Genomic DNA, 86,033 nt, shown 5'->3' on the forward strand with positions numbered 1-86,033 from the left:
CGCGAAGATGGAGCACCTGGGTGTCAGCAAGCCGGTCGTCGGTATCACCGTTCCGACCGGCTACTCGTTCAACCTCGACGGCACCATGATCTACATGACCATGGCGTCCCTGTTCATCGCCGACGCCATGGGTACGCCGATGGCGGTCAGCGAGCAGATTCCGCTGCTGCTCTTCCTGCTCGTCGCCTCGAAGGGCGCGGCGGGTGTCACCGGCGCCGGTCTCGCGACCCTGGCCGGCGGCCTCCAGTCGCACAAGCCCGCCCTGGTGGACGGCCTCGGCCTGATCGTCGGCATCGACCGCTTCATGAGCGAGGCCCGCGCCCTCACGAACTTCGCCGGCAACGCGGTCGCCACGGTCCTGATCGGCACCTGGACCAACGAGATCGACAAGGAGCGCGTCGCGGAGGTCCTCGCCGGGCAGCACCCGTTCGACGAGAAGACGCTCATCGACGAGAACGACGGCTTCCACCCGGACACCGACCGCACCGCGGACGTCCCCGAGCAGGGCGGCGAGAAGGAACTCGCCAAGGCCTGACCCCGGTCAGCGCCCGGAAGGCTCCGGGTGGCTGGACACTCCCCCGTAGTCCAGCCACCCGGCCTGGGGTTCCGGCAGGTCCGCCGGAACCCCGGACCCCGAGAAACGCCGAGCGGCCAGGCTCTCCCCCGTAGCCTGGCCGCTCGGCCGTTTTCGCGTTCTCGCACCTTCCGCGGGGGGCGTCGGAGGACACGGTCTCTCTTGGCGGGCCCGCCGCCTACCAGTTGTCCGCGTCCCTGGTCAGCTCGGCCACCAGTTCAGTGGCCCGGGGGCCGGGGACGCCCGCCGTGGTCAGCAGGGTGACCGCGGCCGAGGGGCCCGCCTCCCGCGCTGCCAGGACGCCGTCGTTCACCGCCTCCATCAGCGCGAACAGCATCTGCTCGTGCACGTACGCCAGTGCGGGCGCCGGCAGCGGCGAGCTGAACACGCCCTCCTCCAGGCCCTGCCGGAGCACCTCGACGCAGGCCTCGCGGACCGGGGTGAACCGGTCGCGGATGCCCTGCACGGTGACGCTGCGCTGGGCGAGGCCGACGAGTATCCGGTAGCGGTCCGCGACCCGCCAGACCGAGAGCGTCGTACGGGCGACGGTCTCCGCGGGCCCCTTGGCGCCCTCGAGCCCCTCGGCGTACGCGGCGGCGACCGCCTCCACGGCGCCGTCGAGCAGCGTGCTGATCAGCGCCTCCCGGCTGGGGAAATGCCCGTACACGGTCCGTCGTACGACACCTGCGGCGCGCGCGATCTGATCCATCGAGGCGTCGGGGTCGCGCAGCAGTTCGGCGAGGGCGATGTCGAGGATGCGGCGTCGGTTCGCGTCGGCGCGGCTGGTGGTGCCCGTGGTCATGGCTGCCATTGTGCCTTCCCTTCCTTCTATTTGCACAGTGCTGTGCATCCGGCTAGATTGCACATTGTTGTGCAACTGCACGCCGTTGTGCAAAAGGATCACTGTAAGCACCAAGCACCAAGCACCAAGCACCAAGTACCAAGCACCTCAAGGAAGGCGAAGGCCCATGGCCATGCGATTCGTCAGGACAGAACCCGTCGAGACGATGGGCCGCCCCTACGCGCACCGCTGGTGGGCCCTTCTCGTGCTCTGTCTGAGCCTGCTGATCATCGTGATGGCGAACACCGCCCTCACCGTCGCCGCCCCCGACATGACCCAGGACCTGGGCCTGTCCAGCGCCGACCTCCAGTGGGTCATAGACGGCTACACCGTCCCGTACGCGGCGCTGATGCTGCTGCTCGGCGCGATCGGCGACAAGTACAGCCGGCGCGGGGCGCTCGTGCTCGGCCTGGTCGTCTTCGGCGGCGGGGCGGTCGCCGGATCACTGGTCGGCTCGGCCACCGGGGTCATCGCGGCGCGGGCCGTCATGGGTGTGGGCGCCGCGCTGATCATGCCGGCGACGCTCTCTCTCCTCGCCGCGACCTTCCCCCGCGCCGAACGCGCCAAGGCGATCACCCTGTGGACCGCCACCGCCGGACTCGCCATCGCGGCGGGCCCGCTGGTCGCGGGGGCGCTGCTGGAGAAGCACGGCTGGGCCTGGACGTTCCTGATCAACGTGCCGATCGCCGCGCTCGCGATCGTCGGCGCGCTCGTCCTCGTACCGCCCTCCAAGGCCGGCCACCAGGACCGGATCGACTACGTCGGGGGACTGCTGTCCGTGGTGTGGATCGCCGCGCTGGTCTACATGATCATCGAGGGGCCGCACTTCGGCTGGGATGTCAAGGCGGTCACGGCTGCGGTCGCCGCGGGGCTCGGCCTCGTCCTCTTCGTGGTGTGGGAGCTGCGCCACCCGCGTCCCGTCCTGGACGTACGCCGCTTCACGCAGCGCCGGTTCGCGGGCTCCAACCTCGCGGTCGCCCTGTTCTTCCTGGCGGTCTTCGGCGCCTTCTACTACCTCACCCAGCACCTCCAGTTCGTCCTCGGCTACGACGCCCTCGACACCGGCCTGCGCATGCTGCCGCTCGCCGGCGCCGTCTTCGTCGGCTCGGCCCTCACCGGGTATCTCACCCCGCGCATCGGTATGCGGATCACGGTCACGGCGGGCATGGTCGGCGGTACGGCGGCCCTGGTGCTGCTCTCGCAGGTGAACTCCCAGTCCTCGTACGGGGATTTCGTCGCCCCTCTCGTCATCCTCGGCCTCGCGATCGGCCTCGCGCTCTCCCCGTGCACGGACGCGATCATGGGAGCGTTTCCCGAGGCCCAACTGGGCGTCGGCGGCGCGGTGAACGACACCTCGCTGGAGCTGGGCGGCTCGCTCGGCATCGCGATCCTCGGCTCACTGCTGTCGACGTCGTACGCCGCTCACCTCACCGACGCGACGAGGGGCAGCAAGCTGCCGGGAGACGCCCTGAGCCAGGCGCAGGACTCGGTGGGCGCGGGTTATCAGGTGGCCCAGGGGATCGGCGCGCAGGCGCGGCAGCTCGCGGCGCAGGCATCGGGGGCGACGAAGCCGGAACAGGCGGCCGAGCTGAAGACGCAGGCGACTCAACTCGCCCAGGGGGCACGCCAGATGGCGGACGCGGTCGGATCGTCCTTCTCGGACGCGGTGGCCCACACGAGCCTGATCGGGGCGATGATTCTGGGGGTTGGGACAGTGCTGGTCGCTGCGCTGCTGCCGGGGAAGGAGAGTGCGGCCCCGGCGGAGCCGGCAGAGTTGGCGGAGCTCACAAGCGCGGGTCGATAAAGCCGAGGCCGTGTTTCCCACCCGCCCACCCGTTTACCGCATGTGACCAGCGAGGCCGAGGCATTTTCAGCCCGTCCGGCGTTTGCGGACGAGGCCCGTTCAGGGCCGAAAGCGGGGGTCTGGGGGCGCAGCCCTCAGGGATGGGAACGGGTAGGGGCGGCGGGGGCGAGAACCCTCAGTCGCGGAGATCCGCCACAACCCGGAACCGTTCCAGTACCGCCAACGTCGAGTCGTCCACCGTGAACCCGGGATCACCCAGCACCTCCCGCATCCCCGCACTGTGCCAGAACCGCTCATGCCCGGCCCGCCACGCGGCCACATCGGCATAGCCCTCCCCCTCGTCGAGCGCGTGAGCGAGATCCACCTCGCTCAGCGCGACGACCCGTACGCCGGTGACCTCGATGATCCCGACCGGCCGATCGTCGGAGTCGACCACCACCGAACGGCTCCCCACCTCCGGCAAAGGCTCACCCTCACGCTCGTACTCGATGACGAGCCCGGTCGTGGACGTCTTGGAACCGTCGAGAATCGCGGCGACGAGCCGGTCGCGCAGCGGACCGGGAAAGGCGAACTCCGCCTTCGGAAGGTCATCGTGATTCCGCTCGGGGGTCGTCATGGAGTCACCGTAGGCGCAGGCCTCACCTCACTCACACTCAATTACCCCCGCCTACCCCACCCGCCCCCAACGTCTCCCCCACCGCTCGCGGCAACCACTCCCGCACATGGCCGAAGGTGAAGCCGAGCTCCGTGGCCCTCGAGTTGTCCATGCCGTACGAGCGGGCGAAGGAGAAAGGGGAGACCTGGCCGACCTCGACGCTCTGGAAAAGGGTCCTGCCGTCCGGGATGTGCCGGGCCACCGCCGCGCACAACTCCTCCGTGGTCAGCAGGCCGTGGGACGCGGCGTTGACCGGCCCGGTGAAGTTCTGGCCCACCGTCCAGAAGAGGAAGTCGGCGATCTCCTCGACGTGGATGTAGGTCGCCGGCCGGTTCTCGGCCGGTACGGCAATCGGGGTGCCGGTACGGATGCGCCGGGCATAGTGGTCGAGTCGGCCGGTGAAGTCGTCTGCGCCGCCCAGGACATGGGCCACGCGTACGGAGGTGTACGCGAACTCCGGACCGCCGGCCGCGAAGACCGCCTCGGCCTGGCGCTTGCCCTCGCCGTAGTGGGTGTCGAGGAACTCCGGCTTGTGCCAGGGGAGTTGAAGATCGACGGGGACGGTAAGCGGATCGACGGCGTCCTCACGCACCGGGACGACGGTGTCCTCGTAGACGAGGGAGTCCTCGTACTCGTACACCTCGATCGTGGACGTCATCACATAGCGGCGGGTACGGCCGCCCGCGAAGACGCGCCGGGCGATGTCCGCCTGGCGAGGCGTGTAGCAGACCTGGTCGACGACGACGTCGAAGGTGCGGTCGCCGAGAGCGGAATTCAGGGCGGCCTCGTCATCGCGGTCGGCGACAAGGTGAATTGCCCCGGCGGGCGGAGAAGCGGAGCCCCGGTTGAGAACGGTCACCCGGTCTCCGGCGGCGATCAGGCGGTCGATGAGCCGCTTTCCGAAATACCGATTGCCGCCTATGACCAATACGTCGCGCATGATGTTCCTCCCCGTAGCGGACCTTGTGATCATAATTCTCCTGGTGGACGAACGAGTTCTGAAGGGGAAGTCATGGGACATCCGGCCGAGGCGCCGAAAGAATCACGGCGGCTGCGAGCCGCGGCCAACGAAACGTCGGTGGCCTTCGACGCGTTGGACCGGCAGATCCTGGAGCTCCTCCAGAGCGACGGCCGGATCAAGCTCAGCGAGCTGGGCAGAAGGGTGCGGCTGAGCCCGGCGGCGGTCACGGAGCGGGTGCGCCGGCTGGAGTCGGCGGGCGCGATCACCGGATACGGCGCCCGGGTCGCCCCCGCACGCCTCGGCTACGGCATCCAGGCGTTCATCCGGGTCAACCCGCACGGCGGATACACCCTCAAGCACCCGAGGACGCTGGAACTGCTCGCCCGCCCCGAGGTCACCGAGGTGCATCACGTGGTCGGCGAGGACTGCTGGATCCTCAAGGTGGCCGTCGAGGACACGATCCATCTGGAGGAGGTCCTGGAGCGGACCTCGGCGCTGGGGCGGACGACGACATCGATCGTCCTGTCGTCCCCGGTGGTGGGGAAACCGCTGCTGCCCCCGGGGTGAGTGAGCCCGCCTGCCTTGCCGGCTTGCCTTGACGTCGGCGTCAAGGACTACGTTCGTACGTATGCGAATCGGCATGCGAATCGGCGAGCTGGCGGCGCGGGCCGGGACCACGACACGGACCCTGCGGTACTACGAGTCGCGTGGGCTGCTGCCCGCGCGGCGCGCGGACAACGGCTACCGCGCCTACGACGAGGTCGACCTGAAGCTGCTGCGGCAGATCCGGACGCTCCAGGACTTCGGGTTCGACCTGGAGGAGACCCGGCCCTTCGTGGACTGTCTGCGGGCGGGCCACCCGGAGGGGGACTCCTGTCCCGCGTCACTGGCCGTCTACCGCCGCAAGCTCGACGAACTCGACGCGCTCATCGGTGAGTTGCAGTCGGTACGGGCGAAGGTCGGTGAACAGCTGACGCGCGCCGAGCGGGCGCGCGACGAGCTGGCGGCCGAGGCGGCGGTTCCGGGCGGTCCGGAACCGGCATGCGAGTGGGGAGGACGGACGCGATGATCAGGGCAGCGGGCGTGGCCGAGGTGACGGACGCGGACTTCGACTCGGAGGTGATCGGGGCGGGGTTGCCGGTCCTGGTGGAGTTCACGGCCGACTGGTGCCCACCGTGCCGCCAGATGGCCCCGGTGCTGACCGCCCTCGCGGCGGAGGAGTCCGACCGGCTGAAGGTGGTCCAGCTGAACGTCGACATGAACCCCCTGACGACCAACGCGTACCGGGTCCTGTCCATGCCGACGTTCATGGTCTTCCGGGACGGGGAGCCGGTGCGGTCGATGGTGGGGGCCCGGCCGAAAAGGAGGTTGCTGGAGGAGCTGGCCGACGTACTCTGACGCCCTCGCCACCGGTATACGCAGAGAAATCCCCCGAGCGATTGCGCTCGGGGGATTTCTCTGCGTATATTCAATGGTTCGCGACTTTGGCGGGATCGGATTGATCGAGTCGCGGAAAAGTTCAATGAGCAGAGTATATCCGAGCGGGAGCGGAATTGTCAAACAAGGGCGCAAACACGGAATCAACTCACGATGAATTGCTCGGCGAACAGGAATTCGTCGACGGGCTCTACGCCCGTGTCGACGTCCTGCGCGGCGACACCGAGCACTCCGTCACGGACGCGCTCGCGCAGGGCAGTACGCCGATGCAGGCCCGGCTCGAGCGGGACGTACTCGTCGCCGAGCGGTCGGGGCTGCTCGCCGCGCTGAACGCCGTCGACGGATCGCTCTGCTTCGGGCGGATCGATCTCACCTCCGGCGTCACCCACCACATCGGCCGTATCGGACTGCGCGCCGACGACGCCGAGCGCACCCCGATGCTCATCGACTGGCGGGCCGAGGTCGCCCGGCCCTTCTATCTCGCCACCGGGCACACCACGATGGGCCTGCGCCGGCGCCGCCACATCAGCACCGACGGGCGGCGCGTCACGGGCTTGCACGACGAGATCCTCGACCTCGGCGACGAGACCCGCACCGGCTACGAGGACCCCTCCGGTGACGCCGTACTGCTCGCCGCGCTCGACTCCGCCCGCACCGGCCGGATGAACGACATCGTGCAGACCATCCAGGCGGAGCAGGACGAGATCATCCGCGCCCCGCACCGAGGTGTGCTGGTCGTGGAGGGCGGGCCCGGCACCGGCAAGACCGCCGTCGCGCTCCACCGGGCCGCCTACCTGCTCTACGAGCACCGCGAACTCCTCGCCAAACGGGCCGTGTTGATCGTCGGACCCAACCCCGCCTTCCTCGGCTACATCGGCGAGGTGCTGCCCTCGCTCGGTGAGACCGGGGTACTCCTCGCGACCGTCGGCGAGCTGTTCCCGGGCGTCAAGGCAACCCTCACGGACACGGCCCGCGCCGCCACCGTCAAGGGGCGCGCCGACATGGCCGACGTGCTGGCGGCCGTCGTACGCGACCGGCAGGGACTGCCCGACCCGGTCATCGCCATCGAGCACGACCGGGACATCCTCATGCTCGACGCCGGACTGGTGAACATGGCCCGGGAGCGGACCCGCGAGGCGAAGCTGCCGCACAACGTCGCGCGCGAGCACTTCGAGGGGCACATCCTCAACACGCTGACCGAGATGGTCGCGGAACGCATCGGCACCGACCCGTACGACGGCAGCAATCTTCTCGACTCCAGCGACATCACGCAGATCCGCGACGACCTGGCCGAGAACCACGAGGTCTGGGCGGCCATCGACCAGTTGTGGCCACGCATCGGCCCGCGCCGACTGGTCGCGGACTTCCTCGCCGCACCGGACGGATACGTGTCGGAGGCCGACGCGGACGCGATCCGGCGGCCCGTCACCCGGGCCTGGACGACGGCCGACGTACCGCTGCTCGACGAGGCGGCGGAGCTGCTCGGCGAGGACGACCGGGTCGCCAGGGCCCGGGCGGAACGCGAGCGCAGCAGCCAGGTCGCCTACGCGCAGGGGGTGCTGGACGTTTCCTATGCCTCCCGTACGTACGAGTTCGAGGACCTGGACGCCGAGGACTCCGAGGTACTGTCCGCGCACGACATCATCGACGCGGAACGCTTCGCCGAACGGCACGAGGAGGACGATCTGCGCAGCGCCGCCGAACGGGCGGCGGCCGACCGGACCTGGGCGTTCGGGCACATCATCGTCGACGAGGCACAGGAGTTGTCGCCGATGGCGTGGCGGCTCCTCATGCGGCGCAGCCCCACCCGGTCGATGACACTCGTAGGCGATCCGGCGCAGACCGCCGAGCCCGGCGGCGTCGGCGCCTGGTCGGACATCCTCGCGCCCTACGTCCAGGACCGCTGGGAGCACGCCCGGCTGGGCGTCAACTACCGGACACCGGCCGAGATCATGGACCTCGCGGCGGCCGTGGTGCGGGCGGAACGGTCGGACTTCGAACCGCCGACGTCCGTACGGTCGACCGGGGTACGGCCGTGGGTACGGGCCGTCGGCGGCGGTGAGTGTCCGGCAGCTCCGAGCGCTCTCGAGGAGCTCGCCGGGGCCGTGGAGAAGGCCGTCGGGGAGTTGACGCCCGTCGAGGGGCGGCTCGCCGTGATCGCGCCGCGCGAGCTGCACGCGGACCTGGCCGCGCGGCTGGACGGGGTGGAGGCGGGCGCGGAGCCCGATCTGACGCGGAGTGTCGTGCTGCTCGATCCCCGGCAGGCCAAGGGGCTGGAATTCGACTCCGTGCTGGTGGTGGAGCCGGGAGCCTTCGGCACCAGCGACCTGTACGTGGCGCTCACCCGGGCGACTCAGCGTGTGGGCGTGCTGTACCGGGGGGACCCACCGGTGGCGCTGGCCGCCGCTGATGTCGCTGCCGCTGTTGCTGTCGAGGGGTGAGGCGCGTGTGACCTGAGGGGCGAGCGTGCACCAAGGGTCACCAAGACGTAACAGTTCGCGCCATGGTCACTGCACGTGCACGGCTGGTGCGGTATGCGTGTCGGTATGGAAGCCCATCCGTTCGCCACCGCGCCCGCCGACAGTCCCACGCTCGAGTCGATGCCCGTGGAACCGCTGTTGACGTCGGAGTTCGACGCCGACCCGGGCGGGGTGTACGCGCGACTGCGGCGCACGTACGGACCGGTGGCGCCCGTGGGACTGATGGGCGTACCGGTATGGCTGGTTCTCGACTACCGCGAGGTACTGGAGGTACTGCGGAACGAGACCGTGTGGCGGCGTGACGTCAGGTACTGGCGGGCCCGGGCGCAGGGCCGGCTGCCGCCGGCCTGGCCACTGCTCGCGGGGTACGAGGTGCGGCAGACCATGTTCATGGACGACGAGGAACACCTCGCCGCCCGCCACACCCATCACACGGCGCTGCGCCCGTTCCAGGACGGGCACACCCCGCAGGGCTGGGAGCTGCGGGCGACGGTCACGCGGTACGCCGACGAGCTGATCGCGATGCTGGCGGCCGAGTCGGGCACGGTGGGGTTCGCCGATCTGGGCGCGCAGTACACGCGGCCGCTGCTGCTGATGGTCACCACGAAGCTGTTCGGGTGCCCTGTCGAACTCGGCGACGAACTGGTCATGGAGATGTGGCGGATGCTGGACGGCGGGCCGGACTCGGGTCCGGCGACGGGTCGTGCGCTGGCCGCGATGACCCGGCTGGCCGCGCACCGGCGGGCGCGACCCGGGGACGACCTCACGTCGTACATGCTGCTGGCCGATCCGGAGCTGTCGGACGAGCAGTTGGGGCGCGAGCTGTTCATGAACGCGGTGTACCTGAACGACATCACCGGCAACATGGTGCTGAACACACTCCTCGAGGTGTTGCGCGGGAACGCGAACGTGCGGCGCAGTCTGTCGGCCGGGCAGCTCGGCGAGACCGTGAACCGGGCGGCACTCTCGAATCCGCCGGTCGCCAACATGTGCTTCCGGTTCGCGGCCCGGGATGTGGAGTTGGGGAACTTCTGGATCCGCGGCGGGGACATCGTCTCGCCGTCGGCCGCGGCGGCGCACGGGGATCTGATGGCGATCGGGTCGTCCCACATGGTCGGTTCGGCCGTGAGTACGCGCGCGCATCTGGGGTGGGGTGCCGGGGTGCACCAATGCCCCAGTGCGGCACGGGAGTTGGGCGGGATGATCGTGAGTACGGCGGTGGGACGGATCTTCGACCACCTGGAGAAGGCCGAACTGACGTTGCCGGCCGACCAGTTGCCGTGGCGGACGGGACCGGTGGTACGGGGGCTGCGGTTGCTGCCGGTGAGATACGAGCTGAGTGGCGGGGTGGGGCGGGGAGTCGCCGGTGCCGGTGCCGGCGTCGGCGTCGGTGGAGGGCTACGGGGGGAGATGGACGCGGTGGGGGAGCCTGTGACGTCCGGCGGGGACCGGCAGCAGGTGAAGGGGCTGCTGGGGGCGTTGCGGAGGTTGATGTTCGGGGGACGATGAGGAACGGCTTGGCGGCGGAGGCCTTCCTTCGCCCCCGCCGCCCTTACCGCCCGACGCTACGGGGGATCCCGCCATTGCCCGGCGTACGTCAAGCCGGGCGTAGCCACACCGTCGCCAGCGGTGGCAGCGTCGCGCGGATGCTCGCCGGGCGGCCGTGCCAGGGCTGGGGGTCCGGTTTCAGGGGGGCCGCGTTGTGGATGTCGGTGCCGCCGTAGCGCAGGGCGTCCGTGTTGAGGGCTTCCTGCCAGGCCGGGACCGACTCCGGGACGCCGATGCGGTAGTCATGGCGGACGACCGGCGAGAAGTTGCTGATCGACAGGAGAGGGACGCCCTCCGCGTCGTAGCGGACGAAGGCGAAGACGTTGTCCTCCGCCGCGTCCCCGACCAGCCATTCGAAGCCCGCCGGGACGGTGTCCTGCTGCCAGAGGGCCGGGGTGTCGAGGTACACCGTGTTCAGGTCGCGCACCAGGTCCCGTACGCCCCGATGGTCCGCCTCCGCGCCGTACGCGGGATCCAGCAGCCACCAGTCCGGGCCGTGGGCCTCCGACCACTCCGCTCCCTGGGCGAACTCCTGGCCCATGAAGAGGAGTTGCTTGCCGGGGTGTGACCACATGAAGGCGAGGTACGCCCGCTCGGTCGCCCGCTGCTGCCACCAGTCGCCCGGCATCTTCGACACCAACGACCGCTTGCCGTGGACGACTTCGTCGTGGGAGATCGGCAGGACGTAGTTCTCGCTGTACGCGTACACCATGGAGAACGTCATCTCATGGTGGTGGTGCTTGCGGTGGACGGGGTCGTGCTGCACATAGCCGAGCGAGTCGTGCATCCAGCCCATGTTCCACTTCAGACCGAAGCCGAGGCCGCCGAAGCCGCCCGGGCCGGTGTGGTGCGTGGCCCGGGTGACGCCGTCCCACGCCGTCGACTCCTCGGCGATCGTCACGACCCCCGGGACCCGCCGGTACATGGTCGCGTTCATCTCCTGGAGGAAGGCGACCGCGTCCAGGTTCTCCCGGCCGCCGTGCTCGTTGGACGTCCACTGGCCCGGCTCGCGCGAGTAGTCGAGGTACAGCATCGAGGCGACCGCGTCGACCCGCAGGCCGTCTATGTGGAACTCCTCGCACCAGTAGACGGCGTTCGCCACAAGGAAGTTGCGGACCTCGCGGCGGCCGAAGTCGAACTCGAGGGTGCCCCAGTCGGGGTGGGCGGCGCGCAGCGGGTCCTCGTGTTCGTACAGCGGGCGTCCGTCGAACTCGGCCAACGCCCACTCGTCGCGCGGGAAGTGTGCCGGAACCCAGTCCATCAGGACGCCGATTCCGGCGCGGTGAAGGGCGTCCACCAGGTACTTGAAGTCGTCCGGGGTGCCCAGCCGGGCCGTGGGCGCGTAGAAGCCGGTGACCTGGTAGCCCCACGAACCACCGAAGGGATGCTCCGCCACCGGCATCAGTTCCACATGCGTGAAGCCCAGATCCCTTACGTATGCGGGGAGTTGCTCAGCAAGCTGGCGGTACGTCAGGCCCGGTCGCCAGGAAGCCAGATGGAGCTCGTAGATCGACATCGGGCCCTCGTGCGCCGGGACCTCGGCCCGCCGCGCCAGCCACTCGGCGTCCTCCCACTCGTGGTGCGAACTGGTCACGATCGACGACGTGTTGGGCGGAACCTCGGTCCGCCGGGCCATCGGGTCCGCGCGCTGCGTCTTCGAGCCGTCCGGGCGGGTGATCTCGAACTTGTACAGCTCGCCCTCGCCCACCCCCGGCACGAACAGCTCCCACACCCCGGTGGAGCCCAGCGACCGCATCGGATACGCCGTACCGTCCCAGAAGTTGAAGCCCCCGATCACCCGGACCCCGCGCGCGTTCGGCGCCCAGACCGCGAAGCGCGTGCCGGTGACACCCTGGTGGGTCATCGGCTCGGAGCCCAGCGCCCGCCACAGCTCCTCGTGCCGGCCCTCGCCGATGAGATGCAGGTCCAGATCACCCAGCGCGGGCAGCAGCCGGTACGCGTCCTCGATCTCCTGCACCTGCTCCTCGTACGCGATGACCAGCCGGTATTCCGGTACGCCCCGCAGCGGCAGCGCACCGGAGAAGAAACCGTCGCCGTCGTCGTGCAGCTCGGCACGCAGTTCCCCGGAGACGATGGTCACCGATCGGGCGAACGGCCGCAGCACCCGGAAAGCGACCCCGCCCGGGAGCGGATGCGCGCCCAGCACGGAGTGCGGGTCGTGATGCGTACCGGCCAGCAGCCGTTCGCGGTCGACGGCGTCCAACGCGGGGGAGGAGAGGAGCACGGCTCTCTCCGGAGTGATCTCCGCCGGGGGCGCCGCCTCGACCGGCGGCGCGGTGGGCGTCTCCGCCGCCGGTGCGACCGGTGGGACCGGTACGACCGGTGACTCCAGTGGGTCCGGCGTCTCCGAGCTCTCCGGCGTGTCCAGCGTCTCCGGGGATTCCGCCTTCTCCGGGGTCCTCGCCACCTTCTCCGTCACCTTCTCCGCCTTCCCCACCTTCTCCGGCTTCTCCGTCACCTTCTTGCCCGCCTTGTTCTTCGTCTTCTTGTCTTTCGTCTTCTTCGTCTTCTTCGAGCCGTCGGACGGGGGGCGCGGGGTCACAGGCGGGGGCCTTTCGGAGGTGAGGCGGAGGGGGTGGCGGGGTGACGCGGAGTCTCAGTCGGGTGCGGACAGCCGGTGTATCGCCGACATCGGCACCGGAAGCCAGTCCGGTCGGTGCCGTGCCTCGTACACCACCTCGTAGACCGCCTTGTCCGTCTCGTACGCCCGCAGCAGTACGGGATCGGTACGCGGGTCCCGGCCGCAGATCTCCGCGTACCCGGCGCAGTACGCGGCCCGGCACGCCGCCGCCCAGTCGGGCGATCGGGGGTGGAGCGAGTGGGCCGCGTAGTCGAAGGAGCGGAGCATGCCCGCGATGTCCCGTACCGGCGGTTGCGGCAGCCGTCGTTCCGCGAGCGGCTTCGACGGCTCGCCCTCGAAGTCGATCAGCGACCACTCCCCGGTCGGCGAACGCAGACACTGCCCGAGATGCAGATCGCCGTGTATGCGCTGGGCCGTCCAGGTCTGGCCCTCGGAGGCGAGGTCGGCCAGCGCCTCGTAGGCCGAGCGCAGTCCGGGCCCGTAGGGGTGGAGGGCCGGTACCGCCTGGATCGCCGCGTCCAGGCGTTCGATCATGCCGTCCACCAGCGGGCGCAGCTGCGCGTGGCCGAGTGTCGTGGTGGGCAGGGCGCGGGCGAGCGCCAGGTGCACCTCGGCGGTGGCCCGTCCGAGCGCGCGTGCCTCCGCGCTGAAGTCCTCCCCCTTGGCCAGCTCGCGCAGCGCCAGCTCCCAGCCGTCGGCCGCACCCCGCACAAAGGGTTGGAGGACGCCGAGTACGTAACTGTCCTCGGCGTCGGGTTCCGCGTCCGGGGCGGTCGTCCCGGTGGCGTCGGCGCGTATCCATGCCACCGGGGCCGGCACCCGGGGGCAGCCCTCGCGGGCCAGGGCCAGCGGCAGTTCCAGGTCGGGGTTGACGCCCGGTACGACCCGGCGGAGCAGCTTCAGGATGAATGTGTCGCCGTAGACGATCGACGAGTTGGACTGCTCCGAGGTCACCATCCGGGCCACCAGCCCCGCCGGTATCTCGCCCTCGCCCCCACTGCCGTCCCCGGCCCTGCTCTCGCCCCCGGCAGTGCCTTCGCCCCCGGCAGTGCCTACGCCTCCGGCAGTGCCTTCGCCTCCGTCGCGGTCGAAGCGCAGTGAGCCGATCCGTGCCCGGGTCCGCATCGCCTCCAGGAGCACCTCGGCAGGCCGGGCGTCGTACAGGGCGTCGTACACCGTCCGGCCGTTCAGCGGGCCGCGGTCCACATGTCCGATCAGCGCGGGCGCCAGCCGCGGTGGCAGCGCCTCGCGCACGCCTATGAGCAGCTGGTAGCAGTCACCGGGTCCGTGCAGCGCGGGCTGATGGGCGCGTACGAGGAGGTGGTACAGGCCCAGTTGTCCGGTGATCGGCAGTAGTTCGGTGGCCGCCACCAGGGAGAAGTCCGTGACCGGGCGTCCCTTGCCGGCGAACCAGCGCTGTCTGGGCAGCCATTCGCGCAACAGTGGATCAAGGGACGTGAGGAGGTCGGGACTTGTCGTGGCGGAGCGGGTGATGGCTTCCGACATGGCGTCGCGTCCTTTGCCCGGGGCGGGGTGTGACTGATGCGTGCCCCCGGCGGGACGGGAGAAACCGGCCCGCCGGGGTTCGGCACTTACGACCACATACGACCACGTACGACCGTGTATGCCAAGCACGACTACGCAGGACGACCACGCGGCACGACTGCGTGCACGCAGCGCGACCGGGTGCTGCCCGGCGGGGTCCTACCCGGCGGGGTCCGTCGCGTCCTTCCGCAGCCGGAACCAGTAGAAGCCGTGGCCGGCGAGGGTGAGGAGGTAGGGGAGTTCGCCGATGGCGGGGAAGCGGACTCCGCCGATGAGTTCGACGGGGTGTGCGCCGTTGAACGCCTGCAGGTCCAGTTCGGTGGGCTGGGCGAAGCGGGAGAAGTTGTGGACGCACAGGACGAGGTCGTCCTTGTACTCGCGCAGGAAGGCGATGACGGCGGGGTTGGTGGAGGGGAGTTCGGTGTAGGAGCCGAGGCCGAAGGCGGGGTTCTGTTTCCGGATCTCGATCATGCGCCGGGTCCAGTGCAGGAGCGAGGACGGGGACGACATGGAGGCTTCGACGTTGGTGACCTGGTAGCCGTAGACGGGGTCCATGATCGTGGGCAGGAAGAGGCGGCCGGGGTCGCTGGAGGAGAAGCCGGCGTTGCGGTCGGGGGTCCACTGCATGGGGGTGCGGACGGCGTCGCGGTCGCCGAGCCAGATGTTGTCGCCCATGCCGATCTCGTCGCCGTAGTAGAGGATCGGGCTGCCGGGGAGGGACAGGAGCAGGGCGGTGAACAGTTCGATCTGGTTGCGGTCGTTGTCGAGGAGGGGGGCGAGGCGGCGGCGGATGCCGATGTTGGCGCGCATGCGGGGGTCTTTGGCGTATTCGGCCCACATGTAGTCGCGTTCCTCGTCGGTGACCATTTCCAGGGTCAGCTCGTCGTGGTTGCGCAGGAAGATGCCCCACTGGCAGTTGTTGGGGATGGCGGGGGTCTTCGCGAGGATTTCCGAGACCGGGTAGCGCGATTCACGGCGGACGGCCATGAAGATGCGGGGCATGACGGGGAAGTGGAACGCCATGTGGCATTCGTCGCCGCCGCTTTGGAAGTCGCCGAAGTAGTCGACGACGTCCTCGGGCCACTGGTTCGCCTCCGCCAGCAACACCGTGTCCGGGTAGTGGGCGTCGATCTCCTTGCGCACGTGCTTGAGGAATTCATGCGTGCGCGGCAGGTTCTCGCAGTTGGTTCCTTCCTCCTGGTAGAGGTAGGGGACCGCGTCGAGCCGGAAGCCGTCGATGCCCAGGTCCAGCCAGAACCGCAGCGCGGAGATGATCTCCTCCTGGACCGCCGGGTTCTCGTAGTTGAGGTCCGGCTGGTGGGAGAAGAAGCGGTGCCAGTAGTACTCCTTGCGCACCGGATCGAAGGTCCAGTTGGAGGCCTCGGTGTCGACGAAGATGATCCGGGCGTCCTGGTACTGGTCGTCCTTCTTGGCCCAGACGTAGTAGTCGCCGTAGGGGCCTTCGGGGTCGTTTCTGGACTCCTGGAACCACGGGTGCTGGTCGCTGGTGTGGTTCATGACGAAGTCGATGATGACGCGCATACCGCGTTGGTGGGCGGCGTCGACGAATTCGACGAAGTCGGCGAGGTCGCCGAACTCGGGGAGGACGGCGGTGTAGTCGGAGACGTCGTAACCGCCGTCGCGCAACGGTGACTTGAAGAAGGGGGGCAGCCAGAGGCAGTCGACGCCGAGCCACTGGAGGTAGTCGAGTTTGGCGGTGAGGCCTTTGAGGTCGCCGACTCCGTCACCGTTGCTGTCCTGGAAGGAGCGGACGAGGACCTCGTAGAAGACGGCGCGTTTGAACCATTCGGGGTCCCGGTCCTTGGCGGGAGTGTCCTCGAAGGTGTCCGGCACAGGCTCATTGACGATCATGTTGTGGGTGACCCTCCGATCTGCGGGGTGGACGGTCGCAGGACGGTCAGGATGTGCGCGGGTCGAGTACCCGGTTCCAGGCGCACGTAGTTCGTCCTGCCCCATTGGTAGGTTTCGCCGGTGAGCTCGTCGCGTACCGGCACCGACTCGTGCCAGTCCAGGCCGAGTTGCGGCATGTCCAACGAGACCGTCGCCTCCTGGGTGTGGTGAGGGTCGAGGTTCACGACCACCAGAACCGTGTTCGATCCCCGCCGTTTCGAGTAGACGATCACCGCGTCCTGATCCGCGTGGTGGAAGTGGAGGTCGCGCAGCTGCCCCAGGGCCGGGCTGCGCCGTCGGATCGCGTTGAGCGTGGCAATCAATGGCGCGATGCTACGTCCGTCACGCTCCGCCGACTCCCAATCACGGATACGTAGTTGGTACTTCTCGGAGTCCAGGTATTCTTCGCTGCCCTCGCGCAGCGGGGTGTTCTCGCACAGTTCGTAGCCGCTGTAGATCCCCCAGGTCGGGGAGAGCGTCGCGGCCAGCACGGCACGCGCCTCGAACGCCGGACGGCCGCCGTGCTGAAGGTACTCGTGCAGGATGTCCGGGGTGTTGACGAAGAAATTCGGCCGCATGTACGCGGCTGCCTCACCCGACAGTTCGGTGAGGTACTCGGTGAGTTCGGCTTTGGTGGTGCGCCAGGTGAAATAGGTGTACGACTGCTGGAACCCGGCCTGCGCCAGCGCGTGCATCATCGCCGGGCGGGTGAAGGCCTCCGCGAGGAAGATGACGTCCGGGTCGGTGCGGTTGATGTCCGCGATCACCTGCTCCCAGAACACGACCGGCTTGGTGTGCGGGTTGTCGACCCGGAAGATCCGCACACCATGGGACATCCAGTGCCGCAGCACCCGCGTCGTCTCCGCGACAAGACCGGGCAGGTCCGCGTCGAAGGCGATGGGATAGATGTCCTGGTACTTCTTCGGCGGGTTCTCCGCGTACGCGATCGTCCCGTCGGGGCGGTGATGGAACCACTGCGGGTACTTCTGCACCCAGGGATGATCCGGCGAACACTGCAACGCGAAGTCCAGGGCCACTTCCAGCCCGTGCCGGCCCGCCTCCGCGACGAAGAACCGGAAGTCCTCCAGCGTGCCGAGATCCGGGTGGACCGCGTCATGGCCGCCGGCCTCCGAACCGATCGCCCACGGCACCCCCACATCCTCCGCCGACGCGGACAGCGTGTTGTTGGGGCCCTTGCGGAAGGTGTGCCCGATCGGATGGATCGGCGGCAGATACAGCACGTCGAAACCCATCGCCGCGATCGCCGGCAACCGCCGCACCGCTGTCCGGAACGTCCCGTGCGGCTGCTCCGGCGTGCCCTCCGAACGCGGGAAGAACTCGTACCACGCCCCGTACAGCGCCCGCTCCCGCTCCACCACCAGCGCCAACGCCTCACTCGACGTCACCAGCTCACGCAGCGGATACCGGCGCAGCACCTTGTCCACGGCCGGCGTCAGGGCGGCCGACAGCCGGGCGTGCGCCGGGCGTTCGACGTCCCTGAGGGCTTCGGCGGCGGCCAGGATCGCGTCCCGTTTGCCCTTGTTCTTCGGTACGCCGGCGGCGGCACGCTCGTAGAGCAGAGCGCCCTCCTCCAGCACCAGTTCCGTGTCGATCCCGGCCGGGATCTTGATGCCGGCGTGGTGCCGCCAGGTGCTGATCGGGTCGCCCCACGCCTCCACGGTGTACGTCCACTCACCGGGCGCGTCGGCCTCGACGGTGGCGCCCCAACGGTCGGTGCCCGGGGCGAGTTCGCGCATCGGCGTCCAGCGTCCGGGGCGGCCCTTCGGGTCGCGGAGTACGACGTTGGCGGCGACCGCGTCGTGGCCCTCGCGGAAGACGGTGGCCGAAACCTCGAAGGCCTCGCCGACCACCGCCTTCGCCGGACGGCGCCCGCCCATCACCAGCGGACGGACGTCCAGGACGGGGATACGGCCGACGGCGGTGGCCGGAGCGGCGGGAGCGTCCTGGGGGGACGGGGTGGGGGCCGGGGGCGTGCCGGTCTCCGTCGCGACGGCTTCCGGTGGGGTGTCCGGGGCGGTGGCGGTGACCGGAGACGGTGTCTTCGGGACCGTGGCGGGGGCCGGAGACGGCGACTTCCGGGCGCTCTGCGGGACGGCGGTGTCCGGCGGGCGTATCGGTGGTGTTCCGGTGGTGGGAGTCGTGGGTGGTGACGAGTGGTGCGTGGCGGGCATGACCGCTCCTGTCCGCGTCAACGTGGGTGGGCGGATGGATGTGGGGAGGGTGTCAGGCGTGGTGTACCCCCAGTCGTGTACCGGAGGAGCCTTCCCACCCTATTCGGGTAGGCAATCCGGCACTTTGCTAACTACTCGCGCGTATGTCTGCACCCAGGATCAGCCAGGTCGGCGAACGACATCGGCCCCGTCCGGCGGACGGGGCCGACAACGGCACAGTGCCCCTAAGGGAGCGGTGTACGCAGGAGTTTGTTCGGTGAACCGGTCCCCTTGTCGGAGACTTTTCCGTTCGTCGCCGCGGCCGTCAGCGCCTTGGCGACTTGCGCCGGACTGGATTTCGGTCGATCCGCCAAGTAGAGGGCGGCGGCCCCGGCCGCGTGCGGCGCCGCCATCGACGTACCGGAGTAGGCCACCCGGCCGGTGTCGCTCGCATATGACGCGGAGGTGATCGAGACGCCCGGGGCGAACAGGTCAAGACTCGATCCCCAGTTCGAGAAACTTGCTCTGTCGTCCTTCGGCCCGGTCGCGCCGACCGTGATCGCCTCCTTGACGGCGGCCGGGGAGTGATACCCCGCCGGCTCCCCGTCGTTGCCGGCCGCGACCGTGTACGTCACCCCGGACGCGATCGAGTACCGTACGGCCGCGTCGAGTTGGGCGTTGCGGTAGCCACCGAGGCTCACATTGGCGACGGCGGGCTTCCTGGCGTTCCGAGTGACCCAGTCGATACCCGCGATGACCTGCGCGGTCGTCCCGCCGCCCGCGTTGTCGAGGACGCGTACGGAGACGACCCTGGACTTCTTCGCGACGCCGAGGGCCGTGCCCGCGATCGTCGCAGCGACATGCGTGCCGTGGCCGTTTCCGTCGCCGGCCCACCTGTCGCCGCCGACGAAGTCCCAGCCGTAACTCGCGCGTCCACCGAAGTCCTTGTGCGAGATGCGGATGCCGGTGTCGATCACGTACACGGTGACGCCCCGGCCCGCAGACGCCGGCCAGGTGTAGCCGTCGTCGAGCGGGAGACCGGCCTGGTCGATCCGGTCCAGGCCCCAGGACGGCGGGTCCTGCCGGCCGCGTCCGCCGGCTTCGCCCACGCGGTCGTACGTGATCCGGGTGTCCTGGGCGACCGAGGCCACCCGGGAGTCCGCAGCAAGCCGTCTGGCCTGTTTCTCGTCGGCAGTTACGGCGTAGCCGTTCAGGACGGTGCTGTAGATGTGGCTTATTCTCGCCCCGTACGTCGCGGCCAGTCTCCTGCCGTCCGCCGACGAGGCCGCCGTACCCCCCTTGAGTGTCACCAGGTAACTGCCGCCTACGGAGCCGGGTTCACCGGCTCCGGATATGCGGCCCTCCGGGGCCGCCTGCGCGGGTGCGGTGACCGAAAGCAGCGCGGCGGTGGCCGCCGCGGTCAGGGCCGACGCCCAGCGCGGACGTCTGGTGCGCGTCCGTTCCATGGTTGGAGTTCCCCCTCCTCGGCCGCCGACACCGGGCGGCCTTCTGGGCAGCCTCTCGTGCGGGGAGAAGTGTCACAAGGTGGCCTACGGGGGTGGAATCGGCCATATCGACGGTCGGTCCGCGAGGGGGGCGCGCAATACGCGCCATGGTTCCCACGCTTCCGTCCCGATACCGTCAAGGGGTTGATAACGGGACGCACAAGGCCGTGTGTCCTTGTATGTGCAGGTTTGAATACGCACGACCACCGAGGTGGCATGTGAAGGCGATCCGTCGGTTCACCGTCCGTCCCGTTCTCCCCGAGCCCCTCCGGCCGCTCAGTGATCTGGCCCGCAATCTGCGCTGGTCCTGGCATGCGGAGACCCGCGAACTCTTCCAGTCCGTCGACCCCGAACGCTGGGCCGCGTCGGACTGCGACCCCGTACGGCTTCTCGGCAGCCTTTCGCCCGAGCGGCTCACCGAACTGACCGAGGACAGCCGCTTCCTGCGTCGCCTCAACACGGTCGCCGACGACCTGAACGAGTACGTCACCGGCGCCCGCTGGTACCAGACGCAGACCCAGACGCAGGCCCAGGGGCAGACCGAAGGGCAGGCCCAGGGGCAGGGTCAAGCGGCCGAACTCCCGGCCGCCATCGCCTACTTCTCCCCCGAGTACGGCATCACGGCCGCCCTGCCGCAGTACTCCGGCGGCCTCGGCATCCTCGCCGGGGACCATCTCAAGTCGGCCAGCGACCTCGGCGTACCGCTGATCGGCGTCGGACTCATGTACCGGCACGGCTACTTCCGCCAGTCGCTCTCGCGGGACGGGTGGCAGCAGGAGCACTATCCGGTCCTCGACCCCAACGAACTCCCCGTCGCCCTCCTCAAGGAGCCCGACGGCACACCGGCCCAGGTCTCCCTGGCCCTGCCCGGCGGCCGGTCGCTGCGGGCCCGCGTCTGGCTGGCCCAGGTGGGACGCGTACCGCTGCTGCTCCTCGACTCGGACGTGGAGGAGAACGACCTCGGTGAACGAGGCGTCACCGACCGGCTGTACGGCGGCGGCAGCGAACACCGCCTGCTCCAGGAGATGCTGCTCGGCATAGGAGGAGTGCGCGCGGTCCGCACGTACTGCCGCCTCACCGGACACCCCGCCCCCGAGGTGTTCCACACCAACGAGGGCCACGCCGGCTTCCTCGGCCTGGAACGGATCGCCGAACTCTGCGACGAGGGGCTGGACTTCGACGCGGGCCTGGAAGCGGTACGCGCGGGCACGGTCTTCACCACTCACACCCCCGTCCCGGCCGGCATCGACCGCTTCGACCGTGAGCTGGTCGCCCGCCACTTCGGCCCCGACGCCGAACTCCCGCGCATCGACGTGGAACGCGTGCTGAACCTGGGCATGGAGACCTACCCCGGCGGCGAGCCGAACCTCTTCAACATGGCTGTGATGGGGCTGCGGTTGGGCCGTCAGGCCAATGGCGTGTCCCTTCTCCACGGCCAGGTGAGCAGGGAGATGTTCGCCGGACTGTGGCCGGGTTTCGACCCGGCGGAGGTTCCGATCACCTCGGTCACCAACGGTGTGCACGCGCCCACGTGGGTCGCGCCGGAGGTGTTCAGGCTCGGCGCGCGGCAGATCGGCGCGGAGCGCACCGAGGACGCGCTGACGGTCGGCGGCTCGGAGCGGTGGGACTCGGTCGCGGACATCCCCGACCAGGACATCTGGGAGCTACGGCGTTCCCTGCGCGAGCAGTTGGTGGTCGAGGTACGGGAACGGCTGCGCGCGTCCTGGCGGCAACGCGGCGCGGGTACGGCCGAGTTGGGCTGGATCGACGGGGTGCTCGACCCGGACGTCCTCACGATCGGCTTCGCGCGCCGTGTCCCCTCGTACAAGCGGCTGACCCTGATGCTGCGCGACCGCGACCGTCTCCTCGACCTGCTTCTCCACCCCGAGCGTCCCCTCCAGATCGTGATCGCGGGCAAGGCGCACCCGGCGGACGACGGCGGCAAGCGTCTGATCCAGGAGCTGGTGCGCTTCGCGGACGACCCGCGTGTCCGCCACCGCATCGTGTTCCTCCCCGACTACGGCATGGCGATGGCGCAGAAGCTCTACCCGGGCTGCGACATCTGGCTCAACAATCCCCTGCGCCCGCTGGAGGCCTGTGGCACCAGCGGAATGAAGGCGGCCCTGAACGGCTGCCTCAACCTCTCGGTCCTGGACGGCTGGTGGGACGAGTGGTTCCGGCCCGACTTCGGCTGGGCGATCCCCACGGCGGACGGCGTCGCGGGCACAGACCCCGACCACCGCGACGACGTGGAGGCGGCGGCCCTGTACGACCTCCTCGAACAACGGGTCACCCCGCGTTTCTACGAGCGCGGTGAGACGGGCCTGCCCGACCGCTGGATCGAGATGGTCCGCGAGACCCTCACCCACCTCGGCCCGAAGGTCCTGGCCGGCCGGATGGTCCGCGAGTACGTGGAACGGCTCTACGCTCCCGCGGCCCGCGCCCACCGCACCATGACCCCGGACACGGCACAGGAGTTGGCGACCTGGAAGTCCCGGGTCCGCGCCGCCTGGCACACGGTGACGGTCGACCACGTGGAGACCTCGGCGGCGACCGCCCCCGCCCTGACGGCGGAACTGGGCAGCACGCTCGCGCTCCGCGTGCGGGTGGGGCTCGGCGAACTGTCCCCGGACGACGTCGAGGTCCAGGCGGTATCGGGGCGGGTCGACTCGCAGGACAGCATCACCGACGCGTCGACGGTCCCCCTCAAGGCAGTGGGCGGCCCGGACGGGGAAGGCCGCTGGCAGTACGAGGGCCCACTGTCCCTGCACCGGACGGGACCCTACGGCTACACGGTACGGATCCTGCCGGCACACCGACTGCTGGCGTCGAACGCGGAGATGGGGCTGGTGGCGGTGCCCTCGGAGGAACTGGGGGAGGGGGCGGGGGTGTTGATGCGGTGAGTGTCGCCGACTGGCCCTCGGGGATACCCGCCGGATGAGGTTCATTCAGAAGCCTCAGTTGTGACGGGAATCACGCATGACCGTTTGAGGCTTTATGTGATCGAGGGCGACTGTTTATTCAGCTTTTAACCGCTAGGTGTCTGTACAGCCTCCTCGTAGGTTTCGTGTGCTGACCGTGATGTCTGGGTCACACGGGGGTACGGGGAGGGGAACGTCATGGGTAGACGTCTGTGCGGACGTCTGGCGGTACGGGGCTTTGGGGGAGCGCTCAGCGCTGTGCTCGTCGCCGGACTGTTGGCGACGCTGCCTGTGGCATCTGCCACGGATGCGTCGGCGGCACCTCGGTCCGAATCCGCCGACGCATCCGCCGAAACCGAAGCTGAAATCGGGGCCGAGGACGCGGCGCTGGCCGAGGCCAAGCGCACTGGCAAGGATGTTGAGGTCGCCGCGCTGCGCAGCGAGACCCGCGAGGTGTATGCGAAGCCCAGTGGTGTGCTGGAGGCGGCGGAGCATCTGCGCCCCGTACGCACACGTGTCGACGGAGCGTGGAAGAAGATCGACACTTCTCTGCGTGAACGGGCAGACGGAACTCTTGCCCCCGTCGCGGCTGCAGTGGGTATCGCTTTCTCCGGCGGAGGGGGGCAGCAGCCGCTGATCACTCTGGAGAAGGCAGGACGCGAGTTGTCGCTGTCCTGGCCAACGGCGCTGCCGGAACCGGTCGTTGTGGGTGCTACGGCCACCTACCCTGCCGTTCTCCCGGGTGTGGACCTCCAGGTGCGTGCCGACATTGACGGCATTTCGCAGCTACTGATCGTCAAGTCCGCTGAGGCGGCGGCGAATCCGCAACTGGACGAACTGCGGCTGGCGATGGACGCCGACGGGATGACGGTGAGTGAGACGGCGAATGGCGGTCTGGCCGCGACCGACTCTGGTGCCGGCGGCGAGGTGTTCGAGGCGCCGCAGCCGCTGATGTGGGATTCGAGTGCAAGCGGTAAGGCGGCGGCTACCACCGCTCGGACGGCCGCCCTGCGCGATGCTGCAGCTGGCGCGGAGGTTACGCCGGGTCCGGGGGAGTCGGCGCAGGTGGCTCCGATTGATGTCGAAATTGCCGCGGGTGGGACCGAGTTGGTGCTTACTCCGGACCAGGAACTGCTCGAGGATGCGGTCTATCCGGTCTACATAGATCCCCTTACGTACACACCGAAGGCTGGCAACTGGACGATGGTGTCCCGTTACTGGGCTTCGTCGCCGCAGTGGCGTTTCAACGGTGATTCCGATGCGGGTATGGGCTATTGCGCCGGCGATGCTCGATGCGCTCCCGAGGACGTGAAGCGGCTGTTCTATGCCATTCCCACGTCAGGGTTCGCGGGCAAGGAGATCGTGTCGGCCGAGTTCATCGTGAAGGAAACCCATTCCTACAGCTGTGACAAGACCGACGTGCAGTTGTACCGTACCAAGGGCATTTCGCAGTCGACGACGTGGAACTCGCAGGCGGCGGAGGGTTTTTGGACCGACTTGTTGCAGACGCGCAGTGAGGCGAAGGGCTGGAGCGGTGACTGCCCCGGCGGCAATCTGGAGTTCTGGGCGCTGCGGGCGGTGCAGCAGGCGGCGGCGAACGGCTGGGCGACAACGACGTTCGGTCTGAGGGCCAAGAGCGAGACCGATCGCCTCGCGTGGAAGCGATTCGGCGATGACGCGTGGCTGCGGGTTCAGTACAACCGGCCGCCCGGGCAGATCAGGACGTCGCAGCTGACACAGAAGCCCGGCGGGGTGTGCTCCTCGACGCCGCAGTACGTGCGGATCCGCCCGGAGGTGCGCGCCAACAACGTGACGGACCCTGATCGCGACAGCGTCGCGGTGAGATTCCAGGCGTGGTGGGATCCTGAAGGCCCTGCCACTGTTTCCTATTGGACGTCATCTCTCTCGACGTACAAGTCATCCGGATCCGATTTCTCGATCACTCTGCCCTCGTCGATTCCCAGCAACAGGAGAATCGGCTGGCACGCGCAGGCGTTCGACGGTAATGCTTGGTCACCTTGGTCGTCTGCGGGTTCCGCGACGAGTTGTGCCTTTGTTTATGACACCAGTGCTCCGGCCGAACCATCCATCACTTCGACTCAGTATCCGGAGTCGAACCTGAAGAATCCGAACGAGCCGTGGGTGGACGGGGTGGGTCGTTACGGCACTTTCACGATCGACTCGACCGCGACAGACGTGACGAAGTACTGGTTCGGGATCAATACCAACCCGACGAGCGCGCATACGCTGACCACGTCTGGTGGCGGCGCGAAGACGATGAAGTTCATGCCGACGAAGTCCGGCGTCAACTTCATCACAGCTCAGGCCTTCGATTCGGCAGGCAACAACAGTTCCCCAGCCATCTACCACTTCCGGGTGAGGTCTGGGCAGCCTGACCGGGCAAAGTGGGACTTGGACGAGGGTGCCGGAGCAAGTGCGGTGAGCGGGCAGGGCAGTGAATGGCCTGCTGTGCTCTCCGCCACCGGAGCCGTCGTCGGTGGTGAAGGCGTTTCCGGCACCGGACTGCACTTGGACGGAGCCTCGGGTGAGGCGTCAACAACGTCGCCGGTGGTCAACACGGCGAAGAGTTTCTCGGTGTCGTTGTGGGCCAAACTTCCAGGGGCCAACCCGGGCGGGGCGCCGGTGGCGATTGCCCAGGCAGGCCACCAGACCAGCGGTTTCGAGATCTACTACTCCTCGACACTTGGCGGGTGGGTGTTTCTGCGGCACTCCGCAGACGCGTCAAGCGGCGTCACGGCGGTGCGTGCTACTCAGCCGGCCTGTGGGACAGGGGACTCCGCCTGTACGGCGGCTCGTCTTGGGCAGTGGACGCATCTGGTCGGGGTCTTCGATAACACCGCAGGTCAGTTGCGTCTGTACGTCAACGGGAAGCTTGTCGCCACAACGGCGTTCACCGGAGCCTGGGACTCACGCGCTGGGCTGCACTTGGGAGCCAACGCCATCAGCGGAGTCTCAGGGAATTTTTTCGCTGGTGACTTGGACGAGGCCCAGCTGTTCGACTACCAACTCACAGATGCGCAGGTGACTACGCTGCACAACAAGAACCCCGTTGCGAGCGGGGGGCGTCCGGCCAAGGCGGTCTGGCCGTTGGACGAGGCAGCCCCCACGAACACGGTCACCGGGCGGGCACAGAAGATCAGCGCTTCGCTCCACGGGGGCACAGTACTGGGCAGGGCGGGCGTTGACGGCGGCGCTCTGAACCTCAACGGCACAGACGGGTACGCGGTGACCGGGCAGCCGCTGCTGGACACATACCAGAGTTTCGCCGTGTCGTTGTGGGCGCGGCTACCCAAGGACAAGGACGCTCGGCCGATGGTCGCGGCCTCTCAGGGAAGCGACAACCAGAGGGGCTTCGAGCTCTATCACTCCTCGGCGTTGGGAGGTTGGGTATTCCAGCGGGCGACCGCCGACATCACGGAAGCCTCGGTGGAGCGAGCCACCTACGCCGCCTGCCCGGCCAACACCAACTGCGCGGCAGGGCAGCTGGGGGAATGGGCGCATGTCGTTGGCGTCTATGACATCGACGCCGCGCAGATGCGCCTGTACGTCAATGGAGTTCTGCGCGCCTCGCAACCATTCACCACCACGTGGATGGCACGCGGCCCGGTCTCTCTGGGGGCCGCCGCGTATCCCAACGGTATGGGTGGGTTCCTCAAGGGGGACCTGGACGACGTGCGGATGTATGACCGGGTGATCTCCGACGACGAAGTCAGGGCGCTCTTCAAGCAACACCCGGTGGTGAAGGGTCGCTGGAAACTGGAGTCGGCTTCCGGTAATCCGGTTGTCTCACCCGACTCCTCGGCTCAGAACCGGCCGGCGACCCTCCACAACGGGGCGAAGATTGGCGCGGCCTGGGTGGACTCAGGTGCACTCGTCCTCGACGGAGACACCGAATACGCCGCCACGGGTTCCGTTCCGATCGACACGAGCCAGAGCTTTACGGTGACGGCTTGGGCGCTGGCCCCCTCCGGTCGGCCGCAGGAGACCGGCGTGGTGCTCAGCCAGGCAGGGGCAGTCAACAGTGCCTTCACTGTCGGATATGAACCTGGTCCGGACGACGGCGACCCATCGACACCGATCGCTACTGGACGGTGGCGGATCAGGATGCCAGATGCCGATTCGACCGACGCCGGCGAGGCCACTGCGAGCAGCAGGCTCTTCGACGAGTACAGCGCGAACGGTTGGAACCATCTGGCCCTGGTCTACGACGCGTTCGCCGACCAGATGAAGCTCTACGTCAACGGCCAGCTGCAGCAGTTCGTCTGTGCCGACGACAACGCGGACGGTACTCAGGACGATCCGGCGTGCACGGACAACGTCTCCTGGGCGGACAACACGGTTGGTTTCAACGCGACCAAGACGTTGGAGTTTGGCCGGGCGAAGACAGCGGGTGTTTGGGGCGACAACTGGTCCGGCGCCATCGACGACGTGTGGGCGTTCCAGGGCGCGCTCGACCAAGGACAGATCCAGCAGCTGGCCCTTGGAACAGCGGACTTCCCGACGACGGTTCCAGGTAGTGGGTGACCTTCGGTGAGTGATGGAGCACAGGGCGTAAGAAACGCGGCGAGTCCGGCAGACCGAAGGACCAAGGGGTGTGGGCAGTGAAGAGGCAGCAGTGGCAGCGTGCTCGCAGACGGACGGCGCTCGCGTTGTCCGCCGTACTGGTGGGCACTCTCGTCCAGGCGGTGACGTCGGAACCCGCCGTCGCGGCAGACCCGAGCAAGGAGCGCCCCGCCATCACCGAGGCGGACAAGCCCCTCGCAGGACACGACCGCAAAGCGTCGCCGCGCCGCGTCACCACAGCGACCAGGACACCGAAGGGCGATCCCGCCGCGGCATGGCCCGCGTCCGGTGAGGCGACTGCGGCAGTGCCGGCGATGCGTACAACGGCCCGGGGAACCGCAATACGAGAGCGGGTTGCCAAACTGCCTGTCGCTCTGCGTGCGCCCAAACTGCCGAAGTCGGCGAAGCCAACGACCGACCGGGTGACACAGGCACGGGTCCGGATTCTGGGTCGGGCGACAGCGCGGCACGTTGGCGTGGACGACGGGATGCTTGTCGCCGTTGACCGGGCCGATCAGTCGACTCGGGCGGGCAAGGTGGGCCTTGAGATCGACTACGCGCGCTTCACTGAGGCGTACGGCGGTGGCTATGGCTCTCGTCTGGGCCTGGTTCAACTCCCGCCCTGCGCACTGACCACCCCCGACCGGCAGTCCTGCCGTACCGGTGCACCGGTCAAGTCTGTCAACGACACCGAGCACCACACTCTGACGGCCGACGCGATAAGCGTCCCCGGACGGTCGAGCGTGGCGTCGGCCTCCGCCAGGTCCACTGTCCTCGCGGTTACCGCGGAAGCCTCAGGCAGCACCGGAGACTACAAAGCCACCAGTCTCTCGCCATCGGCGACCTGGCGGACCGGGCTCAACACCGGTGACTTCTCGTGGTCGTACGGCATGAATGTGCCGGACGTGCCCGGCAGTCTCGTGCCCGGCGTCGGCCTGTCCTACTCGTCCGGTTCGATCGACGGCCGTACGACGACGTCTAACAATCAGTCGTCGTGGGTCGGTGACGGATTCGATATGTGGCCGGGTTACATCGAGCGTTCGTACAAGTCGTGCGACGACGACGGCATCACCATCGACGGCAACAAGTCGGGCGATCTGTGCTGGGGCTACGACAACGCCACGCTGAGCTTCAATGGCCGTGGTGGTGAGCTGATCCAGGCCACAGGTAACAAGTGGCGTCTGAAGAACGACGACGGAACCCGGGTCGAAAAGCTGACGGGCACGACGGCTGACCCCCGGAACAACGGCGACGACAACCAGGAGTTCTGGAAGGTCACGACGACCGACGGCACGCAGTACTTCTTCGGCTACCACCAGCTGCCCGGCTGGTCGTCGGGCAAGGAGACGACGGACTCCACCTGGACGGTGCCGGTGTACGGCGATGACACCGACGAGCCATGCCATGCCAGCACCTTCGCAGGTTCCTGGTGCCAGCAGGCCTGGCGGTGGAACCTTGACTACGTCGTCGACGTGCATGGCAACGCCATCACGTACTACTACGACAAGGAGACCAACAACTACGGCCGCGCGCTGAAGGCCGCCGACGACACTCCGTATGTCCGCGGTGGCACGCTGGACCGCATCGAGTACGGCCTGCGCAAGGATGCTGTCTACTCTGCAAAGGCCCTCGCCAAGGTCGACTTCACCTCGACCGAGCGGTGTCTGCCGGTGACAGGAGTGACCTGCCTGGCCAACACGATCGACGACAAGTCCTTCTACTGGTACGACACGCCATGGGACCTGAACTGTAAAGCGGCAACGGACTGCACCGGCCATTACTCCCCGACCTTCTGGACTCGCCAACGGCTGTCCCAGGTCCTGACCCAGACGTTGAACTCGTCAGGCACGTATACGAATGTCGACTCGTGGGACCTGACCCAGCGATGGGGCATGGCCGACATCGACTACTCGCTGTTGCTCGACTCCATTCAGCACACCGGCCGGTCGGCCACCCCGGTTATCAGTCTGCCGAAGGTGACCTTCGACTATCACCAGGATGCCAACCGTCTGGACAAACAGGGCGACGGTACCGCGCCGTTCATCAAGCACCGCCTGTCCACTGTGATCGACGAGTCCGGCGGACAGATCGACATCAACTACACGGCGGCGCCCTGCTCCTGGGACAACGAGCCCACTATGGAGAGCAACACCACTCGTTGTTATCCGCTGTACTACACGGCGTCAGGGGACGCAGAGCCCTCCCTGCAGTGGTTCAACAAGTACGTGGTGGACTCCGTGACCCAGACGGATCGCACCAAGCAATCCCCGGACATGATCACCCGTTATTCGTATCTGGACGGGGCGGCCTGGCACTACGACGACGATGACGGTCTGACCAAGGAGAAGTACAAGACCTGGTCCCAGTGGCGTGGGTATCGGCACGTGCGCGTGCAGACCGGTGGCACCTCCGGCATGAAGACGCAGGCGGATCACTACTTCGTGCGCGGTATGCAAGGCGATCGGTCGAGCAAGGCCGGTGGTGTCAAGACCGTCACACTGGACGACGGCGAGGGCGGCACCCTCACCGATGCGGAAGCACTGCTCGGCTTCGAGTACCGGACCGAGAACTTCTCGGGTCCCGGTGGCAAGATCCTCAGCAAGACGGTCAACCACGGTTGGTTCCGTGTCACCGCCACGCGTATTCGCCTGTGGGGCAGCACAAGCGCCAACTTCAGCGGCGGGGACTCCTCCCGTACCTTCACGTCGCTCGACAACGGCGAAGGGAGCAAGTGGCGTGAGACCAGGACCGATACGACGTACGACAACGCGACTGGTCGCCCCCTACAGGTCGAGGACCTCGGCCAGACCGGTGTCGCCACGGACAACCGTTGCACTCGGACGACATATGCGGACAACGACTCCGCGAACCTGTACTCATTGGTCTCTCGCGTGGAGACGGTCTCAGTGGACTGTGGCACGAACCCGGAGCGGGCGACACAGGTCATCTCCGACGTGCGTACGGCCTATGACGGCAGTGACTACGCTGCAATGCCTTCCATGGGGGAGCCGCGCTTCATCGCCACTCTGAAGTCCCATGACGGGACGTCGGCGAAGTACCTGGAATCGGGCTCCACTTACGACACATATGGCCGCGCGGTCACCTCCACCGACCTCACTGCCGACATCACGGTGAGTGGTTCAGGAACCCTGGCCCGCACTCCACGGGCCGGCGGCCGCACCACGACAACGGCGTACACGCCGACCACCGGTATCCCGACCGGTTCCAAGGTCACCAGCCCTCCGGCCAAGTCCAGTGACAGCACCACGGCCCAGACCGTCACCACCACGCTCGACCCCGTCCGCGGCGCCCCCACCGCCGTGTTGGACACCAACAACAAGCGCACCAACCTCACCTACGACGCCCTGGGCCGCTCCCTGAAAGTCTGGCTGCCCAACCGCTCCAAGGACAACAGTGAGACACCGAACTACGAATTCACGTACAACATCACCGACAACGCGGTGGTCGTAGGCACGAAAACGCTCAACAACAACGGCAGTCAGCAGATCTCGTACGCTCTGTACGACGGTTTCCTGCGCCCAACCCAGACACAGGCGCCCGGACCGGACGGGGGCCGTCTGATCGCAGACACCTTCTACGACGAACGCGGCCTGACGGCGAAGAGTTTCGCCACGTATTACGCCACCGGAGCGCCTGTCGCGGCTCCGTTCCAACTGGACGATGCGCTCAGCGTGGAGACACAGACCTGGTTCTCGTACGACGGTCTTGGCCGTGAGATCCAGCGTAAGAGTGTGGCGGGCAACGGAGACGGTGGCTCGGTCCTGTCGACGACGACCACCGCTTACGGCGGTGACCGGGTCACCGTGACACCACCCAACGGCGCACCGGCCACAACGACGGTCAGTGATGCTCAGGGACAGACTCGCGAACTGTGGCAGTACCGCGGCAACACGCCTGAGGGCGCGCACGACGTGACGGCGTACGAATACACGCCCGCAGGGCAGTTGGCCAAGGCCACCGACCCTGTAGGTAACAAGTGGACGTACAAGTACGACCAGCTCGGCCGAACGATTCTGACCACGGACCCCGACAAGGGAACGGTGGACTCCGCGTACGACGATCGCGGACAGCTGGTCTCTGTCCTGGACGACAACGAGACCAAACTCGTCTACGCCTACGACGACATCGGTCGAAAGACCGAGCTGCGCAACGGCAGTGCCACGGGCCCCCTGCTCGCCAAGTGGACGTACGACACCCTTGCCGGGGCCGAGGGACAGTTGGTCTCCACGACGCGCTACGACGGAGCCAACGAGTACACGTCAACGGTCAACTCATACGACGGTCTGTACCGGCCGACCCGCATCACGACCACCATCCCCGCCGTTGAGAAGGAACTGCAGGGCTCCTACCAGCAGAACTTCACCTACAACCTCGACGGCACGCCAGCCGGTGTGTCCTACGCGGCAGCCGGATCGCTGCCTGGTGAATCGTTCACATACACCTACGACGCGAACCACCGGCCGATCAAGGCAACCGGCACAAGCACGTACCTGACTGACGTCAAGTACAGCTTCACGGGTAAGCCGCAGCAGATCGAACTCGCCGCCACCGGCGGCAAGCACACCTGGCTCTCCAACACGTACGAGTGGGGCACGCAACGGCTGGCGACCTCTCGGGTGGACCGCGAGGAAGTGGCCGGCGTCGACCGCTCCACCACCTATGGGTACGACGAGATCGGAAACGTTCTCGCCATCTCGGACACCTCGCGGGACGGAACAGACAACCAGTGCTTCAGCTATGACTATCTGCGACGTCTGACGGAAGCGTGGGCGCAGGGCAGCACGGGCTGTGCGACCAGCCCCTCGGCCTCCATACTGGGTGGTCCTGCTCCGTACTGGCACTCGTACACCTACGACAAGGAGGCCAACGGCGCCTCCATCGGTAACCGGGCCACGGAGACGCAGCACGCCCCGAACGGCGACACCGCCAAGGACGTCAAGCGCATCTACACCTACCCGTCCGCAGGCGCCGTGCGACCGCACACCCTGGGACAGATCGACACCACTGGACCGAACGGCAGCACTGCTAGAGACACCTACACCTACGACAACACCGGCAACACCGTGACTCGTGCCGTCGGCGGAACCACCCAGCAACTGAGCTGGGACGCCGAGGACCATCTGGCCAAGGTCACGGAGCCGGACGGCAGTGGCGGCAAGAAGACCACCTCGTATCTGTACGACCCGAATGGCAATCGGCTGATCCAGCGCACCGACGCCGAGACCACGTTGTACCTCGGCAACAGCGAACTGGTCCTTCCCAAGGGTGCCACCAAGGCCAAAGCCACGCGCTACTACGACCTTGGCAACGGCGTGCAGGCGATACGCACCGACGACAACAAGGTGTCGTTCGTCATTCCGGATCACCAGGGAACGGGCCAACTCGCGGTGGATGCCTCGACGTTGGCTCTCCTGCAGCGTCGTACTACTCCGTTCGGCGGTCAGCGAGGCCTGGCCGGGTCGCCAGGCAGCTGGCCAGGCTCGAAGGGATTCGTCGGCGGGACGGTGGACAAGACGACGGGGCTCACCCACCTCAGCGCACGCGAGTACGACCCGAGCACCGGGCGGTTCTTGTCAGTCGACCCGATCATGGATTTGACCGACCCGCAGCAGATCAACGGCTACAGCTACAGCAGCAACAGTCCTGTCACCTTCGCCGATCCGAGTGGGCTGCGCGCGGCCGAGTGTGATGGAGGGTGGAAGAAGTGCGGGGCTGGCGGTGCTATCAACAATCCTGGTTCGAAGAAGGCGCCGCAGGTCGTCGCCAGCGGCTCGGGTAATGGTGGCTCGGGCAGCGGCAGGGTGGGGACCGCGAAGGATGGACAACCGGTAATCGATGGGATCAGAATTCCGACGAGGAAGGAAAACGTCGCCAGATTTGCTCTTATGGACCCTCGTCACACCACCGATGACGAATATCTCGCAGCTTTTGCCCAAGACACGTGCATGCGAGACGAATACGCTAAATCGTTCTGCGCCTCAGCACGGCAGGCTGGACTGCTCCCAGCCAGCGGAAACGACCCGTGGGGCGTCATGGCGACTATCCATTGCATCACGGGACACGGTGACTGCAAAGAGGCAATTGTCGCAGGCGTAACCACCCTCCTCACCGTGGGCTGGGGTTCGGTGGGCAAGGGGTTGCTGGCACGAGGCGCAACGAGAACGGTTGCAAAAGAGGCTGAAGAGAGCGCTCTTCAGGTGATGCTCAAGGGCGCCTGCAGTTTCTCTCCGTCGACACCAGTTCTGCTGGCTGACGGGAAGACCAAGCCCATCGGCAAGGTGAAGCCAGGGGACAAGGTCGCCGCGGCAGATCCCCAGACGGGCAAGTATGAGGGGAAACGGGCGGTCACCGCCCAACTCATTCACCGTGATGACGATCTCGTTGATGTTGCGATCCGCAGCGCAGACGGCCGGATCTCCACACTTCGGACCACGGCGGATCACCCCTTCTGGGATGACACAGAGGGCGCCTGGGTGCCGGCCGCTAGCCTTGAGGTCGGTCACACACTCAACACCGACACCAATGCGCATGCCCCTGTCGTCGACGTTAAGGCCCGTATCGGTGCTGCCGATATGTACAACCTAACGGTCGAGGAGTTGCACACGTACTATGTGCTCGCAGGCGATACGCCAATTCTGGTTCACAATAGCGGCGGGCTGGGCCCGGGGCAGATACACCTCTGGCGCGGCGTTACTGCTAATGAACTCGCGGATATATCGGCAAATCGGACTTGGAATAGCCCGCAAGGCGTCAAGTATTTCTCCTTTACGGAAAAGGGTGCTGCCGAGTATTCCCGCAGGGCCTACGCTGCCTATCCAAAAGAAGGTCCGTATACCATGATTCGCACCACGGTTAACGTTGCGGATCTACCTGAGGGGGCCCGCATGGCGTACACTGCCGATGTGATTGATGGCGGAGTTGCTCTCAATAATAGCGAATTGAAGATCCTTGGAAGGCCTTCAATCATGACCGGTATGAGCTGCTGATGAGATACGTAGTCGCGGCATCTACCGAGCGAATCATGGAGGCATGCCGGGAAGCCTTGTGCGGGCTGCCGGGAGTTGAGTTCCGGGTTGGATCAGTACCTGAAACCGGAGCAGACTGTGACGCTGCGATTTTGAGCTTTCCGCTTGCTCATGAACGCTATGGCGGAATCCCGCAAATTGGGGTAGCACAGGCCCTGGTGAACACGCGAGGGGATGGCGCGCCAAGTATAATCATGGCAACCCCTCCCGCTCCTCCGCAAACTTCGGCGACTAGTGGTAGAGATTCAGAGATCGAATGGTACGTATTCCATGTCCTGAACTCGTGCGTGGCTGAGTTTTTGAATACTTTTCCCGAGCACGGGGAAAGCTCGAAAATTCTCGTCCACCTGGAGGCGGCTGGAATTGATCGCAAGGACCTCACTGCACCTCTCAAGGGGGTTCTGAAATTCCTGTCGCAGGTGCGCCCGCTATAGGCGAATAGGGCGCCAGAGGCCCCATCGGAACCTTTCCGGTGGGGCCTCTGGAGTGTCTTGACGGCAACGGTTGACGGCAACGTCAGCGGACGATTGCTGCGCGAGGCGGCGGATCGTCGCCGTCGTCGGGCTGACTTGCCGTCTCGGTGAGAGTGCGGAGAGCGTTGCTGAGGAGGTCGATGGCGTCGCGTTGGAGGCGGAGCCGGACGTGGGCGTAGACGGTGGCGGTGACGCCGATGTGGGCGTGCCCCAACAGCTCCTTGATCACGACGAGTTCGACGCCCTGTTCCAGGAGGAGGGTGGCCGCCGAGTGGCGGAGGTCGTGGAACCGGATGCGGCGGAGCTTTGCCTGGCGGAGCAGGGTGTTGAAGTGGCGGGTGAGGGTGGACCCTTCGACCGGTGCGCCGTCGGGGCGGGTGAAGACGTAGCCACTGTTCTGCCAGCCTTCCCCTGCCGCTTCGTGTTCCTCGCGCTGGCGGTCGCGGTGCTGTTCGAGGGAACGCAGGCACGTGGTCGGCACGGCGATGCGCCGTTCGGAGCTCTGGGTCTTGGTGGGGAGGGCGGTCAGGCCGCTGGAGTTGGTGCGTTGGAGGGTGCGGCGGATGCTGGCGGTTCCGCCGGCCAGGTCGAGGTCTTCCCATCGCATGCCGAGGAGTTCGCCCTTGCGGAGCCCGGTGTGCAGGGCGAGTTCGAACAGCGGCTGCAACCGGTGACCGCTGGCGGCGGCCAGGAACTCGCGGGCTTCTTCGGTGGTGAGGGGTTCGAAGCGGCGGGGCCGGGGTGTGCCGGTGCGGACGTTGCGGGCGACGTTGCGCGGGATCTCTTCCTCGCGTACCGCGTGCTCCAGGGCGGACTTGAGCACCGAGTGGACGTAGGCCAGGGTCAGCGGCGAGAGCCGCTTGGAGCAGCACTTGCCGGCGGCGCAGCAGCGGGGCTGGTCGCGGGCGGTGTCGAGGGCGCGGGTGCAGCATTGGCAGGTGGTGCGGAGCTGGTTGAGCCAGGTGCGGACGTCCTTGGCGGTGAGCTTGGTGAGCTTCTTCTTGCCGAGGCCGGGGGTGAGGTAGAGCCGGGTGACGGCGGTGTAGCGGGTGTGGGTGTTCTCGCGGAGGTGGTGGATGGCGACGTTCTCCAACCAGTACGTGAGGTACGCGGCCAGGCTGCCCTGCGCGGAGGGGGCGGGGAGGCCGCGGTTGCTGGCGGCGATTTTCTCGGTGAGCTTGGCCAGGGCTTCCTTGCGGGTGGTGCCGTAGACGCGGACGCGGCGACGGGTGTTGCCGGGGGCGAGGACGTATCCGGCGGCTTCCCAGCGGCTGTCTTTGCGCTGGTAGACGGTCCCGTCGCCGTTCGCACGGGTACGGGAGCGGCGGGACGAAGCGGGGAGGGGCGTGGTCATCAGGCGGCGTCCTGTTCCAGGCGGGTGCGGATGAAGTCAGTGAGGGCGTGAGTGGGGATGCGGCGAGCGCGGCCGAGGGTGATCGAGGCGAGTTGGCCGGTGCGGAGCAGGTCGTAGACGGCGGAGCGGCCGAGCTGGAGGCGGGCCATGACCTGAGGCACTGTGAGCAGATCCAGCGCCGATGCCGTCTCCGCGTGGAGGTCGGCGAGCGGGGGCGAGGTCATCAGCAGCCCCCTTCGGCCGTGAACTGCCGTTCCAGTTGTCTGCGGTGCCAGACGTCTGCCGCGAGGAGGGCCGCGCCGGGGCTGTAGCCCGAGCCGAGGTAGTCCCAGTGGCTGATGACGAGCGTGGTCGTCGGGTCGGGTTCGGGCAGGTCGGCGTGGGCGCGGGCCTGTTCGGTGCGCCAGGCGCGGCGGGCGTCGCGCAGCGCGCCGAGAGTGACGGAGTAGGAGCGGGACTTGGTAGAGAAGTGACCCCGGAAGCCGAGCATGTGCGCCCACTTCCAGAGCTTGAGTTCGGCGAACTCGGGCAGCCTGCCGAGCTCCCAGCAGGTGCGGATCATCTGCCGGACGTGGCGGGCGACGGCGAGGCGGGGCAGTGTGCGGGCCTGTCCGGTGCCGTCGCAGGCGGTGCACGGGAGCGGGGTCCCGTGGGGCAGGAGGGTGGCGCCGCGTCCCTGGCAGGGGCGGCAGAACAGGGCGCGGTCGAGGGTGCCTGAGGCGTCGGCGGATTTGGTGGCGTACTTCGCCACGTAGGCGGCCACGGCCTGGTCGGTCAGTTCGGCGTCGGTGCCGAAGGCGGCGATCTCGCGTACGTCGAGTTGTTCGCCCCAGGCGAGTTCGCGTTCCCCGATCGCGTCCGACTCAACCGTCACGCGGACCCGTGAGGCGGCGGCGCGTACGGCGTCGGCGAGCACGGCGACGGTGGCGTACGGGGGTGGGGGCTGGTGGGTGCCGTCGGGGCCGTCGAGTCGGATGACGGCGTGGAAGTGGACTAGGCCGCGCTGCTGGTACTCGGCGACCTTGGCGAAGGAGATCCGCAGGACAGCGTGGGCGACCTTCTGGGTCATGCCGAGCCCGGCGGCGAGTTCGCGGCGCAGGTAGGTGGTGAAGCGGGCCCAGAGCGCGGAGGCATGAGCGTTGAATAGGACCGCGCCCGTGTAGTCGTACGCCTTCGGGTTCAGTGGCGTCCCGATCAGGGCGTCGTTGCGTTCGTGGAGTTTGCGGCAGCGGCAGGGACGGATGTCGCCGCCGGGAGTGGTGAGGCGGTTGTGGACGGGGCCGAAGGACGGCGGGGTGAGAGTGGCGAAGACGCGGGGGTGGGTGCGGACGGTGTCCGGGACGGTCTTGCCGCCGGACAGGCCGGCGCGTATGAGGTGGTAGGTGTCGGCGGCGTAGAGGCGGGAGCAGGCCGGGCAGCGCGATGCGCGGCGGTTGCCGCACGCGGTGAGCAGGCTGCCCGTGGGTTCCTCGGATGTGGCGTAGGAACGCAGCACCTCCCCGGTCGTGGTGTCGACAGTGGCGCTCTGGCCGGTCAGGCGGACGGGTTCGGTGCAGCCGCCGAGGCGTTCGATCTGCTGCTGCGCGCGGTCGAAGTCGGGGTGGTTGACGAGGTGGAGCAGGTCCCGCACGGCGGGGCTTGCCACGTGGCGCAGGTCCAGGGTGACCATTCGGGGCGTGTCCCTTCTGTTCGGGTGGGCGGCCCCGAGCAGCAACCAGCCAGGAGAGGCGGCGTGTTGGTGCTGCTCGGGGCATGACGAACCAGGCCCATGGGCGGGCGTGGAGTTGAGCGAGGGGGATGCGGCCGGTGAGGGCCTGGGCTCAGAGCTGAGCGAGAGCGGCGGTGGCCACCGGCAGGGCGACGCCCATGCGAGTCCCCAACTGGGCTGCTGTGATCGGCGCTTCGTGCTCGGCGCGGTGGGTGTCCGCGACGCGCCGAGCCGCGTCCAGCAGAGCGGACGGCAGCGCCGGGCCGGAGGCGGAGCGGGCCGTCTTGGCGACGGTGGTTGGAGTCGGGGTGGGCTGCGGTTCTTCGGCCGGCGAGGCGGCGATGACCGGAACGGACGTCTGGGGTGTCCATTCGGGTGTGGGTGCTTCGTCGGGCACCGGCTCGGCGGCAAGGGTGGCAGCGGCCTCCAGGTGTGGCGTGGGGCGGGTGAGGGTGTGGAACTGGGCGAGGAAGGCGGGGCCGACGTGGCCCCAGCCGAGGAGCAGGAGCGGGGCGACGGTGTCCAGGCAGGCGCGTCCGTAGCGTCCGGCCAGTAGTGGTTCGGCGGTGTTCAGAGCGAGGGTGAGCAGGCCGCACAGGTGCAGCAGCCGGGTACCGGCCCGCAATTCCGCCTTGGGCACGCCGCGCAGGGCCAGGAACCGCAGTGCGACCAGGAGCCCGACGACCGACAGGTCCACCATGGGCGCGATCAGCGGGGCGATCGGGCGGGGGACACCGAGACGCAGGGCGAGTGCCCAGACGTTGCCAAAGGAGAAGACGAAGGCCAGGGCCGCGATGACCGCCATGACCACGGTCACGGTGCGCCGGGTGAACCGTTCCTCCGCCATGATCTCAACCTCCTTTCTGGCGTGGGCTGTTCGGGATCATTTGGTGAGCGAGGGCGAGGGCAGGAGTGTTGCCGTCCGGCCTGTCGTACGGAGGAGGGCGTCCAGGCACAGATCCGGATCGGCGGTCAGATGCGAGGTGGCCTCGGCGACGCGGGCGGCGTCGGAGTCGGAGACGTAGGGGGTGCGGATGCGGGTGTAGCCGGGGCGGCCCTGCATCGCCATGACCGCGACGCCGACGTAGGCGGGGTCCTGCAAGGTGACCGGACTGGCGTCGGGCCAGTTGCGGATGTCCTCACCCAGCGCGGCCACCGCGGCCTCCACCGTCTTCTGCGCGAACGACAGCCCGATGGGGCACACGTCGCGGATGAAGGTCGGGATGGCATCGCCGGTGGTCTTCTGGCTGATCAGGATCACCAGGATGCCGACGCTGCGGCCCTTCTTGACCAGGTCCTCCACCAGCCGGGCATTCTCCGCTGTCAACGCGGCCAGACGCTTGGTGGTGGCGTCGCTGCCCTTGTACTCGCGGAAGAACGTGTGCGCTTCATCGATGATCAGGACCGTGAGCGGCCACTCCGGCGAGGGGCCGATGTGCCACATGTTCTTCACGCCCAGCACGTCCCGGATGGTCGCCGAGCGCCGCTTGCGCAGCTCCACCAAGCGCTTGAAGAGCGCGTTCGCTTCGTCGAGGTCGTCGCCGCAGAACGCGAACATTCGCTTGACCAGGTCGGCGTAGTCGCCCTCCGAGGCCCGCGACACCTTCCCGTCCGCAGTCGCGATCTGCACGGACGGAGACGGCGCGAAGTCGCAGACGAACTTGTTGACTCCCGAGGTCTTGCCCGCACCCGGGACGCCGGCCACCGTCACCCCGGGCACGTTCGCCAGGGACACGCATACTCGGGCGGCGTACTCGTCCACGCCCAGCTCCCAGCGCGTCAGATTCTCGGGCGGGCGGCCGGTGGGCCGGTGTTCGGTGGGCGTGGTCAGTGGGTCGGAGCGGACACCCCGGATCACCACCCTGCCGGGGCCGTCCGGCAGCACGGACACCCGCGTGCACCGCCACGCGTCCGCTAGGAACCGCGCCGCCTTCTGGTACTCCTCCAAACCGACCTGCGGCAGCGTCCGCGCCCGGACGATCACCCCGTACTGGTCGGGCTTGACCTTGATCTTCGGAGTCAGCACCCGGGGCGCGGGGGCGGCACCGTCCTTCTGCGCGGTGATCTGCGCCAGCAGGGTAGGGGTCTTGTCGGTGACGGTCAGCCCCGCCATCCGCGCGAGGCGTACCCAGCCCCAGCGCACCCGTACGGCCTGCCGCATGCTGACCCGCGTGCCCTTGTCCGCGCGGACGTAGCGCACCACCGTCACCAGCAGCCACGCACCGACCAGCGCCGTAGCGATCGGCAGCGCGTACGACGCATTTCCCGTCACGGCTTCCATGTCAGGCCCCTCCTTCGCGTATCAGGCGGGCCACGTCGCGCAGGTCCGGGCGGGCCGCCTGCGCCGGGCTCAGGGTGAGCAGATCGAGCACGGCGGCCGAGACGGCGAACGTGGCCTTGCCCTCGGTCCCCGGCAGGGGCCGGAGCGGGTGCAACTCCCGCTTCAGCGCGCGGTGTTCGAAGCGGGTCACTGGGCCGCCTCCACCGTCACCAGCTCCAGGCGGGCGGCCCGGTAGGCGACGCCGTCGGAGAGCTGCCCGTTGAAGATCCGCGCCCACGGGGTCGCGAACAACTCCACCGGCCGCACCATCGCCCCCGGCTTCAGCCCGGCGGCAAGGCCCGTCTCCGGGACTGTGATCTTCAGGACCTCGGCGCGGCCGTCCTCCATGAGCATCACGGTCACCGTGTACAGCGACGCACCGGTCTCCCGGTCGGTGGCGACCTCCCCGGTCTGCTGGTCCTTGATCTTCAGCACCGGTTCGGTGCCCGCGATACACACCGCCGACGGCAGCAGGGCAACACGAATACGGGTCATGGCCATGCCATCACATCCTCGTTTTCGATGGAGCCGCTTGATCGACTCGCCATCAGCATAAGGAGATGATCGCATAACTTGCAACCCCACTTAAGTTGTGACAACGGTGAGGTGGATGGGCGGTCAGGCGGGAAGCACAGGAATCTGCCCGTAGCGGCTCACCGGGCAGGCGATACGGTGAGGGCATGACCCTGCCCTTGGACGAGGACTCCCGACCGCCGTATCTCCAGGCAGCCGGCGCCCTGCGGGACGCGATCCTGACTGGCGAGTTCACATCGGGCGAGCGCCTGCCCTCGGCGAACGTGCTCGGCGAGCGGTTCGGCGTCTCCAGCTCCACCGTCCAGAACGCCCTGCGGGTCCTCAAGCAGGAAGGGCTGGTCTACTCCCAACTCGGCCGGGGCAGCTTCGTGAGCTCGACGATCAGCGGGAGCGATGCCCCGGACCCCCCAGAAGCGTTCGCAGACGGAGAGGAGCCGGGCCCTGACTGGCCGACCGATCTCATCCACAACGACGACAGCCGCCCGCCCTACGTCCAAGTGGCCGACTTCCTCCGCCGCGACATCGCAGAAGGCACCTACCCTCCGGGCTCCCAGCTCCCGCCCGCCCGTGAGATCCAAGAGCGCTTCCAAGTAGCCAACTCCACCGCGCAGAACGCCTACCGAAGCCTCAAGCAGGAAGGACTCGTGTACTCGGTCAAGGGCCGCGGTGTCTTCGTGCGCCAGGCCCCGGAGCCGGGCAAGCACCACGGGCCGATCACGAACTACCTGCTACGGGAGGAGATCGCCCGCGAGGCCCGCGCCGCCGCCGCCGACTTCGCCGACCTCACCGATGACGAGCTACTGGCACGGGAAGCAGAACTCGACCAGCTATGGGTCACGATCCGTGAGGAACACCAACGGATCTTCAACGAGCGCCGGAAGATCAAACGCGAGACGAGCCGACGCGGCTTGTTCCTGCCACCGCTCCATGACGACGACGCCGACTCGGACGCGTCGCCGCGCGAGAAGCTCGAAACAGCACTGGCCGAATCGAAGAAGCGCCGACAGCAGCGCCCCTGACGGTCAGCCTGGCACCTCGGCCAGAAGCGGCGACAGGGAGAGCTGTTCAGAGTTTCTTTACTTGATCAAGGCGGCCCGCTGGCGCGGCCCGCGCGCGCCCGGCCCCACGGGGCCGCCGCCCGCTCCTGTCTCCGCCCCGCTCGCCGACGACCCCGCCGGGCCGGGCGCGCAACAGCCAGCACAACGAACCTTTCCAGGGGCTCCGCCCCAGACCCCGGCCCTCCCTCCGAGGGGGTGGGCCGTGTGCGTTGGGTGCGGCTTCGTCGTGGTGTGGGGTCGTGGGTCGCGAGGGGGTCCCTCGCCGCCCGGTCACCGGAGGCGTACCAGGAACCCCCGGGGGCCGCCAAGGCCGAGCGCACGCGTCACGAAGTGAGCCTTGGCGGCCCCCGGGGAACCCTGGCACGGCGAAGCTGCCCGACCGACGAGGGACCCCCTCCCACTCAGGCCGCGATCTTGCCGGAGTGCCGGACCGCCGCATTGTCAACTGCCGCCCGTGGGTGGACGTCTGCAGGATCGCCCCCGGCTGAGGTGCCGGCCGGGCGTACCGTGGAGTGGGAGGTGGTGAGTTGATGATGACCGAGCTGGCCGACAACGTCCGCAAGTACCGGCGTCGCGCGGGGATGAGCCAGGAGGAACTGGCCCACGCCGCAGGCGTATCGCCGGGCACGGTACGCAAGGCCGAGCAGGGCGGCACCCTGCGCATGGAAACTCTGCACGCCCTCGCCCGCGCGCTGAGGGTGACGACCGCCGCACTGATGGCATCCGATGCCCCGGAGCCCGTCGGGCGGAGCGAGGAGCCGAACCGCGTCAACCTGATTCAGCTCCGCGCCGCCCTCACCCCAGCCGTCGGGCTCGTAGACCAGGACGCCGAAGCCGTGGGCGAGGAACCGAACCTGCGTACCTTCCGGCGGACGTTGCAAGATGCCCGGGTGCTGTACTTCTCCGACAGCTACGCCAGCGTTGCGGCTCAACTGCCGGGCCTGCTGCGTGATGCCACGAGGGCCGTCGCCTACTACGACAGCGGGGACGAGCACCGGCAGGCCCTGCTGGCCCGCGCCGAGGCGCTGCGTCTGGCCGGCACCTACCTCACCCAGGTACGGCAGTACGACATCGCGTACGCCGCTGTGCGCGGCGCCATCATGGACGCCCGTCAGGCCGGAGACCTGCTCGCGGCGGGCTCCGGTGTCGGCTGCATGTGCTGGCTGCTGGTGCGCCAGGGCCGCTTGGACGAGGCGGAACAGGTCGCCGCCCGGAGCATGGACGCGGTGGAGCCGAAGATCACCGGGGCCGAGCCGGACCACTACGCGGTGTGGGGCGGCCTGGCGATGGAGGCCGCCGCCGCAGCCGCGAGGAACAACCGTCCCGACGAAGCGAAGGAGTACCGTCAAGCCGCCCGGGTCGCGGCAACCGCTGTCGGGACAGCGCATCGCAACGTCTCCCGTCACTGGTCCGTCTTCGGGCCGGTCACCGTCGCCGTCAAGGCACTCGAAGACTCCCTGGTCATCGGCGACGCCCGCGCGGTGGTGCGCAAGGCGGGCGAGCAGGAGGAGTTGTCGCCCAAGGCGTGGAAGCGCCTGGGCAGGCCCAGCACCAACGACGGGAACCGCTTCACCCTCGACGTGGCGCGCGCCCACACCCGGACCGGCGACCTGTCCGCCGCCATGGACGAGTTGACCCGCGCCAGGGAAGCCGCCCCACAGTGGCTGCGGCACCAGAACGGGGCCGCCGAGACCATGCAGGAGATCCTCGGCAAGCGCAAGCGCACCCTCACGACGGAGATGCGCGAAATGGCCGACTACCTGGGCGTCGTCGGGTAGCTGCCACGCAACGTGGCAGTTCGTGAACCAAGAGTCGCGAACTGCCATGCCTCCCACCTGGGGTGACGATCAGTCAGTACCTACGGTCAGTGTGTCCACGATCAGTGACCCAGGCCGGGGGTACCCAGTGAGCCAGCCCAGAAGCGATGCCGACCGCATGCGCCGCAGAGAGCTGTACGACGCCGCGTCGGGTGGAGGAGGGCCCCGCTTACTGCCGTGGACCAGCCCGGAGGGGAAACCCTGCTACCTGAGCACCGACGGCCAGGGCTACCTCTCCACCCTCGCCGACAGCATCGAGACGGCACAGCTCAGCATGGGCGAGGAACTGTTGGAGTACGCCCGCGACGCCACGGCGCCCGGCGCGAAAGCCCTGTCGGCGACCGAATACCGCTGGCTGGCCCGCCGGTTGACAGAAGCCCTGGCGGACGCGCTCAGGGTCGCGGACTCACGCGGACAGCGCATCCCGGATCACGAAGAGGCGACCGAAGATGCCTGACTCCCCGAACACCGGCGCACCAGTACGCAATGCCTCTCGGGGGCGCTACCGCTTCCGCGAGTACCACGTGACCACCGTCCCCGACCCCCTGGCGCTGCCGAGCATCGAGGCGGTCTGCGTCACTGGCGAAGAGCGCAACTGCGGTGCCACGTCAGGCACGCTGCACACCCCGGACGAGCTGACCCGCTGGATCGCCGAACACTGCGCCCAGAGCGGCCACGACCTGTACGAACAGACTGTCCGCGCCCTCGTTCGCGCCGAGCCCGGCGCGTGGCAGTAAAAGTCCCCCCGCGCAGACAGCGCGCCAGCGGCAACGCGACCCGTGCGGCCCGAGCCGCTGACGGCAGTAGCGACGGCAACACCCACGGATTCCCCCGCACAACCACGGACACCAGCGGAACCCGAAACAGCCGCTGATCTGCGAATACGCAGATGGGGAGGGGTCGTGTAGCACACGTACTATGTGCTGGCGGGCAATACTTCCATCCTTGTCCACAACGACAGTTGCACTGCCCTCCCTTCTGGCTCGACCTCGGACGATATTGCTGTGATCGGAAGCAGGGAGGATACTCTGGCAGCAGCTGACTGGCCGGGGCACGAGGTATTGAACATGCCCCGCGGAGCGTGGACTTCTGCTCAGAATGACAAGTGGGTTGAAGGCATAATTGGTAAACAGCAGAGGGTTTACGTTGCAACGCCGGAAGGTGGGGGTGGTCCATATTTTGCACGAGAGTTGGAGCAGCTGCAGGCTGCAGGGTACCGACGAGTCGGGGACTATCTGATTCCGCCGCAATGACCAGTCTGTCTGCATGGGGAAAGATGTAATGACGCTTACTGAACGCCTGATCTCAAAAATACAGCAAGACTTTAAGGGAGAGGCGGATACCGTTCGCTCTCTCCTTGAAAGTGAGGAACTGAGGGTTTTCGGTCAAGAAGATGCGACGGAACGGGTGCTGACAGCCGTGATCATTGTTGCATCCGGAAATGTCGATCGTTTCTTGTATGCTTTGCGGGTCATGGAGCAGGACTGGCGTGACTTGCTTCTCTATGCCGGCTTGGAGAACGCTGACTGGCCGGAGCGTCTCGATGCGTACTATGGCGATAAGTAACATCGTCTTGTTCCAGGTGGTATGCCCAGGCCGAACAGGGCGGCATTCAACAAAAGGGATAGTTGGCTCGCCGTCCAGTTCTGGAGAGGATCCACTGTGATCACAAGTCGCATTGCCGCTAGACTCGAATGGCAGTACGGGGCCGAAGTGAGTTCGGTTTCCTCTCTGCTGGAAGAAGCTGAGGTCAGGGTGTTTCATGAAGCTGCCGAGGAGAAAATAGCGGCTGCAGTTGTTATCCTGGCGGACGGGAGCGTGGACGAACTTCTCGGCGCGATAGAGTTGATGGAGACTGATTGGCGTGACCTACTTATCGCGGCGGATCTTGCACACGCTGATTGGTCGTCAAGGATGGACGATATTTTCGGCGCGAATTAGCCTCGATCTATCGTGACGGCCCGCCGACGACCAACATCAACGACATCGCCCGCGACCTCATCATCTGGTTGGCCGCCCGCCACTTCCCCGGACGGCCAACCAAGCAGGTCGCCGACTTCTAAAACACGACTTAGTCGCGATGCTCTCGAAATTGGCCAAAGGCTTCGCCGGAGGGCCGAGGGTGATCATTCTGAACTGTCGGAGGTTGCGCCATTTGAGCGTGTTCCTGGAACAGGCCGCTTGGTCTACCGGAGATTTCCGTTGCGGTTTGATCCGGCCGGGCGTGAGGGACGCCGACCGGAACGGGAGATTGCAACGGGGCTGTCAGCCGAGCGGAACGCGGGCAGGGCTGTCCCGATCCTCGTCCCCGTTCTCCAGGTCGTCCAGAGTGTCGAGGTCGTCGTAGGCGGGTGCGGGCAGGCGGGCTCCCCGGCTGACCGCGATCCGGTGGACGTTCGTCAAGGCTTCGGTCAACTGGACTGCCAGCAGGTGCAGTTCGCCAGGCGTCCACTGGCGGCCGTCCAGAGTGTGCTGTGCCTCCTGAACGAGTTCACCGGCCAGGCCGAGTTGTGTTGACTCCATGTTGTCCGCGAGGCGTGACAGGTATCCGGTCCCGTCGCCTGCGAGGTAACAGGGTTTTCCTTCCGGCCCGGCCCAGGGGAGCAGGCGGATCTCATTCCTGAGGGTCATCAGGCTCGGACCTCCAGGCTGCGGGGCAGCAGAGGGCCAGTGTCGACTCCGTGTACGGTCGGCCGCAGCGCGCGCCGTGGGGCCCGCCGACGGCACTGTTCCCGCTGGTCGTGTGCGGGCAGGTACGAGCAGTCCTGTCCGGTGTCCTCACGATGTGGCACCGGGGCAGCAGCGACTACGTCTGGCAGACGTTCAGTAGATGCCTCCACAGCAGGGAGAGCAGAACGGGGATCCGGTGTGCGGTGGCGACCCGGTGGGGGCCATAGCAGCCGTAGCAGTGGTTCGAAGATGTGGGTGATGCAGTGCAGCACTTCGGAGCTCCCTACCGGCGTTGGCCACGCTCCGGGACGGTTCGCCCGGATAACGCGTGTCCTGACTGAGCGTCAGCCTGCCGACCGGCGATGCCCAGCAGTTGCACCGAGAGGTGCAATTCCTGGCGCCGAAAGCTGCTATATGCCGACCCACTCCGCGTACTGCGCCAGCGAGCTGTTGCGCGTCCGTTCCTGTCGCTTGAGGGCCAGGACGGTGTCCCGTACGGTCGGGTGGTAGCGGGTCTGCTGCGGCGCGATGCGCCGGGCCTGGACCAGGCAGTCCAGCGCTTCCTCCGGGTGGCCGGCCCAGGCATGGGAGCGGCCGAGGTCCATCCAGTGGTGCCCGGCCCGGGAGCGGGTCCAGCCGCGCGGGATACGTACGTGCTCGGCGAGTTCGATCGCGCGCCCGAAATCGTCAGCCTCCGAGGCGATGGCCACGGCATGCACACCTACGTTCACCGGCCCCCAGGTGACGCCGAAGTCCGGCAACTCGCCTGTGGCCTGGGAAAGGGCACGAGCCTCGGCCAGGCGGGCGTCAGCATGATCCCTGTCCTTCATGCGGCCCGCGATGGTCGCGGCGCGCAGGTGCAGCATGCCCCTCATCGCCTCGAGACCCGCTGGGCGACGTGATTCCTGGCCTTCGAGCTCCCGCAGACCTTTGTCGACCACCCGCAGCCCCACGTCGTACCGGCCGGACGACATCGTGGTCTGCGCGCGCAAGAAAGCATGCATGGCGGCCAGCCCCGGTTCATCGGCGCGCGGCGCGGTCCACGCCAGCCGGTCCAGCGCGACGGTCGCCAGGTCGAGGAAGCCAAGCTTCCACGCCACGGTGAACACGCAGCGGAAGGTCTCCGCCAGACATTCGTATGCCAGCCGCCGTTCTTCCCCGGTACTGGTGTGCACCGTCTGCACCGACTCGTCGATCAGCACAGGCAGGTCGCGCACCATGTCCGTGTACTGCGCCTGACGGCGCTGCTCGAGAGCCCGCTGGACATCCGTCCAGACCAGTGCGGCCGGGCGCGGAGCGGTTTCCCAGTCCAGAGCGATGTCCCAGTTCTCCAGCGCCTCACGAATCGGCTGGATCAGGGTGTCCATGCGGTCGCGCCGCAACTCCTCGGCGTACGGCTGCCCCAGCAGCTCGGACGTCGAGACGCTCAGCGCACGGGCACAGGCAGCAACAAGAGCCGGGGAAGCGGCCTTCTGCCCGCACTCCACCTTGGACAGCAACGACTTGGACACGTGGGCCCGCATCGCCAACCCCTGCTGCGTCAGGCCGCGCTGCTTCCGGATGCGGGCGATCCGAGCGCCAGTGTGCTCCTCAATGCTCTGCGACACGGCGAACTCCGTTCTGCGGCAACACTCAGACGGTACCCCGGCAGTCCGACCCCGGACGGGCCGAACAACGATCACCTTCGTCGTACAGCAGCGGCCGAGGCGAGGTAGGGCGGTGCCGCCAGTCATCGGCGGCCATGGGTCTCCGCGAGGCGCTTTGCGGCTCTCGCCCAGTTAGCGCCATGAACAGTGTCTCAACTCCGCTGCCGTGTAGGGGCGTTGTAGTCCATAGGCAGAAAGTGGCCAAAGAGCCCGGCGAGGGTATGTTGCCGCCACGTAAAGCCGCACGTGATCTAAAGTGTGCGAAGGGTAATGGGAGCGCTCCCACTATCCGGATTCCGGACAACGATCCCCGGAGACGGTGACAGAAGCCCCCGTCGGCTGGAACGATCTTCTCAACGCCCCGGGCGTTCCCCCCATGCACATCTCCTCAGTGGAGGCCATTGCTGTCCTCCGTCCTCATTCTCACCGGCTGCCCAACGCGCAGTCGGGTACAAGGAGTTGCAGCAGTGTCGAACAACTCACCTGCCCACGGGGCGACTTCGTCGCAGGGTTCCCCTCCCTCCCGTCGTGGCGCCCATGTTCGCCGACGTATGTCGGGGATCGCGGTCGCCGCGATGGCCGCGCTGCTCGGGTCGGCGCTTCCCGCTTGGAGCGTGGCCCCGGCGGCGGACGGCGTGGATCGGGCGCCCCGGCAGATCGCAGCGGAACCCAGACCGGGTGCCAGAGCTGTCCAACTGGGCTCCGCCGAGCGGAAGATGATGCTCGAGGCGGCGGCCGACGCGGGCGGTGTCACCGCCCGAGCGCTCGAACTGGGCCAGCGGGAGGCCCTGATACCCAAGGACGTCATCAAGGACGCCGACGGCACGGTGCACACCCGCTACGAACGCACCTTCGCCGGACTGCCCGTGCGCGGGGGCGACTTGGTGGTGCACGACCGTGCCGGCTCCCGTACGGTCACCAAGGCGTCGCAGGAGGCGATCTCCGTCCCGACGACCGCCGCGGCCCGCTCCGCCGGCGAGGCGGAGAAGTCCGCTCTGGCCGTCGCGAAGCGGGAGGACACTCGCGGGGCGGCCTCGCAGGGGCAGTCGCAGCTGGTCGTCTGGGCGGGGGACGGCGACGCCAAACTGGCCTGGGAAAACGTTGTCATAGGTGTGCGGGAGGACGGGACGCCAAGCCGTCTCCAGGTCCTGACCGATGCCGCGACCGGCGCTCAGCTGGCGAGCCACGAGGAGGTGCAGAGCGGTGAGGGGATCAGCCGGTACAACGGCCGCGTCCCGATCGGCACCGTACGGAACAACGGCGTCTTCGAGCTGACCGACCCGCAGCGCGGCAACCACCAGACGTTCGACGCGAGCGGGACCTTCGCCAAGGGCACGCTGGTCACCGATGACGACGACGTCTGGGGCGACGGAACGGCGTCCCACCGTCAGACGGCGGCCGTGGACGCGGCCTACGGCGTCGCGAAGACCTGGGACTTCTACCACGACCGGTTCGGCCGCAACGGGATCGCGGACGACGGACGCGGCGCCTACTCCCGCGTGCACTACGGCGTCGGATACGCCAACGCCTTCTGGCTCGACGAGTGCTTCTGCATGACCTACGGCGACGGACGCACCAACGACAGGCCGGTGACCGAACTCGACATAGCCGGCCACGAGATGACGCACGGCGTCACCTCCGCCACCGCCGGCCTGGTGTACTCCGGTGAGTCCGGCGGGCTCAACGAGGCCACCAGCGACATCATGGGCACCGCCGTCGAGTTCTTCGCGAACAGCGCGGGTGACAAGCCCGACTACCACATCGGTGAACTCATCGACCTCCGCGGTACCGGGGAGCCGCTGCGCTTCATGGACCGGCCCTCCAAGGAGACCAACGCCGCCGGTACCTCCCAGGACTACTGGACAGAGCAGACCAAAAAGCTCGACCCCCACTTCAGTTCCGGCATCGGCAACCACTTCTTCTACCTGCTCGCCGAGGGCAGCGGGAAGAAGACCATCAACGGCGTCGAGTACGACAGCCCCACCCACGACGGTCTGCCGGTCGCCGGCATCGGTCGGGAGAACGCCACCAACGTCTGGTACCGGGCGCTGACCCGGTACATGACCAGCACCACCGACTACGCGGGAGCCCGCACGGCCACCCTGCAGGCCGCGGCCGACCTGTTCGGTGCCTCCACCGACGCCTACGAGGCCGTCGCCAACGCATGGGCCGCGGTCAACGTCGGGCCGCGCTACGTCAACCACATCGCCGCCGAGGCCCCCTCCACCCGAGCCGTGGCCGTCGGCCAGTCGGTCGCCCGGCAGATCAAGGCGACCACCACGCGCCCCGGCGCTCTGACCTACTCCGCCACGGGTCTGCCCACCGGCCTGTCGATCGACCCCGGCACCGGACTGATCTCCGGGACACCGACCGAGGCCGGCGACTTCGCGACGACCATCGTCATCAGGAACTCCGCAGGGGAGAAACTGACTCTGCCCTTCGTCTGGCCCGTGTTCGGCTCCGGCGGTGGCTTCTTCATCAACCCCGCCCGGTACGACATCCCCGTATGGAAGTCCGTCGAGTCCCCGCTCACCGTCACCGGGCGAGAAGGGAACGCGCCGCGTGATCTGCGGGTGACGGTCGATCTGGTGCACATGTTCATCGGCGGCCAGATCATCGAACTGGTCGCCGAGGACGGCACCGTGGTGCCGGTGAAGGACTTCGTCTGGGACATGGGAACGGAACTGCACCAGACGTTCACGGTCGACGCCTCGGCACTCCCCGCCAACGGCACCTGGAAGCTCCGAGTCACGGACAACACCCCGGGCATCTTCACCAACGAACCGGGCTACCTCGACAGCTGGAGCCTCACCTTCTGAGCCCGCTGGGCCCCAACTGCCCGCCCCACCACTGACACCGCCGCGCCGGGAAGCCATCCCGGCGCGGCGGCGTCAGTACGCTCGTACGCTCAGTCCTCCCCGTACTCCCCGCACAACCGCCGCAGCACCACCCCGCACCGTCGCGCGTACGCGTGCTGCAGGCCCCGGGTCGCCGGGCCGGCCGCTCTGGAGTACCACTTCGCCGCCTTGCTGAACGCGCTGACCGTCAGCCATACCGTGCCGTCGCCCGTGCGGTCGACCACGAAGGATTCCTCGCCGCACTCCGGGTGGCCGGCCAGGGTGCCGTACGCCCAGCCCGCGCGGCGGGGTTCCTCGGTCGTCCAGACGACGCGGCAGGGGGCCTTGATGAGGCCCGCGAGGGTGACCGTGACATCGACGTCGGGGGCCGCCCGATCGGCGGTGGCGTCGATGCCCACGCCCATCGCGCGGTGCATCTCCCAGGTGAGTACGGCCTCGGAGGCGCGTCGGAAGACCTCTTCGCCCTCGCCGATGCGGGTGCGTACATGCAGGTGGTGGAAGCCGGGCGGACAACGGAAGCCGCGCTCGCGGGTCGCGCCGACCTCCGCGTACGTGAAGGACATGGGACCCAAGGGTAAGGCGGGGGGTGGGCACACTTGTGCGGCGGGGGGCGCGAGGGGGATGTGCGACGACGGGGCGGTCCCCGGAAATGCCTTCGTTCCGGGTACCGCCCCGCCTGTCACTCACCGCTCGTACTGCTCATGCGTCACGCCTTGACGTTGACCGCTGCCCAGGCCGCGTTCACCGCCGCGTACTCCGTGCTGCTCGCGCCGTACAGCGCGGAGGCCGCCGACAGGGTCGCCGTGCGGGCGCCCTTGTAGTTGGTCGTCGACGTCATGTACGTCGTCAGCGCCTTGTACCAGATCTGGACGGCCTTGGCGCGGCCGATCCCCGTGACCGTGGAGCCGTTGGACGTGGGGGAGTTGTAGCTGACCCCGTTGATCGTCTTGGCGCCGCTGCCCTCGGAGAGCAGGTAGAAGAAGTGGTTCGCGGGGCCCGACGAGTAGTGGACGTCGAGGTTGCCCAGGGTCGAGGACCAGGCGTCCTTCGAGCCGCCGTCCTTGCTCGGCTTGTCCATGTAGCGCAGCGGCGAGCCGTCGCCGTTGATGTCGATCTCCTCGCCGATGAGGTAGTCACCGACGTCGGAGGCGTTCGCCGCGTAGAACTCGACGGCCGTGCCGAAGATGTCGGAGGTCGCCTCGTTGAGGCCGCCGGACTCGCCCGAGTAGTTCAGGCCCGCCGTGTTGGCGGTGACGCCGTGGGTCATCTCGTGGCCGGCCACGTCCAGCGAGGTCAGCGGGTTGACGTTGCCCTCGCCGTCGCCGTACGTCATGCAGAAGCAGCTGTCGTCCCAGAACGCGTTGACGTACGCGTTGCCGTAGTGGACGCGGGAGTAGGCGGCGACGCCGTTGTTCTTGATGCCGGAGCGGCCGAACGTCGCCTTGTAGAAGTCCCACGTCTTCTGCGCGCCGTACGCGGCGTCGACGGCCGCGGTCTGGTCGGTGGTCGAGCTGGAGGCCGCGCCGGTGCCCCAGGTGTCGTCCGCGTCGGTGAACAGGGTGCCGGCCGACGAGCTGGTGGCGTGCGCCTTGTTGTACGTCTTGTGGCCGCCGCGGGTGCCGTCGGTCAGCTGGTACGTCGAGCCCGACAGCGTCGTGCTCAGGGCGACGGTGCCCGAGTACAGGCTCTTGCCGGTGCCGGTCTCGATGCCCTGGTACTCGTACAGCTTCTTGCCGGTGGCCGCGTCGGTGATGACGTGCAGCTCGTTCGGGGTGCCGTCCTCCTGGAGGCCGCCGACGACGGTCTCGTAGGCGAGGGTCGGGGTGCCCGAGGCGGCCCAGATCACCTTGCGGGGGGCGTTGGACGCCGCCGACTTGGTGGAGCCGGCCCGCTTGGCGAGCGTGACGGCCTGCTTCTCGACGGCGGCCGTGGTGACCTCGGGGGTGAGGTCGGCGACCTTGATCGCGGCGTTGTGCGCTCTGGTCACGCCCTTGGTCGCGCCGGCCGCGCTCTCGTGCACGACGAGGTCGCCGCCGAGGACCGGGAGGCCCGCGTAGGTGCGCTCGTAGCGGGTGTGCAGGGTGCCGTCGGCGTCCTTGACGACGTCACGGACGACGAGCTTCTCCTGGGCGCCGAGGCCTATCTTCTCGGCGGTCGCCGGGGCGTCGGCGGCGGCTTCCTTGATGAGGGCCGTGCGCGTGGCGGGGGACAGCGTCATCGGTACGGCGGACGCCCTGGCCTGGGTCCCGGCCGGCTCGCTCTCCGCGGCGGCACCGGTGGTCAGACCGGTGGTGATGAGGGCTCCGGCCGCGACGGCGGTGGCGATGGCCAGAGTGGTGCGCTTGTGACGCGCGTAGAGGGGGGTCACGCGGACTCCTTTGTGGGGGTTCCGGACGGCCTTGGGGTGATCGCCCGGAGGGGGTTGTGGAACTGGAGTGCTGTTGCGGCGTGCGGTGGAAGAGTGACATTGAGGGCGCGTACATGTCAGGACCCTCAAGTGATGTTGGCTGAAATTCGACTACGAGACGAATGTTGCGTGAATGTAAAGCGCCGCCCCGGTGACTTGGTCCACCGGGACGGCGCCCTGCGCTTACGGGTCCTGAACGCTGCTCGAACAGACCCTTAACCGCTGTGTGTTCAGGCCGACGGGAAGGTGATCTTCCAGCCGTTGATCCTTCCGGTGTCCTGCGCCGCCCTGTCCTGGACCCTCAGCTGCCAGGTCCCGTTGGCGACCTCGGAGGAGGCGTTGACCGTGTACGGCTCGGTCACGTTGTCCGCCGAGTCCGAGGAACTGAACGGCTTCAGGTTGTAGACCGAACCGTCCGGCGCCACCAGGTCGACGACCAGGTCACCGCGCCAGGTGTGCGTGATGTTCGGCGTGACCACCAGGTTGCTCGGCGCGTTGCCGGTGATGCCGGTGACCGCGAGCGAGGACGTCACGGCCGCGCCGTTGTCCGGAATCGATACGGCGGTCGCGGACTCGAAGGAGGTGCCGGTGCCACCGCCACCGCCGCCCGGACGCGTGCCGACGTTGATACCGGCCCAGGCGTTTGCCACGGCCGTGTACTCGGCGCTCGTCGTGCCGTACAGCTCACCGGCCGCCGCGAGCGTGCCGGTGCGGGCCCCCGCGTAGTTGGTGTTCGTCGTGAACTTCGTGGTGAGCGCGCGGAACCAGATCTTCTCCGCCTTGTCCCGGCCGATGCCGGTCACCGGCAGCCCGTCCGAGGTGGCCGAGTTGTAGCTGACGCCGTTGATGGTCTTGGCGCCGCTGCCCTCGCTCAGCAGGTAGAAGAAGTGGTTCGCCGGCCCGGACGAGTAGTGCACGTCGATCGATCCGATACCCGAGTACCAACTGTCCTTGGACGAACCGTCCTTGCTCGGCTTGTCCATGTAACGCAGCGGCGTGCCGTCGCCGTTGATGTTGATCTCTTCGCCGATGAGGTAGTCACCGATGTCGGAGGGGTTGTTGGCGTAGAACTCGACGGCGGTGCCGAAGATGTCGGAGGTCGCCTCGTTGAGGCCGCCGGACTCACCCGAGTAGAGCAGGCCCGCCGTGTTGGCGGTGACGCCGTGCGTCATCTCGTGGCCGGCCACGTCGATCGAGGTCAGCGGGTTGGCGTTGCCCGACCCGTCGCCGTACGTCATGCAGAAGCAGGCGTCCTGCCAGAACGCGTTGACGTACGCGTTGCCGTAGTGGACGCGGGAGTAGGCGGCGACGCCGTTGCCCTTGATGCCGGTGCGCCCCTGGACGTTCTTGTAGTAGTCCCAGGTGAGCGCCGCGCCGTAGTGGGCGTCGGCGCCGGCCGACTCCAGGTTGGACGCGAGACCGTTGCCCCAGACGTCGTCGGCGCCCGAGAAGAGCGTGCCGGTGCCGGAGGAGCCCCGGTTGAGGTTGTACGTCTTGTGGCCGCCGCGCGCGCCGTCGGTCAGGTTGTACGTCGAACCCGACTGCGTGGTGGTGAGGTCGACCGTGCCGCTGTACACCGTGTTGCCGGTGCCGGTCTCGACGCCCTGGTACTCGAAGAGCTTCTTGCCGGTGGCCGCGTCGGTGATGACGTGCAGCTCGTTCGGCGTGCCGTCGTGCTGGAGACCGCCGACGACCGTCTCGAACGCGAGCACCGGGGTGCCGGAGGCGGCCCAGACGACCTTCCTGGGCTCCTTGCTCAGCTTCGGGCTCTTCGACTCGGCCTTCGCGGCGGTCAGCGCCTGCTGCTCGGCCTTCGCGACGGGCAGTGAGGCCGTCGTCGTCGCCACCTTGATGGTGGCCCGCGTGGCCTTCACGACGCCTTCCGTGGCACCCGACTTGGCGGTGTCGACCACCAGGTCGCCGCCCAGGACGGGAAGTCCGTCGTACGTGCGCTCGTAGCGCGTGTGCACGGTGCCGTCGCCGTCCTTGAGGACGTCACGGACGACGAGCTTCTCCTTGGCGCCCAGACCGAGTTCCCTGGCCGTCTCCGCCTTGGTGGCGTTGGCGTCGGCCAGCAGCGCGGCGCGCTGGGCGGGGGACAGCTTGACGGACTCCGCGCCCGGTATGACCTTTCCCGCGGCCGACGGTGCCTTCTCCGGGGCTGCGGTGGCGGCACCGGACTGAACTGCCGCTGCCAGTAGGGCGGTTACCGCGACAAGGGCGCCGGCGGCGACCCGTCGCTGAGTGGAGCGGTCGAACTGGGTGGTGGGGGAGGGGGCGTGGGGGGCACGTCTGTGGGGCTGGCGTCTCAACACTGACTCCTTCTGCTTGACCGCCGGACCGGCGGCCAGGGGGGACCGAACGGTGGTCGTCCGTCCGGGGCAGAACAGGTGCGTGCGGATGCGCGGCGAAGAACACAGCGAAGTCACTGTGGAGCCGCTGTGAAGGTGCCGTGGGAAGACTGGCAGGCGGGACGCGTGCTGTCAGGACCGCGTCAACAAGTTGGCTGGAAAAGGTTCGTTGACCGGTTGGTCATGTTCGCTATACGGGCCATTCATTCTTTTGCAACGAACCGATCTTTTCTGTTGAAGTCGGTTGCGACTCCCCGTGCCACGACCGCCACAGCGCCGCGTACGCCCCACCCGCGGCCACCAGCCCCTCGTGCGTGCCGAGTTCGGTCAGCCGCCCCTCCTCCATGACGGCCACCCGGTCCGCGTCGTGCGCGGTGTGCAGCCGGTGCGCGATCGCGATCACCGTCCGCCCCTCGAGTACGGCGGCCAGCGCGCGCTCCGTATGACGCGCGGTCGTCGGATCGAGCAACGCGGTCGCCTCGTCCAGGATCACCGTGTGCGGATCGGCCAACACGACGCGCGCCAGAGCCAGTTGCTGGGCGGTCGAACCGTCGGTCGACTCCCCGTCCGGACCGAGCCCGGTGTCCAGCCCGGCCGGCAGCCCGCGCGCCCAGTCGGCGGCGCCCACGGCGGCCAGCGCCGCCCACAACTCGGCGTCCGTGGCCGCCGGTTCGGCGATCAGCAGATTGTCCCGGACCGTACCCAGGAAGACATGGTGCTCCTGCGTGACCAGCACGACCTGCCGCCGCAGCTCCTCCGGCCCGAGCGAGGCGATCGGCACGCCGCCCACGGTCACCGTGCCCGAACGCGGCTCGCCGATCCCCGCGAGCAGCCGGCACAACGTCGTCTTGCCCGCCCCCGACGGCCCCACCACCGCGAGCCGTTCACCCGGCCGTACCGTCAGATCGACCCCGCGCAGCACCTCGCCGCCACGGTCGTACGCGTACCGCACACCGGCCACCTCGATCAGGTCACCCACCGGCACCGGCGAGGCCTCCGACCCGCTCTTCGGCGCCCGCCCGAGCCCCTCCACCCGCGCGAACGAGGCCCCACTGGACTGCAGTTGCTCCATCCACGTCAGCACCTCGTCGAGCGGCGCCTCCAACTGCCGCAGATACACGGCCGCCGCCACGACCGCGCCCAGACTGACCGCCCCCTGCCCGTGCAACACGCCGCCCACCACCAGCACGACGACCACGGGAAGGACGTACGACACCTCCACCGGCGGGAAGAACACCGTCCGCAGATACAGCGTGTGCAGACGCCTGCGCCGGGATTCGTCCAGCGCCTCCCGGCTCACCGCGACCCGCCGCCGAGCCAGCCCGAACGCCTCGACCGTGCGCGCGCCCGACGCCGTCGCGGAGAGAATTTCGGCCACTTCGGAGTTGGCGGCACCCTCCGCGAGGTACGCGGCGCGGGCCCGGCGCAGATACCAGCGCAGCGCGAACCAGATCCCGGTCTGGGCCACCACCGCCGACAGCCCGAGCAGCGGGTCCAGCGCGAACACCGCGCCGATGATGAACAGACACTGCACCGACGCGATCAGCAGTTCCGGCCCGGCATCGCGCAACGTTGTGCCGACCGTGCTGACGTCGGCCGTCCCCCGGGCCGTCAGATCACCGGTCCCGGCTTGCTCCACCACCGACGCGGGCAGCGCGAGCGCCCGGTCCACGAACTCCTCCCGCACCCGCGAGAGGGTCCGCTCCCCGAACCGGTACCCGACGTACCGCGCCCAGCGCGCCAGCAGCAACTGGGCCACCGCACACACCACGATGACCAGCCCGAGCCGGTCCACGACCGAGACCCCGGCACCCGCCCGCACCTCGTCGATGATCCGCCCGAGCAACCAGGGCGCGACGAGCCCGGCACCGGCGGCCAACGAGTTGAGCAGCAGCAGCGCGACAAAGGCCCGCCCATCGGCCCGAACCAGCCGCACGGCGGCCCGCCGGACGTCGGCGGGGGTGGCGACGGGCAGTTGGGTGCTCACCTGGTGAACTCCTTGATGTGGGGCGGTGTGTTGTCGGTGACCGGGCTGAGGGGCGACCTGGGTTTCGCCCCCGCCGCCCCTACCCGTCCCATCCTGTCCCTGGGGGCTGCGCCCCCAGACCCCCCTTTTCGGCCCTGAAGGGGCCTCGTCCTCAATCGCCGGACGGGCTGGGTGGTGTGGGCCGGTGTTCTCAATCGGCGGACGGGCTGGAATTGCGGGCCCGGGTTGGTGGGCGCTCAGTGGACCGGATCCTCGATGCTCTCCCGGCCCTCTTCGCCCACCAGGTCCCGCACAGGCCGCTCGTCCGCCTCGTCCGTGTCGTCCGCGTCGCGGGCCACCAGGGACCGGTATCCCGGTTCCTCCGCGAGCAGGCGTTGGTGGCTGCCGGTGGCCGCCGTCTTGCCGTCGACCAGGTAGTAGACGGTGTCCGCCCGGTCCAGCATCAGCGGTGAGGTGGACGCCACGACGGTCGTACGGTCCGGGCGCTCGCCGCGCTCCGCGCGCAGCCGGTCCGCGACGGCGGCCTCGGTGTGCGCGTCCAGCGCCGACGTCGGCTCGACGGCGAGCAGCACCTCGGGGTCGGCGAGCAGCGCCCGCACCAGCCGTACGCGCTGCCGCTGCCCGCCGGAGAGGTTGCGGCCCTGCGCGTCGATCGCCGAGTCCAGCCCGTCCGGCAGCCCGAGGACGATGTCGTCGGCGACCGCCGCCCGTACCGCCCGCGCGATGGCCTCCTCGTCGTACTCCCCACGCCCGGAGACCAGTTCGCGCAACGTTCCGGCGAACAGGTCGGCCTCGTTGTCGGCGACCAGGATGCGGGCGCGCACCTGGGCGAGGGCGATCTCGTCGAGCCGTACGCCGCCCCAGGTGGCCGCCGACGGCGTGAACCGGCCGAGCCGGTCGACGACGGCGACGGCATCGGCGGGCCGGGCACCGGCGAGCGCGGTCAGCCGCCCCGGTACGACGCGCACGCCGGAGTCGGGGTCGTGCAGCGCGGCGGGCGACCCCGGCGCGTCCAACCCCTGCCCGTCGCTGTCGTCGTCGGGGTCGAGGGCCAGGAACCGTACGACCCGCCGGGCGGCGACCAGAGCGCGGCTGATCTGGAAACCGCACTCGATGAAGAAGGCGACCGGCACGATCAGTACGGCGACATAGCCGTACACCGAAACCAACTCGCCGATGGATATGGCCCCTTGGGCGGCCAGCCGGGCCGCGAGCCAGGTCACCAGGGCGAGGAACAGCGTCGGCAGCCCGAGGCCGAGCGCCTGGATCCAGCTGCTCACCGCCCCGACCCGGTACCCCTGTTCCTGGAGGCGGCGCGAGTCACGCCGGAACGCGTCGGCGAACAGCCCTTTGCCGCCCAGCCCGTTGAGGACGCGCAGTCCGCCCGAGAGGTCCCCGATCCGGGCGGTCAGGACCCCCTGACGCTCCCGGTACGACGCCTCCACTCCCTGCAGCCGGCCGAGCAAGGGCCCCACGAGCAGCGCGACGACGGGCACACCGAGCAGGATCACGGCGGCGAGGGTCGGCGACACCGACAGCAGCAGTACGGCGACCACGCCGTAGGAGACCATCGCGCCGATCCCGGGTCCGACGAAGGTCAGCGACTGGGCGATCGTCGACACGTCACCGACGCCGATCGTGACGACCTCCCCGGCCCCGACCTGCCGGGGCAGCGCCGCTCCCAGCCGCACGGCCTGCCCGATCACGACCTTGACCGTACGGAAGTTGGCGTCCATCCGGACCCGGGTCATCGTGCGGTGCCGGATGATGCTCAACCACGCGTTGAACGTCCCGGCGGCGAGGAGCGCCCCGGCCCAGCCGACCAGCACGGCCTGGTCGCCCGGTTCCAGACCGTCGTCGACGGCCCGGGACAACAGATACGGCGACAGCGCCATCAACGTCGTCCAGACACTGCCGAGCAGCGCCCCCATCGCACACCGCTGCCATTGCTGCCGCACAAGCCACAGCAAATAGCGGCCGGCGCCACGGGAGTCGGGCGTGCCGGGATCCTCGTACGCGTCGATCATCTGTCGGAGGCTACCGAGGGTGAGGGCGGGTTGCCCATCGGATTACCGGACCTACCAGGTGTAGTCCGCCGACCGCTGATCCCTCGCGGAACCCACGGCTCACGCACTCACGCCAGACTGTCCCGCCACGCCCGGTGCAGATCCGCGAACCGGCCCGTGCCGGCGATGAGTTCGGCCGGGGCCCCGTCCTCGACGACCTGCCCGTGTTCCATCACCAGCACCCGGTCGGCGATCTCGACGGTCGACAGCCGGTGGGCGATCACGACGGCTGTACGCCCGTTCAGCACCGTCGACATCGCCCGCTGTACGGCCCGTTCACCCGGGATGTCGAGCGAGCTGGTCGCCTCGTCGAGGATCAGCACCGCCGGATCGGCAAGCAACGCCCGCGCGAACGCGACCAGTTGGCGCTGCCCGGCGGAGATACGGCCACCTCGTTTGCGTACGTCCGTGTCGTAGCCGTCGGGCAGGGCGGTGATGAAGTCGTGCGCGCCGATCGCCTTTGCCGCCCGCTCGATCTCCTCGCGCTCGGCGTCGGGGCGGCCTATGGCGATGTTGTCGGCGACGCTGCCGGAGAACAGGAAGGCCTCCTGCGTCACCATCACGACCCCGCGCCGCAGGTCGGTGCCCGACAGGTCGCGCAGGTCGACACCGTCGAGGCGGACCTGGCCCTCGGTCGGGTCGTAGAAGCGGGCGAGCAGCTTGGCCAGGGTGGACTTGCCGGCGCCGGTCGAGCCGACGACCGCGACGGTCTGCCCGGCCGGCAGGGTGAGGTCGAAGCGGGGCAGCACCTCGCCGCCCGTGCGATAGGCGAATCGGACCCCGTCGAAGACGACCTCGCGACCCGGGTGCTCGGACTCCCGTACCGGAAGCTCCCGTGGAACCGTCGGCTCCGGGACGGACGGCTGCTGGGCGAGGAGCCCGGAGATCTTCTCCAGGGAGGCGGTCGCCGACTGGTAGGAGTTGAGGAACATGCCGAGCCGGTCGATCGGGTCGTACAGCCGGCGCAGGTACAGCACGGCGGCGGCCAGCACACCCAGCTCCAGCGAGTCGTCCGCGACCCGGTGGGCGCCCCACAACACCATCGCCGCGACAGCGGTGTTGGCGACGACCCGGGAGCCGACGACGTATCGGGCCATCTCCAGGATCGCGTCGCCGTTCTTCCGCTCGTGATGCCGGTTGAGGGTCTCGAACTCGGCGTCGTTGACGGCCTCGCGGCGGAACGCGCGCACCGGCCGGATGCCGTTCATCGTCTCGACGAACTTGACGATGACGGCGGCGATCGCGGTGGACCGCAGCGCGTACACCTTGCCCGCCCGGCGCTGGTAGAGCCGGACGAGAAGGTAGAGCGGCACGAAGGACGCGATGGCGAGCGCGCCGAGGTTCAGATCCAGCCACAGCAGCAGGGCCGAGATGTAGGCGAAGGACAGGGCGATGGTGACGAGTTCCTGGAGCCCGTCGTTCAGCAGTTCGCGCAGTGACTCGACGTCCGCCGTGGAACGGGAGATGAGCCGGCCCGAGGTGTAGCGCTCATGGAAGTCGAGGCTGAGCGCCTGCGCGTGCCGGAAGATCCGCCCGCGCAGATCGAGCAGCGCGTCCTGACTGACGCGGGCGGCGGTCGAGATGAACCAGTACTGCAGCCCGCCCGAGGCCAGCGCGCAGAGCAGATAGCCGACCCCGACGGCGACGAGCGGTCCGTTGTCGTGGTCGCGGAAGGCCGGTACGGCCCGGTCGATGGCGTACGCGACGAGCAGCGGGCCCGCCTGGACGGCCGCCTGCTGGAGCAGCAGGAGCACGGCGGTGAGGGCGACCCGGCCCTTCATCGGGGCGAGGAGGGAGCGCAGCAGGCCTGCGGTGGCGCCCTTGGGGGTGGGCAGGTCGTCCTGGTCGAACGGGTCGCCGGGGGCGGGGGAGGAGGGGGTGGGGGGTTGGGGTTCGGTGGGGGTGGCCCCGGGGGTCCGCTCGGCGTCCGGCCTGGTGGGACGGTCGTCGTCGGGGGTCGGCGCGGTGGTCATGGGCGCCGTCATCGGGCGGCCTCCTCGAAACTGTCGGTGCCGTGGGGGGAGCCGGCGTTGTCGTGGTCGGTCTGCTCGTCCGCGCCGGCCATCAGCCAGGCGTACTCGGCGTTCGTCCGAAGGAGTTCGTGATGGGTGCCCACGGCGGCGATCCGGCCGCCGGAGAGCAGAGCGACGCGGTCGGCCAGCAGGACCGTGGACGGGCGGTGCGCCACGATCAGGGCCGTGGTGTCGGCGAGGACGCGGCGCAGCGCGGCCTCCACGGCGGCCTCCGTGTGCACGTCCAGCGCGGACAGCGGGTCGTCGAGGACGAGGTAGCGAGGCTTGCCGACAACCGCTCTGGCCAGCGCGAGCCGCTGCCGCTGGCCGCCGGACAGGCTGAGGCCCTGCTCACCGACCTGGGTGTCGGCCCCCTGCGGGAGCGAGTGCACGAAATCGGCCTGCGCCACGGAGAGCGCGTGGCGCAACTCGGTGTCGCCCGCGTCTTCCCCGGCGCCCATGAGGACGTTGTCGCCGACGCTCGCCGAGAACAGCGTGGGTTCCTCGAAGGCGACGGCGACCAGGGTGCGCAGTTCCTCCCTGGGCAGGGCGGAGATGTCGTGCCCGTCGAGGGTGATACGCCCCGAGGTCACCTCGTGGAGGCGGGGGACGAGCGCCGTGAGGGTGGTCTTGCCGCTGCCGGTCGTACCGACGAGGGCCATGGACTCGCCGGGGCGGATGTGCAGGTCGACATGGTCGAGGACGGGCGGGGAGCCGACCGGCGCGTCGGGATACCGAAAGGAGACGCCGTGAAACCGCAGCCCACGACCAACACCGGCCGCACCGTCCGGGACAGGGCCCGAACTCTGCCCGACCTCCCCGACGACTACCCGAGCACCGACCTCGGCACCTTTCCCGACGCCTGCCTGGGCGGCGCCTGCTTCGGTGTCCTTGGCGACGGCTGCGCGGGTGTCCTCCTTGAGGCTTTCTCCGGCGTCTGTCTGGGCGTCGGCCGTGGTGCCTTTCCCGGCTGCTGCCCCGGTGAATCTCCCGGCGCCTGCCTCGGCGTTCTCCCCGCCGGCCTTCACCACGCCTGCCTCGGCGGCCTTCCCGGCTGCTGCCCCGATGCCCTCTCCGGCGCCTGCCTTGCCGTTCTCCCCGGCGGCTGCCCCGATGCCCTTCCCGGCGCCGGCCTCGGCGTCTGCCCCCGCGTCCTCCGGTGCCTCGTCCATCACCTCGAAGTAGCGTTCCGTGGCCGTGGCCGCGTCCTGGCTCATGGCGAGCAGGAAGCCGATCGAGTCGACGGGCCAGCGCAGGGCGAGGGCCGTGGACAGGAAGGCGACCAGCGTTCCCGCCGACAGGTCGCCGTCGGCGACCTGCACGGTACCCAGCACCAGCGCCGCCCCGATCGCCAGCTCCGGCAGCGTGACGATCGCCGCCCAGATCGCCGACAGCAGCCTGGCCTTGTGCAGTTCGGTCCCGCGCAGTGTCCGGGACAGCTCACGGAACGCCCGCGCCTGGCTCCGGTGCCGCCCGAACCCCTTGATGATCCGGATGCCGAGCACACTCTCCTCGACCACCGTCGTCAGGTCACCCACCTGGTCCTGCGCCCGCCGGGCCACCAGGTGGTAGCGCCGCTCGAAGACGATGCACACGGCCAGGACGGGGACGGCGGGCCCCAGGATGACCAGCCCGAGCGACCAGTCCTGGACCAGCATGATGATCACACCGGCCAGGATCGTCACCGCGTTGACGAACAGAAACGTCAGCGGGAAGGCGAGGAACATCCGCAGCAGCTGCAGGTCCGACGTCGCCCGGGACAGCAACTGACCGGACGGCCACCGGTCGTGGAAGGCGACCGGCAGCCGCTGGAGCCGCCGGTACAGAGCCGACCGCATCGACGCCTCGACCCCGGCCAGCGGCCGGGCCACCAGCCATCGCCGCAGCCCGAACAACAGTGCTTCACCGAGCCCGAGCAGCAGCAGCCACAGCGCCCCGAGCCACACACCGCGCGAGTCGTGGTCGGCGACCGGCCCGTCCACCATCCACTTCAGGACGAGGGGGAACACCAGCCCCATGCCCGACGCGAGCACGGCGACAAAGGCCGCGACGAACAGCCGTGCGCGCACCGGCCGCACATAGGGCCACAGCCGCAGCAGAGTGCGTACGGCGGAATGGCCGGCCTGGGTTTCGGGATCCTTCGCGGTTGCATGTGTAGTGGACATCAAGGCGAGCCTACGGACCAGCACTGACAGTGCCTACCCGGTTTTGGCCCGAACCGGGTCGGCCGAAGGTCCTACGACCTGCGCGTTCGAGGGGTCGTACGCGCGCATCAACCGATCGGCTGATGCCGCTGCGAGCGGGTCGGCCGATGTGCCGGAGTGCTCCGCGCCGCGACGCTGGTCGCATGTCCGTCATCGAAGTGAGCGAACTGCGCAAGTCCTACGGCGGCCGGCCCGTCGTGGACGACATCACCTTCGCCGTGGAGGAGGGCGAGATCTTCGGCATCCTCGGCCCCAACGGCGCCGGCAAGACGACCACCGTCGAATGCGTGGAGGGCCTGCGCGTGCCCGACGCGGGCCGGGTCCGGGTCACCGGCCTCGACCCGGTCACCGACCACGAGGCCACCAGCCGGGTCCTGGGCGCCCAGCTCCAGCAGAGCGAACTGCAGGCCAAGCTGACCGTCCGCGAGGCCCTGGAGCTGTACGCCGCCTTCTACCCCCGCCCGGCCGACTGGCGCCCGCTGGCCGAACGCCTGGCCCTGACCGACCGTCTCGACGCGAGGTTCGGCAAACTCTCCGGTGGCCAGAAACAGCGCCTGTTCATCGCGCTCGCGCTCATCGGCAACCCCCGGGTCGTCGTCCTCGACGAGCTGACCACGGGCCTGGACCCGCGCGCCCGACGGGACACCTGGCAGCTCATCGAGGACGTACGGGAGAGCGGGGTGACGGTCCTGCTGGTCACCCACTTCATGGAAGAGGCCCAGCGGCTCTGCGACCGGATCGCCGTGATCGACAAGGGGCGGATCGCCGCCCTGGACACCCCGGCCGGTCTGATCCGCCGCTCGGCGGGCGCCACCATGATCAGTTTCACACCCTCCGCGCCCCTGCCCGAGGAGGCCCTGAGCGCGCTTCCCGCGCTCGCCTCGGTCGACTACCGGGACGGCCGCGTCACCCTCTCCGGCACCGACGAGACCGTCAACGCCGTCATCACCCTCCTCGCCCGAAGCCATGTCACCGCGCACCAACTCCGCGTCACCGACGCCACGTTGGACGACGCTTTCCTCGACCTCACCAAGGAGGACGCGGCATGAGCGCCACGCCCGCATCGGTCACGTCCGCCGCCGGCACCGCCGTTCTGAGGACCGAGGTACGCCTCTTCCGCCGTGAACCCGGCGCCCTCTTCTGGATCCTGCTGTTCCCGGCCCTCCTCCTGGTGATCCTCGGCTCGATCCCCTCGTTCGGCGACCCCCAGGCCGACCTGGGCGGCCTGCGCACGATCGACGTGTACGTGCCGGTGGCCGTGCTGCTCGGCCCGATCGTCGGCGGCCTCCAGTCCATGCCGCAGACCCTCACCGGGTACCGCGAGCGCGGCATCCTGCGCCGGATGTCCGCCACCCCGGTCCGCCCGGCCGCCCTCCTCCGGGCGCAGATGCTGGTGTACGGCGGGGCCGCTCTCGCGTCGTCGCTGCTCGCCCTCGCGGTCGGCCGCCTCGCCTTCGACGTACGGCTGCCTCGTCAGCCCCTCGGCTACGCCCTGGCCCTCGTCCTGACCGTGCTGGTCGCCCTCGCGCTCGGTGCCGTGATCTCCGCGCTGTCCCGGACGACGAAGGTCGCGGGGGCGATCGGGTCGGCCGTGTTCTTCCCGTCGATGTTCTGCGCGGGCGTGTGGGCGCCGGTGCAGACCATGCCGGACGTACTGGCCAGGATCGTCGGCTTCACCCCGTTCGGCGCGGCGGCCGAGGCGCTGAACCGGGCGGCGGCGGGGGACTGGCCCGGCTGGGTGCACCTGGGCGTGCTGGTGGCGTCGACGCTGCTGCTGACGGCGGGCGCCGCGCGCTGGTTCCGGTGGGAGTAGGGGAGGGCCGACGGTCCGTCCAGACTGGGGGAATGACCGCGGCGGACACACAGGCCGACACACAGGCGGGCCCACCGGTGGGCACACAAGCCGGCACACGGGTGGACACCCAGCTCGACCGTCGCATGGACCAACTGCACATCTGGGGGCCGTACGGGCTGCTCGGCGTCAGCTCCGTCCTCGCGGGCGTCTCCGCCGAGCTGGTCGACGGCCCCGTCCAGTGGTGGGCGGCCGGAGCCCTGGTCGGCGCCGCACTCGCCCTCCAGCTCTGGTGGCACGGCACCCGCTTCCGCCGGGCCGACCGCGGCCGGACCCCGTCCCCGGTCGGGACCGCGTACTACGTCGTCCGCTGGGCGATCGCCTTCCTGCTCACCTGGATCAACCCGTTCTTCGCGTTCTACGCCGCCACCGGCTACATGGACGCCGACGAGCTGATCCCGGGCCTGTGGCGGCGGCTCGGGCTGTTCGCCAGCGCGGTCACCGTGGCCGCCGCGCAGGCCGGCGGGCTGCCGTTCAACAGCGGGGGGCAGTGGGCGGCGTTCGCCGGGCTGCTGGTCGTCAACTTCGGCCTGCAGGCACTGGTCGCCCACGCCACCGAGCAGGAGGAGCAGCGCTCCCGCGACCGGGCCCTCACCATCACCGAACTCGAGCGCGCCAACACGGCGTTGCGGCAGGCCCTCGACGAGAACGCCGCCCTGCACGCCCAACTCCTGCACCAGGCAAGGGAAGCGGGCGTCGCGGACGAACGCCGTCGGCTGGCCGCCGAGATCCACGACACCATCGCCCAGGGCCTGACCGGGATCATCGCCCAGCTCCAGGTGGCGACGAACACCCCCGACCCGGCCCAGGCGCGCGACCACATCGACCGCGCCATGAAACTGGCCCGCCACAGCCTCGGCGAGGCCCGCCGCTCCGTACAGAACCTGGCCCCCGTGGCCCTGGAGAACGACGGACTGCCCCAAGCCCTGAGGAAGACCGTCGCCGAATGGGCCGAACGGACGGGCGCACGCGCCGACTTCACGGTCACCGGCCCGGCGGAGGACCTCCACGCCGAACTCTCGGCGACTCTCCTGCGCATCGCCCAGGAAGCCCTGTCGAACACCTCGCGCCACGCCCACGCGTCAAGGGTGGGCGTCACCCTGACCTTCCTCGGCGACGAGGTGATCCTCGACATCCGCGACGACGGCAAGGGCTTCGACCCGCTCGCCGTCCGCGAACGCACCGGCACCGGCGGTTTCGGCCTGGGCGGCATGCGCGCCCGCGCCGAACGCATCGCGGGCGCGCTCACCGTGGAGTCCGAGCCGGGCCACGGCACGGCGGTCTCGGCACGCGTACCGTTGGTCACCCATGACCACTGACGCACCCATCACCCTCCTGATCGTCGATGACCACCCCGTCGTACGGAACGGTCTGCGCGGCATGCTCGAATCGGTACCGGACTTCACGGTGCTGGCCGAGGCGGCGAACGGCGTGGAGGCGGTCGAACTGGCCGCCACGCTCGACCCCGACGTCGTCCTGATGGACCTGCGGATGCCGGGCGGCGGGGGAGTGGACGCGATCGCCGAACTGACCCAGCGCCGGTCCCGGGCGAAGATCCTCGTCCTGACGACGTACGACACGGACTCCGACACCCTCCCCGCGATCGAGGCGGGCGCGACGGGCTACCTCCTGAAGGACGCCCCGAGGGACGAACTCTTCACAGCGGTACGGGCGGCCGCCCAGGGCCGTACGGTCCTCTCCCCGGCGGTGGCCTCCCGCCTGGTCTCGGCGGTCCGCACCCCGGGCAACGAACCCCTCTCGGCCCGCGAACGCGAGGTCCTCGCCCTGGTCGCCAAGGGCACGTCGAACCGGGAGATCGCCCGCGTCCTGTTCATCAGCGAGGCCACGGTGAAGACCCATCTCACCCACCTGTACGGCAAGTTGGGCGTGAAGGACCGCGCGGCGGCGGTGGCGACGGCGTACCGGCGGGGAATCCTTAGCTGACCACAGCCCCTGATCCCGTCGACCCTGATCCCGTCGCCCGTAATCCCGTTGTGGGTCTTCGGGAGGCGGCCCTAAGGTCACACCCATGTCTTTACGTCTACGTATGCGTCAAGCCCTGCCGGACGCGATGCGCGCCCGTGACAAGGTCGCGGTGAGCGCCCTGCGTTCGACACTGGGCGCGCTGGACAACGCCGAGGCGGCACCCGTGGACGAAGCCGAACTTCGGGGCGTGGCCCTCGAGTTGTCCCCGGTGGGGGCCGGCGCCACCGAGGCGGAGCGGCGCGAACTGAGCGAACACGCCGTGGTGGAGGTCGTACGCGCCGAGGCCGCCGAACGACTGGATGCTGCGGACCGGTTGACCGCGCCCGCGCATGCCGACCGGGCCGAACGACTCCGCGCGGAGGCCGCCGTACTGCTCGGCTTCCTGGACAATCCCGGCACGGCCGGATGAGCTTCACACTGGCCGGACCGGTCCTGGAGGGCTCACTCGTCCGCCTGGAACCCCTGAACCACCGGCACGGGCCGGACCTCGCCGCAGCGGCGGAGGAGAACCGCGACTCGTACCGGTTCACCTGGGTGCCGTCGGCGGCAGAGGTCGACGGCTACATCGACGCCCAGCTCGCCCGCGCCGCCGCCGGGCAACTGGCCCCGTACGCACAGGTGGAACGGGCGTCGGGGCGCGCGGTCGGGGCCACGGCCTACTGGGACCCGCGCCTGTGGCCGGAGGGCGACGCCCTGTGCGCGATCGAGATCGGCTTCACCTGGCTCGCGGCCTCCGCCCAGGGCACCGGGCTGAACACCGAGGCCAAGTACCTGCTGTTCCGGCACGCGTTCGAGACCTGGGACGTGGCACGCGTCGACTTGAAGACGGACGCCCGCAACGGCCGTTCACGGGCGGCGATCGAAAGAACGGGCGCCCACTTCGAGGGCGTACTGCGCAACTGGTCCCGCTCCTGGGTGCCGGGCGAGGAAGGCCGCCTCCGCGACTCGGCGATCTTCTCGATCACGGGGGAGGAGTGGCCGACCTGCCGGGCGAACCTCGAGGAACGCCTCGCGAGGGCTCGGACGGCCGCGTCGAGCCCCGTCCGGACGGAGCCGTGAGATGCCCGAACTGCAGCGGCTGAACGCCGGTCACGCGCCGGCGGTGCGGGACTTCGAGCAGCTCAACCGCACCTACTTCGCCGCCTCGATCACCGACCGCGGCGACGACTACTTCGCCCGCTTCACCGACGGGTACAACGCCCTGCTGGCCGAGCAGGAGGCGGGCATCTGCGCGTTCTACGTGCTCGTCGCCGAGGACGGCTCGATCCTGGGCAGGTTCAACCTGATCGACATCGAGGACGGCACCGCGCAACTCGGCTACCGCGTCGCGCAACACGCCGCAGGCCACGGAGTGGCGACCGCGACGGTCCGCGACCTGTGCCGCCTGGCGCCGTCACGCCACGCCCTGCACACACTGCGGGCGGCTGTCGCCCACCAGAACCCCGCGTCCCAGAAGGTGCTGACCCGGTCCGGTTTCACCCCGACCGGACCGGCCGCCCCGACCGACCTCGGCGGCAAGCAAGGCACGTGGTACCAACGCGACCTGACACTCCGGCCGTGGCCCGCGACTTCGCCCACAACCTGGACCGGCGCCCGTCAGTAGGCCGGCGACGTGATGGATCACGGCATCGAATTCCCCGTCTTCCGACTGCACGTCGTGCCGGCGGTCCTCTCCCTTGCGAGTCCGTCGTGGCAGCGCGACGTCTGGCTGCGGCCGGAGGAGTTCGAGGACCTGGACTACGTGGTCACCGTCCTGTTCGACGACTTCTGCGACGCAGACGATCCCGCGCCGTGGCTGGGCAGGAGCCTGCGGACCGAGGAGGAAGTCGCGCTCATGAAGGAGCTGGGCGAGGTCTACTCGACCGTGGAGGAAGAAGTAGGCCACGGTGCGCCGGACGAGGTCTACCTTCACGCTCGGGCTTGGGGCAGCGTCATGGCGGTCGCGGGCCGCCTGGCTCAGGTGATGGTCACCAACGACCTCCGGGCTGCGGCTCTCCTCCACCGGACGAACGGGACCTGAAAGGCGGCGGCACGCACCGGGTGAGTGAAACCGGCGAAGCGAAGGCATCCGCCCTCCGCCCCTCACCCCAACACCCGCAACAACAGCACCGCCCGCCCCGGCACACTGATCTCCTCCCCGGCCGAGTACCCCACCCCCGGTGCCTCCCCCTGCTCCTCGCGCGACGTGTCCACGACCACCTCGTACCGTTCCGCCCAAGGCGCCCCCGGCAACACGAAGCTCGTCGGGTCGGCACCCGCGTGCAGGATCGCCAGGAAACTCTCGTCGACGATCGGGGCGCCCCGGGCGTCCCGGCCCGGGATGTCCCGGCCGGAGAGGTACATGCCCACCGTCGATGCCGGGGCGTACCAGTCGCCTTCCGTCATCTCCGTGCCGCCGGGGGTGAACCAGGCCAGGTCTCGCAGGCCGTCCGCCGAGTGGGCTCGGCCGGAGAAGAAGGCGCGCCGGCGCAGTACGGGGTGGCGGTGGCGCAACTCTATGAGGCGGGCGGTGAGTTGGGTCAGGGCGCGCCAGCCCGGGTCCGCCAGCAGGCTCCAGTCGACCCAGCTGATCTCGTTGTCCTGGCAGTACGCGTTGTTGTTGCCCCCCTGCGTTCGGCCCAGCTCGTCACCCGCGACCAGCATCGGAACGCCCGTCGAGAGGAGGAGAGTTGTGAGCAGGTTGCGCAACTGGCGTCGGCGTAGCGCCTGTACGTCCTCGTCGGCCGTCTCTCCCTCCACCCCGCAGTTCCAGGCGCGGTTGTCGTCCGTGCCGTCCCGGTTGCCCTCCCCGTTGGCCTCGTTGTGCTTGCGCTCGTACGACACCATGTCCCGGAGCGTGAAACCGTCGTGCGCCGTCACGAAGTTGACCGAGGCGTACGGGCGCCGGCCACCCCACGCGTACAGGTCGCTCGAGCCCGACAGGCGGTAGCCGAGGTCCCGTACGTCCGGCAGCGCGCCCCGCCAGAAGTCCCGTACGGCGTTGCGGTAGCGGTCGTTCCACTCCGTCCACAGGGGTGGGAACGCGCCTACCTGGTAGCCGCCGGAGCCCACGTCCCACGGTTCCGCGATCAGTTTGACCCGGCGCAGCACCGGGTCCTGTGCGATCACCGCGAGGAACGGGGAGAGCATGTCGACGTCGTGCATCGAGCGGGCCAGGGCCGCCGCCAGGTCGAAGCGGAAGCCGTCCACGCCCATCTCCGTCACCCAGTACCGCAGCGAGTCCGTGATCAGACGCAGGACGTGCGGCTGGACGACGTGCAGCGTGTTTCCGCAGCCCGTGTAGTCGGCGTAGCTGCGGGGGTCGTTCTGGAGCCGGTAGTAGCCCCTGTTGTCGATGCCGCGCAGGGACAGCGTCGGACCGTGTTCGTCCGCCTCGGCCGTGTGGTTGTAGACCACGTCGAGGATGACCTCGATGCCCGCCGCGTGCAGTGCGCGCACCATGCGCTTGAACTCGCCGACCTGCTGGCCCGCCGTACCCGTCGCCGCGTAGCCCGCGTGCGGGGCGAAGTAGCCGATCGAGTTGTAGCCCCAGTAGTTCTTCATGTCCCGGCGCAGGAGATGGTCCTCGTGCGCGAACTGGTGTACGGGCAGCAGTTCGACCGCCGTCACGCCCAGCTTCGTCAGGTGCTCGATCGCCGCCGGATGGGCCAGGCCCGCGTAGGTGCCCCGCAGTTCCTCGGGGATGTCCGGGTGCAGCTTGGTGAAGCCCTTGACGTGGAGTTCGTAGATCACCGAGTCGGCCCACGGGGTTTTCGGGCGGCGGTCGTCCGCCCATTCGTCGTCGGGGGCGTCGTCGTGGACGACGACCCCCTTCGGGACGTACGGCGCCGAGTCGCGGTCGTCGCGCACGGTGTCCGCGACCTGCTGCTGGGGCCAGTCCCTGACGTGCCCGTACACCTCGGGCGGCAGGTCGAAGTCGCCGTCCACGGCACGCGCGTACGGGTCCAGGAGCAGCTTCGCCGGGTTCCAGCGGGCGCCGGTCCACGGGTCCCAGCGGCCGTGCACTCGGTAGCCGTAGCGCTGACCCGGCCTGACCCCGGGCACGAAGCCGTGCCAGATCTCGTGCGTCAGTTCGGTGAGGGGGACGCGGGTCTCCACCTCCCCGCCGCCCGGCTCCACTTCCCCGAACAGGCACAGCTCCACCGCCTCCGCCCCGCCCGCCCACAGCGCGAAGTTGGTGCCCGACACCCCGTCCGGGCCCGTGCGAAAACGCGCGCCCAGGGGCATCGGTGTCCCCGGCCACACGGGTACGGCGGGCAGCGTGGCGCGTGGCGCGCCGTTCAGCACGGCGGCGGGCGCCGCGGAGTCCGGTGACACGGCGTCCGGGGACGCGGTGCCGGGGTGCCCGTTCTCGACGGCGCGCTGCTGGGCCACCGCTTTCTGCTCGGCTGCGCTGGACACCTCTCCACCTCCCGCGACTCGTGGAACGAAGCGAGAACAGGTGTACGGCGTCCCTGCCGCAGTGCCCTGCCGCGTCGTTTCTCCCCCCTGTTCTGCCCAGAGCATGGCTCGCACTCACGTTTCCCCGGGGCGGGCCGCGTCGTTGGGTCGTGCGTGAGGCACGTAACTGGGCGCGCTCGGCGCGCGAGGGCCGGGCTGGCCGCCGTACTGACATGGGCAGGACTGCTGGCAGGAGCCGCCAGCTGCACTTCGGAGGGGGTGGGAGGGGCGGACTCGATGTTCGGGAAACCCCGGGCGCCGAAGGACGTGATCCGCGTCTCGCCGGCCGACGGCAGCCGCTTGGTACGCCCCGAGAACCCCCTTCTCGTACGGGTGCCCGGCGGGCGTCTGGAATCGGTGCGGGTCGTCAGGTCGCAGGACGCGCGGGAGTCGGTGGTGGCCGGGCGGATCTCCGAGGACGGGCTGTCCTGGCGGCCCGACGACGCACGGCTCGCGCTGGCCGCCAGATACACGGTCGACGCCGTGGCGCTCGACGGCCACGGACACCGTTCCGCCCGGCACACGACCTTCACCACGTACGTGCCCGACGAGCGGTTCATCGGATACGTCACCCCGGAGAACCGCGCCACCGTCGGCACCGGGATGATCGTGTCCCTGGAGTTCAACCGCGAGGTGCGCGACCGCGCCGCCGTCGAACGCGCCGTCCGTGTCACCGCGAACCCCGCCGTCGAGATCCGTCCGCACTGGTTCGGCGACGACCGCCTCGACTTCCGGCCCGAGGAGTACTGGGCGCCGGGCACCGAGGTCACCGTCGACCTGGCGCTGCGGGACGTCGAGGGGGCGCCGGGGGTGTACGGGATCCAGCAGAAGACGTTCACCTTCACCGTCGGCCGCAGCCAGGTCTCCCTGGTGGACGCCGCCGCGCACACCATGGAGGTGCGGCGCGACGGCGACCTGCTCGCGACCGTGCCGATCACGGCGGGGGCGCCGAAGACCACCACGTACAACGGCAAGATGGTGGTCCTGGAGATGCTGGAGCTGACCCGGATGAACGGCGCCACGGTCGGCTTCAAGAAGAAGGACGGCAACGGCGAGTACGACATCCCGGACGTGCCGCACGCGATGCGGCTGACCACCTCCGGCACCTTCCTGCACGGCAACTACTGGGCGCCGGACGCCTTCGGGAAGGCCAACGTCAGCCATGGCTGCGTCGGGCTGAGGGATGTGAAGGGCGGCAGTTCGGACACTCCGGCGGGCTGGTTCTTCGACCGGAGCCTGGTCGGTGACGTCGTCGAGGTCGTCAACAGCAAGGACAAGCGGATCGCTCCCGACAACGGGCTCGGCGGATGGAACATGGGCTGGAAGGAGTGGAAGGCGGGCGGCGCCGTGAAGTGAACTGTCGGGTCCGACAATCTGATGATGTTGGGACGAAACAGTGACCTTCAGGGGCCGCCGGGGGGTGTGACCTTGTGCTTAATATGCGCCCGGGTGCGCGGTACGCGCCGGGGAAGTGGGCCTGAGTCAGGCCACGGGAGGGGAGAAAGTTTGAACGCGCGACCGATATCGGGGGCTTCGGCGGCGGCACGGAGGGGCGGGGCACCCGGAATATCAGGGGCACGACGCACACGGCGGAGCAGCGGGCCACTCGCGCTGCTCGCCGGCGTCGTGCTCGTCGCCGTCACCGCGTGCGGCGGGGGCGGCGGCTCGGAGTCCGGCACCGACGACGCCAAGCCGAAGGGCAAGGACTCCACCACCGCGACAACCCAGCAGTCGCAGGCGGTCGTCACGATCGCGCCCAAGGACGGCTCGAAGGCGGTCGACACCAGCGGCGCACTCACCGTCAGCGCCGCCAAGGGCAAGCTGACCGAGGTCAAGGTCGAGGACCCCAAGGGCAACCCGGTCGCGGGCGCGCTGACCGCCGGGGACACCAAGTGGGTGCCCTCGACGCATCTCGCCGCGTCCACCACGTACAAGGTGCACGTCGTCGCGAAGGACGCCGAGGGGCGTACGGCGGCGGAGGAGTCGTCCTTCACCACCCTCACCCCGAAGAACACGTTCGTCGGTACGTTCACGCCCGAGGACGGGTCCAAGGTCGGCGTGGGCATGCCGTTCTCGATCCGCTTCACCCGGGGCATCACGCACCCCGAGGACGTCGAGAAGGCCATCACGGTCAAGACCGAACCGGCCGTCGACGTCGAGGGCCACTGGTTCGGCAACGACCGCCTCGACTTCCGCCCCGAGAAGTACTGGGCGCCGGGTACGAAGGTCACCGTCGCCCTCGCCCTCGACGGCGTCGAGGGACGCCCCGGCGTCTACGGCAAGCAGGCCAAGCAGGTCTCCTTCACCATCGGCCGCAGCCAGGTCTCCACGGTCGACGTCAAGACGAAGAAGATGGTCGTACGCCGGGACGGCAAGGTCATCAAGACCATCCCCGTCACCACCGGCGCGCCCGGGTACGAGACCTGGAACGGCCAGATGGTCATCACCGAGCGCCTCGAAGTGACCCGGATGAACGGCGAGACGGTCGGCTACGGCGGCGAGTACGACATCAAGGACGTCCCGCACGCCCAGCGCCTGACCACCTCCGGCACGTTCATCCACGGCAACTACTGGGCGCCGGACGCCTTCGGCAACTACAACGCCAGCCACGGCTGCATCGGCCTGCGGGACGTGCGCGGCGGCTACGACAGCGGAGTTGCCGCGGCCTGGTTCTTCAACCGCTCGATGATCGGCGACGTGGTGATCGTGAAGAACTCCAACGACCGCGTCGTCGAACCGGACAACGGGCTCAACGCCTGGAACATGTCCTGGGAGAAGTGGAAGGCGTAGTCCAGCCACGTTGTCGACGGGCCCGGTGTGACTGACAGCACCGGGCCCGTACCCGTTGGTCCCCGTGCTGTGTCTGCCTGGGGGACAACCCCCAGACCCCCGGCCGGGTGTGACCTACCGCACCGACCCGGTAGCCGTTAGTCCCCGTTAACCTGCCTCCATGACTGTGCATCTCGAAGTCGCCGAAGGTGTGGGCACGATCCGGCTGGACCGGCCGCCCATGAACGCGCTGGACGTCGCCACCCAGGACCGCCTCAGGGAACTCGCGGGGGAGGCCACCCGGCGCGACGACGTCCGGGCGGTCGTCGTGTACGGCGGGGAGAAGGTGTTCGCGGCCGGCGCGGACATCAAGGAGATGCAGGCGATGGACCACGCGGCGATGGTCGCCCGGTCCAGGGACCTGCAGGACGCCTTCAGCGCCGTCGCCCGTATCCCCAAGCCCGTCGTCGCCGCGGTGACCGGCTACGCCCTCGGCGGCGGCTGCGAGTTGGCGCTCTGCGCGGACTACCGCATCGCCGGCGACAATGCGAAACTCGGTCAGCCGGAGATCCTGCTCGGCCTGATCCCCGGCGCGGGCGGTACCCAGCGACTGGCGCGGCTGATCGGACCCTCCAAGGCCAAGGACCTGATCTTCACCGGCCGGATGGTCAAGGCCGACGAAGCGCTGTCCCTCGGTCTGGTGGACCGGGTGGTCCCGGCCGCCGACGTGTACACCGAGGCGCACGCCTGGGCGGCGAAACTCGCCCAGGGTCCGGCGATCGCGCTGCGCGCGGCGAAGGAGTCGATCGACGCGGGTCTGGAAACGGACCTGGAGACAGGGCTGGCGATCGAACGGAACTGGTTCGCGGGTCTGTTCGCGACCGAGGACCGGGAGATCGGGATGCGGAGCTTCGTTGACGAAGGTCCCGGTAAGGCGAAGTTCCGCTAAAGCACTTGCAGTTGACGTGAAGTCTTATCCGGGTCCCTCGATAGGGCGGTTTATGGGAGCCTTAAGCCAACCTTAAGCCTGTCTTGTCGAGGGGGCCTGTCGCTTGCCCGAAAGTGAGCTTCCGTCGCAGGTCGGAGACCCTTTAGGGGCCGACGGAATGCCATCGGCATATGACGATCAGTCTATTCGGAATGGCGCGCTCCGGGGGATGTATTCCTCCGGAACGGCCCCGGCGGATCGCACGGGCGGCCATGATGGGGGCATGGCGGGGCTGGAGGGCATGGAACAGCCGCGGGGACACGGCCGTGCGACGGCGGCGCGTTGGTCGCCTGCGGTGGAGGACGAGCGAGCACTCAAAGCGCTCGAGTTGTTCGGAGACCCGACGGACGGCGAGGTCCGGCTGCCGTCCCGCCCCGAGTCCGCCGCGACCGCCCGCCGCCTCGCCCAGGTCGTCGTGCTCCGCCACTGGGGACTGTCCCCCAAGATGACCGAGGACGCGGTACTGCTCGTCTCCGAACTGGTCGGCAACGCCGTGCGGCACACCGGCGCGCGGGTGTTCGGCCTGCGGATGGTCCGTCGCCGGGGCTGGATCCGCGTCGAGGTCCGCGACCCCTCACGGGGGCTGCCGTGTCTGATGCCGGTTCAGGAGATGGATATCAGCGGGCGGGGACTGATGCTGGTGGACAAGCTCTCCGACCGCTGGGGGGTCGACCTGTTGCCGCGCGGGAAGACGACGTGGTTCGAGATGCGGGTCGCCGACCGCTGAGGGCTCGCACGCGCTGACGCGCGGCTGCCCGGCCTGGTGTGAGACTGTCCGGCTCGGTGCGAGCTGCCCGCCTCGGCGTGCGGCTCCCGGTGTGGTGTGAGGCTTGCGGCCTGGTGTGGGCTGCTCGGCTTGGTGTGCGGATCCCGGCCTGCCGTGCGCTGCCTGGCCTGCCGGGCGGTTGCCCGCCCCGGCGTGCGGCTCCCGGTGTGGTGTGAGGCTTGCGGCCTGGTGTGGGCTGCTCGGCTTGGTGTGCGGATCCCGGCCCGCCGTGCGCTGCTCGGCCTGCCGGGCGGTTGCCCGGCCTGGTGTGAGGGCCCGGACCGGTGTGAGGGCCCGGACCGGTGTGAGCTGCGCGGTCTGGTAGTGAGGGTCCGGACCGGTGTGCGGCTCCCGGCCTGCCGTGCGCTGCCCGGCCTGCCGTGCGCTGCCCGGCCTGCCGTGCGCTGCCCGCCCGCCGTGCGCTGCCCGGCCTGGTGTGAGGGTGTGCCGCCTTGCGTGAGGCTCCCGGAGCCGTGTGCGGCTGTGTGGGACCGTGTGGGCGGGCCGCCGATCGGGCTAATCGCCCGTTTTCATTCCCAACCCCCCTTAAATGGTGCGGGTGACCACGACCGACCGTCGAGCGGTGCTGCGCGCGGGCGCCGGGATCGTAGCCTCGGGGGCGCTGACCGCCGGGTGCGCGACCGGAACCGCCACCGGCGGCGCCGCCACGCACCCCGACGCCCCCACCTCCCGTACCGGGGCTGCGCTCGCGCCTGTCCCCCTCCTCCACTACCCCGCCCAGATTCCGCATGGCCCCCGTGACCGCCCCCAAGTCGCCCTCACCTTCCACGGCGACGGTGACCCCGCCACCGCGCACGCGCTGCTCGCCGCCGCCGAGGAACACGGCTCGCGGGTCACCGTGTTCGCCGTCGGGACCTGGCTCGACGCCCATCCCGGCCTCGCCCGCCGTGTCCTCGACGGCGGTCATGAACTCGGCAACCACACCCTGCGCCACCTCGACATCAACGCCATGCCGGAGGCGGACGCCGACGCCGAGATCAGGGGGTGCGCCGAGCGGCTCACGGCGCTCACCGGGTCCATCGGCACCTGGTTCCGGCCCTCGCGCGGCGCCCGCGGCGCCCGCGCCTCCCCGCTCGTCGAACGGCTCGCCCGTCGCGCCGGCTACCCGCACGTCCTGTCGTACGACGTCGACTCCCTCGACTTCACCTCGCCGGGCGCCCCCGCCGTCGTACGCAACGTCATGGCCGACGTCCGCGCCGGATCGATCGTCAGCCTGCACTTCGGATACGCGGACACGGTTGCCGCGTTCCCCGGCCTCCTGCACGAACTCGACCGCCGCGGCCTGCACGCGGTGACCACCACGGAGTTGCTGACCTGATGCCCCCCACCGTCATCACCCGCGCCCTCGTCACGGGAGCCGCCCTCACCGTCCTCGCCGGACTCGCCGCCTGCGGCACCGAAACCGGGGACCAGCCGAACCGGCCCCTCCGCGCGGCCGAGCCCGTCAAGCCCGTCAGGCCGGTCAAGCCCGCCGTACCCGTCAAGCCCGTCGTCCAGGGGCTGCGCGGGATGCCGCCCGTCCTCCACCCACGTGATGTGTACGCCGCCGACCGGCCGAACCGACTCTCCCCGGTCGTCCGGGACTTCCCGTCCCGCGTCTACGTGCCCAACACCGAGTCCGACACCGTCTCCGTCATCGACCCGAAGACGTACGAGGTCGTCGAGACGATCCATGTCGGTCGCCAGCCCCAACACGTCGTTCCCTCCTGGGACTTGAAGACCCTCTGGGTCAACAACAACCGCGGCCACACCCTCACACCCATCGACCCGAAAACGGGGAAGGCGGGCAAGCCGGTCGAGGTCCACGACCCGTACAACCTCTACTTCACGCCCAACGGGAAGTACGCCGTCGTCATGGCCTCCCTCGACCGCGAGCTCGTCTTCCGGGACGCGCACACCATGAAGCGGGTGAAGACCGAACCCGTCAGCTGCTACGGCGTCAACCACGCCGACTTCTCCTTCGACGGCCGGTACTTCATCGTGTCCTGCGAGTTCAGCGGCGAACTGCTCAAGGTCGACACCGAGCGGATGAAGGTCGTCGCGCAGCAGAAACTGCCCTACGAGGGCGCGATGCCGCAGGACGTCAAGATCTCGCCGGACGGCAAGCGGTTCTACATCGCCGACATGATGGCCGACGGCATGTGGGTCCTGGACGGCGACAAGTTCACCCGGCCCACCCTCCTGCCCACCGGCAAGGGCACCCACGGGCTGTACGTCAGCCGAGACTCCCGCGAGATGTACGTATCCAACCGGGGCGAGGGCACCGTCTCCGTCTTCGACTTCGAGAAGGGCGAGATCACCAAGAAGTGGCGGCTGCCCAACGGCGGCAGCCCCGACATGGGAGGCGTCTCGGCCGACGGCAAGGTCCTGTGGCTGTCGGGGCGTTACAACTCGGAGGTGTACGCCATCGACACCCGGACCGGCGAGCAGCTCGCCCGGATCAAGGTGGGCAGCGGCCCGCACGGACTCGCCGTCTACCCGCAGCCCGGCCGCTATTCACTCGGCCACACGGGCATCTTCCGCTGATCCGGCGCCAGTTGGCCCACCTCACGACCTCGTGTGACACGCCGCCGATCGAGTGACGATCCCCGGCCCGCCGCCGCAGACCCGACAGGGTGCATCCATGATCACAACTCGCCTGCGGCGGCGGACCGCTGCCGTCGCCTTCTCCCTGGCCGCCGTCTTCGCGACCTCCGCCGCCACCCTTCCCGCAGCCGCCGCCCCGAAGGCGGGCCTCACCACGGCCGCTCCCACCTGCCCCCAGTTCGACGACCCGATCAAGGCCGCCGTCGACCGCCGTGTCGACGTCGACCGCATCACGCCCGAGCCGGTCTGGCGCAAGACCTGCGGCACCCTCTACCGCAGCGACGGCCGGGGCCCGGAGACCGTCTTCGCGGAGGGCTTCAAGCCCCGGGACGTCATCAACGGCCAGTACGACATCGAGAAGTACGTCCTGGTCAACCAGCCCTCCCCGTACGTGTCCACGACGTACGACCACGACCTGTACAAGACGTGGTGGAAGTCGGGCTACAACTACTACATCGACGCCCCGGGCGGCGTGGACGTGAACAAGACCATCGGCGACACCCACAAGTGGGCGGACCAGGTCGAGGTGGCCTTCCCCGGCGGAATCGAGCGGAAGTACATCATCGGGGTCTGTCCGGTGAACAAGACCACCAAGGTCGAGATCATGAGCGGGTGCCAGAGCAACCCGCACTATGAGGCCTGGCACTGAGCCGCTCCGCTGGGTAGGCGGTTCGTTCTGCTGCCGGCCGGTGGGGGCTTGTCGCGCAGTTCCCCGCGCCCCTTAAGGCGCGCCTTCGCTCAGCCGGCCTCTTGAGTCTCCACCTACTGGAAGGCCCAGACTCGCCAGCATGATCGACGACGGCACCGGACATCTCACCATCGGCGAACTCGCCCGGGCCACCGGACTGACTGTACGGACCATCCGCTACTGGTCCGACGAGGGCGCCCTGCCGCCCGTGACCCGGTCGTCCGGCGGTTACCGGCTGTACGACGCCGGCTCCCTGGCCCGCCTCGAACTGATCCGTACCCTGCGCGAACTGGGCCTCGGCCTGGACCACGTACGCGCGGTGCTGGCCGGGGAGACGACGGTCGCGGAGGTGGCCGCCACGCATGTGGCGGCGCTGGACGCGCAGATCCGGACGCTGCGGGTGACCCGGGCGGTGCTGTCGTCCGTGGCGAGGCGCGGTTCGACCGCGGAGGAGATGACGCTCATGAACAAACTGGCGCGGCTGTCGGCCGCCGAACGCAAGCGGATCATGGAGGAGTTCGTGGAGGAGCTGTTCCACGGGCTCGACTCCGTCGACCCGGAGATCCGGGACCGGATGCGCTCCGTCGCCGTGGACCTGCCCGAGGACCCTACCCCGGAGCAGGTGGACGCCTGGGTGGAACTGGCGGAGATGGTCCGGGACCCGGAGTTCCGGGCGCAGATGCGGCAGGTGATCGAGTTCAACGCGAAGGATCAGGGCCGCGGCCCCGCCGCGGGGCGGTCCACGTGGTTCCCCATGCGGCTGGTGCAGCTGGCGGGGGAGGCCCGTGAGCGTGGCGTCGCCCCCGAGGCGCCGGAGGCCGGGGCGATCCTGCGTGAGGTGCTGGGGGACGGTGACCCGGCCGCGGTGCTCGAACGCATGGAGGCGGCTTCCAACAACAGGCTGGTCCGGTACCGGGAGTTGCTGGTCAGTGTGAAGGGCGTGGAGCCGGCCGCGGCACACCGCGAGGAGTTCGCGTGGGTGGTCGCGGCGCTGCGCGCCCGCTTGGCCAGCTAATCTGACCCCGTCAGCAGTACGTACATGAAGGGGCGGGTCCCGGTGGCGGACATCGAGGAAGCACGCAAGCAGTTCGAGCGGATCGACACGAACGGTGACGGGTTCATCACGGCCGCCGAGTTCAAGACTGCCCTCGCGCAGGCAGGCGACTGGAACGTCACCGAGTCCGTGGCCGAGGTCATCATCGCCTCCCGCGACCTCGACGGCGACAAGCTCCTGTCGTTCGACGAGTTCTGGACGTACCTGAACAAGTAGTGCGAAGCCGAATGAATCGGTATGTGTGTGGGGTGTCCGCCGGGTTCTTGGTGGGCGCCCCACACACGCGTCTACGCCAGTGCGCGGGCCACGAACGTGTCCAGGACGCCCGTGCCGACCTCGACCTCGCGCGCCCGGCCCAGATAGTCGCGGACCGTGTGGGCGCGGGCGGCGTCGCGCAGGGCCCGGGCCTCGGAGCGGGTCGCCCCTGCCCTCGTGCACGGCCATCGCGGCCAGCGCGGCCCTGGCCCAGTCGTTCGCGCAGGCCAGCCAGGGTGACGCCGCCGTCCGGAAGGCGGCCGGGACCGTGTCACGGGCCCCGGCCAGAACCGTCAGCCGAGCGCGCAGGACCTTCTCGGCGGTGGCGCCGCCCCGCCAGTACGCCGCCGTCAGCGCCGCCAGCTCGGGAGCCTGTACGCCGTTGACGCGGGAGGCGCGGTTGACGTCGGCGAAGGCACGCAGGGCCGTGAGGGCGCGGGAGTCGCCGGCGGCCAGGGTGGCGAGGCCCGCGTCGAGGGCGGCCTCGGGGCGGTACTCCTCGGGGCTCCAGGTGTAGGCCGCCAGGGAGAACAGGGCCGGGTCGGAGGCGACGGCCTGGTTCATCGGGTTGGCGGTGAGACCGGCGACCGTGCCCGGCAGCGTACGGTCGCGGCCCTCGTAGGGGCCCAACAGGAGGTGGCCCGGCGTGTAGTTGACGGGGAAGTTGTCCCGCGCGCAACGCGGTCAACCGGGAGGCCGGGTAGGCGTCGCGCCAGCGGGTGTGCACGTAGGGCTTGGAACTGCTGCCGCTGGAGTGCGTTCAAGGGCGTTCTGGTAAGCGGGAGTGAGTGCTGCTGGTCTCGGTCGTGTTGCTCGCCTCGCTCGTGGGGCCGATTTCAGAGGGAACTGACGTTCTTTCATCGAATGAGTGACCTTCATGAGTGTTCCTCGTTTTCCATCGTGACGGGATCTTCGAGTAGGGCCGGGCGGGGCGGGGATGGCGGGGTGGGTGAGCTGAGGAGCATCGCGGTGCCGTTCGTCGTGTCCGGTCCCAATGGTGTGGCCGTCCGGACTCGTCTCAAGCAGCTGACGCCCGCTGATGACAAGGCGCTGCGGCTGGTGGGGGCGCATCTGGGGTCACTGGCTTCGAGGGATCTCAAGGCGCGCTGCCGGGACGGCCTGGAGCATTCCGGCAATATGTGGGCAGTGCGGAAGCGGGAGCTGACACCTGCCTCGTCGTCACGGTGGGCAGGCAGCATCACTAAAGCGTCACATGATCAGTGGACGCTGGCCCGGCGTTGCCGGCTGGCGCATCTCCAGAGCCTGGAAGCCGGCATCCGCACGCTCGAGGCCCGGCTGGCGCTGCCGGTCGGGCAGAAGGGAACCAAGAAGGCGCCCGGGGGTTACCGGTCCCAGCGGGAGTGGCATGCGAAGTCCCGGCGGCTGCACGTACTTCAGGACCGGCTGGCTTCCGCGCGGGCGGACCGTGAGGCCGGTGTGGTGCACGTCGTGCGGGGCGGCAAACGGCTGGCCCGCTCCCGGCACAACCTGGAGGCCGCTCAGCTCACGGAGTCGGCGTGGCGTGGGCGTTGGGAGGCGAAGCGCTGGTTCTGCCAAGCCGACGGGGAGTCCGGGAAGCGGTACGGCAACGAGACGATCCGCGTCAGTCCCGACGGCGAGGTGAGCATCAAACTCCCCATGCCGCTCGCGCATCTCGCCAACGCTCCGCACGGCCGGTACGTCCTTGCCTGCCGGATCGAGTTCGCCCACCGGGGCACCGAGTGGGCGGATCGTGTCGTGGCCAACCGGTCCATCGCCTACCGCATCCTCCCCCACTCTCGGCTTCGCTCGAGCGGGGGCACCCCCATCGACACCAGCCGGGAGCGCTGGTATGTGACCGCCGCCTGGCAGATCCCACCCACCCCGAACATCTCCATCGAGGCGGCGCTCGCCCACGGCGTAATCGGGGTCGACATGAACGCCGATCTCCCCCACGCTCGGCTTCGCTCGCGCGGGGGGACCCCCACGGCCGCCTGGCGCCTCGACACCCACGGCAACCCGACAGGCGCCCCGCGCCGTTTCTTCTACGACCTTTCCGGCATCGCCCAGCACCGTGACGCCCAAGTCCGCCACGCTCTCACCCGCCTCTTGTACTGGGCCCGAACCTGCGGCGTGAAGGCGATCGCGGTCGAGGATTTGGACTTCGCCGCGGAGAAGACCCGGGAGAAACACGGCCGCAGGAAACGCTTCCGGCAGCTGATCTCCGGCATGCCCACCGGGAAACTCCGCACCCCGCTGGCTTCGATGGCCGACGCCACGGGTATCGCGGTCATCGCGGTCGATCCGGCCTACACCAGCCGCTGGGGCGCCCAGTACTGGCAGAAGCCCCTCATTAGCACCACTCGTAAGACCACTCGCCATGATGCTGCTGCTGTGGCGATCGGAAGGCGCGCATAGGGACACCCGATCCGGCGACGGACGGCACCGCCCCCACAGCACCGGAGTGATGCGGTGGGGCATCGGACCGTCCAGGCCAGATCGGTTGTTCCTGGGCGTGAGGCGTTGCTCATCAGCGGCCTCCGGCCGCGGGCCGCCCCCGCATTCCCGGACCACGGACACGATCCGTGCCGCCCGGGCGCGGAGCGAACGCGGGCAACCAGAACGCCCAACACCGTCCGGGGCGTTCGGCCGAGCATGAGACCTGGCAACAGGACTCACTGCCGCTCAGTCTTTAGGAACGGTGCCGTAGAAACCCTCGACGATGCCTCGCACCGAGGTGGCGGGCCAGTCGCGGATGTGTACGGCGGGCAGCTCGGCGCGGGGTGCCGTGGAGCCGACGGGACGCACCAGCTGGGCCAGCGTCTGGGCCGCGTGAAAGGCGCCGGCCGGGTCGGTGCCGGCGAGTACGACACGGGGGCGGCCCTTCCGGTCGTTGTCGGCCGCGAGGACGTAGCCGTCGGGTGGGAGTTTCCTCAGTGGCTCAAATCCGAGGGTTTGAAGGGCTGTTGACGCTTCGTCAGAGGTGTTGGAGGCGTCAGGGGCCTTGGAAACGATGGTGAGCAGCAGTTCGTCGCGTTGCGGGCGGTCACCATAGCGAACCTGGTGGACGCCGGCCTCGCGGAGGGTTCGGGCGACGGCTTCCAGGGTGGCCGGGTCCGTCCCGGCGTCGGAGCGCAGTGCCACCGTACGGCCGAACGGCACCGTGCCCCGGCCCGGGCGCACTTCTCGTGGGGTCGGCCACAAGGCGGGGACCCTGGAGGGGAGCTGGGCTGCGCGTCCGTCCCCGTCGCCCTTGTTGTCGTCGGGGGCCGGTGAGGCCGATGTGAACGAACGGGTGCTTCCCGTGGGGCTCTTGGGGGCGTCCGGGTCCCCGGAGCCATGAGTGAGGACGCTCGCCAGGAGCAGACCCACCAGCGCCAGCGCGGCGCCGAAGAGCAACCCGATGGAGGCGGGCCATTGACGCACAGAGTCCCCCTCGGTGGCTCGACCGCCGTCCAGTCCGCTGTCTCGTCCGTCCGTGCCGACCCTTCCCTACCCGTTCGGTGAAGCCAGGTAAACAGGGCAAGCGACCTCTTAACTGTTTGTGTGGCGTCATGTCGGAAAAGATGCCGATGTGTCAAATCAGCCACACTGTGCGCCAGTTGGCGTAGACACTGTTGATGTATGGCCCTTGCATGGATGGGCCGGGACGTTCGATGCCCCGGCCCGGAGCACAGGAGGACGGACATGGTGTCGCCGGACCCCGTCAGCTATTGGATCGTGCTGATCGACATCGAGGACTTCAGTCTGCGTCCGGAGAACGCCCAGGCCACCCTGCACAACGAGCTCTACGAGGTGGTCGGGCTCGCACTCGGCAGGGCCGGCCTCACCTACGCCGACTGCCGGGTACAGGACCGCGGCGACGGGATGCTCATGCTGGTCCCCGTGGACACCAGCCCGGTCAGGCTGCTGCGGGAACTCCAGCGCGGGCTGGACGACGCGCTGCTGGCGCACCGGGCGAAGTACAACGAGGAACACCGGATGCGGCTGCGGGTCGGCCTCAACCAGGGACTCGTGCGGCGGGAGGGCAAGCGCTGGACCGGCGCGGCCATCAACGACCTGGCCCGGCTGGTCGACGCGGGCCCCGTCAAGCAGGTCCTCGCCGAGGCGCGCCGGGCCCTGCTCGTGCTGGTGGTCTCGGAGAACGTCCACACGTCGGTCGTGCTGGGCGGCTACCCGGGCATCGACCCGGCGGCCTATCTGCCCGCCGACTTCGTCACCAAGCACGGCGAACCGCGCCGCGGCTGGGTCACCGTACCCGGCTACGCGGCGCCACCAGGACTTCCCGCGGATCCGGGGGAGCCGCCCGGCCGGGCACCTGGGGGAGCTCAGGCCCCGGGCGGCGGAGCGGGAGGAGCCGGCGGCGGAATCGGCACGGGGAGCCCGGTTCCGCCGCCCACGCTCACCGCACGTGATGTGACCGGCGGCCAGATCGCCGTCGGTGAGGGGGCGAAGGTCGTCGGCCGCGACGACGTGGCGGGCAACGTGTACTACGTCAACATGCCCGTGGACGAACCGTGAGCACGCCCGGCGCCCCGGCGCCCGGCCCCGCGCCCGCCGCCGCTCCCGCCCCGGCGCCCGCGCCGTCCCCCGCCGGTC

Annotated in this window: 61 protein-coding genes and 2 pseudogenes (1 of these 63 cut by a window edge); 36 read left to right on the top strand and 27 right to left on the bottom strand. The window is 69.0% G+C overall.

All coding sequences use genetic code 11. The annotated features are described in order from the left end of the window. On the top strand, nucleotides 1–535 hold the final stretch of the coding sequence (locus PV396_RS35625) for a cation:dicarboxylate symporter family transporter (protein WP_416071535.1). 893 nt of this gene lie to the left of the window's left edge; 535 of the gene's 1,428 nt are visible here — the last part of the coding sequence; the start codon falls outside the window, past its left edge; its stop codon occupies nucleotides 533–535. A 217-nt stretch (nucleotides 536–752) separates the two neighbouring features. Here PV396_RS35625 and PV396_RS35630 read toward each other — a convergent pair whose 3' ends face one another. After that, on the bottom strand, nucleotides 753–1,385 hold the full coding sequence (locus PV396_RS35630) for a TetR/AcrR family transcriptional regulator (RefSeq protein ID WP_319211833.1): 633 nt from the start codon (nucleotides 1,383–1,385) through the stop codon (nucleotides 753–755). 163 nt (nucleotides 1,386–1,548) lie between these two features. On the opposite strand from PV396_RS35630, the gene PV396_RS35635 reads away from it, so the two are divergent. Continuing rightward, nucleotides 1,549–3,219, top strand: coding sequence for an MFS transporter (locus PV396_RS35635; RefSeq protein WP_319211925.1), 1,671 nt, complete (start codon nucleotides 1,549–1,551; stop codon nucleotides 3,217–3,219). Between the two features lie 175 nt (nucleotides 3,220–3,394). Here PV396_RS35635 and PV396_RS35640 read toward each other — a convergent pair whose 3' ends face one another. Next, nucleotides 3,395–3,835 carry an ASCH domain-containing protein gene (locus PV396_RS35640; RefSeq protein WP_319211835.1) on the bottom strand — a complete coding sequence of 147 codons (441 nt, stop codon included), beginning with the start codon at nucleotides 3,833–3,835 and terminating at the stop codon, nucleotides 3,395–3,397. Between the two features lie 37 nt (nucleotides 3,836–3,872). Further along, complete coding sequence (locus tag PV396_RS35645; RefSeq protein WP_319211836.1) at nucleotides 3,873–4,814, bottom strand: NAD-dependent epimerase/dehydratase family protein; 942 nt, start codon at nucleotides 4,812–4,814, stop codon at nucleotides 3,873–3,875. Nucleotides 4,815–4,886: 72 nt separating this feature from the next. On the opposite strand from PV396_RS35645, the gene PV396_RS35650 reads away from it, so the two are divergent. From PV396_RS35650 to PV396_RS35670, 5 genes are all read left to right on the top strand, one after another. After that, nucleotides 4,887–5,402: an Lrp/AsnC family transcriptional regulator gene (locus PV396_RS35650; RefSeq protein ID WP_319211838.1), complete on the top strand. Its 516-nt coding sequence runs from the start codon at nucleotides 4,887–4,889 to the stop codon at nucleotides 5,400–5,402. 73 nt (nucleotides 5,403–5,475) lie between these two features. Then, complete coding sequence (locus PV396_RS35655; protein WP_319211927.1) at nucleotides 5,476–5,904, top strand: MerR family transcriptional regulator; 429 nt, start codon at nucleotides 5,476–5,478, stop codon at nucleotides 5,902–5,904. Beyond that, nucleotides 5,901–6,233 (top strand): thioredoxin family protein, encoded by a 333-nt coding sequence (locus tag PV396_RS35660; protein WP_319211840.1) that lies wholly within the window; start codon nucleotides 5,901–5,903, stop codon nucleotides 6,231–6,233. Before PV396_RS35655 ends, PV396_RS35660 begins: the two co-directional genes overlap by 4 nt. A gap of 197 nt (nucleotides 6,234–6,430) precedes the next feature. Further along, nucleotides 6,431–8,713, top strand: coding sequence for a HelD family protein (locus PV396_RS35665; RefSeq protein ID WP_319211841.1), 2,283 nt, complete (start codon nucleotides 6,431–6,433; stop codon nucleotides 8,711–8,713). Nucleotides 8,714–8,818: 105 nt separating this feature from the next. Continuing rightward, entirely contained in the window at nucleotides 8,819–10,261 is a 1,443-nt protein-coding gene (locus PV396_RS35670; RefSeq protein ID WP_319211843.1) for a cytochrome, read from the top strand. Between the two features lie 88 nt (nucleotides 10,262–10,349). On the opposite strand, the gene glgB is transcribed toward PV396_RS35670, so the two are convergent. From glgB to PV396_RS35695, 5 genes are all read right to left on the bottom strand, one after another. Next, a complete protein-coding gene (glgB, locus tag PV396_RS35675) occupies nucleotides 10,350–12,758 on the bottom strand; it encodes a 1,4-alpha-glucan branching enzyme (protein ID WP_416071536.1) in 2,409 nt (802 codons plus the stop codon). A gap of 159 nt (nucleotides 12,759–12,917) precedes the next feature. Next, complete coding sequence (locus PV396_RS35680; protein WP_319211847.1) at nucleotides 12,918–14,408, bottom strand: maltokinase N-terminal cap-like domain-containing protein; 1,491 nt, start codon at nucleotides 14,406–14,408, stop codon at nucleotides 12,918–12,920. 198 nt (nucleotides 14,409–14,606) lie between these two features. Further along, nucleotides 14,607–16,319, bottom strand: a complete 1,713-nt coding sequence (treS, locus tag PV396_RS35685; protein ID WP_319211848.1) for a maltose alpha-D-glucosyltransferase — start codon at nucleotides 16,317–16,319, stop codon at nucleotides 14,607–14,609. Further along, a complete protein-coding gene (locus tag PV396_RS35690; protein ID WP_319211849.1) occupies nucleotides 16,316–18,550 on the bottom strand; it encodes an alpha-1,4-glucan--maltose-1-phosphate maltosyltransferase in 2,235 nt (744 codons plus the stop codon). The genes treS and PV396_RS35690 overlap by 4 nt, the downstream gene beginning before the upstream one ends. Before the next feature lie 224 nt (nucleotides 18,551–18,774). Then, nucleotides 18,775–19,995: a S8 family peptidase gene (locus PV396_RS35695; RefSeq protein ID WP_319211850.1), complete on the bottom strand. Its 1,221-nt coding sequence runs from the start codon at nucleotides 19,993–19,995 to the stop codon at nucleotides 18,775–18,777. 257 nt (nucleotides 19,996–20,252) lie between these two features. Between PV396_RS35695 and glgP the strand changes: the two genes are divergently transcribed. From glgP to PV396_RS35710, 3 genes are all read left to right on the top strand, one after another. Further along, nucleotides 20,253–22,937, top strand: coding sequence for an alpha-glucan family phosphorylase (gene glgP, locus PV396_RS35700; protein ID WP_319211852.1), 2,685 nt, complete (start codon nucleotides 20,253–20,255; stop codon nucleotides 22,935–22,937). Between the two features lie 276 nt (nucleotides 22,938–23,213). Next, nucleotides 23,214–27,500 carry a LamG domain-containing protein gene (locus tag PV396_RS35705; protein ID WP_319211854.1) on the top strand — a complete coding sequence of 1,429 codons (4,287 nt, stop codon included), beginning with the start codon at nucleotides 23,214–23,216 and terminating at the stop codon, nucleotides 27,498–27,500. A gap of 77 nt (nucleotides 27,501–27,577) precedes the next feature. Then, nucleotides 27,578–34,546, top strand: a complete 6,969-nt coding sequence (locus PV396_RS35710; RefSeq protein ID WP_319211856.1) for a polymorphic toxin-type HINT domain-containing protein — start codon at nucleotides 27,578–27,580, stop codon at nucleotides 34,544–34,546. A 555-nt stretch (nucleotides 34,547–35,101) separates the two neighbouring features. Here the strand turns inward: PV396_RS35710 and PV396_RS35715 are convergent. From PV396_RS35715 to PV396_RS35745, 7 genes are all read right to left on the bottom strand, one after another. After that, entirely contained in the window at nucleotides 35,102–36,412 is a 1,311-nt protein-coding gene (locus tag PV396_RS35715; protein WP_319211858.1) for a site-specific integrase, read from the bottom strand. Next, nucleotides 36,412–36,636: a helix-turn-helix domain-containing protein gene (locus PV396_RS35720; protein WP_319211860.1), complete on the bottom strand. Its 225-nt coding sequence runs from the start codon at nucleotides 36,634–36,636 to the stop codon at nucleotides 36,412–36,414. Before PV396_RS35720 ends, PV396_RS35715 begins: the two co-directional genes overlap by 1 nt. After that, complete coding sequence (locus tag PV396_RS35725; RefSeq protein WP_319211862.1) at nucleotides 36,636–38,081, bottom strand: replication initiator; 1,446 nt, start codon at nucleotides 38,079–38,081, stop codon at nucleotides 36,636–36,638. The genes PV396_RS35720 and PV396_RS35725 overlap by 1 nt, the downstream gene beginning before the upstream one ends. A 151-nt stretch (nucleotides 38,082–38,232) precedes the next feature. Next, complete coding sequence (locus PV396_RS35730) at nucleotides 38,233–38,967, bottom strand: DUF2637 domain-containing protein (protein ID WP_319211864.1); 735 nt, start codon at nucleotides 38,965–38,967, stop codon at nucleotides 38,233–38,235. 36 nt (nucleotides 38,968–39,003) lie between these two features. Beyond that, a complete protein-coding gene (locus tag PV396_RS35735) occupies nucleotides 39,004–40,401 on the bottom strand; it encodes a cell division protein FtsK (RefSeq protein ID WP_319211866.1) in 1,398 nt (465 codons plus the stop codon). A 1-nt stretch (nucleotide 40,402) separates the two neighbouring features. Next, complete coding sequence (locus PV396_RS35740) at nucleotides 40,403–40,591, bottom strand: hypothetical protein (RefSeq protein WP_319211867.1); 189 nt, start codon at nucleotides 40,589–40,591, stop codon at nucleotides 40,403–40,405. Then, nucleotides 40,588–40,941, bottom strand: a complete 354-nt coding sequence (locus tag PV396_RS35745) for a hypothetical protein (RefSeq protein WP_319211868.1) — start codon at nucleotides 40,939–40,941, stop codon at nucleotides 40,588–40,590. Before PV396_RS35745 ends, PV396_RS35740 begins: the two co-directional genes overlap by 4 nt. 179 nt (nucleotides 40,942–41,120) lie before the next feature. On the opposite strand from PV396_RS35745, the gene PV396_RS35750 reads away from it, so the two are divergent. The 6 genes from PV396_RS35750 (at nucleotide 41,121) to PV396_RS35775 (ending at nucleotide 45,790) form a co-directional block, all read left to right on the top strand. Beyond that, a complete protein-coding gene (locus PV396_RS35750) occupies nucleotides 41,121–41,993 on the top strand; it encodes a winged helix-turn-helix domain-containing protein (RefSeq protein WP_319211870.1) in 873 nt (290 codons plus the stop codon). A 569-nt stretch (nucleotides 41,994–42,562) separates the two neighbouring features. After that, nucleotides 42,563–43,810 (top strand): helix-turn-helix domain-containing protein, encoded by a 1,248-nt coding sequence (locus PV396_RS35755; protein ID WP_319211871.1) that lies wholly within the window; start codon nucleotides 42,563–42,565, stop codon nucleotides 43,808–43,810. Nucleotides 43,811–43,967: 157 nt separating this feature from the next. After that, entirely contained in the window at nucleotides 43,968–44,306 is a 339-nt protein-coding gene (locus PV396_RS35760) for a hypothetical protein (RefSeq protein WP_319211929.1), read from the top strand. Continuing rightward, nucleotides 44,299–44,586: a hypothetical protein gene (locus PV396_RS35765; RefSeq protein WP_319211873.1), complete on the top strand. Its 288-nt coding sequence runs from the start codon at nucleotides 44,299–44,301 to the stop codon at nucleotides 44,584–44,586. The genes PV396_RS35760 and PV396_RS35765 overlap by 8 nt, the downstream gene beginning before the upstream one ends. Before the next feature lie 529 nt (nucleotides 44,587–45,115). After that, on the top strand, nucleotides 45,116–45,415 hold the full coding sequence (locus PV396_RS35770; RefSeq protein WP_319211874.1) for a hypothetical protein: 300 nt from the start codon (nucleotides 45,116–45,118) through the stop codon (nucleotides 45,413–45,415). Between the two features lie 21 nt (nucleotides 45,416–45,436). After that, the gene (locus PV396_RS35775; RefSeq protein WP_319211938.1) at nucleotides 45,437–45,790 is read left to right on the top strand and encodes a hypothetical protein; all 354 of its coding nucleotides are present in this window, start codon (nucleotides 45,437–45,439) and stop codon (nucleotides 45,788–45,790) included. A gap of 324 nt (nucleotides 45,791–46,114) precedes the next feature. Here PV396_RS35775 and PV396_RS35780 read toward each other — a convergent pair whose 3' ends face one another. Both PV396_RS35780 and PV396_RS35785 read right to left on the bottom strand, forming a co-directional pair. Continuing rightward, the gene (locus tag PV396_RS35780; RefSeq protein WP_319211876.1) at nucleotides 46,115–46,480 is read right to left on the bottom strand and encodes a hypothetical protein; all 366 of its coding nucleotides are present in this window, start codon (nucleotides 46,478–46,480) and stop codon (nucleotides 46,115–46,117) included. A gap of 449 nt (nucleotides 46,481–46,929) precedes the next feature. Next, nucleotides 46,930–48,126, bottom strand: coding sequence for a helix-turn-helix transcriptional regulator (locus PV396_RS35785; RefSeq protein WP_319211878.1), 1,197 nt, complete (start codon nucleotides 48,124–48,126; stop codon nucleotides 46,930–46,932). A gap of 590 nt (nucleotides 48,127–48,716) precedes the next feature. Between PV396_RS35785 and PV396_RS35790 the strand changes: the two genes are divergently transcribed. Then, complete coding sequence (locus PV396_RS35790; RefSeq protein WP_319211880.1) at nucleotides 48,717–50,984, top strand: M4 family metallopeptidase; 2,268 nt, start codon at nucleotides 48,717–48,719, stop codon at nucleotides 50,982–50,984. Between the two features lie 89 nt (nucleotides 50,985–51,073). Here the strand turns inward: PV396_RS35790 and PV396_RS35795 are convergent, their stop codons facing one another. The 7 genes from PV396_RS35795 to PV396_RS35825 form a co-directional block, all read right to left on the bottom strand. Beyond that, nucleotides 51,074–51,586, bottom strand: a complete 513-nt coding sequence (locus PV396_RS35795; protein ID WP_319211882.1) for a DUF1990 domain-containing protein — start codon at nucleotides 51,584–51,586, stop codon at nucleotides 51,074–51,076. A 143-nt stretch (nucleotides 51,587–51,729) separates the two neighbouring features. Further along, a complete protein-coding gene (locus PV396_RS35800) occupies nucleotides 51,730–53,391 on the bottom strand; it encodes a M4 family metallopeptidase (RefSeq protein WP_319211883.1) in 1,662 nt (553 codons plus the stop codon). 269 nt (nucleotides 53,392–53,660) lie between these two features. Continuing rightward, a complete protein-coding gene (locus PV396_RS35805) occupies nucleotides 53,661–55,742 on the bottom strand; it encodes a M4 family metallopeptidase (protein WP_416071533.1) in 2,082 nt (693 codons plus the stop codon). 229 nt (nucleotides 55,743–55,971) lie between these two features. Then, a complete protein-coding gene (locus tag PV396_RS35810) occupies nucleotides 55,972–57,768 on the bottom strand; it encodes an ABC transporter ATP-binding protein (RefSeq protein WP_319211885.1) in 1,797 nt (598 codons plus the stop codon). A 236-nt stretch (nucleotides 57,769–58,004) separates the two neighbouring features. Then, the gene (locus tag PV396_RS35815) at nucleotides 58,005–59,795 is read right to left on the bottom strand and encodes an ABC transporter ATP-binding protein (protein ID WP_319211886.1); all 1,791 of its coding nucleotides are present in this window, start codon (nucleotides 59,793–59,795) and stop codon (nucleotides 58,005–58,007) included. Nucleotides 59,796–59,902: 107 nt separating this feature from the next. Next, nucleotides 59,903–61,819 carry an ABC transporter ATP-binding protein gene (locus tag PV396_RS35820; RefSeq protein ID WP_319211888.1) on the bottom strand — a complete coding sequence of 639 codons (1,917 nt, stop codon included), beginning with the start codon at nucleotides 61,817–61,819 and terminating at the stop codon, nucleotides 59,903–59,905. Beyond that, nucleotides 61,816–64,011, bottom strand: coding sequence for an ABC transporter ATP-binding protein (locus tag PV396_RS35825; RefSeq protein ID WP_319211889.1), 2,196 nt, complete (start codon nucleotides 64,009–64,011; stop codon nucleotides 61,816–61,818). The genes PV396_RS35820 and PV396_RS35825 overlap by 4 nt, the downstream gene beginning before the upstream one ends. Nucleotides 64,012–64,193: 182 nt before the next feature. Here PV396_RS35825 and PV396_RS35830 point away from each other — a divergent pair, with 182 nt between their 5' ends. From PV396_RS35830 to PV396_RS35865, 8 genes are all read left to right on the top strand, one after another. After that, a complete protein-coding gene (locus PV396_RS35830) occupies nucleotides 64,194–65,099 on the top strand; it encodes an ABC transporter ATP-binding protein (protein ID WP_319211890.1) in 906 nt (301 codons plus the stop codon). Next, nucleotides 65,096–65,863: an ABC transporter permease gene (locus tag PV396_RS35835; protein ID WP_319211892.1), complete on the top strand. Its 768-nt coding sequence runs from the start codon at nucleotides 65,096–65,098 to the stop codon at nucleotides 65,861–65,863. The genes PV396_RS35830 and PV396_RS35835 overlap by 4 nt, the downstream gene beginning before the upstream one ends. A 125-nt stretch (nucleotides 65,864–65,988) precedes the next feature. Continuing rightward, nucleotides 65,989–67,221 (top strand): sensor histidine kinase, encoded by a 1,233-nt coding sequence (locus PV396_RS35840; RefSeq protein WP_319211931.1) that lies wholly within the window; start codon nucleotides 65,989–65,991, stop codon nucleotides 67,219–67,221. Further along, on the top strand, nucleotides 67,211–67,846 hold the full coding sequence (locus tag PV396_RS35845; protein WP_319211894.1) for a response regulator transcription factor: 636 nt from the start codon (nucleotides 67,211–67,213) through the stop codon (nucleotides 67,844–67,846). The genes PV396_RS35840 and PV396_RS35845 overlap by 11 nt, the downstream gene beginning before the upstream one ends. Nucleotides 67,847–67,973: 127 nt before the next feature. Beyond that, entirely contained in the window at nucleotides 67,974–68,297 is a 324-nt protein-coding gene (locus tag PV396_RS35850) for a hypothetical protein (protein WP_319211933.1), read from the top strand. Then, nucleotides 68,294–68,947, top strand: a complete 654-nt coding sequence (locus PV396_RS35855; protein ID WP_319211895.1) for a GNAT family protein — start codon at nucleotides 68,294–68,296, stop codon at nucleotides 68,945–68,947. Before PV396_RS35850 ends, PV396_RS35855 begins: the two co-directional genes overlap by 4 nt. A 1-nt stretch (nucleotide 68,948) precedes the next feature. Further along, nucleotides 68,949–69,491: a GNAT family N-acetyltransferase gene (locus PV396_RS35860; RefSeq protein WP_319211897.1), complete on the top strand. Its 543-nt coding sequence runs from the start codon at nucleotides 68,949–68,951 to the stop codon at nucleotides 69,489–69,491. A gap of 12 nt (nucleotides 69,492–69,503) precedes the next feature. Beyond that, nucleotides 69,504–69,908, top strand: a complete 405-nt coding sequence (locus tag PV396_RS35865) for an SCO4402 family protein (protein WP_319211934.1) — start codon at nucleotides 69,504–69,506, stop codon at nucleotides 69,906–69,908. Between the two features lie 62 nt (nucleotides 69,909–69,970). On the opposite strand, the gene glgX is transcribed toward PV396_RS35865, so the two are convergent. After that, entirely contained in the window at nucleotides 69,971–72,289 is a 2,319-nt protein-coding gene (glgX, locus tag PV396_RS35870; RefSeq protein ID WP_319211899.1) for a glycogen debranching protein GlgX, read from the bottom strand. Between the two features lie 153 nt (nucleotides 72,290–72,442). Here glgX and PV396_RS35875 point away from each other — a divergent pair, with 153 nt between their 5' ends. From PV396_RS35875 to PV396_RS35915, 9 genes are all read left to right on the top strand, one after another. Beyond that, complete coding sequence (locus PV396_RS35875; RefSeq protein WP_319211901.1) at nucleotides 72,443–73,684, top strand: L,D-transpeptidase; 1,242 nt, start codon at nucleotides 72,443–72,445, stop codon at nucleotides 73,682–73,684. Between the two features lie 150 nt (nucleotides 73,685–73,834). After that, entirely contained in the window at nucleotides 73,835–75,118 is a 1,284-nt protein-coding gene (locus PV396_RS35880; protein ID WP_416071534.1) for a L,D-transpeptidase, read from the top strand. A gap of 160 nt (nucleotides 75,119–75,278) precedes the next feature. Then, the gene (locus PV396_RS35885; protein ID WP_319211903.1) at nucleotides 75,279–76,046 is read left to right on the top strand and encodes an enoyl-CoA hydratase/isomerase family protein; all 768 of its coding nucleotides are present in this window, start codon (nucleotides 75,279–75,281) and stop codon (nucleotides 76,044–76,046) included. Nucleotides 76,047–76,308: 262 nt separating this feature from the next. Next, nucleotides 76,309–76,812: an ATP-binding protein gene (locus PV396_RS35890; RefSeq protein ID WP_319211905.1), complete on the top strand. Its 504-nt coding sequence runs from the start codon at nucleotides 76,309–76,311 to the stop codon at nucleotides 76,810–76,812. A 589-nt stretch (nucleotides 76,813–77,401) separates the two neighbouring features. Further along, entirely contained in the window at nucleotides 77,402–78,190 is a 789-nt protein-coding gene (locus PV396_RS35895; protein WP_319211907.1) for a polysaccharide deacetylase family protein, read from the top strand. Beyond that, nucleotides 78,190–79,398 (top strand): SMP-30/gluconolactonase/LRE family protein, encoded by a 1,209-nt coding sequence (locus tag PV396_RS35900; protein ID WP_319211909.1) that lies wholly within the window; start codon nucleotides 78,190–78,192, stop codon nucleotides 79,396–79,398. The genes PV396_RS35895 and PV396_RS35900 overlap by 1 nt, the downstream gene beginning before the upstream one ends. A 97-nt stretch (nucleotides 79,399–79,495) precedes the next feature. Then, nucleotides 79,496–80,107: an ADP-ribosyltransferase gene (locus tag PV396_RS35905; protein ID WP_319211910.1), complete on the top strand. Its 612-nt coding sequence runs from the start codon at nucleotides 79,496–79,498 to the stop codon at nucleotides 80,105–80,107. Between the two features lie 139 nt (nucleotides 80,108–80,246). Beyond that, entirely contained in the window at nucleotides 80,247–81,161 is a 915-nt protein-coding gene (locus PV396_RS35910; RefSeq protein ID WP_319211912.1) for a MerR family transcriptional regulator, read from the top strand. 42 nt (nucleotides 81,162–81,203) lie between these two features. Beyond that, nucleotides 81,204–81,416 carry an EF-hand domain-containing protein gene (locus tag PV396_RS35915; RefSeq protein ID WP_044471918.1) on the top strand — a complete coding sequence of 71 codons (213 nt, stop codon included), beginning with the start codon at nucleotides 81,204–81,206 and terminating at the stop codon, nucleotides 81,414–81,416. A 459-nt stretch (nucleotides 81,417–81,875) separates the two neighbouring features. Here PV396_RS35915 and PV396_RS45245 read toward each other — a convergent pair. After that, a pseudogene (locus PV396_RS45245) lies at nucleotides 81,876–82,115 on the bottom strand (beta-N-acetylglucosaminidase domain-containing protein); the annotation flags it as partial. A 285-nt stretch (nucleotides 82,116–82,400) separates the two neighbouring features. Here PV396_RS45245 and PV396_RS35920 point away from each other — a divergent pair. After that, nucleotides 82,401–84,130 (top strand): annotated as a pseudogene (locus tag PV396_RS35920) (IS200/IS605 family accessory protein TnpB-related protein). Here PV396_RS35920 and PV396_RS35925 read toward each other — a convergent pair. Continuing rightward, nucleotides 84,120–84,860 (bottom strand): glycoside hydrolase family 20 zincin-like fold domain-containing protein, encoded by a 741-nt coding sequence (locus tag PV396_RS35925; protein WP_319211914.1) that lies wholly within the window; start codon nucleotides 84,858–84,860, stop codon nucleotides 84,120–84,122. The pseudogene PV396_RS35920 and the gene PV396_RS35925 overlap by 11 nt on opposite strands. Nucleotides 84,861–85,121: 261 nt before the next feature. Between PV396_RS35925 and PV396_RS35930 the strand changes: the two genes are divergently transcribed. Beyond that, nucleotides 85,122–85,955, top strand: a complete 834-nt coding sequence (locus tag PV396_RS35930) for a hypothetical protein (protein ID WP_319211916.1) — start codon at nucleotides 85,122–85,124, stop codon at nucleotides 85,953–85,955. Nucleotides 85,956–86,033: the final 78 nt, after the last annotated feature.

Origin of the sequence: Streptomyces sp. ME02-8801-2C (assembly GCF_033793965.1) — a bacterium.
GTDB lineage: Bacteria > Actinomycetota > Actinomycetes > Streptomycetales > Streptomycetaceae > Streptomyces.

Coding starts and splice junctions, on each gene's coding strand:
- PV396_RS35630 (WP_319211833.1), bottom strand. CDS start 1,385: ATGGCAGCCATGACCACGGGCACCACCAGCCGCGCCGACGCGAACCGA.
- PV396_RS35635 (WP_319211925.1), top strand. CDS start 1,549: ATGCGATTCGTCAGGACAGAACCCGTCGAGACGATGGGCCGCCCCTAC.
- PV396_RS35640 (WP_319211835.1), bottom strand. CDS start 3,835: ATGACGACCCCCGAGCGGAATCACGATGACCTTCCGAAGGCGGAGTTC.
- PV396_RS35645 (WP_319211836.1), bottom strand. CDS start 4,814: ATGCGCGACGTATTGGTCATAGGCGGCAATCGGTATTTCGGAAAGCGG.
- PV396_RS35650 (WP_319211838.1), top strand. CDS start 4,887: ATGGGACATCCGGCCGAGGCGCCGAAAGAATCACGGCGGCTGCGAGCC.
- PV396_RS35655 (WP_319211927.1), top strand. CDS start 5,476: ATGCGAATCGGCGAGCTGGCGGCGCGGGCCGGGACCACGACACGGACC.
- PV396_RS35660 (WP_319211840.1), top strand. CDS start 5,901: ATGATCAGGGCAGCGGGCGTGGCCGAGGTGACGGACGCGGACTTCGAC.
- PV396_RS35670 (WP_319211843.1), top strand. CDS start 8,819: ATGGAAGCCCATCCGTTCGCCACCGCGCCCGCCGACAGTCCCACGCTC.
- PV396_RS35680 (WP_319211847.1), bottom strand. CDS start 14,408: ATGTCGGAAGCCATCACCCGCTCCGCCACGACAAGTCCCGACCTCCTC.
- treS (WP_319211848.1), bottom strand. CDS start 16,319: ATGATCGTCAATGAGCCTGTGCCGGACACCTTCGAGGACACTCCCGCC.
- PV396_RS35690 (WP_319211849.1), bottom strand. CDS start 18,550: ATGCCCGCCACGCACCACTCGTCACCACCCACGACTCCCACCACCGGA.
- PV396_RS35695 (WP_319211850.1), bottom strand. CDS start 19,995: ATGGAACGGACGCGCACCAGACGTCCGCGCTGGGCGTCGGCCCTGACC.
- PV396_RS35715 (WP_319211858.1), bottom strand. CDS start 36,412: ATGACCACGCCCCTCCCCGCTTCGTCCCGCCGCTCCCGTACCCGTGCG.
- PV396_RS35720 (WP_319211860.1), bottom strand. CDS start 36,636: ATGACCTCGCCCCCGCTCGCCGACCTCCACGCGGAGACGGCATCGGCG.
- PV396_RS35725 (WP_319211862.1), bottom strand. CDS start 38,081: ATGGTCACCCTGGACCTGCGCCACGTGGCAAGCCCCGCCGTGCGGGAC.
- PV396_RS35730 (WP_319211864.1), bottom strand. CDS start 38,967: ATGGCGGAGGAACGGTTCACCCGGCGCACCGTGACCGTGGTCATGGCG.
- PV396_RS35735 (WP_319211866.1), bottom strand. CDS start 40,401: ATGGAAGCCGTGACGGGAAATGCGTCGTACGCGCTGCCGATCGCTACG.
- PV396_RS35745 (WP_319211868.1), bottom strand. CDS start 40,941: ATGGCCATGACCCGTATTCGTGTTGCCCTGCTGCCGTCGGCGGTGTGT.
- PV396_RS35750 (WP_319211870.1), top strand. CDS start 41,121: ATGACCCTGCCCTTGGACGAGGACTCCCGACCGCCGTATCTCCAGGCA.
- PV396_RS35755 (WP_319211871.1), top strand. CDS start 42,563: ATGATGACCGAGCTGGCCGACAACGTCCGCAAGTACCGGCGTCGCGCG.
- PV396_RS35760 (WP_319211929.1), top strand. CDS start 43,968: ATGCGCCGCAGAGAGCTGTACGACGCCGCGTCGGGTGGAGGAGGGCCC.
- PV396_RS35765 (WP_319211873.1), top strand. CDS start 44,299: ATGCCTGACTCCCCGAACACCGGCGCACCAGTACGCAATGCCTCTCGG.
- PV396_RS35770 (WP_319211874.1), top strand. CDS start 45,116: ATGGGGAAAGATGTAATGACGCTTACTGAACGCCTGATCTCAAAAATA.
- PV396_RS35775 (WP_319211938.1), top strand. CDS start 45,437: ATGCCCAGGCCGAACAGGGCGGCATTCAACAAAAGGGATAGTTGGCTC.
- PV396_RS35780 (WP_319211876.1), bottom strand. CDS start 46,480: ATGACCCTCAGGAATGAGATCCGCCTGCTCCCCTGGGCCGGGCCGGAA.
- PV396_RS35790 (WP_319211880.1), top strand. CDS start 48,717: ATGTCGGGGATCGCGGTCGCCGCGATGGCCGCGCTGCTCGGGTCGGCG.
- PV396_RS35795 (WP_319211882.1), bottom strand. CDS start 51,586: ATGTCCTTCACGTACGCGGAGGTCGGCGCGACCCGCGAGCGCGGCTTC.
- PV396_RS35815 (WP_319211886.1), bottom strand. CDS start 59,795: ATGATCGACGCGTACGAGGATCCCGGCACGCCCGACTCCCGTGGCGCC.
- PV396_RS35820 (WP_319211888.1), bottom strand. CDS start 61,819: ATGACGGCGCCCATGACCACCGCGCCGACCCCCGACGACGACCGTCCC.
- PV396_RS35825 (WP_319211889.1), bottom strand. CDS start 64,011: ATGTCCACTACACATGCAACCGCGAAGGATCCCGAAACCCAGGCCGGC.
- PV396_RS35830 (WP_319211890.1), top strand. CDS start 64,194: ATGTCCGTCATCGAAGTGAGCGAACTGCGCAAGTCCTACGGCGGCCGG.
- PV396_RS35835 (WP_319211892.1), top strand. CDS start 65,096: ATGAGCGCCACGCCCGCATCGGTCACGTCCGCCGCCGGCACCGCCGTT.
- PV396_RS35840 (WP_319211931.1), top strand. CDS start 65,989: ATGGACCAACTGCACATCTGGGGGCCGTACGGGCTGCTCGGCGTCAGC.
- PV396_RS35845 (WP_319211894.1), top strand. CDS start 67,211: ATGACCACTGACGCACCCATCACCCTCCTGATCGTCGATGACCACCCC.
- PV396_RS35850 (WP_319211933.1), top strand. CDS start 67,974: ATGCGCGCCCGTGACAAGGTCGCGGTGAGCGCCCTGCGTTCGACACTG.
- PV396_RS35855 (WP_319211895.1), top strand. CDS start 68,294: ATGAGCTTCACACTGGCCGGACCGGTCCTGGAGGGCTCACTCGTCCGC.
- PV396_RS35860 (WP_319211897.1), top strand. CDS start 68,949: ATGCCCGAACTGCAGCGGCTGAACGCCGGTCACGCGCCGGCGGTGCGG.
- PV396_RS35865 (WP_319211934.1), top strand. CDS start 69,504: ATGGATCACGGCATCGAATTCCCCGTCTTCCGACTGCACGTCGTGCCG.
- PV396_RS35885 (WP_319211903.1), top strand. CDS start 75,279: ATGACTGTGCATCTCGAAGTCGCCGAAGGTGTGGGCACGATCCGGCTG.
- PV396_RS35890 (WP_319211905.1), top strand. CDS start 76,309: ATGGCGGGGCTGGAGGGCATGGAACAGCCGCGGGGACACGGCCGTGCG.
- PV396_RS35895 (WP_319211907.1), top strand. CDS start 77,402: ATGGTGCGGGTGACCACGACCGACCGTCGAGCGGTGCTGCGCGCGGGC.
- PV396_RS35900 (WP_319211909.1), top strand. CDS start 78,190: ATGCCCCCCACCGTCATCACCCGCGCCCTCGTCACGGGAGCCGCCCTC.
- PV396_RS35905 (WP_319211910.1), top strand. CDS start 79,496: ATGATCACAACTCGCCTGCGGCGGCGGACCGCTGCCGTCGCCTTCTCC.
- PV396_RS35910 (WP_319211912.1), top strand. CDS start 80,247: ATGATCGACGACGGCACCGGACATCTCACCATCGGCGAACTCGCCCGG.
- PV396_RS35930 (WP_319211916.1), top strand. CDS start 85,122: ATGGTGTCGCCGGACCCCGTCAGCTATTGGATCGTGCTGATCGACATC.